At 67.7% G+C, this 86,827-nt stretch carries 82 protein-coding genes; 44 read left to right on the forward strand and 38 right to left on the reverse strand.

What is annotated here, in order from left to right; translation table 11 throughout:
• Positions 1 to 146 precede the first annotated feature (146 nt).
• The 4 genes from HB724_RS09340 to HB724_RS09355 all read right to left on the reverse strand — a co-directional run bounded on the left by HB724_RS09340 (position 147) and on the right by HB724_RS09355 (position 6,122).
• Positions 147 to 1,196 (reverse strand): aldose epimerase family protein, encoded by a 1,050-nt coding sequence (locus HB724_RS09340; protein WP_213980657.1) that lies wholly within the window; start codon positions 1,194 to 1,196, stop codon positions 147 to 149.
• Positions 1,193 to 3,646, reverse strand: coding sequence for a glycoside hydrolase family 3 protein (locus HB724_RS09345; RefSeq protein ID WP_213980658.1), 2,454 nt, complete (start codon positions 3,644 to 3,646; stop codon positions 1,193 to 1,195). The genes HB724_RS09340 and HB724_RS09345 overlap by 4 nt, the downstream gene beginning before the upstream one ends.
• 42 nt (positions 3,647 to 3,688) lie before the next feature.
• Entirely contained in the window at positions 3,689 to 5,212 is a 1,524-nt protein-coding gene (locus HB724_RS09350) for a glycine betaine ABC transporter substrate-binding protein (RefSeq protein WP_213980659.1), read from the reverse strand.
• A gap of 145 nt (positions 5,213 to 5,357) precedes the next feature.
• Entirely contained in the window at positions 5,358 to 6,122 is a 765-nt protein-coding gene (locus tag HB724_RS09355) for an ABC transporter ATP-binding protein (RefSeq protein WP_213980660.1), read from the reverse strand.
• 54 nt (positions 6,123 to 6,176) lie between these two features.
• On the opposite strand from HB724_RS09355, the gene HB724_RS09360 reads away from it, so the two are divergent.
• Positions 6,177 to 6,989 carry an SDR family oxidoreductase gene (locus HB724_RS09360; RefSeq protein WP_213980661.1) on the forward strand — a complete coding sequence of 271 codons (813 nt, stop codon included), beginning with the start codon at positions 6,177 to 6,179 and terminating at the stop codon, positions 6,987 to 6,989.
• Here the strand turns inward: HB724_RS09360 and HB724_RS09365 are convergent.
• Entirely contained in the window at positions 6,986 to 7,306 is a 321-nt protein-coding gene (locus tag HB724_RS09365; protein ID WP_346344705.1) for a 4a-hydroxytetrahydrobiopterin dehydratase, read from the reverse strand. The two genes, HB724_RS09360 and HB724_RS09365, sit on opposite strands and share 4 nt — an antisense overlap.
• Positions 7,307 to 7,323: 17 nt before the next feature.
• Between HB724_RS09365 and HB724_RS09370 the strand changes: the two genes are divergently transcribed.
• Genes HB724_RS09370 through HB724_RS09380 form a run of 3 tightly spaced genes read left to right on the forward strand, consistent with a single transcriptional unit; the run spans position 7,324 to position 8,935 of the window.
• On the forward strand, positions 7,324 to 7,728 hold the full coding sequence (locus tag HB724_RS09370; protein ID WP_213980663.1) for a metallopeptidase family protein: 405 nt from the start codon (positions 7,324 to 7,326) through the stop codon (positions 7,726 to 7,728).
• Entirely contained in the window at positions 7,725 to 8,294 is a 570-nt protein-coding gene (ccmA, locus tag HB724_RS09375; protein ID WP_213980664.1) for a heme ABC exporter ATP-binding protein CcmA, read from the forward strand. Before HB724_RS09370 ends, ccmA begins: the two co-directional genes overlap by 4 nt.
• The gene (locus HB724_RS09380) at positions 8,291 to 8,935 is read left to right on the forward strand and encodes a heme exporter protein CcmB (RefSeq protein WP_213980665.1); all 645 of its coding nucleotides are present in this window, start codon (positions 8,291 to 8,293) and stop codon (positions 8,933 to 8,935) included. The genes ccmA and HB724_RS09380 overlap by 4 nt, the downstream gene beginning before the upstream one ends.
• Before the next feature lie 103 nt (positions 8,936 to 9,038).
• On the opposite strand, the gene HB724_RS09385 is transcribed toward HB724_RS09380, so the two are convergent.
• The 11 genes from HB724_RS09385 to coxB form a co-directional block, all read right to left on the reverse strand.
• A complete protein-coding gene (locus HB724_RS09385; protein WP_213980666.1) occupies positions 9,039 to 9,908 on the reverse strand; it encodes a class I SAM-dependent methyltransferase in 870 nt (289 codons plus the stop codon).
• The gene (thrC, locus tag HB724_RS09390; protein WP_213980667.1) at positions 9,905 to 11,296 is read right to left on the reverse strand and encodes a threonine synthase; all 1,392 of its coding nucleotides are present in this window, start codon (positions 11,294 to 11,296) and stop codon (positions 9,905 to 9,907) included. Before thrC ends, HB724_RS09385 begins: the two co-directional genes overlap by 4 nt.
• A gap of 286 nt (positions 11,297 to 11,582) precedes the next feature.
• Positions 11,583 to 12,203, reverse strand: coding sequence for an SURF1 family protein (locus tag HB724_RS09395; protein WP_213980668.1), 621 nt, complete (start codon positions 12,201 to 12,203; stop codon positions 11,583 to 11,585).
• A gap of 1 nt (position 12,204) precedes the next feature.
• Positions 12,205 to 12,606, reverse strand: a complete 402-nt coding sequence (locus HB724_RS09400) for a DUF983 domain-containing protein (protein ID WP_213980669.1) — start codon at positions 12,604 to 12,606, stop codon at positions 12,205 to 12,207.
• 2 nt (positions 12,607 to 12,608) lie between these two features.
• Complete coding sequence (locus HB724_RS09405) at positions 12,609 to 13,445, reverse strand: cytochrome c oxidase subunit 3 (RefSeq protein WP_213980670.1); 837 nt, start codon at positions 13,443 to 13,445, stop codon at positions 12,609 to 12,611.
• 32 nt (positions 13,446 to 13,477) lie between these two features.
• Positions 13,478 to 14,014: a cytochrome c oxidase assembly protein gene (locus HB724_RS09410; protein WP_213980671.1), complete on the reverse strand. Its 537-nt coding sequence runs from the start codon at positions 14,012 to 14,014 to the stop codon at positions 13,478 to 13,480.
• Entirely contained in the window at positions 14,011 to 14,166 is a 156-nt protein-coding gene (locus HB724_RS09415) for a hypothetical protein (protein ID WP_213980672.1), read from the reverse strand. Before HB724_RS09415 ends, HB724_RS09410 begins: the two co-directional genes overlap by 4 nt.
• Positions 14,163 to 15,068, reverse strand: a complete 906-nt coding sequence (locus tag HB724_RS09420; RefSeq protein ID WP_213980673.1) for a heme o synthase — start codon at positions 15,066 to 15,068, stop codon at positions 14,163 to 14,165. Before HB724_RS09420 ends, HB724_RS09415 begins: the two co-directional genes overlap by 4 nt.
• 225 nt (positions 15,069 to 15,293) lie before the next feature.
• Positions 15,294 to 15,581, reverse strand: a complete 288-nt coding sequence (locus HB724_RS09425) for a hypothetical protein (RefSeq protein WP_213980674.1) — start codon at positions 15,579 to 15,581, stop codon at positions 15,294 to 15,296.
• 136 nt (positions 15,582 to 15,717) lie between these two features.
• A complete protein-coding gene (gene ctaD / locus HB724_RS09430) occupies positions 15,718 to 17,394 on the reverse strand; it encodes a cytochrome c oxidase subunit I (protein WP_213980675.1) in 1,677 nt (558 codons plus the stop codon).
• 1 nt (position 17,395) lies between these two features.
• On the reverse strand, positions 17,396 to 18,460 hold the full coding sequence (coxB, locus tag HB724_RS09435) for a cytochrome c oxidase subunit II (protein ID WP_213980676.1): 1,065 nt from the start codon (positions 18,458 to 18,460) through the stop codon (positions 17,396 to 17,398).
• A 171-nt stretch (positions 18,461 to 18,631) separates the two neighbouring features.
• On the opposite strand from coxB, the gene pyrE reads away from it, so the two are divergent.
• The 7 genes from pyrE to HB724_RS09470 all read left to right on the forward strand — a co-directional run bounded on the left by pyrE (position 18,632) and on the right by HB724_RS09470 (position 25,477).
• Entirely contained in the window at positions 18,632 to 19,213 is a 582-nt protein-coding gene (pyrE, locus tag HB724_RS09440; RefSeq protein WP_213980677.1) for an orotate phosphoribosyltransferase, read from the forward strand.
• Complete coding sequence (locus HB724_RS09445; RefSeq protein ID WP_213980678.1) at positions 19,210 to 19,965, forward strand: pyridoxine 5'-phosphate synthase; 756 nt, start codon at positions 19,210 to 19,212, stop codon at positions 19,963 to 19,965. Before pyrE ends, HB724_RS09445 begins: the two co-directional genes overlap by 4 nt.
• Before the next feature lie 151 nt (positions 19,966 to 20,116).
• Complete coding sequence (gene acpS / locus HB724_RS09450; protein WP_213980679.1) at positions 20,117 to 20,527, forward strand: holo-ACP synthase; 411 nt, start codon at positions 20,117 to 20,119, stop codon at positions 20,525 to 20,527.
• A 7-nt stretch (positions 20,528 to 20,534) separates the two neighbouring features.
• Entirely contained in the window at positions 20,535 to 21,410 is an 876-nt protein-coding gene (gene lepB / locus HB724_RS09455; RefSeq protein WP_213980680.1) for a signal peptidase I, read from the forward strand.
• Positions 21,407 to 22,573: an AI-2E family transporter gene (locus tag HB724_RS09460; RefSeq protein ID WP_213980681.1), complete on the forward strand. Its 1,167-nt coding sequence runs from the start codon at positions 21,407 to 21,409 to the stop codon at positions 22,571 to 22,573. Before lepB ends, HB724_RS09460 begins: the two co-directional genes overlap by 4 nt.
• A 19-nt stretch (positions 22,574 to 22,592) precedes the next feature.
• On the forward strand, positions 22,593 to 23,228 hold the full coding sequence (maiA, locus tag HB724_RS09465; protein WP_213980682.1) for a maleylacetoacetate isomerase: 636 nt from the start codon (positions 22,593 to 22,595) through the stop codon (positions 23,226 to 23,228).
• 206 nt (positions 23,229 to 23,434) lie between these two features.
• Positions 23,435 to 25,477 (forward strand): TonB-dependent receptor plug domain-containing protein, encoded by a 2,043-nt coding sequence (locus HB724_RS09470; RefSeq protein WP_346344706.1) that lies wholly within the window; start codon positions 23,435 to 23,437, stop codon positions 25,475 to 25,477.
• 142 nt (positions 25,478 to 25,619) lie between these two features.
• On the opposite strand, the gene HB724_RS09475 is transcribed toward HB724_RS09470, so the two are convergent.
• Positions 25,620 to 26,708 (reverse strand): glycosyltransferase, encoded by a 1,089-nt coding sequence (locus tag HB724_RS09475; protein ID WP_213980684.1) that lies wholly within the window; start codon positions 26,706 to 26,708, stop codon positions 25,620 to 25,622.
• A 165-nt stretch (positions 26,709 to 26,873) separates the two neighbouring features.
• Here HB724_RS09475 and HB724_RS09480 point away from each other — a divergent pair, with 165 nt between their 5' ends.
• From HB724_RS09480 to HB724_RS09490, 3 genes are read left to right on the forward strand one after another with little or no spacing between them, the layout of a single operon-like run.
• On the forward strand, positions 26,874 to 27,821 hold the full coding sequence (locus HB724_RS09480; protein ID WP_218625135.1) for a hypothetical protein: 948 nt from the start codon (positions 26,874 to 26,876) through the stop codon (positions 27,819 to 27,821).
• Positions 27,818 to 28,342 carry a DUF2141 domain-containing protein gene (locus HB724_RS09485; protein ID WP_213980685.1) on the forward strand — a complete coding sequence of 175 codons (525 nt, stop codon included), beginning with the start codon at positions 27,818 to 27,820 and terminating at the stop codon, positions 28,340 to 28,342. The genes HB724_RS09480 and HB724_RS09485 overlap by 4 nt, the downstream gene beginning before the upstream one ends.
• Positions 28,343 to 28,356: 14 nt before the next feature.
• The gene (locus tag HB724_RS09490; protein ID WP_213980686.1) at positions 28,357 to 29,559 is read left to right on the forward strand and encodes a glycosyltransferase; all 1,203 of its coding nucleotides are present in this window, start codon (positions 28,357 to 28,359) and stop codon (positions 29,557 to 29,559) included.
• Here the strand turns inward: HB724_RS09490 and HB724_RS09495 are convergent.
• Positions 29,493 to 31,046, reverse strand: coding sequence for a hypothetical protein (locus tag HB724_RS09495; protein ID WP_256731424.1), 1,554 nt, complete (start codon positions 31,044 to 31,046; stop codon positions 29,493 to 29,495). The two genes, HB724_RS09490 and HB724_RS09495, sit on opposite strands and share 67 nt — an antisense overlap.
• 266 nt (positions 31,047 to 31,312) lie before the next feature.
• Here HB724_RS09495 and HB724_RS09500 point away from each other — a divergent pair, with 266 nt between their 5' ends.
• Positions 31,313 to 32,935 carry an alkaline phosphatase D family protein gene (locus HB724_RS09500; protein ID WP_213980687.1) on the forward strand — a complete coding sequence of 541 codons (1,623 nt, stop codon included), beginning with the start codon at positions 31,313 to 31,315 and terminating at the stop codon, positions 32,933 to 32,935.
• 45 nt (positions 32,936 to 32,980) lie between these two features.
• On the opposite strand, the gene pepN is transcribed toward HB724_RS09500, so the two are convergent.
• On the reverse strand, positions 32,981 to 35,569 hold the full coding sequence (gene pepN, locus HB724_RS09505) for an aminopeptidase N (RefSeq protein WP_213980688.1): 2,589 nt from the start codon (positions 35,567 to 35,569) through the stop codon (positions 32,981 to 32,983).
• Positions 35,570 to 35,688: 119 nt separating this feature from the next.
• Here pepN and HB724_RS09510 point away from each other — a divergent pair, with 119 nt between their 5' ends.
• Genes HB724_RS09510 through HB724_RS09525 form a run of 4 tightly spaced genes read left to right on the forward strand, consistent with a single transcriptional unit; the run spans position 35,689 to position 40,238 of the window.
• Positions 35,689 to 37,338: a M28 family metallopeptidase gene (locus HB724_RS09510; protein WP_213980689.1), complete on the forward strand. Its 1,650-nt coding sequence runs from the start codon at positions 35,689 to 35,691 to the stop codon at positions 37,336 to 37,338.
• An 11-nt stretch (positions 37,339 to 37,349) separates the two neighbouring features.
• Complete coding sequence (locus HB724_RS09515; RefSeq protein ID WP_213980690.1) at positions 37,350 to 38,957, forward strand: M28 family metallopeptidase; 1,608 nt, start codon at positions 37,350 to 37,352, stop codon at positions 38,955 to 38,957.
• A 60-nt stretch (positions 38,958 to 39,017) separates the two neighbouring features.
• Positions 39,018 to 39,413, forward strand: a complete 396-nt coding sequence (locus HB724_RS09520; protein WP_213980691.1) for a DUF559 domain-containing protein — start codon at positions 39,018 to 39,020, stop codon at positions 39,411 to 39,413.
• On the forward strand, positions 39,414 to 40,238 hold the full coding sequence (locus HB724_RS09525; RefSeq protein WP_213980692.1) for an NAD(P)-dependent oxidoreductase: 825 nt from the start codon (positions 39,414 to 39,416) through the stop codon (positions 40,236 to 40,238). It begins immediately after the preceding gene.
• Here HB724_RS09525 and HB724_RS09530 read toward each other — a convergent pair.
• The 5 genes from HB724_RS09530 to HB724_RS09550 form a co-directional block, all read right to left on the reverse strand.
• Positions 40,148 to 41,059, reverse strand: a complete 912-nt coding sequence (locus HB724_RS09530; protein WP_213980693.1) for an EamA family transporter — start codon at positions 41,057 to 41,059, stop codon at positions 40,148 to 40,150. The two genes, HB724_RS09525 and HB724_RS09530, sit on opposite strands and share 91 nt — an antisense overlap.
• 160 nt (positions 41,060 to 41,219) lie before the next feature.
• Positions 41,220 to 42,224 (reverse strand): beta-eliminating lyase-related protein, encoded by a 1,005-nt coding sequence (locus tag HB724_RS09535; protein ID WP_213980694.1) that lies wholly within the window; start codon positions 42,222 to 42,224, stop codon positions 41,220 to 41,222.
• Positions 42,225 to 42,350: 126 nt separating this feature from the next.
• Positions 42,351 to 42,887 carry a PEPxxWA-CTERM sorting domain-containing protein gene (locus HB724_RS09540; protein WP_256731425.1) on the reverse strand — a complete coding sequence of 179 codons (537 nt, stop codon included), beginning with the start codon at positions 42,885 to 42,887 and terminating at the stop codon, positions 42,351 to 42,353.
• Positions 42,888 to 43,009: 122 nt separating this feature from the next.
• Entirely contained in the window at positions 43,010 to 45,271 is a 2,262-nt protein-coding gene (locus HB724_RS09545; RefSeq protein WP_213980696.1) for a PBP1A family penicillin-binding protein, read from the reverse strand.
• Between the two features lie 119 nt (positions 45,272 to 45,390).
• Positions 45,391 to 45,957, reverse strand: a complete 567-nt coding sequence (locus tag HB724_RS09550) for an HNH endonuclease (protein WP_213980697.1) — start codon at positions 45,955 to 45,957, stop codon at positions 45,391 to 45,393.
• A 96-nt stretch (positions 45,958 to 46,053) separates the two neighbouring features.
• Here HB724_RS09550 and HB724_RS09555 point away from each other — a divergent pair, with 96 nt between their 5' ends.
• The 7 genes from HB724_RS09555 (at position 46,054) to HB724_RS09585 (ending at position 51,307) form a co-directional block, all read left to right on the forward strand.
• Positions 46,054 to 47,016 (forward strand): glutamyl-Q tRNA(Asp) synthetase, encoded by a 963-nt coding sequence (locus HB724_RS09555; protein ID WP_213980698.1) that lies wholly within the window; start codon positions 46,054 to 46,056, stop codon positions 47,014 to 47,016.
• A 9-nt stretch (positions 47,017 to 47,025) separates the two neighbouring features.
• Positions 47,026 to 47,253 (forward strand): twin transmembrane helix small protein, encoded by a 228-nt coding sequence (locus tag HB724_RS09560; RefSeq protein WP_213980699.1) that lies wholly within the window; start codon positions 47,026 to 47,028, stop codon positions 47,251 to 47,253.
• A gap of 62 nt (positions 47,254 to 47,315) precedes the next feature.
• The gene (locus HB724_RS09565; RefSeq protein WP_213980700.1) at positions 47,316 to 47,459 is read left to right on the forward strand and encodes a hypothetical protein; all 144 of its coding nucleotides are present in this window, start codon (positions 47,316 to 47,318) and stop codon (positions 47,457 to 47,459) included.
• The gene (locus HB724_RS09570; RefSeq protein WP_213980701.1) at positions 47,453 to 48,010 is read left to right on the forward strand and encodes a cob(I)yrinic acid a,c-diamide adenosyltransferase; all 558 of its coding nucleotides are present in this window, start codon (positions 47,453 to 47,455) and stop codon (positions 48,008 to 48,010) included. Before HB724_RS09565 ends, HB724_RS09570 begins: the two co-directional genes overlap by 7 nt.
• 51 nt (positions 48,011 to 48,061) lie before the next feature.
• Entirely contained in the window at positions 48,062 to 49,369 is a 1,308-nt protein-coding gene (gene egtB / locus HB724_RS09575) for an ergothioneine biosynthesis protein EgtB (RefSeq protein WP_213980702.1), read from the forward strand.
• Positions 49,370 to 49,424: 55 nt separating this feature from the next.
• Positions 49,425 to 50,402 (forward strand): L-histidine N(alpha)-methyltransferase, encoded by a 978-nt coding sequence (gene egtD, locus HB724_RS09580; RefSeq protein ID WP_213980703.1) that lies wholly within the window; start codon positions 49,425 to 49,427, stop codon positions 50,400 to 50,402.
• A 35-nt stretch (positions 50,403 to 50,437) separates the two neighbouring features.
• Positions 50,438 to 51,307 (forward strand): 3-hydroxybutyryl-CoA dehydrogenase, encoded by an 870-nt coding sequence (locus tag HB724_RS09585; RefSeq protein WP_213980704.1) that lies wholly within the window; start codon positions 50,438 to 50,440, stop codon positions 51,305 to 51,307.
• A 155-nt stretch (positions 51,308 to 51,462) separates the two neighbouring features.
• Here HB724_RS09585 and HB724_RS09590 read toward each other — a convergent pair whose 3' ends face one another.
• Positions 51,463 to 52,728 carry a NupC/NupG family nucleoside CNT transporter gene (locus HB724_RS09590; protein ID WP_213980734.1) on the reverse strand — a complete coding sequence of 422 codons (1,266 nt, stop codon included), beginning with the start codon at positions 52,726 to 52,728 and terminating at the stop codon, positions 51,463 to 51,465.
• A 131-nt stretch (positions 52,729 to 52,859) separates the two neighbouring features.
• Between HB724_RS09590 and HB724_RS09595 the strand changes: the two genes are divergently transcribed.
• From HB724_RS09595 to HB724_RS09620, 6 genes are all read left to right on the forward strand, one after another.
• Positions 52,860 to 53,537 (forward strand): queuosine precursor transporter, encoded by a 678-nt coding sequence (locus HB724_RS09595; protein ID WP_213980705.1) that lies wholly within the window; start codon positions 52,860 to 52,862, stop codon positions 53,535 to 53,537.
• Positions 53,538 to 53,557: 20 nt separating this feature from the next.
• A complete protein-coding gene (argB, locus tag HB724_RS09600) occupies positions 53,558 to 54,457 on the forward strand; it encodes an acetylglutamate kinase (RefSeq protein WP_213980706.1) in 900 nt (299 codons plus the stop codon).
• Between the two features lie 99 nt (positions 54,458 to 54,556).
• Positions 54,557 to 54,838 (forward strand): YggT family protein, encoded by a 282-nt coding sequence (locus HB724_RS09605; protein WP_213980735.1) that lies wholly within the window; start codon positions 54,557 to 54,559, stop codon positions 54,836 to 54,838.
• Positions 54,839 to 55,147 (forward strand): DUF167 family protein, encoded by a 309-nt coding sequence (locus HB724_RS09610; protein ID WP_213980707.1) that lies wholly within the window; start codon positions 54,839 to 54,841, stop codon positions 55,145 to 55,147.
• Entirely contained in the window at positions 55,137 to 56,012 is an 876-nt protein-coding gene (gene folD / locus HB724_RS09615; protein WP_213980708.1) for a bifunctional methylenetetrahydrofolate dehydrogenase/methenyltetrahydrofolate cyclohydrolase FolD, read from the forward strand. Before HB724_RS09610 ends, folD begins: the two co-directional genes overlap by 11 nt.
• A gap of 19 nt (positions 56,013 to 56,031) precedes the next feature.
• Positions 56,032 to 56,673, forward strand: coding sequence for a MarC family protein (locus tag HB724_RS09620; RefSeq protein WP_213980709.1), 642 nt, complete (start codon positions 56,032 to 56,034; stop codon positions 56,671 to 56,673).
• Here HB724_RS09620 and HB724_RS09625 read toward each other — a convergent pair.
• The gene (locus HB724_RS09625) at positions 56,630 to 58,492 is read right to left on the reverse strand and encodes an AcrB/AcrD/AcrF family protein (protein ID WP_256731426.1); all 1,863 of its coding nucleotides are present in this window, start codon (positions 58,490 to 58,492) and stop codon (positions 56,630 to 56,632) included. The genes HB724_RS09620 and HB724_RS09625 overlap by 44 nt on opposite strands.
• Positions 58,493 to 58,553: 61 nt before the next feature.
• Here HB724_RS09625 and HB724_RS09630 point away from each other — a divergent pair, with 61 nt between their 5' ends.
• Together HB724_RS09630 and HB724_RS09635 are read left to right on the forward strand one after the other, a co-directional pair.
• Positions 58,554 to 58,976 carry a GtrA family protein gene (locus HB724_RS09630; RefSeq protein ID WP_346344707.1) on the forward strand — a complete coding sequence of 141 codons (423 nt, stop codon included), beginning with the start codon at positions 58,554 to 58,556 and terminating at the stop codon, positions 58,974 to 58,976.
• A gap of 1 nt (position 58,977) precedes the next feature.
• Positions 58,978 to 59,706, forward strand: coding sequence for a class I SAM-dependent methyltransferase (locus HB724_RS09635; protein ID WP_213980710.1), 729 nt, complete (start codon positions 58,978 to 58,980; stop codon positions 59,704 to 59,706).
• A gap of 1 nt (position 59,707) precedes the next feature.
• On the opposite strand, the gene HB724_RS09640 is transcribed toward HB724_RS09635, so the two are convergent.
• The 3 genes from HB724_RS09640 to HB724_RS09650 all read right to left on the reverse strand — a co-directional run bounded on the left by HB724_RS09640 (position 59,708) and on the right by HB724_RS09650 (position 63,444).
• Entirely contained in the window at positions 59,708 to 60,733 is a 1,026-nt protein-coding gene (locus HB724_RS09640; protein ID WP_213980711.1) for a glycosyltransferase family 2 protein, read from the reverse strand.
• Positions 60,734 to 60,885: 152 nt separating this feature from the next.
• Positions 60,886 to 62,973 (reverse strand): RelA/SpoT family protein, encoded by a 2,088-nt coding sequence (locus HB724_RS09645; RefSeq protein WP_213980712.1) that lies wholly within the window; start codon positions 62,971 to 62,973, stop codon positions 60,886 to 60,888.
• Positions 62,974 to 63,132: 159 nt separating this feature from the next.
• On the reverse strand, positions 63,133 to 63,444 hold the full coding sequence (locus HB724_RS09650; RefSeq protein ID WP_213980713.1) for a hypothetical protein: 312 nt from the start codon (positions 63,442 to 63,444) through the stop codon (positions 63,133 to 63,135).
• 149 nt (positions 63,445 to 63,593) lie between these two features.
• On the opposite strand from HB724_RS09650, the gene HB724_RS09655 reads away from it, so the two are divergent.
• From HB724_RS09655 to HB724_RS09670, 4 genes are all read left to right on the forward strand, one after another.
• Positions 63,594 to 64,085, forward strand: coding sequence for a helix-turn-helix domain-containing protein (locus tag HB724_RS09655; RefSeq protein WP_213980714.1), 492 nt, complete (start codon positions 63,594 to 63,596; stop codon positions 64,083 to 64,085).
• A gap of 77 nt (positions 64,086 to 64,162) precedes the next feature.
• On the forward strand, positions 64,163 to 65,677 hold the full coding sequence (locus HB724_RS09660; RefSeq protein WP_213980715.1) for an NAD(P)/FAD-dependent oxidoreductase: 1,515 nt from the start codon (positions 64,163 to 64,165) through the stop codon (positions 65,675 to 65,677).
• Positions 65,674 to 67,416 carry a hypothetical protein gene (locus HB724_RS09665; RefSeq protein ID WP_213980716.1) on the forward strand — a complete coding sequence of 581 codons (1,743 nt, stop codon included), beginning with the start codon at positions 65,674 to 65,676 and terminating at the stop codon, positions 67,414 to 67,416. The genes HB724_RS09660 and HB724_RS09665 overlap by 4 nt, the downstream gene beginning before the upstream one ends.
• A gap of 40 nt (positions 67,417 to 67,456) precedes the next feature.
• Positions 67,457 to 69,130 carry a hypothetical protein gene (locus HB724_RS09670; RefSeq protein WP_213980717.1) on the forward strand — a complete coding sequence of 558 codons (1,674 nt, stop codon included), beginning with the start codon at positions 67,457 to 67,459 and terminating at the stop codon, positions 69,128 to 69,130.
• A 7-nt stretch (positions 69,131 to 69,137) separates the two neighbouring features.
• Here the strand turns inward: HB724_RS09670 and HB724_RS09675 are convergent, their stop codons facing one another.
• Genes HB724_RS09675 through HB724_RS09685 form a run of 3 tightly spaced genes read right to left on the reverse strand, consistent with a single transcriptional unit; the run spans position 69,138 to position 72,340 of the window.
• A complete protein-coding gene (locus HB724_RS09675; protein ID WP_213980718.1) occupies positions 69,138 to 70,277 on the reverse strand; it encodes a GNAT family N-acetyltransferase in 1,140 nt (379 codons plus the stop codon).
• A gap of 48 nt (positions 70,278 to 70,325) precedes the next feature.
• Positions 70,326 to 71,510 carry a cystathionine beta-lyase gene (metC, locus tag HB724_RS09680; RefSeq protein WP_213980719.1) on the reverse strand — a complete coding sequence of 395 codons (1,185 nt, stop codon included), beginning with the start codon at positions 71,508 to 71,510 and terminating at the stop codon, positions 70,326 to 70,328.
• A complete protein-coding gene (locus HB724_RS09685) occupies positions 71,507 to 72,340 on the reverse strand; it encodes a sulfurtransferase (protein ID WP_213980720.1) in 834 nt (277 codons plus the stop codon). Before HB724_RS09685 ends, metC begins: the two co-directional genes overlap by 4 nt.
• 55 nt (positions 72,341 to 72,395) lie before the next feature.
• Here HB724_RS09685 and queF point away from each other — a divergent pair, with 55 nt between their 5' ends.
• The 3 genes from queF (at position 72,396) to HB724_RS09700 (ending at position 76,582) form a co-directional block, all read left to right on the forward strand.
• Complete coding sequence (gene queF, locus HB724_RS09690; RefSeq protein ID WP_213980721.1) at positions 72,396 to 72,842, forward strand: preQ(1) synthase; 447 nt, start codon at positions 72,396 to 72,398, stop codon at positions 72,840 to 72,842.
• 139 nt (positions 72,843 to 72,981) lie between these two features.
• On the forward strand, positions 72,982 to 75,252 hold the full coding sequence (locus HB724_RS09695) for a glycosyltransferase family 4 protein (protein WP_213980722.1): 2,271 nt from the start codon (positions 72,982 to 72,984) through the stop codon (positions 75,250 to 75,252).
• 43 nt (positions 75,253 to 75,295) lie between these two features.
• The gene (locus HB724_RS09700) at positions 75,296 to 76,582 is read left to right on the forward strand and encodes a glycoside hydrolase family 130 protein (RefSeq protein WP_213980723.1); all 1,287 of its coding nucleotides are present in this window, start codon (positions 75,296 to 75,298) and stop codon (positions 76,580 to 76,582) included.
• Positions 76,583 to 76,698: 116 nt separating this feature from the next.
• On the opposite strand, the gene HB724_RS09705 is transcribed toward HB724_RS09700, so the two are convergent.
• Positions 76,699 to 78,723 (reverse strand): oligopeptide transporter, OPT family, encoded by a 2,025-nt coding sequence (locus tag HB724_RS09705; protein ID WP_213980724.1) that lies wholly within the window; start codon positions 78,721 to 78,723, stop codon positions 76,699 to 76,701.
• A 414-nt stretch (positions 78,724 to 79,137) separates the two neighbouring features.
• Here HB724_RS09705 and HB724_RS09710 point away from each other — a divergent pair, with 414 nt between their 5' ends.
• From HB724_RS09710 to HB724_RS09720, 3 genes are read left to right on the forward strand one after another with little or no spacing between them, the layout of a single operon-like run.
• Positions 79,138 to 79,452 (forward strand): hypothetical protein, encoded by a 315-nt coding sequence (locus tag HB724_RS09710; protein WP_213980725.1) that lies wholly within the window; start codon positions 79,138 to 79,140, stop codon positions 79,450 to 79,452.
• Between the two features lie 20 nt (positions 79,453 to 79,472).
• The gene (locus HB724_RS09715) at positions 79,473 to 80,579 is read left to right on the forward strand and encodes an HWE histidine kinase domain-containing protein (RefSeq protein WP_256731428.1); all 1,107 of its coding nucleotides are present in this window, start codon (positions 79,473 to 79,475) and stop codon (positions 80,577 to 80,579) included.
• The gene (locus tag HB724_RS09720; protein ID WP_213980726.1) at positions 80,572 to 80,946 is read left to right on the forward strand and encodes a response regulator; all 375 of its coding nucleotides are present in this window, start codon (positions 80,572 to 80,574) and stop codon (positions 80,944 to 80,946) included. Before HB724_RS09715 ends, HB724_RS09720 begins: the two co-directional genes overlap by 8 nt.
• Before the next feature lie 89 nt (positions 80,947 to 81,035).
• Here HB724_RS09720 and HB724_RS09725 read toward each other — a convergent pair whose 3' ends face one another.
• From HB724_RS09725 to HB724_RS09745, 5 genes are all read right to left on the reverse strand, one after another.
• Positions 81,036 to 81,710, reverse strand: a complete 675-nt coding sequence (locus HB724_RS09725; protein ID WP_213980727.1) for a heme-binding beta-barrel domain-containing protein — start codon at positions 81,708 to 81,710, stop codon at positions 81,036 to 81,038.
• 25 nt (positions 81,711 to 81,735) lie between these two features.
• Positions 81,736 to 83,397 (reverse strand): helicase HerA-like domain-containing protein, encoded by a 1,662-nt coding sequence (locus HB724_RS09730; RefSeq protein WP_213980728.1) that lies wholly within the window; start codon positions 83,395 to 83,397, stop codon positions 81,736 to 81,738.
• A 101-nt stretch (positions 83,398 to 83,498) separates the two neighbouring features.
• Entirely contained in the window at positions 83,499 to 85,016 is a 1,518-nt protein-coding gene (locus HB724_RS09735; RefSeq protein WP_213980729.1) for a Do family serine endopeptidase, read from the reverse strand.
• A gap of 94 nt (positions 85,017 to 85,110) precedes the next feature.
• Positions 85,111 to 85,968 (reverse strand): protease modulator HflC, encoded by an 858-nt coding sequence (locus HB724_RS09740; protein WP_213980730.1) that lies wholly within the window; start codon positions 85,966 to 85,968, stop codon positions 85,111 to 85,113.
• Positions 85,965 to 86,827, reverse strand: an 863-nt coding sequence (locus HB724_RS09745) for a protease modulator HflK (protein ID WP_213980731.1), incomplete at its 5' end; no start/stop codon positions are given. The genes HB724_RS09745 and HB724_RS09740, both read right to left, overlap by 4 nt.

Here is an 86,827-nt window from a genome sequence, read left to right on the forward strand (position 1 = left end):
CGGCCGATCCACCGCCGGGAAGGGGGGGGGGGCACCGGGGCGGGGGGTGGGGGCGGGGCGGGGGTGGAACCCCCCCGGGGGCGGGGGGGGGCCCCCCCCCCCACGGCCTTCGGGCGCGGTCCCCCTCCCCGTTCCGGGGAGGAATTTTAGGGAAAAGCCTCTTCCTTCGTCGTCGCCACGCGAAACCGAAAGGTCATATCGTGGCGATAGACCTGCCCCGGATCGAGCCGCGCCGAGGGGAAGTGCGGCTTGTTCGGGCTGTCCGGAAAATGCTGCGGCTCCAGGCATAGGCCGTCGCGCGCGGCATAGGTGCGGCCGCCGGTGCCGGGCGCGCCGTTCGCCAGATGATTGCCGGTGTAGAGCTGCACGCCTGGCTCGGTGGATTCCAGGTCCATCACCCGGCCCGACGCGGGATCGAACAGGGTGGCGATCCGGCGCAGCTTCCCGAAATCGCCGTCGATCACGAAATTATGGTCGTATCCATGGCCTAGCCTTAGCTGCTCGTCATCGGCGCCGATGTCGCGGCGGATGGCGTGCGGGGTGCGGAAGTCGAACGGCGTGCCGGCCACGTCGCGATAGTCGCCGGTCGGGATCAGCGTCGCGTCCACCGGCGTCATCCGGCTGGCGGGGATCTGGAGCAGGTGATCGAGGATCGACCGCCCGCTCGCCTCACCGGCCAGGTTGAAATAGGCGTGGTTGGTCAGGTTGACGACGGTCGGGCGGTCGGTGGTCGCGGAAAAGCCGATGGCGAGGCCATCCTCTTCCAGCACGTAGCGAACCTGCACATGCAGATTGCCGGGAAAGCCGTTGAACCCGTCCGGGCTCAGCAGGCCGAAGGTCACCGATGCCGCATCGTGCCGCTCGATCGTCCAATATTGCTGGTCGAATCCCAGCGGGCCGGAATGGAGGCTGTTGGGGCCGTCGTTCGCGGCGATGCGATATTCGGCGCCGTCCAGGCTGAACCGTGCCCCGCCGATGCGATTGGCATAGCGCCCTGCGATCGCGCCATAGAAGCGCGGATGGCCGCGATATTCCTCCAGGTCGCGATAGCCGAGCACGACATTGGCCGGCCTGCCCTCGCGGTCCGGCACTTCGAGGATGCGCAGCGCCGCACCGAGATTGAGGAATTGCGCGCGGAAAGGCCCGCGTGCGATCTCGATGGTTTCGATGGTTCCGCCTTCGACCAGCCAGCTCATTTGCCCGGGCACACCGAATTATTGGGATCGGACACGATCCGCACGTCGGAGATGGCAAAGCTGAACGGCCCCGATGCCTGCACCACGAACGGCGCGGCGACCTTGCCCAGATCGACGCCGTTCTGCTGATAGCATTTGAGCAGGATCTTCGCCGTGCGCCAGGTGCCGGTCTGGCCGGCGAACAGGCTGGTCGCGTCGATCGCGCCGGTGTTGGTTCCGCCCTCCATCAGCAATTTGACCGGCCCCGCCGGTGCCGTCTCCACGCGGTAGTTGATCTGGATCGACAGATCGGCATTGGCCTCGCGCGTGAGATCGAGCGGGCTTCCGCCGATGCGCAGCGTGGCGGAGCCGGCGGGCCAGGCGAACAACTGCGCGCCTTCCTGGGTCTGCGGGCCTTCGACGGTTTTCCGGGCGATATGGCTGTCGGTCGCGAAGGAGAAGGGCGCCTGGGCCGTTCCCTTGGCGAAGAAGACGCTGGTGTTCGCCAGCGACGCATCGATGCCCGCTTCCTCGCTCAGCTTCGGCACGCTGCCGCCCTTGGCATAGCTGAGGCCATAGCCCAGCGCGAACAGCGGATCATAGCCGGGCCTGCCCTTGTTGAGCGTGAACTGCCCGGCGGTCTTCGGCCAGGAGAAGGAGAGCCGTCCCTGGAAGTCGCGGCGCGGCTTGCCCGCGGCATCGCCGATCAGCACGTCCGCCACGCCCGCGCCCTCGGTGCCCGGCAGCCAGGCCGCGACGAACGCATCCGACGCATTGAGCTCGGGATTCACCCAGAGCGGCCGACCGGAGAGGAACACCGACACCACCGGCACTCCGGCCGCCTTGAGCTTCTGCAGCAGCGCCAGCGCCTGCTTGTCGCCGGGCTGGAACTCCAGCGTGCGGATATCGCCGCGCATCTCGGCATAGGGCTGCTCGCCGAACACCACGATCGCGATGTCCGGCCTGGCCGTGAAGCTGCCGTCCGGCGAGAGCGTCGCGGTGCCGCCGCCGGCCTCGACCGCCTGCTTGATGCCCGCAAAGATCGTCTCGCTATTGGGGAACAGCTCGTTGCCGTTGCCGTCGCCCTGCCAGCTCAACGTCCAGCCGCCGGTCTGGAGACCCATCGAATCGGCGCCGGGGCCGGCCACCAGCACCTTCGCGCTCGCCTTCACCGGCAGCACGCCCTGGTTCTTGAGCAGCACCAGCGACTTGGCGACCGCCTCGCGCGCCACCGCGCGATGCTCGGGCGCGCCGAGCACGCCCGCCTTGCCCTCGATCGGGCGCGCGGGATCGAACAGGCCGAGCTTCGCCTTCACCCGCAGGATGCGGCGCACCGCGTCGTCGATGCGGGCTATCGGGATACTGCCGTCGCGGACATGGGCGAGGGTGGAATCGAACATGCCCTTCCAGCTATCGGGTGCCATCGCCATGTCGAGCCCGGCATTGAAGGTGGCCGGGCAATCGGTGGTGGTGCAGCCGGGCACCTGGCCGTGCCCGTTCCAGTCGCCGACCACGAAGCCCTGGAAGCCCATCCGGCCCTTGAGCACATCGGTGAGCAGCGATTTGTTGCCGTGCATCTTCTGGCCGTTCCAGCTCGAATAGCTGGCCATCACCGTCATCGCGCCCGCCTCGATCGCCGGGGGATAGCCGGCGGCGTGGATCGCGATCAACTCGTCCTCGGAAACGCGGGTGTCGCCCTGGTCGGTGCCCTGCCAGGTGCCGCCGTCGCCCAGGAAATGCTTGATCGAGGCGGCGACATGGCCCTTCTGGATGCGGTCCGTGGTGCCCGGATCGCCCTGGAGCCCGCGCACCATCTCGCCCGCATAGGCACGGACGATTCCCGGATCCTCCGAATAGCCTTCATAGCTGCGGCCCCAGCGATCGTCCTGCGGCACCGCCAGCGTCGGTCCGAACGCCCAGTCCGGCCCGGTCGCGGCGGTCTCGATCGCGGTCACCTCGCCGATGCGGCGGATCAGCGCAGGGTCGTTGGCGGCGCCCAGCGCGATATTGTGCGGGAAGATCGTCGCGCCGATCACATTGTTGTTGCCGTGCACCGCGTCGAGCCCGAACAGCAGCGGGATCGCGACATGGCCCGGCCGCTGCTCCATCGCCACGGCGCGGAAGGCGCGCGCGGTCGCCACCCAATCGGCCTGGCCCGAACGGTCGTCGCCCGAAAGCGGCGGCGAATTGCCCCCGGCCAGGATCGATCCGACCGGATATTGGCGCAGCTCCTCGGGCTTCATGCTGGCGATATCGGCCTGGATCATCTGGCCGACCTTCTCCTCCAGGCTCATCCGGGCCATCAGCTCGGTGACGAACTTCTCGGTCGCGGGATCGACCAGCCCCTGGCTGGCGGCGGCGGGCCATTTCTCGGGATGCGCTACAGACAGCGCTGTCGGCGCCTGCTGCGCGAAAGCCGGCATGGCGGCGAAGATCGTGGTCGTCAGCAAAAGCCCCAGGCCGGCGCGCATCATCTCTCTCCCGATTTTTCTGATGTTAGCGATAACCGAAGTTCAGCGGGCAAGTCCACGCTCAAGCCAGCGCGCGGCCTGGTCGGGGCTGGCCTTGTCGGTGTCGCGATCGACCAGGTAATTGGCCTCGCGCATCCTGCTCACCGGGATCGCGCCGATCAGCGGCCGCAGCGCCGCCTGGAAACGCGCATCGCCGGCCCAGCGCGGGGCGAGCAGCAGGATCGCGTCGTATCCGGGAATCGCGCCCTTGGGGTCGCTCAGCACCGTGAGGTGATCCGCCGCAATCCGCCCGTCCGAGGAAAAGGCGGGGATCACATCCGCCGTGCCGCTCGCCAGCGCGCGATACATGAAGGTCGGCTGATAGGGGTGTGCCGACTTGAAGCGCAGGCCATAGGCGCGCCGCACCGCCGCCCATTCGGGCCGTTCGAGGAACTCGACATCGGTGGCGAGGTTCAGCGTCGGCGCTACGGGCGCCAGATCGGCGATGCTGGCGATGCCGCGCCGCTTCGCATCGTCGCCCCGCATTGCGAAGGCATAGGCGTTCTCGAAGCCGAGCGAGCCCAGCAGCGTCACGCCATGCGCCTGGCGAGTCCATGCGGCGACGCCATCGACGATCGCCTGGCGCGGCGGCACGTCGCTGCGCCGCATCTGGTTGGTCCAGATCGTCCCCGAATAATCGACATAGACATCGACATCGCCGCCCGCGAGCGCGCTGAACGCCACCGCCGAACCCAGCCCCTCCCGATAACGCACCTTGTATCCGGCGCCCTCCAGCCGGTGCCCGATCACGCGGGCGAGGATATATTGCTCGGAAAAACCCTTGGCCCCGATCGTCACCGTCCCCCGCGCGGCGGGCCAGGCCGGCGCGAGCGCGACCAGCACGCCCACCAGCAGCACCCCCAGGCTCGCCCACACCAGCCCGCGCCGCCGCCGTGCGATGCCATATTCGGCGAGGCCCAGCAGCGCATCGACCGCCAGCGCCAGCCCTGCCGCAGCGATGCAGCCGGCGAGCACCAGCGCCCAGTTCTGGGTCTGGAGCCCCGCGAAGATCAGGTCGCCCAGGCTCGGCTGGCCGACCGTGGTGGAAAGCGTCGCCGCGCCGATCGTCCACACCGCCGCGGTGCGGATCCCCGCCATCAGCACCGGCGCGACCAGCGGCGCCTCGACCAGCCAGAGCTTCTGGGTGCGCGTCATGCCCATGCCGTCGGCCGCCTCGATCACGGCGGGATCGAGATTGGCGAGCCCGGTCACGCCGTTCCGCAGGATCGGCAGCAGCGCATAGAGCGACAGCGCGAGCAGCGAGGGCAGGAAGCCCAGCGCCGGTATCCCGCCCCCTACCAGCGCCGAGAGCGACAGCAGGATCGGATAGAACAGCGCGAGCAGCGCGAGCGAGGGGATCGTCTGGACCAGGCTGGCGAAGCCCAGCGCGACCCGCCCCACCGTCTTGTTACGTGCGGAGAACACCGCCAGCGGCAGGCTTACCACCAGCCCCAGCAGCAGCGCCGCGAACGCCAGCAGCAGGTGCTGGGCGAGCAGTTCGGGCACGCGGGAAAAGGCGGCGGTCACAGATCCTCCCCGGAACGGGGAGGGGGACCATGCGAAGCATGGTGGAGGGGGATCGCCGCAAGGGATTCCGGCGTGGAGGCCCCCCTCCACCACCGCTTCGCGGCGGTCCCCCTCCCCGTGCCGGGGAGGATCAAGAGGGTGCCCCTCACTTCTCCAGCTCCGCCAGCCGATGCGCCTGTTCGCGCGGCACCGCGACCAGCGCATCCGCCGCCGTGCCGCCCTCGCCGGCCAGCAGCGCGCGCGGGGTGGCGTCGCCGACGATCCGGCCCGCTTCCATCACCAGCACGCGATCGGCGAGCAGCAGCGCCTCCGCCATGTCGTGGGTGACCAGGATCGTCGTCAGCCCCATCCGCTCGTGGAGCGCGCGGATCGCCTTGCCCAGACCGTCGCGCGTCACCGGATCGAGCGCGCCGAACGCTTCGTCCATCAGCATCAGCTTCGGACCCGTAGCCAGCGCCCGCGCGACGCCGACGCGCTGGCGCTGCCCGCCCGAAAGCGCATCGGGCATCCGCTTCGCCATCTCCTCGGGCAGCTCGACCAGCCGCAGCAGTTCCGCCACCCGCGCAGACGTATCGCGCTCGCCGGCCAGCCGCAGCCCGATCGCGACATTCTCGCCCACCGTCATGTGCGGAAACAGCCCGACATTCTGGAAGACATAGCCGATCCGCCGTCGCAGCAGATGCGCCGGGCCATCTCGCACTGGCTCGCCGCCGATCCATACTTCGCCTTCGCTCGGCTCGATCAGCCGGTTGACCATCTTGAGCAGGGTCGACTTGCCCGATCCCGAGGCGCCGACCAGCGCGACGAAGCTGCCCCCGGCGATCTCCAGCGACACGTCCTCCACAGCAATTGCGCCGGAATAGCGCTTACTGACATTTTTGAAGGTAACGCTGCGCGATTGCTCTGGCATCGGCTGGAGTTGTGCGGGATGAAGCGGAAAAGGTCAAAAAAAGCGGAGGGCGGCATGGCAGGCGAACAGGCGATCTTCATCAGCGGCGGCGCATCGGGCATCGGCCTCGCGGTGGCGGGCTATTTCGCGGACAAAGGCTGGCGCATCGGGCTGGCCGATATCGACGCGGCGGGCCTGGAGGCAGCGAAGGCGGGCCTGCCCGCCGGCATGGCGACCACGTATGTCATGGATGTGCGCGACCACGGCCAATGGGAGACCGCACTCGCCGGGTTCGCCGCGGCCAGCGGGGGGCGGATCGACGTGCTGTTCAACAATGCCGGGGTCGCGGTGGGCGGCGAGTTCGCGGCCACGCCGCTTTCCGAACTCCAGCGCTGCATCGACATCAACCTGATGGGCGTGGTGAACGGCGCCCATGCCGGCTTCCCCTATCTCGCCAAGATGCCGGGTTCGGTGATGCTCATCACCAGCTCGGCCGCCGGCATCTATGGCGCGTCGGGCGTCGCCATCTATTCGGCGACCAAGTTCGCGGTGCGCGGACTGGCCGAGGCACTGGACGGCGAATGGCGCCCGGCGGGCGTCAAGGTGCGCACGCTGATGCCGAGTTTCATCGAGACGCCGCTGCTCGATCAGCCGGTGCAGGGATCGAACCGCAACGTCCGCGAATCGGTGATCGCCTCGGGGCTGGAGATCACGCCGGTCGCGGAAGTGGCCGAGGCTGCCTGGAATGCCGTGCATGGCGACCGCGTCCACACCCAGGTCGGCAAGACCGCGAAGAAGCTGTGGTTCGCCGCGCGCTGGATGCCGGGACAGATCCGCAAGACCGCCGGCAAGCGGCTCGACCGCGAGCTGCGGAGCAGGACTTCCTAAGCGAGCAGTCCGTCGATCGCCTGCGCCATCTGGATGTCGCGCGTCGAGAGCCCGTCCGCGTCGTGCGTGGTGAGGAGAATATCCACCCGGTTCCACACGTTCGACCATTCGGGATGGTGATCGGCCTTGTCGGCGAGCAGCGCCACCCGCGTCATGAAGCCGAACGCCTCGTTGAAGTCCTTGAAGGTGAAGCGCCGCGTGATCGCGTCGCGCTCGGTATCGTAGGACCAGTCCGGCAGCGACGCCAACGCCTCGGTCCGCAAGCCCTCGCTCAACCGTGCCACCATCATCCCCTCCTTGCCGCAGCTTCGTCCCACCGCCTATGGACTTGGTCATGAACGGGCAAGCGCCATTCCACGCGCCGGACGCGGCGGTGATCGAGCGGATGGCACGCGCCGCGCTCGCGCGCATCCCGGAGCCGTTCCAGTCCTATCTCGCCGACGTCGTCCTGATCGTCGAGGAATTCGCCGACGACGAGACGCTCGACAGCCTGGGGATCGAGGATCCGTTCGACCTGAGCGGCGTCTATCACGGCAGGCCGGTGGGCGAGAAATCGGCCTTCGATTCGGGCGCGCTGCCCGATCGCATCCATCTCTATCGCCGCCCGATCCTGGACGAATGGGTCCATACCGGCGTGCCGCTGGCGACGCTGGTCAACCATATCGTCGTCCATGAGGTCGGCCATCATTTCGGCCTGTCCGATGACGATATGCATGGGCTGGAGGACGGCGCGGATTGAGCGCATCGCTCGCCTTTCGTGACGTGGCGTGCCTGCGCGGCGGGCGATTGCTGTTCGAAGGGGTCGGCTTCACGCTGGCGCCGGGCGAGGCGGCGCTGGTCAGCGGGCCGAACGGCGCGGGCAAGTCCAGCCTGATCCGCGTGGCCGCCGGGCTGTTGCCCCCCCTGGCCGGCCGGATCGAGGGCGAAGGCGTCCGCGCGCTGATGAGCGAGGCCGCCGCACTCGATCCCGAACTGAGCCTGGCCGCTGCGCTGGGATTCTGGGCGGCGATCGACGGACAGTCCCAGGCCGTGCCGGAAGCGCTCGAAGCCGTGGGGCTGGCGGAGATCGCCCGCGTGCCGGTGCGCCTGCTCTCGACCGGCCAGCGCCGCCGTGCGGCCTTCGCGCGCGTCGTGGCGAGCGGCGCACCGGTCTGGCTGCTCGACGAACCCGCCAACGGGCTGGACCTTGCCTCGGTAGCCCGGCTGGAAGCGCTGATCGCGGCGCACCGCGCGAAAGGCGGCATCGCGCTGGTCGCCACCCACCTGCCCATGGCGCTGCCTGGCGCGATCGAGGTGGCATTGTGAACGGTTTCGCCGCCATCGCCTGGCGCGAGCTGCGGCGTGCGTGGAGCACCGGCGGGCTGTTGCTGCCGGTCGCCTTTTTCCTGCTGGTCGCGATCCTCTTCCCCTTCGCGGTCGGCCCGGACGGCAAGCTGCTCGCGCGGATCGGCGGCGGGGCGATCTGGGCGGCGGCCTTGCTCGCAGCGCTGCTGCCGGTCGAGCGGCTGGTTGCGCCCGATGCCGAGAGCGGTGTGCTCGATCAGTTTGCCGCGCGGGGCATGAGCGACGCGGGCGTCGCCGCCGCCAAGATGATCGGCCATTGGCTCGGCTTCGCGCCGCCGCTGCTGGCCGCGACGGTGATCGCGGGCGGGTTGCTCCATGTGTCGGGCGGGGCACTCGCCCAGATCCTGCTCGGCCTTGCCATCGGTACGCCGGGTCTCGCCGCGCTGGGGATCGTCACCGCCGCTTTGGTCGCGGGGCTGCGCGGGGCGGGAGCCTTGGCGGGGCTGGTGATGCTGCCTTTCGCGGTGCCGCTGCTGATCTTCGGCGCGGGCTCGACCGGCGATCAGCCGGGCGCGCTCAAGCTGCTGGCGGCGGTGAGCCTGATCTACCTTGCCGGTGCGCCCTTCGTAGCCGGCACCGCGATCCGCTTCGGCCGCTCCTGAATCGCGGCGAAGCCGCCGTCAAAATCGTCGCGTCGTTGCGGCGTCGCGCGAAAATTATTTGTTCGCGCGACGCCGCGACGAAGAAGATTGCGCTGCGCGCGGCTCAGCGGCTCCAGCGCGCGAAGATGGCCGTCGGCAGCAGCAGCCCGCGTGCCTCTTCGCGCACCGCTAGTTCGCCACAGTCGATCGTGCCGCCGAGATGCGCGACATGCTGGCGCAGCAACTCGCCGATCGCCAGCGCCGACATGCGCACCGCGTACACCGTCAGGAACAGGAAGCGCGAATTCGCATCGAGCAGCTTCGCCGCGTCCGCGATCAGCCCGGGCAGCCCTTCCTCCAGCTTCCACACTTCGCCGTTCGGCCCGCGCCCCCATTTGGGCGGATCGAGGATGATCCCGTCATAGCGCCGCTCGCGCCGCACTTCGCGCGCGGTGAACTTCGCCGCATCGTCGATCATCCAGCGGATCGGCTTGTCCTCCATGCCCGACAGCGCGGCATTGGCCTTGCCCTCGGCCACCGATTTCTTGGAGGCATCGACATGCGTCATCCGCGCGCCCGCCGCCGCCAGCGCCAGCGTGCCGACGCCGGTATAGCCGAACAGGTTCATGCATTCGGGCGCCTCGACGCCGTCGATCCGCGCGCGCATCCAGTCCCATACCGGCGCCATGTCCGGGAAGAAGCCGAGATGGCGGAAGGGCGTGGTCTGCGCCGTGAACTTCACCTCGCGCCACGCAAGCGGCCAGCCTTCGCGCGGCACCGGCTTGTGGAACACCCAGCGGCCGCCGCCCTCGTCGTCGGGGGCGGGGACGAACTCGCCATGCGCGTCCCAGTCAGCCTGGGCCGGCGCCCACATCGCCTGCGGCTCGGGCCGGATGAAGCGATAGGGGCCATAGCGCTCCAGCTTGCGGCCATGCCCGCTGTCGACCAGCCCGTAATCGGCCCAGGGCTCGCCGGTGAGGATCGCGAGCTTCATGGCCGCTGGCGGGCACGCTCGGCGATATAGGCCGTGATCGCGCCGAATTCGGCGGGCAGCACGTCATAGCGCTCCTGCCGTTCGAACAGGTCGCCGATCCGCGAGGGCATTTGCGGCCGCGAACCCGTCGCGCGCTCGACCGCGTCGCGGAACTTGGCCGGATGCGCCGTCGCCAGCGTCACCACCGGAGTCTCCACGGGCAGTTCGGCGCGGCGCGCCGCCGCGAGACCGATCGCGGTGTGCGGATCGATCACCTGGTTCGCCTCCGCCGCGGCCCAGCGCATCGCCTCGTTCATTTCGTCGGGCTCGATCCGGTCGCTGGTGAACAGCTTCGCGGCGCCTTCGCGCTGCGCATTGGTCAACTGCATCGCCCGGCTCGCCTCGAACCAGCGCATCTGATCGGCCACCGGCGCGTCCGAGAGGTCGAAAAGCAGCCGCTCGAAGTTGGAGCTGACCTGGATGTCCATCGAGGGCGCGGCGGTGGGCGTCACCGTGCCGGCCGAATAGTCGCCGGAGGAAAGCGCGCGGTGGAGGATGTCGTTGACGTTGGTCGCGACGATCAGCCGCTCGATCGGCAGGCCCATCCGGCTCGCGACATAGCCCGCGAACACGTCGCCGAAATTGCCGGTCGGCACCGAGAAGGCGACCTTGCGCTCGGGCGCGCCCAGCCGGACGGCGGCGTAGAAATAATAGACCACCTGTGCCATCAGCCGCGCCCAGTTGATCGAATTGACCGCGCTGAGCTGGAAGCGCCCGGCGAACCCGGCATCGTTGAACATCGCCTTCACCAGCGCCTGGGCGTCGTCGAAGCTGCCTTCGATCGCGATGTTGTGGACATTGGGCGCGAGCACCGTCGTCATCTGGCGGCGTTGCACGTCGGAGACGCGGCCCTTGGGGTGGAGCATGAAGATGTCCACGCCCATCCGCCCGGCCACCGCGTCGATCGCCGCGCTGCCGGTGTCGCCCGAGGTCGCGCCGACGATGGTGAGATGGGCATCGCTGCCGGCCAGGAACTTCTCGAACAGCAGCCCCAGGAGCTGGAGCGCCACGTCCTTGAACGCCAGCGTCGGCCCATGGAACAGCTCGAGCAGCCAGTTGCGCTCGTCGAGTTGCGCCAGCGGCGTCACCGCGGCGTGCGAGAAGCGGCCATAGGCCTGGGTGCAGAGCGTTCGCAGCTCGTCCTCGCTCAGGTCTCCGGCGACGAAAGGCAGCATCACCCGCACCGCCGTCTCGACATAGGAGAGGCCGGCCAGCCCGGCGATCTGATCGCGGGTAAAGCTCGGCCAGGTCACGGGCACATACAGCCCGCCATCGCTCGCCAGCCCGGCAAGCGTCACGTCACGGAAGCCGAGCAGGGGCGCGGCGCCTCGGGTACTCTGGTAGCGCATCGTCAGGGCGTTAGCGGGCGAAGGGGTGGGGAGCAAGAAAGCCGATCTTTAGGCGGCGACGCAAGTTCCAATCCTTCCCCCAGCTTGCTGGGGGAGGGGGATGAGCAGGTCGCCATGCGCCCCGCGCATGGCTGGAATTGCCGGGGGCAATTCCACCTGCTCATTTCGCGCAGCGAATGGTGGAGGGGCGGCGCGAAGCGCCGTGGTCCCCAGCCGCACCGTCTCCGGCCCCTCCACCGCCTTCGGCGGCTCCCCTCCCCGAGACGAGCTCGGGGAGGATTTTCGATCAGGCCGTCCCGCGCTGCCGCAGCCGCAGCGCCAGCACATAGATGATCGCCGCCACCCCCGCGAACAGGAACCACTGCACCGCATAGGCGAGATGGTTGTTCGGCACGCTCGAAAGCGCGGGCCGCGCGGTCGGCTCCAGGCCGGGCGCGGCCTGGTCGGCGATCAGCATCAGCGATTTGGGGTGCCCACCGAACAGCGAGGCGATGATCGGCTGGTGATCGGGGGCATGGGTGATCGTGCCCGTCACCGCGCCGCCTTTCCACGCCGGCTTGAACTTGGGATCGGGTGCGACGCCGACATCGACGAGCAGCCCGGGGCCTTCGGCGCCGGTACTGCACCGGGCGATCTGGCGGAAGCCGTTGGTGCCCTTGATGCTCCGCCCGCCCTGGCTCTGCCAGCCGACCGGCGAGAGGCAGAAGGCCGTCGCCCGGCGGAACAGATATTCGTCGCCCATCGCCAGCCGGGGAAAGGCCATCGCCGGCTTGCCCATATTGGCGGCATATTGGGCGAGCGCGGCGCGCTTCTCGGCCCGGCGATCGAGCTGCCAGACGCCGAGGCCAATCATCGCCGCGATGGCCAGGCCGACGACGATCGTCGGGATCAGCGGAAAGCGCGGCATCTCAGCTATCCTTGATCCGGCCCTCGCGCGCCTTGTTGCGATATTCGAGCGCCAGCAGCAGCCCCTTGGAGAAGCGCAGCATCACCACCACCAGCGCCAGCGTGATCGGCACCCAGAGCAGGATATGGATCAGCAGTCCCGGCTGGAAGGTGAACTCCACCCACAAGGCCATCGCGGTGACGAGCGCGCCGATGCCCAAGGTCAGGAACACCACCGGCCCGTCGCCCACGTTGAACGCGCTGAAATCGAGTCCGCAATTCGGGCATTTGTCGGCGAACTTGACGAAGCCCACGAACAGCGTCCGTGCCCCGCAGCGCGGGCAGCATCCCTTGAGCCCGGAATCGATCAGGGGAGGCGGCGCGGCGCCGTCTCCCCCGCTTTCGTTGGTCGGAAGTCCGGTCACGCTCAGCCGGCGTGGACGGGAGCGCCCCAGCCACCCCAGACATAGATCGACGCGAACAGGAACAGCCAGACGACGTCGACGAAGTGCCAATACCAGGCGGCGGCTTCGAAGCCGAAATGCTGCTTGGGGGTGAAATCGCCCTTATAGACGCGCACCAGGTTCACGATCAGGAAGATCGTGCCCACGATCACGTGGAAGCCGTGGAAGCCGGTCGCCATGAAGAAGGCGCCGCCATAGCTGCTGCCGCCCTCGCTCGCCGCCTTGAAGGGGAAGGGGGCCTCCATATACTCGTAAGCCTGGAAGCAGCTGAACGAGATGCCGAGCAGGATCGTCAGCCACAGGCCGGCCTTCAGCCCGTCGCGATCGCCATGGATCAGGCTATGGTGCGCCCAGGTGACGGTGCAGCCCGAGCAGAGCAGGATCAGCGTGTTGAGCAGCGGGAACTGCCAGGCGTTGAGCACTTCCATGCCCTTGGGGGGCCAGGTGCCGCCCACAGCCTCGACCGTTGAGGGGAAGAGCGAGAAATCGAACCACGCCCAGAACCAGCCGACGAAGAACATCACTTCGGAGGCGATGAACAGGATCATGCCGTAGCGCAGGTGAAGCTGCACGATCGGCGTATGATCGCCGGCATGCGCTTCCTCGATCACCTTGGACCACCAGCCGAACATCGTGATCGCCACCAGCGTCACGCCGGCGAAGAACACCAGATTGGCGGCGGGCATCTTGTGCATCCACATGATGCCGCCCGATGCCAGCACGAGCGCGGCGAACGAGCCGAACAGCGGCCAGATGCTCGGCGGCAGGATGTGATATTGGTGGTTCTTCGCTCCGGCCATGCTCGATCCCCGTTCGATGTTTTGCGGGATGCTTAGCTGCCCCGCGCGGCGGAATCCACTGGGTAAAATGTGTAGGACAACGTGATTTCCTGCACGTCGCGCGTATCGGGATCGTCCAGGATCTTCGGATCGACATAGAAGATCACCGGCATGCGCGCCGTTTCGCCGGGGGCAAGCGTCTGCTGGGTAAAGCAGAAGCACTGGATCTTGGTGAAATATTTGCCCGCGCTCGTCGGCGTGACGTTGAACGTGGCCGTGCCGGTGACGGGCTTGGCCGACATGTTGGTCGCCTTGAAGAAGGCCATGTCCCGCCCGCCGATGTCGATCGTGTCCGCTCGCCGTTCGGGCTCGAACTTCCAGGGCAGCTTGGGGCTGACATTGCTGTCGAACGCGATCGTGATCTTCTGGCCCACCGATCCCGGCGCGCGCAGTCCGCGCTGCGTGGTGCCGTTGAGCCCGGTGGCCTCGCAGAACATGCGGTAGAGCGGCACGGCGGCGAAACCCAGCCCGCCCATCGAGCAAACCCCGATCGCCGCCAGGATCGCGACGCGCAGGTTGCGGCTTATCACCCCGCGAGCCCGAGCCGGATCTTCACGATCGAGATCGCGAAGACCAGGATCACGAACACGCCCAGCAGCACCGCCATGATGCGCGCCCGTGCCCGCTGCCGTGCCCGGATCGCCTCGACGGTCGGCGCCGGAATTTCGCTACGCTCGCTCATTGCACCCACCTGTCGACGACCAGCGCCCCGAACACCACGAAAAGATAGAGGATCGAATATTTGAACAAGGTCTTCTCGGGCGCCATCGCATCGCCCGGTTGGCTCGTGCGCAGCGCGACCCGCGCGGCCAGCGCCAGGAACGCCGCCGTGGTCAGGCTCGCGACCACGCCATAGACCGGGCCGGTCAGCCCCAGCGGCCATGGCGCGATCGCCGCGATGGCCATCGGGATCGAATAGAGGCCGATCTGGTGCCGCGTGATGCGCTCGCCCGCCACGACGGGCAGCATCGGCACGCCAGCATTGGCGTAATCGGTCTTCACGAACAGCGCGAGCGCCCAGAAATGCGGCGGCGTCCACAGGAAGATCAGCAGGAAGAGGAGGATCGGCAGCGTCGCCACGTCCCCCGTCGCCGCGGCCCAGCCGATCAGCGGCGGAAAGGCGCCGGCCGCGCCGCCGATGACGATGTTCTGCGGCGTCCGGCGCTTGAGCCAGATCGTATAAACGAAGACGTAGAACAGGATCGACACGGCGAGGATGACCGTTGCGGCCAGGTTCACCGCGAAATACATCAGCACAAGGCTGAACCCCGCCAGTCCGACGCCGAAGTGCAGCGCCGATTCGCGCTCCATGCGGCCGGCCGGCAGCGGGCGCCGCTGGGTCCGCTTCATCTTGGCGTCGAGATCGGCCTCATACCATTGGTTGAGCGCCCCTGCCGCGCCCGCGCCCAGCGCGATGCACAGGATCGCGGTGAATCCCAGCACCGGATGGATCGGGGTAGGCGCCGCCAGCATCCCGCACAGCCCGGTGAAGACGACGAGCGTCATCACCCGCGGCTTGGTGAGCGCGAGGAAATCGCGCCAGTCGGCGGGGAGGCTTGGAGAAAGGGTGGACGCGGAAGACATGGCTGCGGGCGCTATAGGCCCGCGCGTCCCCCGGGGAAAGGCCTAGGCGCGAAGAGGGGATGGGGCCGCGCCGAGAGTCTGATCCACCGATATTGAAGCACTTCCCCGGCGAAGGCCGGGGCCCAGTTTCCACGAAGTCGAGACGGCAGGATGACACTTCCAATGTCTCGCGACTGGGCCCCGGCCTTTGCCGGGGAAACCGATTCCAATCGACTGAATTCGACCCTAGCTCAGCCGTCTCCGGTTCGCCTTCACCTTCCGGCGATAATGCCTGAGCACCTTGCGCGTGCCGGCGAGCGGCGTGGCGCCCAATTGCCCGGTGACCAGCGCGGTCTGCAATTCGGTTGCGGCCTGCATCTTTTCCGACAGCATCAGCCAGGCCTCGCTTCTCGCCGCCGGCCCGCCCATCGCCATCTTCGCGAGGCGGAGCCCGATCACGGTGGAAGCCTCCATGCCCAGCGCCCATGCATCCAGCCCGGCGCCGGCCCAGCCCGCATATGGCCATTTGTCCATTGTTGCCCTTTCGATGAGTCTGCGGGCGATCAACGGTTGAAGCGCCCGGGCGGGGGCATCGGCGCGCCGGGGCCGCGAAAAGAAAACGCCCCGGAGTTTCCCCCGGGGCGCTTCGCTTCCCGCCTTTCGGCGGATCTTAGTGGTGCGAGTCGCTGTCGATCACCGGCAGCGTCTCGAACTGGTGGAACGGCGGCGGGCTCGACAGCGTCCATTCGAGCGTCGTCGCGCCTTCGCCCCAGGGATTGCCCTCCGCCTTGCGGCCCGAGACCAGCGACCAGATGATGTTCACGAAGAACACCAGCATGCCCGCCGCCATGATCATGTAGCCGACGGTGGCGACATGGTTCCAATAGCCGAAGGCGTCGGGATAGTCGGGGTAGCGCCGCGGCATGCCCTGCAGGCCCAGGAAGTGCATCGGGAAGAACATCAGGTTCACGCCGACGAAGAACACCCAGAAATGGAGCTGGCCGAGGAACTCGTTGTACATCCGGCCCGTGATCTTCGGGAACCAGTAATAGAAGCCGGCGAACAGCGAGAACACCGCGCCGAGCGACAGCACATAGTGGAAGTGCGCGACGACGTAATACGTGTCCTGCATATAGTCGTCGACGCCGCCGTTGGCGAGCACCACGCCGGTCACGCCGCCGACGGTGAACATGAAGATGAAGCCGATCGCCCAGACCATCGGCGTCTTGAAGGTGATCGATCCGCCCCACATCGTCGCGATCCACGAGAAGATCTTCACCCCGGTCGGCACCGCGATCACCATCGTCGCCGCGGTGAAGTACATCTTGATGTTCACGCTGAGGCCCGTCGTGAACATGTGGTGCGCCCACACGACGAAGCCGACCAGGCCGATCGCGACCATGGCATAGGCCATGCCGAGATAGCCGAACACCGGCTTGCGGCTGAAGGTCGAGATGATCTGGCTGACGATGCCGAAGCCCGGCAGGATCATGATGTAGACTTCGGGGTGGCCGAAGAACCAGAACAGATGCTGGTACAGGATCGGGTCGCCGCCGTACTGCGGATCGTAGAAGGCCGTGCCGAAATTGCGGTCGGTCAGCAGCATCGTGATCGCCGCGGCGAGCACCGGCAGCGCCAGCAGCAGCAGGAAGGCGGTGATGAGCACCGACCATACGAACAGCGGCATCTTGTGCAGGGTCATGCCCGGCGCGCGCATGTTGAAGATGGTGGTGATGAAGTTGATCGCCCCCAGGATCGAGCTGGCGCCCGCGAGATGGAGCGACAGGATCGCCATGTCGACCGACGGCCCCGGCTCGCCATAGGTCGAGAGCGGGGCATAGACCGTCCAGCCCGTGCCCGCGCCGATGCCGACGAAGGGCGAGGCGAGCAGCAGGGTGAAGGCCGGGATCAGCAGCCAGAACGAGATGTTGTTCATGCGCGGAAAGGCCATGTCCGGCGCCCCGATCATGATCGGCACGAACCAGTTGCCGAAGCCGCCGATCATCGCCGGCATCACCATGAAGAACACCATGATGAGGCCGTGCGCGGTGATGAGCACGTTCCAGAAATGCATCGCGTCGTCGAACGAATGGCCGGGGCCGTGCAGCATCGTCAGCCAGGTCGGCAGATACTGGATGCCCGGCTCCATCAGCTCGGCGCGCATCAGGCCCGAGATGCCGCCGCCGATGATCCCCGCGCAGATCGCGAAGATCAGGTAGAGCGTGCCGATGTCCTTGTGGTTCGTCGACATGAACCAGCGGGCGAAGAAGCCCGGCTTGTGGTCCGCGTCGTGATGGTCGTGCGCATGATCGGCATGCGCGGCGTAAGGGATGGCGGTATCGGTCATCTCAGTTGCCCGTGCTGTTGCCGGCGGCGGCGTTGGCCGGCGCGGTCTCGTTGGTGGCGGCCGGTTCGGCGGCGTTGGTCAGGGTCGCTTCGGCGGTGTTGCCGGCCGCGGCCTCGGCGGCGGGCGCCGGCTTGGCGCTGGGCATGGTGCCGCCCTTCGATGCCACCCACTTCGCGAACACCTCGGGCGAAACCGCCTCGACCGCGATCGGCATATAGGCATGGCGCGCGCCGCACAGCTCGGAGCATTGGCCGAAATAGAGGCCCGGCTTCTCGATGACGAAACTCGTCTCGTTGAGCTTGCCCGGCACGGCGTCGAGCTTGATCCAGAAGGCAGGCATCGCCCAGCTATGGATCACGTCCTGCGCGGTGGTGATGAGGCGGATCGGCACGCCGACCGGCAGCACGACGCGGGTGTCGGTCGCGAGCAGGCGGGGGCCGTCGGCATTGGTGCGGTAGCGCTCGCCCTTGCCGACCTGATCGGCTTCCTTGAGCATGTTCGCGGTGAGCTGGATGCCGCCGTTATCGGGATATTCGTAGCTCCAGAACCACTGGTTGCCGATCGCCTTCAGCGTGATCGCATCCTTGGGCGCCGGCTTGAACTGCGCGGCGAGCAGCCGGATCGAAGGCACCGCGATCGCGATCAGGATGAGGACCGGGACGAGCGTCCAGACGATCTCGATGATCGTGTTGTGGCTGGTGCGCGACGGCGTCGGGTTGGCGGCGCGGCGATAGCGGACGATCACATAGAGCAGCAGCAGCAGCACGAAGATCGAAATGATCGTGATCAAGGGCAGCAGCACCGAATTGTGGAACCAGTGCGCCTCCAGCCCGTTCGGCGTCACCTGCGGCTGCAGGGTGATCGCCTCGCTGGTGGGCTGGCCGATGCCGGCAGTGGCATGGGTCAGCGGCTTGCCTGCCGCGTCCAGCGTCGGGTCGGCCGGCTTGGCGGCTTCCGTCGTCGGGGCGGCGGCTGCAGCCGGTGTGGTGGTGTTCTGAGCGTGGCCCGGCGCGGCGAGCGCGAGCCCGGCTGCCAGGACAATCGAAGTCAACCCAAGCATGCGCATCGTTTGTTTTCACCCTGTTCCCGGAGCGCCGTAGGCGGGGCTTATGGGAATCCCCCCATGTCAGCGGCCTATACCCGGCTCTACCCTGATCTCAAGCTTTTTGCGCGCGGTTGCGGACGCGGGTGCCGGCTCCTAAGAGGGCGCCACCCCTTGCGCATATGGAGTTGAGCTTTGAGCGGCGACGCAATCCTGGACGAGTTTCGAGATGCCGGCGCCTTGCTGGAGGGGCATTTCATCCTTTCGTCGGGCCTGCGCTCGCCCGTCTTCCTCCAGAAGATGCGGATTTTCGAGGATCCGGTACGCACCGCGCGGGTATGCGGCGCGCTGGGCGCGCTGATTCGCGAGACCTTCGGCCAGGTGGACATGGTGGTCTCGCCCGCGATCGGCGGCATCATCCCCGGCTATGAGACCGCGCGGGCGCTGGGCTGCAAGGCCGTGTTCGTCGAGCGCGAGGACGGCGAGTTCCAGCTCCGCCGCGGCTTCGAGATCCCCGCCGGCGCCCGCGTCGTGATGGTCGAGGATATCGTGACGACCGGGCTCAGCTCGCGCGAGTGCATCGCCGCGATCCGCAAGCATCCCGGCGAGCTGCTCGGCGCCGCCTGCATCGTCGATCGCTCGAACGGCAAGGCCGATATCGGCGTGCCGCTGGTCGCGCTCACGCGACTCGACGTGCCGGCCTATCCCGCCGATCAGCTTCCGCCCGAGCTGGCGGCGATCCCCGCGATCAAGCCCGGGAGCCGCGCGCTGGCATGAGCGGCGCGGCGCATCTGGGGGCGGCGCCCGGCAGGCTCCGCCTCGGCCTCAACATCGATCATGTCGCGACCGTGCGGAACGCGCGCGGCAGCGGCTATCCCGATCCCGTCCGCGCGGCGCTGCTCGCGGCGGAGGCCGGCGCCGACGGCATCACCGCGCATCTGCGCGAGGATCGCCGCCACATCACCGACGACGATATCGCCCGCCTCTCCGCCGAGCTGACGATCCCGCTCAACCTCGAGATGGCGGCGACCGAGGAGATGCTGGCGATCGCGCTGCGCCACCGCCCCCACGCGGTCTGCATCGTCCCCGAGAAGCGCGAGGAGCGCACCACCGAGGGCGGGCTCGACGCGGCCGGGCAGCACAACCACCTCGCGCCGATGGTCGCGAAGCTGCTCGACGCCGGCTGCCGCGTGTCGCTGTTCGTCGAGCCCGACGAGCGCCAGATCGACGCGGCGCTGCGCCTGCGCGCGCCCGTCGTGGAGCTCCACACCGGCCGCTATTGCGAGCTTGCCGAGGATGCCCGCGCCCAGGAGCTGAAACGCATCGCCGACGCCGCCGCGCTCGCCGCCAAGGCGGGGCTGGAGCCGCATGCGGGCCATGGCCTCACCTTCGACAATGTCGTCCCTATTGCCGCGATCCCGCAGGTTGCGGAACTGAACATCGGCCATTTCCTGATCGGCGAGGCGATCTTCGAGGGGCTGGTGCCGGTGGTGCTCCGGATGCGCGGATTGATGGACAGCGCGAGATGAGCGGACTTCTCCGATCCTCCCCGGTACGGGGAGGGGGACCGCTCGCGAAGCGAGTGGTGGAGGGGGCTCGCCGCGAGGGATGTCGCTTGGGGCGCTCCCCCTCCACCAGCCTTCGGCTGGTCCCCCTCCCCGTGCCGGGGAGGATCTGCGCATGATCCTCGGCACCGGCTCGGACCTCTGCAATATCGAGCGCATCCAGAATTCGCTCGACCGCTTCGGCGCGCGTTTCGAGCAGCGCGCCTTCACCGAGATCGAGCTGAAAAAGGCCGCGCGCCGGCCCCACACCCGCGCGGCAACGCTGGCGAAACGCTTCGCCGCCAAGGAAGCCTTTTCCAAGGCCGTCGGAACCGGTTTCAAGCAAGGCGTGTTCCTGAAGGACATCGGTGTCGTCAATTCGCCTTCCGGCGCGCCTACCCTGGCGCTCACCGGCGGGGCCAAGGCAAGGCTTGACGCCATCACCCCCGAAGGCCACGTCGCCAAGCTGCATCTGACGTTGACCGACGATCATCCCTGGGCATTCGCCATGGTAATCATCGAGGCGGTGGCGACGGGCAAGGATTGAACACCCCATGGCCGCGGACGAACTGGCGTTGACGGAAGAAGCCCACGAACAGCAAGAGCGGCGCGAGGCGCGCCCGCGGACCGACTGGTGGGCGGAGGCGCGCAGCATCTTCTGGCTGGTGCTGGCGGTGCTCGGCTTCCACAGCCTGGTCGCCAAGCCCTTCTACATTCCGTCCGAATCGATGATGCCGGGGCTGCTCAAGGGCGATCGGCTGGTCGTGACCAAATATCCCTATGGCTACAGCTTCGTCACGCCGACCTTCCATCTGCTGCCGTTCATCCATGGCCGGCTGTTCGGCCGCCTGCCCGAGCGCGGTGACGTGGTGATCGTCACCCCGCCGGGCTCCGAGACCGATTATATCAAGCGCGTGATCGGCCTGCCCGGCGATCGCATCGCGGTGCGCAGCGGCGTAGTCTATCTGAACGGTGTCGCCGTTCCGCGCCGCGCGATGGGCGACCGCGACATCCCCATCGACGCCAACAGCCGCTGCGACGACGGCAATTATCGCGACCGGCTGGTCAGGGACGCCGCCGGCAAGGCGCATTGCCGCCTGCCGATCTTCCGCGAGACCTTGCCCAACGGCCGCTCCTACGACACGATCGACCTGGGCTGGAGCCCCGGCGACAATTTCGCCGAGACCCGTGTGCCGAAGGAGCATGTCTTCCTGATGGGCGACAATCGCGACAACAGTGCCGACAGCCGCTTTCCCACCAGCCAGAACGGGCTGGGCGGCCCCGTGCCCTGGGAGAATATCGGCGGCCGCGCCGAATTCATCACCTTCTCGCTCGACGGCAGCGCGACCTGGAACCCGCTGACCTGGCCCGCCTCGTTCCGCCCCGGCCGCGCCGGCACCTCGCTCCATCCCAGCCGGAACGCGCGATGAGCGATCCCCTCGAATCCGAGACCGTCCATATCGTCCAGGAGCCGGGGCCGAACGAGCTGCGCGATCCGCTGGTCCGCGCCGAGCTGAAGCGCGCGTCGGTATGGTTCGGCCTCGCCATCGGCGTCGCGCTGATCGTGCTGCTGATCCAGCCGCTGCTGATCATCTTCGGCGGGCTCGTCTTCGCCTCGATGCTCGATGGCGGCGCGCGCCTGCTCGGCCGCATCCTGCCGATCCCGCGCACCTTGCGCATCGTCATCGTCGTGCTGCTGGTGATCGCGTTCTTCGTCGGGCTTTTCTACATGACCGGCGTCCAGATCGCCGAGCAGGCAGAGCAATTGCGCGCCACGCTGGAGGTGCAGGCGAACCGCGTCACGCACTGGATCTCCGATCTCGGCCTGATGCCCGGCCGCTCGGACCTGACCGGGCTGGCCCAGCAGGCGCTGGGATCGGTTGGGCGGCTCACCTCGGCGGTCGGGTCGGCGGTCGGCGGCGTCGCCAGCTTCCTCATGATCGTCGTGCTCGGGCTGTTCGTGGCGCTGGAGCCGCGCATCTATGAGCGCGGGCTGCAATGGCTGGTGCCGGTCGATGCGCGCGACGCCTTCGCGCTGACGATCAGCCGCATGGCGACGACGATGCGCCGCCTGCTCGCCGGCCGCCTGCTCGGCATGCTGATCGAGGGCGTGCTGATCTGGTTCTTCCTGATGATCGCGGGCGTGCCGATGGCGCTGCTGCTCGGCATCATCACCGGCGTGCTGGCCTTCATCCCCAATATCGGCGCGTTCGTATCGGGCGTGCTGATGGTCTCGGTGGGGTTCAGCGCCGGTCAGGAACAGGGCATCTGGGCGATCATCATCTATTTCGGCGTCCAGAATTTCGACGGCTATGTCGTCATCCCAATGGTCGCGCGGCGCACGGTGGACATGCCGCCGGCGCTCACGCTCTCGTCGCAGATCCTGGCGAGCACATTGTTCGGCGTGCTGGGTCTCGCGCTCGCCGATCCGATCGTCGCGATGATCAAGGTCGCGCTGGAGAGCGAGGCGGAGCGCGCGGCCAAGGCGGCGGAGGAGGAGAACAGTCATCGCCGCTTCCGCTGGCGCGTCCGGCACGGCGATGGACCTGGCGCCGAGCCGGCGGGGCCGCCGGGCGATATCCCAGGCGTCTGAGCCGAACCGGGGGAAACCGATGCTGCTCCACGATTATTTCCGTTCGTCCGCGGGCTATCGCGTGCGCATCGCGCTCAACCTCAAGGGGCTGGCCTATGAACGGCGCGAGGTGATGCTGCTCGAGAACCAGCAGCACAGCCCCGAGCATCTCGCCCACCATCCCCAGGGGCTGGTCCCCGCGCTGGAGGTGGAGGGGCAGGTGCTCACCCAGAGCCTCGCGATCATCGACTGGCTCGACGCGCGCCACCCCGAGCCGCGGCTGATCCCGGCCGATCCCGACGCCCGCGCCGCCGCGCTCGCCCGCGCGCTGGTGGTGGGTGCGGACATCCACCCGATCAACAACCTGCGGGTGATGCGCTATCTCGCGCACGACCTGCATGTCGATGAGTTCCAGCGGAATGCCTGGACCCGCCACTGGATCGAGCAGGGCTTCGCCGCGTTGGAGGCGATGGTGGACTCGGGGGCGGGCGAGGGGCCGTTCCTCGGCGGCAATGCGCCGGACATATCGGACGTGTTCCTAGTGCCCCAGATCTACAACGCCCGGCGGTTCGATGTGCCCCTGATGCCCTATCCCAAGCTGTGCCGCGCCGATTACGCCGCGGCGAAGGTCGAAGCCTTCGCTGCCGCCCATCCCGACCGGGTTGCGCCGAAGTGAGGGTTTCCGGTTCAACAAGCCCCTTCCTTTCCTCTTCAAACCCCTCCCCTTCAGGGGAGGGGATGGGGGTGGGGCAGAGTCTCACCGAGACCAGCCCGCGCGATGACTCCCCCACCCCAACCCATTGCCGGGTGAACGGCGCCCCGCGCCGTTCAGGCCATGCCGGGGGCATGGCCGACCCGGCAATCCTAAAGGGGAGGGGCTTATTGCTGGCTATCGCGTTCATCCCTCTCCCCGCCTTCGCGCAGAAAACCCCACCCGCCACCGACGAGATCGTCGTCACCGGCCGCGGCCTCGACGCGCCGCCGGGCGAGGCGGCCTACGACGTCGTCACGATCGATCGCGACCGCCTCGCCGACAATGCCAGCAACCGGCTGGAGGACGTGCTGCGCGACGCCGCCGGTCTCGCCCAGTTCCGCCGCTCCGATTCGAGCTCGGCGCACCCCACCAGCCAGGGCATTTCGTTGCGCGGCCTCGGCGGCAACGCCTCCAGCCGCGCGCTGCTGCTGCTCGACGGCGTGCCGCAGACCGATCCCTTCGGCGGCTGGGTGGCCTTTCCCGCCTATCTGCCCGAGCGGCTGGCCTCGGCCCGCATCGTCCGCGGCGGCGGCAGCGGCTATGCCGGCCCCGGCGCGCTCGCCGGCACGATCGAGCTGACCAGCGGCGCCCCGTCCGATCTCGGCCCGCTCCAGCTCGCCGCCGCCTATGGCAGCCGTGACAGCGTGGACGCCACCGCCGTCGGATCGGCGACGCTTGGCAGCGGCTTCGTCACGCTCGCCGCGCAATATGGCCAGGGCGACGGCTTCATCCCCACGGTGGAGGAGGATCGCGGCCCCGTCGATCGAGCGGCGCCCTACAAGCAGGCGAGCGTTGCGCTGCGCGGCGTGGTCGATCTGGGCGGCGGTGCCGAGCTCCAGACCAATGTCTCCGCCTTCAGCGACCGCCGCGATCGCGGCGTCGATTTCACCCAGGTCAAGAGCGACGGCGCCGATGCCAGCGTGCGGATCGTCAAGCGTGGCGGCTGGGGCTGGTCGGCGCTCGCCTATCTCCAGACGCGGCAGTTCGCGAGCGGGTTCGCCAGCATCAACGATACGCGCACCACGGTCACGCCGTCGCTGAATCAATATGACGTGCCCGCCACCGGCATCGGCGGCCGGATCGAGATCGCCCCGTCGGTCGGCGGCGGCGTAACCTTGCGGCTGGGCAGCGACATCCGCCGCGTCTCGGGGCGCACCCAGGAACTCTATACCTATGTCGCCGGCCAGCCGACGCGGCAGCGCGTAGCGGGCGGCGATAGCCTCACCTTCGGCGGCTTCGCAGACGCGAGCTATGAGGTGGGCGGCCTCACGCTCAACGCCGGCGGCCGGCTCGATCGCTGGACGATCTCGAACGGCAGCCTGGTCGAGCGGCCGCTCGGCGCCGGCGCCACGCTCACCGACAGCCTCTTCCCCAATCGCAGCGGCACCGAAGCTACCGGCCGCCTCGGCGCGGCCTATGCCGCCGGCCCGGTGACGCTGCGCGCCGCGGCCTATCGCGGCTGGCGCCTGCCGACGCTCAACGAGCTGTACCGCCCCTTCCGCGTCGGTGCCGATGCCACCGCCGCCAATGCCGCACTTGATCCCGAGCATATGTGGGGCGGCGAGCTGGGTCTCGACGTCCGCCCGCTGCCGAACCTCGTGCTGCGTGCCACCGGCTATTGGAACCGGCTCGACAGCGCGATCGCCAACGTCACCATCGCCAACGGTCCGGGCACCTTCCCGGGCGTGGGCTTCGTCTCGGCGGCGGGAGTCTATCGCGTCCGCCAGAATCTAGACGCGGTCGAGGCCAAGGGGCTGGAGCTGGATGGCCGCTGGAGCCGCGGCCCGCTCAGCCTGTCGGCCTCCTACGCCTATATCGACGCGCATGTGGACGCCTCGGGCATCTCCGCCCCGCTCGACGGCCTGCGCCCGGCCCAGACCGCGAAGCACCAGGGCTCGGCCACCGCCGCCTGGCGCCGGGGCGATGCCGGCATTTCGCTCACCGCGCGCTATGCCGGCCCGCAGTTCGAGGACGACCAGAACACGCGCACGCTGGCGGGCGCCTTCACGCTCGACGGCACGATCGCGGTGCCGGTCGCGGGCGGGCTGATCGCCGAGGCGCGCGGCGTGAACCTGTTCGACGAGCGCGTGGAAGCAGGCATCAGCGGCCCCGGCGTGGTCGAGCGTGCGACGCCGCGCACGCTCTGGTTCGGATTCCGCTACCGGCTATAGCCCTGATCCTCCCCGGCACGGGGAGGGGGACCATGCGAAGCATGGTGGAGGGGGAGCGCCGCAAAGGGTGTCGCCTGTGGAGAGCCCCCTCCACCACCGCCTTCGGCGGCGGTCCCCCTCCCCGTGCCGGGGAGGATCGGGATCAGGCGCCGGCAACCACCCGGTCGAACAGCGCCAGATATTCCGCAATCGGATCGCCTCCCGCCGTCACCGGTGCGGGCCGCGCCCGTCCGGGCGTCAGCCAATGGTCGAGCGCCGCGACCAGCGCATCCGCATCCTCGCGCGGCACCACCGATCCCAGCTCCGGCCCCGTCACGATCTCGCGCACCGCCACGCTCGATTCGGTCGAGATCACCGGCGTCCCCCGCGACAGGGCTTCGCGCAGCACCCCCGGCACGCCCTCATAGTCGGAGGTCAGCACCGCCACCGTCGCGCCGGCCAATGCCGGAAGCGGATCGCCCGCATGCCCCGGCATCGTCACCCGCCCGCCCAGCCCCAATGTTGCCACCTGCGCCTCCAGCGCCGCCCGCGCGCCGCCTTCGCCGATCAGCAGCAGCGCCACCTCCTTATCCGCGATGCGGGGCAGCGCCGCGATCAGCCGGTCCCAGCGCTTCTGCGGTTCCAGCCGCCCGACCCCGACGATGTAGCGCCCCGGCGGCAGCGCCACCGGAGCCGCGCCCGGCATCGGCAGCGCCGGCGGATTGGCGATCACGCTCACCCGCTCCGGCGGCATGTGCATCTCGGCGATCGCCTCGGCCGCCATCGCCGGCGTCATCGCCACGACATGATCGAGGAAGCGCGGATGCAGCCGCAGCCAGCGCCGGTATCGCCACGCCGCGCCCCGGCTCAATTCGGGCCGCACCAGCGCATTGGAGACCTTCGCCACGATCGGCGGGCATCCGCGCCCCAGCCGCAGCCGGGTAAGCGCCGCGATTCCGCTATAATGATTGCCGGGGCAGAAGATCAGGTCCGGCGCGGTCGCCCGCACCTGCCCGGCGACGGCGGAGAGCGCGCCATAGGCCGGATTGTCCAGCTCGATCAGCGCGATTCCCGCAGGCAATTCGGCCGCCAGCGGACCCTCGCGGCTACCCAGCACCAGCGTCACGCGCCGCCCCTCGCCAAGCCATCCCGCCGCCATCCGCAGCATCGCGCGCTCCACCCCGCCGCCCCGCAGACTCTGGGCATAGCTGAGGATATGCAGGGCCTTATCGGGTCGGGCGCGCTGGGCCATGGACTTGCGGATTGCCTTTCTAATGTCCAAATCGCCCCCGCAATAAACCGCATTTCGCTGTCAACTCGCCTGATCCGTACTCGCGCCTGCAAGCGTGGAATAGGCAAGACGCGGAAAATAAAAGAATATGTTGAACGTGTCGGCAGCGGAATCGAATCAGTGACGATGAAGGGGCGTGAGGCTTCGGTGAACACCAGCGCTGTCGAAGCCGCAATCCCGGTTGCGCCAGATCTTGCGGGCCTGGAGCCCGTGGAGAAGATCCGCCGGCGCTGGCCGATGCTGCTCGGCGGCGCGCTGACGCTGCTGATGATCTTCGGGCTGGGCCGGGAACTGTTCGATTCGGGGCTCTCGGGCCTGTCGCGCGCGGTGCCGACCAATCCGATCTTCTATCTTGCCTTCGCGATCTATTATCTCGGCCCGCCGACCTTCGATTACATCATCTTCCGCCGGCTGTGGCGGATCCCGCTCTCCGGCATGGTCGCGCTCCACAAGAAGCGCATCTCGAACGAAGTGTTGTTCGGCTATTCGGGCGAGGCCTATTTCTATGCCTGGGCGCGCCAGCGCACCCAGATGGTGGCGGCGCCGTTCGGCGCGGTGAAGGACGTGATGATCCTGTCCGCGATTGCGGGCAATGCGGTCACGCTGCTCGTGGTCGCGCTGGCGCTGCCCTTCGGCATCAACCTGATGCAGCCCAAGGAATTCCGCATCCTGCTGGGCTCGATCGGCGTCATCTTCGCGATGTCGCTGCCGTTCCTGATCTTCTCCAAGCGGGTGTTCTCGCTGCCCCGGGGCCAGCTCTGGTGGGTGTTCGGCGTGCATTGCCTGCGCATCGTCTTCGGATCGGTGATGATCGCGATCGCCTGGCATTTCGCGATGCCGCAGATCTCGATGGGCATCTGGCTGCTGCTCGCCGCCGCGCGCCTGCTCGCCTGGCGCCTGCCGCTCGTGCCCAACAAGGAGCTGCTGTTCGCCAATTTCGCGATCATGGTGATCGGCCAGGGCCAGGCGCTGTCCGAGCTGATGGCGCTGATCGCCGCGCTCACCTTGTGCGCGCACGTCTCGCTGATCGCGATTTTCAGCCTCCACGCATTGCTGACGAGGAAACAAGCATGACGAGTCTCAAGATTCTTGCCGCGGTGGCGCTGGCGGGGCTGGCTCTGCCCGCCGCGCCCGCACTCGCCCAGCGGGATCCGGTGGATGGATCCTGCGCGACCGGCACGGGGCCGCGGCTCTACGTCAACGTGCTCGGCCTCAAGGATCGCACCGGCCGGATGAAGCTGGAGCTCTATCCCGCGAACGAGGCCGATTTCCTGAAGGACGATCGCGACCTGAAGAAGGAGGGCAAGCCCTTCCGCCGCGTCTGGGCGGCCACGCCCCCGTCCGGCGCGGTGACGCTCTGCATCCGCGCGCCCAGCGCCGGCCAATGGGCGCTGCTCTTCACCCATGATCGCGACGGCAAGAACAAGTTCAATTTCTGGCAGGACGGCGCCGGCTTCACCAGCAGCCAGCGCCTCGGGCGCAGCCGGCCCAAGGTGGGCCAGGCCCGCGTCAACATTCCTGAAAACGGTGGTACGGTGACGGTGCGCGCGCAATATCTGCGCGGCCTGGGCGGCTTCGGCCCGCTCGACGACTGAGGGAGGCGCGAGTCATGCGCATCGTCGACGTCAACGAATATTATTCGCCCACCGGCGGCGGCGTGCGCACCTATCTCGATCGCAAGATGGGGATCATGGCCGATCTCGGCCATGAGCTGATCGTCGTCGCTCCCGCGCTCGAGAATTCGATCGAGGAGCGGCCGGGCGGCGGGTGCATCCACTGGCTGAAATCGCCGCCGCTGGTCCTCGACCGGAATTACGGCATCTTCGTCGAGGACCAGCCGATCTGGGACGTGCTCGACCGGCTCAAGCCCGACATCGTCGAGACCAGTTCGCCCTGGCGCCCGGCCTGGACGGTCGGCCGCTGGAAGGGCGACGCGCTCAAGGTCTTCTTCGCGCACAACGACAATATCGGCGCCTATCCGCAGCGCTGGCTCGACAGCGTCTCGACGCCGCGCCAGGTCGAGCGCGCCTTTGCCTGGTACACGCGCTACATGGGCGATTTCCTGGCGAAGTACGACGCCTTCGTCACCAACGGCCCGGCGCTCGCCAAGCGCTTCCGCCGCCGCGGGCTGCATGTCGATGCGTCGATGCCGCTGGGGATCGAGCGGAGCTGGTTCTCGCCTGATCTGCGCGACGAGAACCTCCGTGTCGCGATGCTCGCCCAGCTCGGCCTGCCGCCGGAGGGGCATCTGCTGCTCGGCCTCGGCCGCCACCACAAGGAAAAGCGCTGGCCGCTGGTGATCGACGCGGTAGAGGCGGCGGCGAACGACCTGCCGGTCGGGCTGATGCTGATCGGCGACGGCACCCAGCGCCGGCATCTGGAGGCGCGGATCGCCGGCAGCCCGCATATCCGCATCTTCCGCCCGGTCTATGATCGCGTCCGCCTGTCGCGGATCATGGCGAGTTGCGACGCGCTGATCCACGGATCGGACGCCGAGCCGTTCGGGCTGGTCGCCTCCGAAGCGCTGGCCTCGGGCCTGCCGCTGATCGGGCCGGACGAGGGCGGTTTCGCCGAGATCGCCGACCCGCTCTTCGCCGAGACCTATGCCGCGCGCGACGCCTATTCGGCGGCCGATGCGATCCGCCGCATGTTCGCCCGCGAGCCCACTATCCTGCGCCACGCCGCGCGCGTCGCCGCCGGCAAGGTGCGCAGCGATTACGACCATGCGGTCGAGCTGATGACCTATTACGAGGGTCTCTTGACCGCCAGGCGCGGTGCGGGCGCCGCCACGGCCCTGACCGGCGCTGCATAGACGGCGATCGTCGTGTCGCCCAGCGGATAGCGCCCCTTCAGCGCATAGCCGCCCAGCCGCAGCAGCCGCATCACCAGCGTGCGCACCGCCAGCCGCTCGCCGGAATAGGCAGGGCGCATCGCCACGATCGCCGGGCGCCGCGTGAAGATCCGCCGGACCTCGGCAAGCTGGTCGACGCCCACCGCGCCGTTCTCGCGCTCGCGCGACAAATGGCTGGGATAGACCCAGGGCGAGAGCGCGCAGCGATCGGTGTAGCTGTACGGGATCGAGACGCCCGAATGCATATAGAGGCAGCCGGGGCCGTGTCCGATGGCGCGCGCCAGCGTCTCCAGCTCCTCGGCGTCGCCGCGATGGCGATAGGCGCTCCATACGGTGAACTCGCCGCCGAGCGCCGCCACGATCAGCAGCAGCGGCGCGACGATCCTGCGCCCGGTCGGGTGCCCGCCCAGGAAACCGGCGCAGCACAGGCTCGCCGGCAGCATCACCGGCAGCGCATAATGGCTGAACCAGGTGCCGAAGGCGATCAGCCCCACCACCGCCGCGATCAGCCAGCCGAAATACAGCGCGCGCACCGGACGCTCGGCCGCGTCGTCCACGGGCATGCGGCGGGAAAGCGCGCTGACGATCAGCAGCGGCGTCAGCATCAGCGCCAGCTTCAGGAACGCCACCAGCAGCACCAGCGGCGGATCGCTCCGCCGCTCGAAGATCGAGCCGAAATTGGCATAGGCCCAGGCGTCGCCATGGCCGATCGCGTAATAGGCGCCGCCCGCGATCAGCGTCGGCAGCATCGCCATGCCGGCATAGCCCGCGCCGCGCTTCGCGACATGCGCCAGCGAAGCGCTCAGCCGCCATTCGCGCCACATCAGCCACAGGCCCAGGAACAGCCCCTCGAACACCACCGAATATTTGATCTGGAGCGCGATGCCGATCAGCAGCATCGCCAGCATGCCGCGCCCGATCCGGCGATGGTCGCCGCGCGTATCGCCGGCGCGGGGCAGGGCCAGGCCCATCGCGGTGATCGTCGCCAGATTGTAGAAGACCGGCGCCTGCCCGCCCTGTCCATCGGCGAAGTTGATGACGAAGATATAGAGCAGGGCCGCCACCAGCGCGCCGCGCTCCCAGCCGGCGCGCTCGGCCAGCCGGGCGATGCCCATCGCGGTCAGCACCACGCTCGCCAGCGCCATCATCTGATAGCCCAGGATGCCCCAGGGCGTGCCCAGCGCCGCTGCCGGCGCATAGAGCAGGAACAGCCCGACCGGCTTGCGATCCCAGATGTCGACATAGGGCAGTGCGCCCTCCAGCATCCGCTGGGCGGTGAGAAAATAGAATTGCTCGTCGACATCGACGACCGGGTTGCCGAAGGTCAGCGCGCGCACGCACACCGCGGCGAACAACAGGATCCACCAGCGCGGCAGCGCGGCGATCACGCCGGTCATGCTCGGCAGGCGGGCTGGGAAAATGCCCAGCGCTTCGGGCTTGGAGGCCATCAGGTCCGTTCGGGAAGGAGGAAGAAGGTATAGAGCGCGTTATTGCCCGGCCGGGCAATCGCATCTTCGCTATTTTCGTTCGATGACGCCAATGTTGCGACGAAGGGCCGCGGGCCTGCCGGGAAAGGCGATGAAGGGCAGGCGCGCATGGCTTTCCGGCTGCGTTGGAGGCGACTTGGCGCCTGTCTTAGCCTGCCATTCCGGCGCTGTCACGAACCCGCAATTTAGCGGGCGCAAGCAGCCGGCGGATCAGGGAGAGTGCCCCAATGACGCTTCGTATCGACCGCCGCTCGCTTCTCGTCACCGGCACGCTGGGCATCGGCGCGCTCGCCATCCCCGGCTTCGCGCTGGCGCAGGTCGCCCAGCAGGGCTTCACCCATTCGGTCGCCTCGGGCGAGCCCGGCCCCGATACGATGCTGCTCTGGACGCGCTATGTCCCCACGGGCGGCGGCGCGGTGAAGCTCAAGGCGGAAATCTCCGAGACGGCGGATTTCGCCCGGATCGTCTCGGGCGGCGAGGCGATCACCGGCCCGTGGCGCGACCACACCAGCAAGATCACCGTCGCGGGCCTCAAGCCCGGCACGCGCTATTTCTACCGCTTCGTCGCACCCGACGGCAGCTTCTCGCCCACCGGCAGGACGAAGACGCTGCCCGAGGGCGACGCCGCCCGCTTCGGCATCGCGATCTTCTCGTGCACCAACATGCCGTTCGGCTGGTTCAACGCCTATGGCCATGCCGCGGTGCGCGACGATATCGATCTCTGGGTCCATCTCGGCGATTATCTCTATGAATATGCCAAGGGCGGCTATGCGCCCGAAGGCGGCCCGGTCGGCGGCCGCTGGCCCGAGCCGGCGGGCGAGATGATCCATCTCGCGGACTATCGCCTGCGCTATGCCAGCTATCGCGCCGATCCCGATCTCCAGGCGCTCCATGCCGCCAAGCCGATGCTCGTCCAGTGGGACGACCACGAAAGCGCCAACGACAGCTGGGAAGGCGGCGCCGAGAACCACCAGCCCGATACTGAAGGCGATTGGGACGCGCGCAAGGCCGCGGCGATGCAGGTGTTCCGCGAATGGATGCCGGTCTCCGAAAGCCCTTGGGGCACCTATGACATCGGCACGCTGGCGACACTGTTCCGCACCGAGAGCCGGCTGCTCGCCCGCACCGAGCAGCCCGACATCGCGCCTTTGTTCAAGGAAGCCGATCCCGCCAAGGCGCTCGCCGCCTTCCGCGACGGCGTCTGGCAGGATCCCGCCGCGACGATGCTCGGCAGCGAGCAGGAGGTCTGGCTCGATCACGTCATGCGCAAATCGGTCAAGGCCGGGCAGCGCTGGCAGGTGGTCGGCTTCGGCACGATCATGGGCAATACGGTGGCCCCGCCCGAGGCGATCTCATGGCTCAAGCCCGACGCGCCGCAGCGCGCCAGGGACTATGTCGCGGCGGGCGTGACGGCGGGCAAGCTTGGCCTGCCGATGAACTTCGACAATTGGGGCGGCTATCCCGCCGCCCGCGCGCGCTTCCTCAAATCGTCCCAGTCGATGGGCGCGAACCTGGTGGTGATCTGCGGCGACAGCCACAATGGCTGGGCGTTCGATCTCGGCCAGGACGGCAAGCCCGCCGGCGTCGAGTTCGCCGGCCACAGCGTCACCTCGCCGGGCTATGAAGGCTCGATCGGCACCGATCCCAAGACGGTCGCCGCCGCGCTGGTAAAGGCCAATCCCGAGCTCAAATGGTGCGACACCAGCCGCCGCGGCTATATGGCGCTGACGCTCACGCCCGATCGGGTGAGCAACGACTGGATCTTCATGGACACGGTGCTCCAGCGCTCGACCAAGGCCAGCGTGGGCCACACCGCGACGGTGATCCGCGGCCGGAACGTGATGGGGTGATCCTCAAAAAAGCCCCTCCCCTTCAGGGGAGGGGCTTAAGCAGCCTCAATCCAGCGACTTGCTCGCCTGCTCGAACATATCCTTGCTCAACCCCGGCGTCGCCACGATCCGCTCCAGCTCGGCCCGCATCCTGGCCGCCCGCGCCGCATCGAAGCGCTTCCAGCGCCCCAGCGGCGGCACCAGCTTGGCCGCGGTCTGCGGGTTGAGCTTGTCGAGCGCGATGAGCTGGTCCGCGACGAAGCGATAGCCGCGCCCCGAAATATCATGGAACGCCCGCTGGTTGACGCTGAACGCACCGATCAGCGCCCGCGCCCGGTTCGGGTTGGCGAGGGTGAAGTCGGGATGGGAAACCAGCTTCTCCACCATCTCCGCGGTATCGTCGCGGCTCGACAGCGCCTGGGTCTGGAACCATTTGTCGAGCACCAGCCCGTTGCCGGCATAGCGCTGGTAGAACGCTTCCAGCGCCTTTTCGCGCAAGGGCGAGGTGCCGCTCGCGAGCGTGGTCAGCGCGCCCTGGCGGTCGGTCATGTTGTCGGCGCCTTCGAACTGGCCGAACGCCAGCTCGGCGGCATCGGCCGCGTCCGTCGCCGCGATATAGCCGAGCGCGACGGTCTTCAGCCGCCGCGCGCCCTTGCCCGCCGGCGAATATTCGAAGCGGTTCGCGCGCACCGCCTCATAGGCCGCGCGCCATTCGCCCTCCAGCGCGGTGCCGAGATCGCGGCGCAGCGCCTCGCGGGCGTGGAAGATCGCCTCGGGCTCGACCACCGCCATCTGGTCGCCGATGAAGCTGTCCGACGGCAGCAGCACCGCCTCGGCGATGAAGGCGCGATCGAGGTTCGGATCGGTCAGCGTGCCGCGCACCGCGTCGATCACCGCGTCATGCTCGCCCTTGCCGCTGGCCACTGCCGCGACCAGCGTGTCGAGCATCAATTGCTGCATCGCCTCGTAGCGCGCGAACGGATCGTCGTCATGCGCCGAGAGGAACGCCAGATCCTTGGGCGTCCGATTGGTGTCGATGATGATCGGCGCCGAGAAGCCGCGATTGATCGAGAGCACCGGCATCTCGGTCAAATTCTCGAACACGACCTCCTGCACCGGATCCTTCAGCAGCACGAGCTGCTCCTCGCACAGCGATCGGCCGGTATATTCGCCGAACAGCTTGAGCTTGAGCGGCAGCACCATCGGCTGCTTCTCGGGCTGGCCGGGCGTCGCGGGCACGCTCTGGCGCAAGGTCAGCCGCGCGCGGCCCCCTTCGCGCGCCAGCGTCGCGGAGACGCGCGGCGTGCCGGCCTGGCTGTACCAGCGGCGGAACTGGGCGAGGTCGACGCCGCCGCCTTCCTCCATCGACTTGACGAAATCCTCGCAGGTCGCGGCCGTCCCGTCGAACCGATCGAAATACAGGTCGGTCGCGCGGCGGAATTTCTCGCGCCCCAGGATCGTCGCCATCATGCGGATGACTTCGGCGCCCTTGTTGTAGATGGTCGCGGTGTAGAAGTTGCTGATCTCGATATATTCGTCGGGGCGCACCGGATGCGCGAGCGGCCCCGCATCCTCGGGGAACTGGCTGGCGCGCAGGCCGCGCACATCCTCGATCCGCTTGACCGCGGCGCTGCCCTGATCGGCCGAGAAGCTCTGGTCGCGAAAGACGGTGAAGCCCTCTTTCAGCGAGAGCTGGAACCAGTCGCGGCAGGTGACGCGATTGCCCGACCAGTTGTGGAAATATTCATGCGCCACCACCGCCGCGATCGCGTCGTAATCATAATCGGTCGCGGTATCCGGATCGGCCAGGATGTAGCGCGAATTGAAGACGTTGAGCCCCTTGTTCTCCATCGCGCCGAAGTTGAAGTCGTCCACCGCGACGATGTTGAACACGTCGAGGTCGTATTCGCGGCCATAGGTCTTTTCGTCCCAGGCCATGGCGAGCTTCAGCGCGTGCAGCGCATGGTCGGTCTTGGCGAGATCGGGCTCGCGCACCCAGATGCCGAGCTGCACCTCGCGCCCGCTCATGGTGGTGAAGCTGCCGCGATTGGCGACCAGGTCGCCCGCCACCATCGCGAACAGATAGCTCGGCTTGGGGAAGGGATCGTGCCATTCGGCCCAGTGGCGCCCGCCTTCGGCATCGCCCTGCGCGATCGGATCGCCGTTCGCCAGCAGCACCGGGAAGCGCGCCTTGTCGGCGGTCATCTTCACCTTGTAGCGGCTCAGCACGTCGGGCCGATCGGGGAAGAAGGTGATGCGGCGGAAACCCTCCGCCTCGCACTGGGTGCAGAGCATGCCCGAAGAGGCATAGAGCCCCTGGAGCTGGGTGTTGCGCTCGGGCGCGATCACCACTTCGGTCTCGATCTTGTGCGCGGCGCCGGTCAGCGGGATCACCAGGTCCGCGCCGTCCATCGTCCAGCCGCTCGCCGCGGCGCCGTCGATCCGCACCGCCGCCGGGGTCAGGCCGTCGCCGTTCAGCCGCAGCGGGCGATCATGCGTTCCGTTCCGCTCCACCCACAGGGTCGCCGAGACCCGCGTGCTTGCGGGATCGAGATCGAAGTCGAGCACGATCTCCGGGACGCGCCAATCGGGTTCGCGATAATCCTCGCGCCGCGTGACATGGGGCGCCTGGGTTGCGGTTCGAACGTCTGCCATCATCAGGCCGATATAGGAGCCCGCCCCCGCCCACAACAAACCCCGCAAACAAATCTGTCGGCTTGCGCGCCGGTTGCGGAGTGCTACCGATGCGGCAAATCCACTATTGGGGGGTATCCATGCTTCGATTGACCGCGCCGCTCGCACTCGCCGTCGTTCTGGCCGGGCCGGCCCTGGCCCAGACCGCAGCCGAGAAGAACGCGGTCGTCAATGCCGAGCTTCCCGCCGACCAGGCCGCGCTCAAGAGCCACATCATGTTCCTCGCCTCGGACGCGATGCAGGGCCGCGAGGCGGGCAGCCACGAATTCGATATCGCCGCGCAATATGTCGCTTCGCAATTCTATGCGGCCGGCCTGAAGCCCGCGGGCGATGACGGCGCCTATCTCCAGAAGGTGCCGCTGGTCAGCTACAAGCTCGACGGCCAGGGCAGCATGGCGATCGCGCGCAAGGGCGCGACCGTCAGCCTGGTCTATGGCGAGGACTATATCCCCGGCGCCAATCCGGCGAAGCCCAGCTACACTCTCACCGCGCCGGTCGTGTTCGTCGGCTACGGCATCGTCGGGCTGGGCCGCGACGACTACAGGGGCGCCGAGGTGAAGGGCAAGGTCGTCGCCTTTTTCGGCGGCGCGCCCAAGAGCTTCCCGAGCGAGGAGGGCGCGCATTTCTCCAGCCCCGCCGCCAAGGGCGAGATCGCGATGAAGCGCGGCGCGGTCGGCTATATCGTTCTCGAATCGCCGATCCCGACCAGGCGTCCGTTCGCGGCGATGGCCGCGCTTGCGTCGCGCCCGCGCTTCACCTGGGGCGAGGCGGACGGTACCGGCCATATCGCCACGCCGTCTACGCCGGGCCTGGGCAATCTGAGCCTAGCCGGCGCCGCCAAGCTGTTCGAAGGCGCCAAGACCCCCTGGGCGACGATCCGGAAGCAGGCCGAGGTCGATGGTGCGACCTTCAAGCCGGTGGCGCTGCCGGGCACGCTCACCTTCACCGTGAAGACCGCGCTGACGCCGGTCACCAGCTACAACGTCGTCGGCCTGCTCCCCGGCAGCGATCCCACGCTGTCCAAGGAAGTGGTCGTGCTCTCCGGCCATCTCGATCATATCGGCGTCGGCCGGCCCGACAAGAATGGCGACACGATCAACAACGGCGCGCTCGACGATGCGGTCGGCATCGCCTCGCTGATCGAGGAGGCCAAGCGCTTCAAGGCGGCGGGGACGAAGCCGCGCCGCTCGATCCTGTTCCTGGCGGTCACCGCCGAGGAGAAGGGCCTGCTCGGCTCCGACTATTACGCCCATCACCTGACCGTGCCCAAGGGATCGATCGTCGCCGACGTCAATCTCGACATGCCGATCATCACCTACAAGTTCGAGGATATCGTCGTGTACGGCGCCGAGCATTCGACGCTCGGCCCGATCGCCGCCAAGGCCGCGGCCGAGATCGGCGTGAAGATGTCCGACGATCCGCTGCCGGGCGAGAACATCTTCGTCCGCTCGGATCACTACAACTTCGTCAAGCAGGGCGTGCCCTCGGTCTTCCTGTGGCCGGGCGCGGGCGGCCCGGGCCGCGCGGCGATCGATGACTTCATGAAGAACCATTATCACCAGCCGTCCGACCAGATCGACCAGCAGCCGGCGATCGACTGGGAATCGGGCGTGCGCTTCGTCGACGTCAACTATCGCATCGCCCGCGCGATCGCCGACGGCGACCAGCGGCCGCTGTGGAACAAGGGCGATTTCTTCGGGCTCCAGTTCGACGGTCCCGGCGCCAAATAAGGGTTCCCCCGATGCTGCGCTCGCTGCTCCTCCCCCTGCTGCTGCTCGCCGCTCCCGCCGCGGCGCAGACGCTCCCGCCCGAGCAGGCGGCGCTCAAGAGCCATGTCCAGTTCCTCGCCTCGGACGCGCTCCGGGGGCGTGAGGCGGGCACGCGCGACTTCGACGTCGCGGCCGAATATGTCGCGGCGCAGATGGAGGGGATGGGCCTCAAGCCGGCGGGCGCGAAGGGCGGCTGGTTCCAGCCGGTCCAGCTCGTCACCTTCCGCCCGGCCGAAAAGGCGGCCTGGACGCTGACGCGTGGCACGGCGGCGGTGCCGTTCCAGTTCGGCATCGATTTCGTCAACGGGCCGGTGCCCAGCAGCCCCGATTTCGCGGCCCAGGGCGGGGTCGTCTTCGCCGGCTACGGGATCGTCTATCCGGAAGGCCAGCGCGACGATTACAAGGGCCTGGACGTCAAGGGGAAGATCGTCGCGCTCCTGCCCGGCACGCCGCAGGGCCTGCCCAACGAAGTCGAGGCCCATTTCGGCGACGACCACCAGAAGGCCCGCCTTGCCGAAGCGCGCGGTGCCAAGGCCGTCGTCATCCTCGAATCCGCCGAGCGGCGCGAGCAATATGCGTTCGAGGCGATCGTCCCCTATTACGACTATCAGCGCAACACTTGGGCCAGCCCGGACGGCGTCGCGCACATCCCCGCGCCCGGCGCGCCGGTGGTCGGCTATGTCAGCCAGGTCGGCGCGGCCAAATTGTTCGAGGGCGCGAAGATCAAATGGACGGACGTGCTCGCCGCCGAGCGCAAGGGCGGCCGGATGCCCACGGGCGCGCTGCCCGGCACGCTCGCCACCGCCAGCAAGACCCGCGTGCGCACCGTCGAGACCAGCAACGTCATCGGCATGATCGAGGGCTCCGATCCGGCGCTCAAGAGCCAATATGTCGTGCTCTCCGCGCATCTCGATCATGTCGGCGTCGGCGATCCCGTGAACGGCGACCGCATCTATAACGGCGCGATGGACAATGCGGTCGGCATCTCGATGATCCTGGAGGTCGCCCGCTCGATCCAGGCGATGCCGCAAAGGCCCCGCCGCTCGATCCTCATCATGGCGCTCACTTCCGAGGAAAAGGGCCTGATCGGCTCCGACTATTTCGGCCACAACCCCACGGTGCCGAAGGACTCGCTGGTTGCCGACATCAATCTCGACATGCCGATCCTCACCTATCCGCTGGAGGATCTGGTGGTGCTCGGCGGCGAGCGGTCGAGCATCGGCCCGGCGGTGGTCGCCGCCGCGGCGGCGGAGGGGCTGAAGGTCGTCCCCGATCCCGCGCCCGAGGAGATGTTCTTCGTCCGCTCGGACCATTACAGCTTCGTGCAGTCGGGCATCCCGGCGGTCTCGATCGACACCGGCCCGGGCGGCGCGGGCGCGGCGGCGCAGAAGCTGTTCCTCGACAACAATTACCACAAGCCCTCGGACCAGATCGACCTGCCGTTCGACTGGAACTCCGCCGCCAAGTTCAAGCATGTCGGCCTGGCGACGGCGCTGGCACTGGCCAACGCGGACGAGCGCCCGCGCTGGAACAAGGGCGACTTCTTCGGCGTGCTGTTCGGGGGCTATGGGGCGGAGTAAAAGCCCTCTCCCGCTTGCGGGAGAGGGTTGGGTGAGGGTGTGAGCGGGAGGCAAATACAGGTGCCGAAGATACGCCCCACAAACCCAAATGCGCGGCGCCTCAGACGTGAGGCAACGGATGTCGAACGAAAGCTCTGGGCCGCGCTCCGCAACCGGCAACTCGACGGCTACAAATTCCGCTTCCAGGCCAGCATCGGGCCCTATGTCGTGGATTTCCTCTGCGCCGAGAAGCGGCTGGTCGTTGAACTGGACGGCAGCCAGCATAACGAAGGCGTTGACCGCCGACGGACAGATTTCCTTGAGAGCGAAGGCTATCATATCCAGCGCTTCTGGAACTCCGACGCTATCGAGAATCTCGATGGCGTGCTGGAAGCGATCAGCGCCAAACTGGCGTATCTCCCAGCTTTCCACGACTCACCCTCACCCAACCCTCTCCCGCAAGCGGGAGAGGGCTAAGTGCGCCTCCTGATCTTCGGCCCCGGCTACACCGCGTCCCGCCTGATCGCCCGGCTGGAGCCGCGCGGCTGGCGGATCGCCACCGTCACCCGCGAAGACTTCGCGGATCGCAGCCGCGCGGCGTTCGAGATCGCCCACGCCACCCACATCCTCTCCTCGGTCCCGCCCGATGTTGAGGGCGATCCCGTCCTGGCCGCCTATGGCATCGAGATCGCCGCCGGCACCGCCTGGCTCGGCTATCTCTCCTCCACCGGCGTCTATGGCGATACCGGCGGCGCCTGGGCCGATGAGAGCGCCCCGCTCGCCGGCCGCCGCGGTCCGCGCCTCGCCGCCGACGCGGCATGGGGCAAGCTCCTCAACGCCCGCACCTTCCGCCTGCCCGGCATCTACGGCCCCGGCCGCTCGGCGCTTGATCGCGTGGCGCAAGGCACCGCAACCCGCGTAGCCGCCCCGGGCCAGGTGTTCAGCCGCATCCATGTCGACGACATCGTCGAGGGCGTGATCGCCGGCTTCGACGGCCCGCCCGGCGCCTACAACCTCGCCGACGACGCGCCCGCCCCGCAAAGCGACGTCCTCGCCTATGCCGCCGCGCTGCTCGGCACCGCGCCGCCCCCCGAAGTCCCGCTGGAATCCGCCAGCCTCACCCCCCAGGCCCGCGCCTTCTATTCCGAGAACCGCCGCATCGCGAACGGGAAGGCGAAGCGCGTCCTCGGCTGGCGCCCGCGCTATCCGGATTACCGGTTGGGCCTGCGCGCCTTGAGCGCAATCACCAGCCCCGCCATCACCAGCCCCGCGCCGGCCCCCGCCAGCAGCGACCAGCGATAGCCCTCGAACACGGTCGACAGCAGCATCGCGATCACCGGGATCAGCACGCTGGTATAGGCCGCCTTGGCCGGTCCGATCGTGCGGATCAGCCGGAAATAGATGCTGAAGGTGATCGCGGACCCGATCACCCCCAGATAGGCCAGCCCGGCAATATAGCCGCCCCGCGTCTCGATCACCGGCCCCCCCACCGTGACGAAGGCGAAGGCCGCATCCAGCGCCGATCCGATCAGCATCGCCCAGCCGAGCATCGTCGACATCGGATAGTTCCTGGCGATCCGCGTCGCCTGCATCACATTGGCGATCGAGGCGGAGAGCACGCCGGCCAGCGCGATGCCGATGCCGATCAGCGCCTCGTGCGGCCCCACCGGGCTCAGCCGCGCCTCATGGACGAACAGCAGCGCCACGCCCGCCATCGCCACCGCCGATCCGATCAGCAATTGCCGCCCCATCAACTGGCCGAGGAAGACCCGCGCCAGCAGCGCGTTCGGCACCAGCAGCAGCGCATAGACCACCGCCACCACGCCCGAGGTGATGTGCTGCTCGGCGCGATAGACGAAGTTGAAGTTGAACACGAACTGCGCGAGCCCGAGCCCGGCCGCGAACAGCAGGCCGCGCAGGTCGAGCGTCAGCCGGTCCCGCCGCACCGCCGCCCAGGCCAGCATCGCCACGCCGCCCACCGCGAACCGGTAGCAGACCGACCAGCTCGGCGGCACCACCGCGAGCTGGTCCTTGATGACCAGCCAGGTCGAGCCCCAGATCAGCGTCACCACCGCGAACGGGATCAGCACGGAAAGCCGGGTGGAGCGGGGCGTGGCGTCCACTAGATCCTCCCCCAGCTTGTCTGGGGGAGGGGGACCATGCGAAGCATGGTGGAGGGGTGGCGGTGGAACACCGCCGTCTGCGCCGGCGGCCCCTCCACCACGCCCTGCGGGCGCGGTCCCCCTCCCCGAGCAAGCTCGGGGAGGAATGGACGGCAATCCCTCACAATCCCCGGATCGCCTCGGCCAGCGGCCGGATCGCATCCTCGCTCTGGTCCCATGACGTCACCAGCCGCACTTCGCCCGGCGCCCAGTCGTAGAAGTCGAAGCCAAGCGCGCGCAAGGAAGCGGCTTCCTCCGGCGTCGCCTTCAGGAACACTTCGTTCGCCTCGACCGGATAGAGCAGCCGTTCCGCGCCCGCCGCCTCGGCCAGCAGCCGGGCCCCGGCATTCGCCGCCCGCGCATTGGCGAGCCACAGGTCGCCTTCCAGCATCGCCAGGATCTGCGCCGCCAGATAGCGCCCCTTGGAAAGCAGCAGCCCCGCGCGCTTGCGGCGATAGAGCGTCAATTCGGCCAGCTCCGGCTTGAAGAATATCAGCGCCTCGGCGCTCATCGCCCCGTTCTTGACGAAGCCGAAGCTCAGCACGTCGACGCCCGCCTTCCAGGTCAGCTCTGCGGACGCGCAGCCGAGATGCGCCACGGCATTGGCGAAGCGCGCCCCGTCCATGTGCAGCCCCAGCCCGCGCTCGCGCGCCAGCGCGCCGATCGCCGCCACCTCGGCGGGGGTATAGACCAGCCCATATTCGGTCGCGTTGGTGATCGAGATCGCGTGCGGCTGGATGCGGTGGACGTCGTTGGCGATCAGGTCGATCACCGCCAGGATGCTCTCGGGCGTCAGCTTCGCGCCCGGCCCCTCGCCGATCATCAGCTTGGCGCCGTGGGTGTGGAATTCGGGCGCGCCGCATTCGTCGTTCTGGATATGCGCGTCGCGGTGGCAGACCACGCCGCCATGCGGGGGGCAGAGCGCCGCCAGTGCCAGCGCATTGGCCGAAGTGCCGGAGGGCACCCACAGCGCGCGCACCTCGGTCCCGAACAATTCGGAGAAGCGCGCATCGAGCGATTTGGACCAGCGATCGCCGTCATAGGCGGTGTCGAGCTGGTTCACGTCGGCGAGCGCCTGCATCACTTGCGGGCAGACCGGGGCGGCATTGTCGGAGAAGAAGCGCATGGTCACGCCATTGCGGGCAGCCGCGCCGACGTCAACGCCTGTTGGCGTGCACTTCGAGAATTGCCCGCAATGCCGCCGGCACCAGGGCCGGCACCAGGGCCGGCGGCATTGCGGGCGGTATAGTCTTCAGGCGATCTGGGTGTATCGCACTTCGGACGCGCGCACCCGGCGGCGCAGCACGCCGCCGATCAGGCCGAAGCCGAGGATCATCATGCCCCAGGCCGCGGGTTCCGGAACGGCCTGCAGCGTGACGGCGCTTCCCATCGCCTGCACCGCGGCATAGCCCTGCTGGGAATAATAGAGGTCCGCCATCGTGCCGTCGAAGGGGTTGAAGTGCAGCCAGAAGTCCTCGGTCGTGCCCCGGATCGATGATCCGTTCAGGTTGCCGTACAGCATGAAGAGCTGCGAGCCGGAGCCCCATGGAACCAGGGTCGCGTTGGCGGTGGTGTAAACGGTCGAGCCGATCGTGAAGTCGATGTCGAGCAGCGACGCGGTCTGGGTCGCGGGATCCTGGAGCAGGGTGAACCCGCCGGTGACAATCGGGGTGGGGCCCGAAGGAAGGTGCGCCGTGAACGTGTATTGCCGGGAAGTCGGCGTCGCGTCCGCGCCGCTCGCCGAGACGGCCGCCGCCAGTAGCCCGATCGTGTAAGCAATCTTCTTCATGCTATTCCCCTGTCTGAGATTTTTCCCAGAACGGCCTAGTGGCCGGATGGGACTCATCCGTGACAGGGGAGCGATTCGTTAAGCATCTTCAGTGCCGGAATGGGACGGTCTGCCCATCGACGCTATGGTGCGTCTCCAGGGCGCGATCGCCGGAATTCGCCGTCCGGACCCGGCCGGCGCGGCGCGTCGGGGGCCATGCGCGGCGGCGGCGGTTCGTCGCCCGGTTCGTCGGGCTGGTCGCCGCCGGGCAGCGCGTCGCGCAGCCGGTCGATGTCGACCCGCACGCCTTCGTCGTCCAGATGCACGCCGACGCCGTTGAGCACGTCCTCCAGGTCCGTCGCATTGTCCGCCGGTTCCTCCACCGGCGGGGGCGGCGGCAGCCTGAGGTTCATCGCCCGCACCATGAAGTCGCGCCAGATCCGCGCGGGCAGCCCGCCTCCCGCCAGCCCCGGATTGGGCGTGTTGTCGTCATTGCCCAGCCACACGCCCACCACCAGGTCGCCGGCATAGCCGATGAACAGCGCGTCGCGGCTGTCCTGCGTCGTGCCGGTCTTGCCGAAGGTCGGGATCGGCAGCGCCGCGCCGCGCCCCGTGCCCGATTCGACCACCGTCGCCAGCAGCGAGCGCATGTCCTCCAGCTCCTGCCCACGGAACTGCGCCGCCCCGCCCAGCCGCCGCGCCAGCCAGTCGTCGGCATTTTCGTCATTGTCGAGGCCGGTCGGGCGCACCGGATAGCTGCCGTTGGCGATCGCGGCATAGGCGGAAGTCAGCTCGAGCAGCGACACGGTCGAGGTGCCCAGCGCGATCGAGGCATCGGTGCCGATCGGCGTCGAGATGCCCAGGTCGCGCGCCGCCCTGGTCACGCGCGCCACGCCGAGCTGGTGCGTCAGCCGGGCGGCGGCGACGTTGCTCGATTTGGCGAAGGCCTGGCGGAGCGTGATCCGCCCGGCATAGCGGCCGTCGCTGTTCTCGGGCTTCCAGTCGCCGATCGTCACGGGTTCGTCGTCGATCATGCTGTCGGGCGTCATGCCGGAACGCAGCGCCGCCAGATAGACGAACAGCTTGAAGGTCGATCCCGGCTGGCGCCGCGCCTGGGTGGCGCGGTTGAACGGGCTGTCGGCATAGCTCTTGCCGCCCACCATCGCGACCACGCGCCCGTCCGGATGCATCGCCACCAGCGCGATCTGCGAGTCCCGCAGCCCGGCGCTGCGCACCACCCGCTCGGCGGTCTGCTGGAGCCGCGTGTCGAGCGTGGTGCGCACGGTCTGCTCGGTCGCCACGCCACCGGCGCGGTCGCGCGCCTGGGGCAGCACCCAGTCGGCGAAATAGGTGCCGTTGGGCAGCTCCTTGGTCCTGCTGACATGCAGCACCGCCGGGCGGACATCCTCGGCCTCGGCCTTGTCGAGGAACCCGGCATCCTCCATCGCGCCGATCACCAGCTTTTGCCGGTCCCGCGCGCCCTTCAAATTGCCGGTAGGCGCCAGCCGGCTCGGCGCCTGCACCAGCCCAGCGAGCAGCGTCGCCTGGCTCACCGTCAGATCCTCGGGCGTGGTGCTGAAATAATGCTGTGCGGCGGCGCGCAGGCCGTAGACATTGTCGCCGAAATAGACGTTCGACAGATAGCGCGAGAGGATCTCGTCCTTCGAGAGCCACGCCTCCAGCCAGAACGCGATCATCACCTCCTGCGCCTTGCGTCCGAAGGTCCGCTTCGAGGTGAGGAAGGCGTTCTTGGCGAGCTGCTGGGTGATCGTGCTGCCGCCCTGCGATCCGCCCGAGCTCGTCACGTTGTGGACGAAGGCACGCAGGATTCCGCGCGGATCGACGCCCCAATGGCCGTAGAAGCGCCGGTCCTCGATCGCGACGAAGGCGTCGCGCACATGCTTGGGCAGCTTGGTGGCATCCACCGGCGCGCCGATCACCGCACCGCGCCGTGCGATCGGCGTGCCGTCTTCGGCGAGCAGCGTGATCGAGGGCGGCGCCGGCGGCCGCAGCGACTTGGAGAGGGGCGCGGTCAGCGCCAGCCAGCCCACCGCGACGATGAACAGCACGATCAGCGCCGCCGCGCCCCGCGTCGCCCATTTCAGCCAGTTGCGGCGGCGCGACGGCGGCAGCGCCGGGACGCCGGACGCAGGATCGCCCGGCCCCGGCTCTCCGCCCGGAGGCAGAGGCGGCGGTGAGGGGGGCGGCGGAGAACAAACCGCCGGGCGTGCCTCCGCAATCGGCGGCAGCGCCCCCGCCAGCTCGACCGCCGGTGGCGCCTCCACCGCACGCGGCTTCCACAGCCCGGCGCGTTCGCGCGCCCGCGGCTCGGGCGGAGCCGTCGCGTCTTCGGCCGAGCGCCGCAGCGGAAAGCGCCGTTCGAAAGGATCCTCGTCCTTCGCCATTATCCGCGCACGCGCTCCCGGGTGTTCATGGGGTGAGTCTAGCGAACCAACTGTGTTGTTACAATAACACAGTTGTCACGGAAGCGGCACGAATGTCGGCGTACCCGGCGCGAAGAGGATTATGCCTCCAGCTCGACGTCCCAATAGAGCCAGTCGTGCCAGGTCTCGTGCAGGTGGTTGGGCGGGAAGCGCCGGCCATGTTCCTGCAATTGCCAGCTCGTCGGCCGGATCGGCGTGATGTGGAGCGGCATCGCGGCCTGTTTCGGCGTCCGCCCGCCCTTGCGCAGGTTGCACGGGGCGCAGGCCGTCGCGACATTCTCCCAGGTGGTGCGTCCGCCCTGGGCTCTGGGGATCACATGGTCGAAGGTGAGGTCGCGCGTCGCGCCGCAATATTGGCAGGCGAACTTGTCGCGGAGGAAGAGGTTGAACCGGGTGAAGGCGGGGAAATTGGAAGGTTTGACATATTGTTTGAGCGCGATGACCGAAGGAAGCTTCAGCCTCGCGCTGGGACTTCGAACCTCGCGTTCGTAATAGGACACCACGTCCACCCGATCGAGGAACAGCGCCTTGATCGCCGTCTGCCAGGGCCACACGCTCAGGGGATAATAGCTGAGCGGGGTATAATCGGCGTTCAAAACGAGTGCGGGACACCCATCTGGATGGCGGATCAAATCGGGATGATACATGCGCTCCCTCGCCCTTGTGGTGCCCCGCTCTCTTGCGCGAGAGCGTGACGCCATCATGACAGCATATGCCGCGACTCGCGGTCAAGGGCCGGTTTCATGATTATCCACACAAGATTTGCGCCCAGCCCCACCGGCCGGCTCCATCTCGGCCACGCCTGGTCGGCGATGCAGGCGCACGATTTCGCCCGCGCCGCCGGCGGCCGTTTCAGCCTGCGCATCGAGGATATCGACGGCACCCGCTCGCGCCCCGGGCATGTCGACGCGATCTTCCGGGATCTCGAATGGCTCGGGCTGGAATGGGACGGCGAAGCGACGTTCCAGTCGCAGCGGCTGGACCTCTATGCCGGGGCGCTCGATCGGCTGAAGGCGATGGGCCTGCTCTATCCCTGCTTCTGCACCCGCGCCGACATCGCCGCGAGCCTCTCGGCCCCGCACGGCCCGGAAGGCGCGCTCTATCCGGGAACCTGCCGGGGGCTCCCCGATCCGGACCTGACCCGTCCCCATAGTTGGCGCCTGGACATGGCGGCTGCTCTAAAATTCCTCCCCGAGCTTGCTCGGGGAGGGGGACCATCCGAAGGATGGTGGAGGGGCGCCGTCGAAGACGGCGGCTACGCCGCCGCCCCTCCACCACCGCTTCGCCGCGGTCCCCCTCCCCGTGCCGGGGAGGAATTGATGTGGCACGATGCCTTTACCGGCTGGGTCCGCGCCGACCCCCGCCCGCACGGCGACGTCATCCTCGCCCGCAAGGACGCCCCCGCCAGCTACCACCTTGCCGTCACCGTCGACGATGCCGCGCAAGGCATCACCCACATCATCCGCGGCCGGGATCTGTTCGCCGCCACGCACGTCCACCGCCTGCTCCAGGCGCTGCTCGGCCTGCCCACCCCCGAATACCGCCACCACGACCTGCTGCTCGGCCCCGACGGCACCCGCCTCGCCAAGCGCCACGGCGCCCCGACGCTGGAGGCGCTGCGCCTCGCCGGCGAGGACGGCCGCGCGCTGGCGGAGCGATTGCGCGCCGGCCGCCTCCCGGTTGGAATCGCCGCCGCAGGGGAGTAGGGAAGGGGGATGCTCTTCCTCGCCATCCTGCTCATCGCCGCGATGCTCGCGACCCTGTTCTTCCTCATCCGGGGGCTGGTCAACATGGCCGGCACCACCAGCCAGGATCTGGAAGGCCCCGGCCCCAGCGAGCGGGCGCTGCGATCCAACAAGCTGATGCAGAAGCGCATCCTGTTCCAGGGGATCGCGATCGGCATCATCGCGCTGATCCTGCTGATCGCCTCGGCGAAAGGGTGAAAGCTGCAGCGTCATCGTCCGAGCCGCGCGCTATCCACCCGCTGCTGATGCTGGGACTATTGATGGCCCCTTGGCTCTTCTTCTGGTTCCTCTTGCTGCGTCGCGGCTATGCCGCTTCCACGCGCATTGCCGCGGCGAGCTATATGCTGGTGCCGGCCGCGCTGGCATTGACCGCAACCTTCCTGGCGCCGCCTCGCTCATGGTAAAGCTCAACAAGATCTACACCCGCACCGGCGATGCCGGCACCACCGGCCTGGTCGACGGCTCGCGCGTGTCCAAGGCCGATCCGCGCATGGCCGCGATCGGCGACGTGGATGAGGCGAACAGCGCGATCGGCGTCGCCCGCGCCGCGCTCGGCCCCGGCAGCCTGGGCGAGATGCTCGCGCGCATCCAGAACGACCTGTTCGATCTCGGCGCCGATCTCGCCACCCCGATCGAGATGGCGGGCGCGCTGCGCATCGTCCCCGCCCAGGTGACCTGGCTGGAGGAGCGGATCGACCATCTCAACGCCGCGCTCGAACCGCTGACCAGCTTCATCCTGCCCGCCGGCGAGGCGTCCGCCGCCGCGCTCCACCTCGCCCGCGCGGTCGTCCGCCGGGCCGAACGGACCGCCGTCGCCGCGGGCCGATCGGTCGCTTTGGCGCCCGATGCCCTTGCGTATCTCAATCGCCTTTCCGATCTCCTGTTCGTCGCCGCGCGCGCGGTGAACCAGAATGCCGGTGGGGACGTTCTCTGGGTTCCGGGGGCCTCACGCTGAGCCGAGCGAACCGCGATTGACCGGCAGGGCGCAGCCTGCTAGGAGAACAAAATGAGAACGAAGACTGGTCCGGCCCCGGCTTCCGTTTCGCTCGGCGAGCGTTTTTCGCGGGTCCGGGCGCTCAGCGTCGCATTGGCGGCGCCGCTCTCCGATGCCGATGCCACGATCCAGTCGATGGACGATGCCTCGCCCGCCAAATGGCATCTCGCGCACACGACATGGTTCTTCGAGACCTTCGTGCTGCGTGATTTCGTGCCCGGCTATCGCCTGTTCGATGCGCGCTGGCCCTTCCTGTTCAACAGCTATTACGAAGCCGAGGGCGCGCGCCACGCCCGTCCGCGGCGCGGCATGCTGTCGCGTCCTTCGCTCGACGAGATCCTCGCCTATCGCGCCGCCGTCGACGCCGCGCTGCTCCGCGCGCTGCCCGATCTGCCCCGGCAGGCACAGGCGCTGGTGGAGCTCGGCTGCAACCATGAGGAGCAGCACCAGGAACTGCTGCTGACCGACATCCTCCACCATTTCTCGGTCAATCCGCTGGAGCCGGCGCTGTGGCGGGGGGACCGCAAGATCCCCGTCGAGATGCCGGGCCCGATCGGCTGGATCGAGGGCCGGCAAGGGATCGTCGAGGTCGGAGAGAATTTCCCAATAGCGGTGTCAACCGTGTCAACCGCCGCACCCGGAAATCCGGCCGGCGATTTCGCGTTCGACAACGAAACGCCGCGCCACGCCGCGCTGCTCCATCCCCATGCGATCGCCGATCGCACCGTCACCAACGGCGAATGGGCCGCCTTCATCGCCGAGGGCGGCTATCGCGATCCGCGCCACTGGCTGGCCGATGGCTGGGCCTGGGTCCAGGCTCAGAGCATCGAGGCGCCGCTTTATTGGCGGCTGGAGGACGATGTCTGGACCCGCTTCGGCCTCGACGGCCGCCGCGGAATCGATCCTGCCGCCCCGGTCACCCATGTCAGCTTCTACGAGGCGGATGCCTATGCGAGCTGGGCCGGGGCCCGCCTGCCCACCGAATTCGAATGGGAAGCCATGGCCGCGTCGCACGATCCCCTCGGCGGCAACCAGCTGGACGCCGCCGGCCCGGTCGAGCCTCGCCCGGCCGCGGGCGGCCCCGCCTTCTTCGGCGATGTCTGGGAATGGACCGGCAGCGCCTATCGCCCCTATCCGGGCTTCAAGACCGCCGAGGGCGCCGTCGGCGAATATAACGGCAAGTTCATGAGCGGCCAGTTCGTACTGCGCGGCGGCAGTTGCGCCAGCCCGCGCGGCCATGTCCGCGCCTCCTATCGCAACTTCTTCTACCCCCATCAGCGCTGGCAGTTCACCGGCGTCCGCTTGGCCAAGGATCTCTGATGCCAACCACCATTCTTCGTCACCGGGATGACGAACAGGAAAAGGGCGCTTAACCATGCTCAAGCAGGAGCTGGAGGACGGCCAGGCCGGCCTCGCCGATCCCAATTTCCGCGCCGATGTGCTGAACGGCCTCGCGGCAAGCCCGCGGGCGATCCCCGCGCGCTGGTTCTACGATCGCCGCGGCTCGGAGCTGTTCGAGGCGATCACCGACCTCCCCGAATATTACCCCACCCGCACCGAGACGGCGTTGCTCCAGCAGACCGGCCCCGAGCTCGGCGCGCTCGCGGCGCGCGGCGCGGCGGTGGTCGAGTTCGGTTCGGGCTCGTCCACCAAGACGCCGATCCTGCTGCGCGCGATCGATCCCGCCGCCTATGTGCCGATCGACATCTCGGGCGATTTCCTGCGCCAGTCGGCCGGCGAATTGTCGCAGGCGTTTCCGGGCCTGCCGGTCTATCCGGTCGAGGCCGATTTCCTCCGCCCGGTGCCGCTGCCCGCCCAGGTCGCGCGCATGCCCAAGCTCGGCTTCTTCCCCGGTTCGACGATCGGCAACATGAACGCCTGGCACGCGGTGGATCTGCTCCGGGCGATGCGGACCTGGCTGGGCGAGGGCGCGCGGCTGCTGATCGGCATGGATCGGGTCAAGTCGCCCGACATCCTGATCCCCGCCTATGACGACCCGCACGGGGTGACCGCCGAATTCAATCTCAACCTGCTCGAACGGATCAACCGCGAGCTGGGCGGCACGATCCCCGTCGACGCCTTCCGCCACCGCGCGATCTGGAATGCCGATGCCGCGCGGATCGAGATGCATCTGGAGGCGGCGCGCGACGTCACGTTCCAGGTCGATGGCCGCCCCTTCGCCATGCTCCAGGGCGAGACGATCCACACCGAGAACAGCCATAAATACGGCTCCAACGGCGCCCGCCAGCTCCTGCGCGCCGGCGGCTGGACCCCGATCGCCGAATGGACCGATCAGCAGGACTGGTTCGCGCTGCTGCTCTGCGAAGCCCAGCCGTTGAGGACTGCGCCCTGACGCCCTATGCGACACGCGACTCAGGGAGACGGATGATGAAGACGGTCGGCGTTATCGGTGCGGGGCAGATGGGGGCGGGCATCGCCCAGGTTTCGGCGCAGGCGGGCTATGAAGTGCTGCTCTCCGACGTCGATCAGGCACGCGCCGAGGCGGGCAAGGCGGGCATCGCCAGGCAGCTCGCCCGCGCGGTCGAGAAGGAAAAGATCGCCGCCGCCGATGCCGAAGCCGCGCTCGGCCGCATCACCACGATCGCCGACGTCTCGGCCATGGCCCCGTGCGCGCTGGTAATCGAAGCCGCCACCGAGCGCGAGGCCATCAAGCGCCAGATCTTCGAGACTGTCGGCAAGGTGCTGGGGCCGGACGCGATCCTCGCGAGCAACACTTCGTCGATCCCGATCACCCGCCTCGCCCAGGCCGCGCCCGATGCCGGCCGCTTCGTGGGCGTGCATTTCTTCAATCCGGTGCCGGTGATGGGGCTGATCGAGCTGATCCGCGGCCTCGCCACCTCGGATGCCACCGTCGCCGCGGTCGAGGCGTTCGGGAGCTCGCTCGGCAAGCGCATCGTCCATGCGAACGACGCGCCGGGCTTCATCGTCAATCGCGTGCTGATGCCGATGCTCAACGAGGCATGCTTCGCGCTGGGCGAGGGCGTCGCGACGATCCCCGATATCGACGCCGCCTGCCAGCTCGGCCTCAACCATCCGATGGGGCCGTTCACGCTCGCGGACTTCATCGGCCTCGACACCTGCCTGGAGATCACCCGCGTCCTGTTCGAAGGCACCGGCGACCCCAAGTTCCGCCCGGCGCCGCTGCTGGTGAAATATGTCGAAGCCGGCTGGTACGGCCGCAAGACGAAGCGCGGCTTCTACGATTATTCGGGCGCGGAACCGGTGCCGACACGCTGAGGCTTGCAATGTAGGATTTGGCCTGCAACCCAGGCCAGATTCTTTCTCATCGCTATGATCGGTCGCGAGCGCCCTGCCTCTCATCCGTCACCCCGGCCGCAGTGCCGGGGTGACGGCAGGGCTTTGAGGCCTCGTCATTCCGAACTCTGAACGCCCTAAGGCAGCAGCAGCCCGGCCAGCGCCGCCGACATCAGGTTCGCCAGGCTCCCCGCGATCAGCGCGCGGATACCGAGCTTGGCGATCATCGGCCGCTGGTTCGGCGCGAGGCTGCCGGTCGCGGCCATCTGGATCGCGATCGAGCTGAAATTGGCGAAGCCGCACAGCGAGAAGGTGATGATCGCCCGGGTGCGCGGCGCGAGGTCGGTCAGATGGCCCAGGTCGATGAACGCGACGAATTCGTTGAGCACCAGCTTGGTGCCGAACAGCCCGCCCGCCTCCAGCGCCTCGTGCCAGGGGATGCCGAGCAGGTACATGACCGGCGCGAACACGGTGCCGATGATCGACTGGAAGCTCAGCTCGGGATGGCCGAACCAGCCGCCCACGCCGCCCAGCAGCCCGTTGGCGAGCGCCACCAGCGCCACGAACGCCAGCACCATGGCGCCCACCGCCACCGCGATCTTCACGCCGGTCGATGCGCCCATCGATGCGGCCATGATGAGGTTGGCCGCGCGTTCCTCCTCCAGGTCGTGCTCGGCGACCTTGATGAGCTCTTCCTCGGGATCGTCGTTCAGCGGCAACTCGCCGTCCTTGGGGGCGATCGCGTCGGGCATGATGATCTTGGCCATCAGCAGGCCGCCCGGCGCCGCCATGAACGAGGCAGCGAGCAGATAGGGGAGCGATGCCGGCCCGAGCAGGCTGGCATAGGCCGCCAGGATCGTCCCCGCGACGCCCGACATGCCGACGGTCATCACCGCGAAGAGCTGCGAAGGCGTCAGCCGTGCCAGATAGGGGCGGATCACCAGCGGCGATTCGCTCTGCCCGACGAAGATGTTCGCGGCGGCGCACAGCGATTCGACCTTGCTGGTGCCCACCACCTTCTCGATGCCGCCGCCGATCCAGCGGATCACGAACTGCATCACCCCGATATGGTAGAGGATCGAAACGAGCGCGGCGAAGAAGATGATGACCGGCAGCGCCGCGATGGCGAAGCTCTGCCCGCCCAGCTCGGGCCTGGCGAGCGGCCCGAACAGGAAGCTGGTGCCCGCCCCGGCATAGCCGAGCAGCGCCGATACGCCGTTGGAAAGCGTGTGCAGCGCCGATTGCCCCCAGCTCGTCCGCAGCACCAGCACCGCGATCCCCGCCTGGAGCGCGAAGGCGGCGCCGACGACGCGCAGCCGGATGCCGCGCTTGTTGGTCGAAAGCAGGAACGCGATCGCCAGGATCGCGAGCACGCCGAAAATGCCGATCGGGAAATGAGTCATCCGGTTGGTCGCACCCCAGGCGCCGGCTGGATCGGCCGGCAAAGGCGAAAGCATACACGCTGCGCGGCGCGAGGCCAGAGGGCGCGCCCGCCATCTTCCACCGCCCGCGCTTTGCCGCTAGCGTCCGGGCGATGGACAGTTTCCGCCCCGCGATCGCGCGCTCGCTCTTCTTCCTCTCGATATTCTACGGCGGCATGGTCTGCATCGCCGGCGTGCTCGGCAACAAGCAGGTTTCGCTCGGGCCGGTCTCCGAAATCGGCAACCTGGTCGGCGTCGGTCCGCTGGCGGTGGAGGCGGGGATCTTCGCCTTCCTGCTGCTGGTGTCGGTGTCGAGCGCGGTCGCCGAGCTGCATGGGCCGGACACGGCGAAGCGGCTGGTGGTGTTCGGCTTCGTGCCGTTGGTGACCTCGGTGCTGCTCGCGCTGCTGGTGCTGACGCTGCCGCCCTCGCCCAGCATGGCGCCCGATCGGCTCCATGCCTTCGAGCTGATGATGGCGGGCACGCCGCGCATCTGGCTGGGCGGCATCCTGGCTTACGGCGTCTCGCAGATCCTCAACGTCACCATCTTCAGCGCCCTGAAGCGCGGCGGCAGCGGCCTGCTCTGGCTGCGCTCGGCGATCGCCAGCGTGCTCAGCCAGGTCACCGACACGCTGATCTTCGTCACTATCGCCTTTTACGGCGTGTTCCCGATCGGCGAGCTGCTGATCGGCCAGATGCTGACCAAGGTGGTGCTGTCGCTGATCCTCGTGCCGCCGCTGATCTACATGTTCGTCGCCATCGGCCGCGCACTCGATGGACGCCGCGCCTGAGGGCCAGTAAAGGGCCGCGCATGACCGATCATTCCCCCGATCCGGCGATGCTCGCCAAGGCCGAAACGCTCACCGAGGCGCTGCCCTATCTCCAGCGCTATGCGGGCAAGACCTTCGTGGTGAAATATGGCGGCCACGCCATGGGCGATCCCGAGCTCCAGCGCGACTTCGCCGAGGACGTGGTGCTGCTGCAGGCGGTGGGGATCAATCCGATCGTCGTCCATGGCGGCGGCCCGCAGATCGGGGCCATGCTCAAGCGGCTAGGCGTCGAATCGAAGTTCGTCGGCGGCCTGCGCGTCACCGATGCCGAGACCGCGCGGATCGCGGAGATGGTCCTGGCCGGCTCGATCAACAAGGAGATCGTCGGCTGGATCGCCCAGGCCGGCGGCAAGGCGGTCGGCATCTCGGGCAAGGATGCCGCGCTGGTGACGGCGGAGAAGGTCCAGGGCCGTGAGCCCGATCCGCTCCGAGGCATTGAGCGGCATGTCGACCTGGGTTTCGTCGGCGAGCCGGTGGCGGTTGACCCCGCGATCCTCAAGTCGCTCGCGGCACAGGGGTTCATCCCCGTCGTCGCCCCGATCGCGATGGGCGCGGACGGCAACACCTACAATATCAACGCCGATACGATGGCCGGCGCGATCGCGGGGGCCTGCAACGCGGCGCGCTTCTTCCTGCTGACCGACGTGCCGGGCGTGATGGACAAGTCGGGCGAGCTGATGACCGATCTCGATCCGGCGGGCATCGCCGCATTGAAGGCCGACGGCACGATCTCGGGTGGGATGATTCCCAAGGTCGAGACCTGCGTGGCCGCGGTCAATGCCGGAGTCGATGCGGCGGTCATCCTCGACGGGCGGATCCCCCATGCGATGCTGCTCGAGATCTTCACCCGCCAGGGCGCCGGTACGCTGGTCCACGCCTGAACTTGTGGGAGACCCGCGCTTTCCTGTATTCCGGGCGCAATACACCTCGTGGAGATACCCTTGACCGACTTTCTGATTACGCTGCTGAACATCGTCCAGATGCTCTTGAACGTGTTCTGGTGGATCATCGTTGTCCAGGCGGTCCTCTCCTGGCTCATCGCCTTCAACGTCATCAACACGCACAATGATTTCGTGCGCGCGCTGTGGGACGGGCTGGGGCGGCTGACCGAGCCGGTCTATCGTCCGATCCGGCGGATCCTCCCCGATTTCGGCGCGCTCGACATTTCGCCGCTGGTCGTGCTGCTGGTCCTCATCATCGTCAGCGGCTATCTGATCCCGTTCCTCCAGCGGCAGATCGCGACAGCGGCCTATCTGGGCTGAATGCCCGCCTGGCGCGTCACGGCGGACGGTATCGACGTGGCGGTGCGCGTGACGCCCCGGGCATCGCGCGACGCCTTCCTGCCCGGCACCGAGGAGCATTTCGCCGCCAGGCTCGCCGCGCCGCCGGTGGAGGGCGCCGCCAACGCGGCGCTGGTGCCGCTGGTCGCCAAGACGTTCGGCGTGCCCAAGCGCGCGGTCACGCTGATCGCGGGAGATACGGCACGGCTCAAGCGGCTTTCGATCGCGGGCGATCCGCAGGCGCTGGCAGAGATCGCCGCCAGCCTCTATGGCGGGTCGCATGACGGCTGAGATCATCGACGGCAAGGCATTCGCGGCGGGCCTGCGCGCCCGCGTGGCGGAATTCGTACCCGGTTTCCGCGAAAAGGCGGGGCGTCCGCCTGGCCTGGCGGTGGTGCTGGTGGGCGAGGATCCGGCCTCCGCGGTCTATGTCCGCTCCAAGGGCAAGCAGACCCGCGAGGCGGGGATGGAGAGCTTCGAGCACAAGCTGCCCGCCGAGACGAACCAGGACGAGCTGATCGCGCTGGTCGACCGGCTCAATGCCGATCCGGCGGTAGACGGTATCCTGGTCCAGTTGCCGCTGCCGGCGCATATCGACGAGCAGGCGGTGCTCATCCGGATCAGCCCCGACAAGGACGTGGACGGCTTCCACCCGGTCAATGCCGGCCGGCTCGCGACCGGGCTGGACGGCTTCGTCCCTTGCACGCCGCTCGGCTGCGTCATGCTGCTGGAGGATCGGCTCGGCGACCTGTCGGGCCTCGACGCGGTGGTGATCGGCCGCTCGAACATCGTCGGCAAGCCGATGGCGGCGCTGCTGACCGCGAGGAACTGCACGGTGACGCTCGCCCATTCGCGCACCCGCAACCTGCCGCATTATCTCCACCATGCCGATATCGTCGTGGCCGCGGTGGGCCGACCCAATTTCGTCCAGGGCGACTGGATCAAGCCGGGCGCCACCGTGATCGACGTCGGCATCAACCGCACCGAAGCGGGACTGGTCGGCGATGTCGACTTCGCCAGCGCCGCCGCGATCGCGGGCGCGATCACGCCGGTCCCGGGCGGGGTGGGGCCGATGACGATCGCCGTCCTGCTGCGCAACACCCTGGTCGCCGCGCACCGCAATGCCGGGGTGCCGCTGGACAAGGGCACGATCTGATGCGGGGCGTCCTCCCCGCATGATCGAGCTGTTCGTCTCTTCATTCATCACCTTCTTCGTGGTGATCGATCCGCCCGGCTGCGCCCCGATCTTCGCGGGGCTCACCTCGGGCACCAGCGCCGCGCATCGCCGTGTGATGGCGGTGCGCGCGGTGTTCGTCGCCGGGATCATCCTGGTCGGCTTCGCCCTGTTCGGCGAGGCGCTGCTGCGCGCGCTCGGCATCAGCCTCAATGCCTTCCGCATCGCCGGCGGCATCATGCTGTTCCTGATCGCGCTCGAAATGGTGTTCGAGAGGCGCACCGAGCGGCGCGAGGACCGGGCCGAGAAGGTCAAGGCATCCGAGGTGCCCGACATCTCGATCTTCCCGATGGCGATGCCGATGCTGGCCGGCCCCGGATCGATCGCGTCGGTGATGCTGCTGATGTCGCAGAATGACGGGATCGAGCGCTCTTCCACGGTGCTGGCCGCGATGGCGGCGGTGCTGCTGCTGTCATTGGTCGCGCTGCTCGCAGCAGGGCCGATCATGCGGCTTGTCGGCGCCAAGATCGAAGCCGTCGTTTCGCGCCTGCTCGGCGTGCTGCTCGCCGCGCTCGCCGTGCAGTTCGTGATCGACGGGATCAGGGCTTCGCTGGTGGCCGGGGCCGCGGTTTCGGGGCACTGACCGGCGGCTCGGGCACGTCCGGCAGGTCGTAGCGGATCTTCCACAGCCGGAAGGCCGAGTTCTTCGGCAGCTCCACCGGCTCCAGCCAGTTCGGCACCTGCCCCCTGGCGAGCTGGCCATAGAAGCCGTTGGGGTTGCGGGCGCGATAGACCGTCGTCTCGGCCATGTTCGGGCAGGTCAGCAGATAGGTCGCCTTGTGCCGCGCCGCGATCGGCCGGAAGCCCCTGGCCGTGCCGGTAAAGGCGTGGTGGACGTCCAGGATCGCGTCGCCGTTGCGGTGATAGGGGCCGGCGATGGCGTTATGGTGCGTCACGGTGATGAGCCGCGGCCCCATGTCGACATGGGTGAAGAAGGTCGCGGCGGGAATCGCATTCAGCGGCCTGAGCTGAGAGATGCGCGCGCAGGCGGCATTGGCCTTGCCGACCAGGTCCGGTCCCTTGGCCGGCTTGCCGCTCGGCAGCCAGGGCACGACGAGCCCGGTGAACAGCCCCGAGACGAGCAGGAAGCCGATCACCGATCCGAGCACGCGCACCAGCATCGACCCGCGCTTCAGGAACCATGGGATCAGCAACCAGACCAAGGCCGTCGCGCCCGGCACGCTGAGCATCTGCGCGGCCGGTCCGGCGCGGATCTGCCAGAGCAGCATCGCGCCGGCAAAGGCGGTGAACAGCGCCACCGCCGCCCAGCCGACCAGCGCCTCGCTCCGGCGCGCGCGCCAGGTGGCTATCGCCGCACCGATGATGCCGATGATCGGCAGCGCTGCGATCGGGAAGGCGGTCTTGAGCGCGTGGCGATAGATCGGCCGTGCCTCGCGCACGTTGCTGAGCCAGGTCGTGTAGAGCTCGTCCGATACCTGCTCGGGCCGGCCCAGGCATTGGGGGAAGAAATGGGCGAAGCCGGCCGCGATCGCCGCCCCCGCCAGCGCCGCCAGCAGCAGCCGCACCCAGCGTTTCTCCGGATTCCACAACGACAGCGCGAACAGCAAAGTGCCCGCCGCGATCATCACCGTCAGCCAGACAGGGGTGAGGGCATCGCAGCGCAGCACCTGGTTGGCGTTGGACGCGAACAGCGCGAAGCCCAGCGCCGAACCGCCCGCCAGCGTCAGCCCATAGACCTGCATCCGGCGGACATCGGCGGCCTCCCACACCCAGCGCAGGCCGATGATCGCCCCGGCCATCGCGCAATAGGGCAGCATCTCCAGCCCGATCGTCAGCGAGAAGGCGCTCGACAGGCCGACGGTGGCGCCGCCCCGTGCTCGCGCCGGATCGGCCAGGCCGGCCACCGTCATCGCCAGCGCGGCGAGCTGCCAGCCATGATGATCGATCCGCATCGGCGCGAACATCAACAAGGTCGAGCCGCAGCCCATCAGCACGATCAGTCCGATCGGCCATGCCTGGGGCGAGACCAGCCGGCGGATCGTGAGCGCGATGCCGATCATAGCGATCGACAGCGGCAGCAGCGGCGCGATGCCGCATGCCCATTTCTCGGCGGCCGCAACGCCGAGGAAAGGCTTCAGGATCAGGATCAGCGCGGCGATCGGCAGGTCGACGATGCGCGACCAGTGGATGTCGAACCCGCCCAGCGCCGGATCGAGGCGATATTGGCGCAGATCATACCAGCCCTGCCCCGCGAGCAGTGCGCGGACCTGCATCAGCCGCATATTGTCGTCGGTGTCGCCCAGCGCGAGCCAATAAATATTGCCCTGGCGCTGCACGAGATACCAGGCGACGACGCACGCCCAGGCCACCAGCGTCCAGCCGAGCCAGCGCTGCTCCAGTTCGTCCTGCAGGCGGAAACCGCGGAGTGGCTTCAGATTCAAAATGGCTTCCCTCGCTTCGCGCACCGCATTAGGGCGGCGCCTTGCGCAAGGGCAAGCGAGAGTGACGGCGATCTTTCAACGATTCGAGGCGATGTGGAGCGAGGGCCTGCTGGGCCAGTTGATCCGCTTCGGCATCGCCGGGGGCCTTTCGACGGTCGTCTATGCCGTCGTCTACTGGCCGCTCGCGACCTATGTGATCCATCCCGTGGCCGCATCGATCGCGGGGTTCGTCTGCGCGGTGATCTTCGGCTATTTCATCCATAGCGCCTGGAGCTTCAAGGGGCACGGCGCCGACACCGGCAGCATCAAGACCCAGGGCAAGTTCTTCGCGGTCCAGTCGGTCGGCATGCTGCTCAATGCGGCGTTCACCTGGCTGCTGACCGGGCCGCTCGTCCATGGCCCCACCTGGTGGCCGCTCGTTCCCGCCGTGCTCGTGACGCCGCTCGTCACGTTCGGCCTCAATCGTCGTCTGGTATTTGGTTGATATGGATCGCATCGTCTACGAACGCATGGCCGCGCACGACACCACCCATTGGTGGTATCGCGCCCGCCGCGAGATCCTGTCGGACTATCTGACGCGCTTCGGCGATCTGCCGGGGGATGCGCGCATCCTCGAGATCGGCTGCGGCACCGGCCATAACCTGCCGATGCTCGCGCAGTTCGGCGAGGTCGACGCGATCGAGATCGATGAGACCGCGGCGGCCAAGGCGAGCGAGCGGTTGGGCAAGCCGGTCGGCTCCTCGCCGCTGCCCGAGCTGGAGGGCGTCGCGCCCGGCAGCTATGATCTGGTCGCGGTGCTCGACGTGGTCGAGCATGTCGAGGACGATATCGCCGCGCTGAAGGCGATGGCGACGCTGCTCAGGCCCGGCGGCAAGATCCTCGTCACCGTGCCGGCGCACCAATGGATGTGGAGCGCGCATGACGTGGTGAACCACCACAAGCGCCGCTATTCCAAGGGCACGCTCACCGCCGCGCTCGACAAGGCCGGGCTGCAATGGCGCAAGCTGCACTGGTTCAATTCGCTACTGTTCCCGGTGGCGGTCGCGGCGCGCTTCGCGGGCAAGCTGACGGGCAGGGACGACAGCGACGATTCGCCGCCGCCCAAGCCGCTCAACACCGTGTTCGAAGGGGTGTTCGGGCTGGAGCGCCATTTGCTCGGCCGGGTGCCGATGCCGCCCGGTCTCTCGATCATCGTGCTGGCGTCGCCGAAGTAAGTTACTCGGCGGCTTCGCTCCGCACCGCCTGCGGCGCGACGCCGGCCTCGCCCGAATCCTCGAAGCGATAGCCGAGCGAGGCATGGCCCTGCACCGGGCCGGCCACGTCCGCGACGATGTAGAGCGGGCGCTTCTTCGATTCGACATAGAGCCGGCCGAGATATTCGCCGATCATGCCGAGCACGAACATCTGCACCGCGCCCAGGAACACCACGACCAGCATCGTCGAGGTCCAGCCCTGCACGGCATTGCCCATCAGCCAGCCGACCAGGATGTAGAGCATCAGCAGCACCGACGCCGCGGTCAGCAGCAGCCCGACATGGCTGGCGAAGCGCAGCGGCGCGGTGGAGAAGCCGGTGATCGCGTCGAGCGCGAAGCGGATCATCTTGCCCAGCGGATATTTGCTGGTGCCGGCATGGCGCTCGTGCCGGTCATAGACGAAGGGCACCTGGCGGAAGCCGATCCACGCGACCATGCCCCGGATGAAGCGCGCCTGCTCGGGCAGGGACAGGAAGGCGTCGAGCGCGCGGCGGGTCATCAGCCGGAAGTCGCCGGTGTCGAGCGGGATCGGCGTGTCGGTGATCCGATCGAGCGCGCGGTAGAAGATCGCGGCGGTCGCCTTCTTGAAAATGCTCTCGCCGTCGCGCTTGCGCCGTACGGCATAGATCACGTCGGCGCCTTCGGCCGCCATCGTCGCGCGCATCTCGCCCAGCAATTCGGGCGGATCCTGGAGATCGGCGTCGATGATGAGGATCTGCGCGCCCGCGCACAGGTCTAGCCCTGCCGTCAGCGCGAGCTGGTGGCCATGGTTGCGCGACAGGTTGATTGCGACGAGATGCGGATCGGCGGCGGACAGGCGCTGCATCACCGGCCAGCTCGCGTCGCGCGAGCCGTCGTTGATGAGGACGATCTCGTAATCCTCGCCCACGACACCCTTCGCCGCCGCCGAGACGCGGGCATGCAGCATCTCGAGGCATGCCTCTTCATTGTAGCAGGGGATGACGACGGAAAGCGCGGGCCTTTTCATGGGCGGCGTGTCTAGCGCGGTGTCGCGGCGGCGTCACATGGAAAACGCTTGGGCGCGTTCGTCCACTCCCGTTTGGGGAAGAGGGGGTGATCGAAAGTGCGTTGCACTTGGCCTTCACCCAACCCTCTCCCAAAGGGAGAGGGCTTTGCGGCTTATGCCCGCTCCGCCGAGCTCACCGCGTCCGCCGCCCGGAGCGCCGCCAGCAGCCGCATCAGATGGGCGGCGTTGCGGACTTCCAGGTCGATCGTGTTGGTGTGGAAAGTGGTGTCGCGATTGTCCATCCGCATGCCGAGGATATTGGCCTTGTGCTGGCCGATCAGCGTGGCGATCGCGCCCAGCGCGCCGGGCTCGTTCTTCAGCGTGACCGCGATCCGCGCGGTGCCGCCCTCGGCCTTGTCGCCCCAGGTGAGGTCCACCCAATCGTCGTCGTCGGTGTCGGCAAGGCTGGCGCAGTCGATCGCATGGACCTCGATCGGCTGGCCGGGGCGGCGCAGGCCGACGATGCGGTCGCCGGGCACCGGGCGGCAATCCTCGGAGAGGTGGAACGCCACGCCCGGGGTCAGCCCCTTGATGTCGATCGCGGCGCTCTGCGGCGGCATCTCGTGCTCCTCGCCGTCGGTGGAGCCCGGCATCACCGCCTCCATCACCTGCGCGTCGGTGAGCTTGCGATGGGCGATCGCCTCCATCAGCGATTCCTCATCCGCCAGCTTCAGCCGCTTGAGCGCATCGCCCAGCGCCTCGGGCGCGGCGGGGGTGGGCAGGCGGTGGACGATCTCATCATAGAGCTTGCGGCCGAGCTTGACCGTCTCGTCGCGCTCCTTGTGGCGGATATGGCGGCGGATCGCGGCGCGCGCCTTGCCGGTGATGGCGAAGTTGAGCCAATTGGCCTGGGGCTCCTGGGCCTTGGAGCGCAGGATCGAGACCTGGTCGCCCTGCTGGATCTCGGTGCGCAGCGGCACGACGCGGCCGTTGACCTTGGCGCCCACCGCCTGGTCGCCCAGGTTCGAATGCACCGCATAGGCGAAATCGACCGGGGTCGCGCCCTTGGGGAGCTGGATCAGCTCGCCCTTGGGCGTGAAGGCGAAGATCCGGTCCTGGTACATCGCCATGCGGGTGTGCTCGAGCAGCTCCTCGGGGCTCTCGGCATGTTCGAGGATCTCGATCAGGTCGCGGATCCAGCTCACCTGCGTATCGGGCCGCACCGCATCCTGCTTGTAGGCCCAGTGGGCGGCGAGGCCGAACTCGGCCTGGGCATGCATGTCCTGCGTGCGGATCTGGATCTCGACGCGCATGTTCTCGGCATGGATCACGCTGGTATGGAGCGAACGATAGCCGTTGCGCTTGGGGGTGGAGATGTAGTCCTTGAACCGGCCCGGCACCATCGGCCAGCGGCGGTGGATCACGCCGAGCGCGCGATAGCATTCCTCCTCGTTCTTCACGATCGCACGGAATGCCATGATGTCGGAGAGCTGTTCCAGCGACACATGGCGCTCGGACATCTTCTTCCAGATCGAATAGGGGTGCTTCTCGCGCCCGCTCACTTCGGCCTCGATCCCGCCGCGCGCCAGCAGCAGCTTCAGGCCGGAGGCTATCTTGGCGATGCGGTCCTCGCCCTCGATCTTGAGCGCGTCGAGCCGGCGGGTGATAGATTCATAGGCTTCGGGCTCGAGCTGCTTGAAGGCGAGCGTCTGCATCTCCTTCATGAACTCGTACATGCCGATCCGCTCGGCGAGCGGGGCATAGATGTCCATCGTCTCGCGGGCGATGCGGCGGCGCTTCTCCTCGCTCTTGATGAAATGGAGCGTGCGCATGTTGTGGAGGCGGTCGGCCAGCTTCACCAGCAGCACGCGGATATCGTCCGACATCGCCAGCAGGAATTTGCGGAGGTTCTCGGCGGCGCGCTCGCTCTCGGTCTGCGCCTCGATCTTGGAGAGCTTGGTGACGCCGTCGACCATGCGCGCGACATTGTCGCCGAACAGGCGCCGGACCTCTTCGGGGGTGGCGACGGTGTCCTCGATCGTGTCGTGCAGGATCGCGGTGGCGATCGTCTCGGCATCGAGGTGGAGGTCGGTCAGGATGCCGGCGACTTCGATCGGATGGCTGAAATAGGGATCGCCCGAGGCGCGCTTCTGGGTGCCGTGCGCGTTGACCGAAAACACATAGGCGCGATTGAGCAACGCTTCATCGGCATCGGGGTCATAGGACAAGACCCGGTCCACAAGTTCATATTGACGCAGCACGTACCCTAAATGGGGCGCGGCGGCGCCGCATTGCAATGTTTTAGTGTGCCGCCAATGCAAGGCGGGCGCGAGGTGTTGCACAAAGACAAAAACGCCGCCGGCCCGAGGGAGCCGACGGCGCTTTCGATTTGGGTTGAAGGCGGGCGCGATCCGGGCGGATCAGCGCGCCTTGGCGTTGCACTTGGCGAGCGCGTCGGCATCGAAGTCGGTGCCGTTGGCGCGGAACGCGGTGAGCGTGCCCACTTCGCGCGCCACCAGCTCGCAGACGATGCCGTCGCGGGCATTGGCCTTGCTCGCGGTGCAGGTGCCGCCGGCGCATTTCCAGATGGTCGAGCGCGTGACGAGGCTCGCTTTTTCGGGCGCGGTCGCGGGGGTGGCGGAATAATAGCCGCGGCTCTGGGCGATGCCGGCGGCGGGCGTGAGCGCCAGCATGGCCGCGGCTGCTGCCGCGACGGCAAGGAAACGGCTCATGACAATGCCTCCTGGGAAGTTTTATCGTGCAATCCGATTGCACATCCAAATTAATTGACACAAAGGTAAGTTGCAAGCAGAAACTGGTGCTGCGTCGCAATATTTTATCCCGTTCCGCCGGCGCGGGTTTTGCCTTAAGGTGATTGCTTATGGGTGGTGCGATCCGAGAGTCGCTGCGCGAATTGGCGCGCGATTGCAGCTTGCCTGCGGCGCTGGAAGCGATGGGGGAGCGCTGGGCGTTCCTGATCCTGCGCGGCGCGTTCAACGGGCTGCATCATTTCGAGGAATTCCAGTCCGAGCTGGGCATTGCCCGCAATATCCTTGCCAATCGGCTGGCGCGGCTGGTGGAGCACGGCATCCTGGTGCGCCAGCCCTGCGCCGACGATCGCCGCAAGATCGAATATCGCCTGACCGACAAGGGCCATGCGCTGGTGCCGACGATGGTGGCGCTCAGGCAATGGGGCGAGCGCTGGGAGACGGGCGTGCCGGCGATGCCGATCCTGGTCGATGCGCGCGACCGCCTGCCGATCGCGCCGGTCACGGTGCAGGCGCATGACGGGCGGGTGCTCGGCAAGGGCGACCTGCTCTGGGCGCTGCCCGAGGACGTGGCCGAAGAGCCTGAGATACGCGCGGCGGAGTAGCTTCGGTTTAGCTGCCCGTTAACCAGACCTTAGCCCAGTTGGGGGCATTTTCGGGGCTCCACGGGGGAAGCACTGGAATGCCCGCATCCAAGAATGCCGTCGATGTCGCTATCATCGGGGCCGGCCCGGCCGGGCTGACCGCCGGCTATCTGCTGACCAAGGCGGGCTATTCGGTCACCATCCTAGAGAAGGATCCGGTCTATGTCGGCGGCATCAGCCGCACCGTGGAGCATGGCGGCTTCCGGTTCGACATCGGCGGGCACCGCTTCTTCTCCAAGTCCAAGGAAGTGGTCGACCTCTGGAACGAGATCCTGCCTGACGATTTCATAGAACGCCCGCGGATGAGCCGCATCTTCTACGGCGGCAAATTCTACAGCTATCCGCTGCGCGCGTTCGAGGCGCTGATGAACCTGGGGATCTTCACCTCGGCTCTGTGCATGGCGAGCTATGCCAAGGCCAGGATGTTCCCGCGCAAGGACGTCAAGAGCTTCGAGGATTGGGTGGTCAACCAGTTCGGCCACAGGCTCTATTCGATCTTCTTCAAGACCTATACCGAGAAGGTGTGGGGCATGCCGTGCGACGCGATGTCGGCGGACTGGGCGGCGCAGCGCATCAAGGGGCTGAGCTTGGGCAAGGCCGTGATGGACGGGCTCCGCCGCTCGCTGGGGCTCAACCGGAAGCCCAATGACGGCATGGAGACCAAGACGCTGCTCGAGACCTTCCGCTATCCGCGCAAGGGCCCGGGCATGATGTGGGAAGCCGCGCGCGACCGGATCGTCGAGGGTGGCAACCAGGTGCTGATGGATCATGCGCTGCGGGCGATGCGCTTCGACGAGGCCACCGGGCGCTGGCACGTCCAGGCGACGCGCGGCGACGGCGAGATCGTCACCGTCAACGCCGCGCATGTCATCTCCTCCGCGCCGATGCGCGAGCTCGCGAGCCGCGTCCAGCCGATGCCCGCCAGCATCCCGGCGGCGATGGACCTCCATTATCGCGACTTCCTGACGGTCGCGCTGATGATCCGTTCGGAAGACCTGTTCCCCGATAACTGGATCTATATCCACGAACAGGGCGTGAAGGTGGGCCGCGTCCAGAATTTTCGCTCCTGGTCGCCCGAGATGGTGCCCGACGACACGATCGCCTGCGTCGGCCTCGAATATTTCTGCTTCGAGGGCGACGGGCTGTGGAGCATGGCCGATCGCGAGCTGGTCGCGCTCGCCGTGCGCGAGCTGGCGATGCTCGGCCTGTGCAGCGCCGAGCAGGTGGTCGGCGGCGCGGTGGTGCGCCAGGAAAAGGCCTATCCGGTCTATGACGAGACCTATCGCGACAATGTCGAGACGCTGCGCCGCGAACTGGAGGAACGCTATCCAACGCTCCACCTGGTCGGCCGCAACGGCATGCATCGCTACAACAACCAGGATCATGCGATGATGACGGCGATGCTCACCGTCCGGAATATCGAGGCGGGCGAGCGCATCTATGACGTGTGGAACGTCAACGAGGATGCCGAATATCACGAGAGCGGCACCGAGGGCGAACGGGCGGCGCTCGCATCCGAACGCCAGGTGCCGGGCCGCCTGCGCGCGGCGTGAACCCTCCCGCCAAGAATGCGAGCCTCTGGCCGGCGATCGCCCTCGGCTGGGCACTCGCATGCCTGGTGCTGGTCGCGGCGGGCTGGGGCGATATCGCGCGGCTGAAATTCCCCGATCCCGACGATCCGATGCGCCTGTTGCAGGTGCGCGACTGGCTGGCCGGGCAAAGCTGGTGGGACGTGAGCCAGCACCGGCTTGCGGCAGGCGCGATGCACTGGTCGCGGCTGGTGGACCTGCCGATCGCGGGGGTGATCCTGGCGATGCGGCCGCTGCTGGGACAGGCCGGGGCCGAGCTGGCCGCGCTGATCGCTGTGCCGCTGATCACGTTGCTCGCGGTCCTCGCGCTCGCCGCGCATCTCACGCGGCGGCTGGCCGGGCCGGACCTTGGCCGCTTGGCCGTGCTGATCGTGCCGCTGTCGGTGCCGATCCTCTACCAGACGCGCCCGCTGCGGGTCGATCATCATGGCTGGCAGATCGTGCTTGCACTTGCCGCGCTGGTGCTGCTGGCCGGCAAGCCGACGATACGCGCCGGCGCGCTGATCGGGCTGTCGCTGGCCGCGCTGGTGACCATCTCGCTCGAAGGGCTGCCGATCGCGGCGGCGCTGTGCGGCATCGCCGCGCTGGCCTGGGCGTTCCAGCCCGGGCGGCGTGCGTCGCTGCTCGCGACGGTATGGAGCCTGTTCGCAAGCCTGTTGCTGCTGCAACTGGCGACGCGCGGCCCGGGCTATGCCGCGCCGCTCTGCGATGCGATCACGCCGGACTGGATCGCTGCGATGGGTATCGCCGCGCTGGCGAGCTTCACCGGCCGCGCGCCCTTGCCAGTCCGCATCGGTGCGCTGGCGGTCGCCGGTGCCGCCGCGATCGGCTGGCTGGTGTTCCGGGCGCCCGCCTGCGTCGCCGGCCCCTTCGCGCAGCTCGATCCGCTGACCCGTTCGCTCTGGTATGAAAATGTCTCGGAAGGGCTGCCGTTCTGGCGGCAATATCCGAGCTGGGCGATCATGACGATGGGTCTGCCGATCGTGGGCATCGTCGGCGCGGTGCTGGCGATCCGCGCGAGCGAAGGCGAGGCCCGCACGCGCTGGATCCTCCTGCTCGCGGCATTGATCCCCGCGACCCTGCTCGCGGCGTTGGTGATGCGCGCCGGCGCCACCGCCAATGCCATTGCCGTCCCCAGCGTCGCCTGGGCATTGGGCGCGATGCTGGCGCGGGCGCGGGCAATTCCCTCGATCCCGTTGCGCACCGTGGCGACGGCGGCGGCGCTGCTGATCGCTTCGCCCGGGCTGACCGCCCTTGCGATACTCGGCTCCCCCCAGACCCAGGCGATGCACGCGCCTAGGGGCGATCAGGCCGCGCGGGGGCGTCCTGCCTGCACCGACGGAACCCAGATACGAGCGGTGGGGCAGCTTCCGTCCGGGATGATCTTCGCGCCCGTGGACGTCGCGCCCGACATCCTAGTCGCGACGCACCACCGCGCCGTGGCGAGCGGCCATCACCGCAACATGGCGGCGATGCACGACGTCTTCGCCGCCTTCACCGGCACGCCCGAGACCGCCCATCGGCTGATCGTCGCGCGCGGCGCGCAATATGTGGCCGTCTGCCCGGGTCTCAACGAGCCGGAAATCTATCGCGAGGCCGCGCCGAACGGCTTCTGGGCGCGGCTGGAGCGGGGCGAGCGATTTCCCTGGCTCGAGCCCGTTCCGATCTCCGGTTCGCCGGTTCTCGTCTGGAAGCTGCGCTAGCCGCTTGCAGCATCGCCCACCGCGCGCCTAGAAGCGCCGGATGAAACGGGGTGAAGCGCTGCATTGGTGGCAGACACGATGGTTTGTCGCGATCGCCACCTTGATTGCGATCGTGCCGCTGCTCTGGCCCGACATTCCGCCGCTCGTCGATCTGCCCGGCCATATGGGGCGCTATCGCGTCCAGCTCGTCTACGACCAGGTGCCGCATCTGCACGAATGGTATGATTTCCGCTGGGCGCTGATGGGCAATCTGGGCGTCGACCTCCTCGTCATTCCGCTGAGCAAGATCTTCGGGCTCGAGCTCGCGGTGAAGCTGATCGTCATCTCGATCCCGGCGATGACCGTGGCGGGGCTGCTGTGGATTTCCCGCGAAGTGCATGGCCGCATCCCGGCGACGGCGCTGTTCGCGCTGCCGCTCGCCTATGCGCACCCCTTCCACTTCGGCTTCGTCAATTTCGCGCTGTCGATGGCGCTGGCGCTGCTCGCCTTCGGCTGGTGGCTGCGGCTGGCGCGGCTGGGCAAGTTCCGGTTCCGATCGCTGGTGTTCCTGCCCCTGTCGGTGCTGATCTGGATCACCCACACGTTCGGCTGGGGCGTGCTCGGCGTGCTCGCCTTCTCGGCCGAGCTGATCCGCCAGCATGATCTGCGCCGTCGCCCGGACCTGCCCTGGCACAAGGACATCGTCCATGCCTGGCTGCTGCCCTGGGTTCATGCCGGCATCCAGTGCCTGGTGCTGGCGCCGCCAGCGCTGCTGATGCTGATGTGGCGCAGCGGCGGGCATGTCAGCGGCCAGACGTTCGACTGGTTCAACTGGCGCGCCAAGATGCTGTGGCTCACCCAGGTCTTCCGCGACCGCTGGCAGCTGTTCGACATCGCCAGCGTCGGCGTGCTGTTCCTGCTGATGCTGAAGGCGGTGCGCGATCCGAACATCCAATATTCGCGCAACCTGGCGCTTTCGGCGGGGCTGCTCGCCATCGTCTATATCCTGCTGCCGCGCGTCGTGTTCGGATCGGCCTATGCGGACATGCGGCTGGTGCCGTTCCTGCTCGCCATCGCGATCATCGCGATCCGGCCCAAGCCCGGCCTCTCGATCCGCGGCGCCGCCACCGTTGCGGCGCTGGGCTTCGCCTTCTTCCTCGTCCGGATCGGCGCGACCACCTACAGCTTCTTCCTGTATGACCAGAGCTATGACCGCGAGCTGAAGGCGCTCGATCACTTGCCCGAGGGTTCGCGGCTGGTCAGCTTCGTGGGCGAGACCTGCTACAATGAATGGCGGATGACGCGCCTCCAGCACGTTCCCGCGCTCGCGCTGGAGCGCAAGCTCTCCTACACCAACGATCAATGGTCGATGCCCGGCGGGCAGCTCATGACCGTGCGCTATCGCGCCGCCCAGCGCTTCGCGCACGATCCGTCGGAGATCGTCACCGACGTCCAGTGCCCGCGCGAATGGTGGCGCCCGATCGCGCGCAGCCTGGCGGTCTTCCCGCGCGATGCGTTCGACTATGTCTGGCTGATCCGCCCGCCGGCCTATGATCCGCGCTTCGAGCAGGGGCTGATCCCCGTCTGGCGCGACGGCACCAGCGCGCTGTTCCGCATCGACCATTCGGTGCCCGGACCGCCGCTCCATCCCGGCGACCTGCCGATCCCCAAGCCCGAGGCGCAGGTGCTTCGCGAGGCGGCGGAGCGGGGGGAGATACTCGGCAACACCGAGTGAGGCGCGGCTAGCCCTCGCGCTTGAAGGGCGTCATCTCGCCCAGATATTCCTGCTCATGCTCGACCGAGAGGCGCTCGCGCTCGAGGAAGTCGGCGACGGCGCGGCGGAAGCCCGGATCGGGGATGTAATGCGCCGACCAGGTCGTGACCGGGGCATAGCCGCGCGCCAGCTTGTGCTCGCCCTGCGCGCCGGCCTCGACCCGCGCCAGCCCGCGCGCGATCGCGGCGTCGATCGCCTGATAATAGCAGAGCTCGAAATGGAGGAACGGCACTTCCTCCACGCATCCCCAATAGCGCCCGAACAGCGCGTCCGCGCCGATCAGGTTGAGCGCGCCCGCGATCGGCATGCCGTCGCGCTCGGCGAAGATCAGCAGCACCTTGTCGCCCGTCTCGGCGCCGAGCATCGAGAAGAAGGAACGAGTGAGATAGGGCCGGCCCCATTTGCGGCTGCCGGTATCCTGATAGAAGGCCCAGAAGGCGTCCCAATGCGCTTCGGTGATCTCGGCGCCGGTCAAATGGCGGACGGTGAGGCCCTCCAGCGCCTGGGCGCGCTCCTTGCGGATCGCCTTGCGCTTGCGGCTGGCGAGCGCGGCCAGGAAATCCTCGAAGCCCGCATAGCCGTCATTCTGCCAATGGAACTGGGTGCCCGAGCGGATCAGCCAGCCGGCCGCCTCGAACCAGCCGAGCTGGCTTTCCTCCAGAAAGGTGACATGCGCGGAGGACAGGCGGTTCTGGTCGGTCACCGCCTCGATCGCGCCGATCAGCGCGGGCGCGAGCGCCGCGTCGCGCAGCAGCAGCCGCGGGCCGGGGACGGGCGTGAAGGGCACCGCCACCTGGATCTTGGGATAATAGTGCCCACCGGCCTGCTCCCAGGCATCGGCCCAGCCATGATCGAATACATATTCGCCCTGGCTGTGCGTCTTGGCATAGGCCGGCGCGATCGCCGCCGCCTTGCCGTTCGCGCCGTCGATCACGATCGGTAGCGGCTGCCAGCCGGCCTGCACGCCTGCCGAGCCCGAGCGTTCGAGGATCGAGAGGAAGGCGTGGCTGACGAACGGATTGGCGGCGCCGGCACAGGCATCCCACTCCGCCGAGGGAAGCGAGGCGACGCCGTCGGCGATTCGGGCGGTGAGGGGCGTCACGGACACGCCGGAAATGTAGGCACACTTCGCTGCGGTGCAACGATGCTTTGCGGCTTAGCCCCGCTTCCTCGCAAAACGCGCCAGGCCGGCTTCGAGATCGGCGATCAGGTCGTCCGGATCCTCCAGCCCGATCTGGAGCCGCACTGCCGGCCCCTCGGCCTCCCAGCGCGTGGCGCTGCGGAAGCGGTGCGGGTCGATCGGCAGGGCCAGGCTCTCATAGCCGCCCCAGCTGAAGCCGATGCCGAAATGCTCCAGCCCGTCGATCAGCGCGGCACGCGCCGCATCGTCGCCGCCGTTCAGCACGAAGGAGAACAGGCCCGATGCGCCCTTGAAGTCGCGGGCGAAGATCTCGTGCCCCGGGCAATCGGGCAGCGCCGGATGGAGCACGCGCGCCACTTCGGGCCGGGTCTTGAGCCATTCGGCGATCTTGAGCGCGGCCTCGCCATGCTGCTTCAGGCGCACCGCCATGGTGCGCAGCCCGCGCGTGCCCAGCCAGGCATCGTCGGGGCTGGCATATTGGCCGAGCTGGTAGCTCGCCGCACGCAGCCGCTCATATTGACCCTCGGCGGCCGTCACCGATCCCAGCATCACGTCCGAATGGCCGACGACATATTTGGTGCAGGCGAGGATCGAATAATCGACGCCCATGGCGATCACCGGCAACAGCAGCGGCGTCGCCCAGGTATTGTCGATCAGCGTGGTGATGCTGCGCGCCTTGGCGACGGCGACGATCGCGGGCACATCCTGCACCTCGAAGGTCAGGCTGCCGGGGCTCTCCATGAAGATCGCCTTGGTGCGATCGGTGCAGAGATCGGCGATGCGGGCGCCGATCAGCGGATCGTAGAAGGTTGTGTCGATCCCGAAGCGCTTGAGCATGCCGCCGGCGAAGTTGCGCGTGGGATCATAGGCGCTGTCGGGCACCAGCAGCTCGTCGCCCGGGGCGAGCACCGCCAGCAGCGCCGTCGTCACCGCCGCGACGCCGGACGGATAGAGCAGGGTCGCCTCGGCGCCGGGCTCCAGCTCGGTCAGGGCATCGGCGAGCGTCCATTGGGTCGGGGTGCCGCGGCGGCCGTAGAACAGCTTGTGGTGCGTGTCCGCCGCGCCGCGCGCGCGCAAATCGGCAACGGTATCGTAGAGAATGGTCGATGCGCGCCAGACGGGCGTGTTGACGATGCCCTGGGTCCATTCGGGCCGGCGGCCCGCCGAGACGATCTTCGTCGAATTCTTCTTGTCGGTCATGCAGGGCCCATTGCCTTGGGAGTGGAGGGATCGGCGCCCCATTCGGACCAGCTCCCGTCATAGAGCGCCGCGTCGTGCCCCAGCAGATGCGCCGCGAAGACCAGCACCGACGCGGTGATCCCCGATCCGCAGGTCGCGACCAGCGGCTTGTCGAGATCGATGCCCGCCGCTTCGAATTCGGCGCGGATCGCGTCGAGCGGCTTCCAGGTCCGGTCGGGGTTGAACAGCCTGCTGTAAGTGAGGCTTTTCGAGCCCGGGATATGCCCCGATCCGCAATCGGGCCGGGGATCGGGCTCTTCTCCGGTAAAACGTGCCATCGAGCGCGCATCGACGATCTGCTCGGAAGTCGTCTTGATCTCGGCCAAAGTGCGGACTTTCCCCTTTGCGGCTCCCGCCTGGAATGTGCCGGGCGAAGCGGCGGGGATGCCGGCCTCCAGCGGGCGTCCTTCGGCCTTCCACTTGGCGATGCCGCCGTCGAGGATCGCAGCCTCGACGCCGAACATGCGCAGCACCCACCAGGCGCGGCAGGACGTGTGGTGCGGGCTGTTGTCGTAGAGCAGGATCCGGCTGTCCGCCGTCACGCCCAGCGCGGCCATCCGCGCCTCGAACACCGCGCGCGGCGGCAGCATCGAGGGCAGGGGATCGTCGGCATCCACCAGCGTATCGAGGTCCAGGAAACGCGCGCCCGGGATATGCCCTTCGGCATATTCGGCGCGCGGCTCCTGCTTCGCGGCGCCGGGCAGCGTCGAGGTATAGGTTGCGTCGAGCACCAGCAGGCCGTCCGCGCCCGGCGCGGCGGCCAGCCATTCGGTCGTTACGAGGTCATCCATCACCGCAAGCTCCTAGAAGGATGCAAAGCGCGGGGCAAACACCTACATGGTGGCGATGGACGCCAAGCATCTCGGTAAGCAATCCGCTCTCCCGGCCTCGCCTGACGAAGCCGAGCTCGACTATGTTCCCAATCCGCGGCCGGGCTCGCGCTATCTGGTGCGCTTCGCCGCGCCCGAGTTCACCTCGCTCTGCCCGATCACCGGCCAGCCCGATTTCGCGCATCTGGTGATCGATTATGTGCCGCGCGCGACGATCGTGGAATCCAAGTCGCTCAAGCTGTTCCTCGGGTCTTTCCGCAATCACGGTGCCTTCCATGAGGATTGCACCGTCGGCATCGGCGAGCGGCTGTTCCGCGAGATGGCGCCGGAATGGCTGCGAATCGGCGGCTATTGGTATCCGCGCGGCGGCATCCCGATCGACGTGTTCTGGCAATCGGGCGAATCGCCCGCGGGCGTCTGGGTGCCGCCTCAGGATGTTTCCGGATATCGGGGGCGCGGCTGAACCTCAGATTTACAACGGCCCGTCGATTCTATATTCTGTTGCGTTGCACAACTGTGCAACCACGGCGAAAAGCGGGAGTTTGTAAAGGGACGCAGGGCGTTTTTGCCCAAAGTCGGTTTGCATTAGCGAAGGGTTGATAATGGCACGGACGCAGCATCTCGAAGGGATCCGGCATCTTGCCCTGATCGGCAATTTCCTGCCCCGCAAGTGCGGCATCGCGACCTACACCACGGACACCTACAACGCGCTGACGAAGCGCTATCCGGACCTGCAGGTCGACGTCTATGCGATGGACGACCATCCGGGCCGCTACGCCTATCCCCCCGAAGTGACTCGCGCGATCCCGCAGAACGACCGCGCCGCCTATATCGAGGCCGCCCGCGCGATCGAGGCGAGCGGCGCGCAGGCGCTGTGGATCCAGCACGAATATGGCATCTATGGCGGCTCGGCCGGCGATTTCCTGCTCGCGCTCACCGATCGCCTGTCGATCCCCGTCATCGTTACGCTCCACACCGTGCTCGAAAAGCCGAGCGCCGACGAGCGTCGCGTGATGGAGGCGCTGCTGCGCCGCGCCTCGCGCGTGATCGTGATGGCCGAGCGCGGCTGCGACATATTGAAGCGCGTCCACGGCGTCGAGGACGCCAAGATGGTGATGATCCCCCACGGCGTGCCCGATCGTCCCTTTGTCGACCCTGACATGCTCAAGCCGGTGTTCGGCTGGGAAGGCCGCGACGTCATCCTCACCTTCGGCCTGCTCGCCCCCAACAAGGGGATCGAGAACATGATCGAGGCGATGCCGGCGATCGTCGCCGCACGGCCGCAGGCGCTCTATGTCGTGCTCGGAGCCACCCACCCCAATCTCGTCGCGCATGAGGGCGAGGCCTATCGCGACCGGCTGAAGGCGCTCGCGAGCGAAAAGGGCGTGGCGGATCATGTCCGTTTCATCGATGCGTTCGTCGGCCATGACGCGCTGATCGACTATCTCCAGGCGGCGGACATCTATGCGACGCCCTATACCAATCCGGCGCAGATCACGTCTGGCACGCTTTCCTATGCGGTGGGCGTCGGCAAGGCCGTGGTCTCTACTCCCTATGTCCATGCCACCGAGATCCTCGATTCCGGCCATGGCGTGATCGTCGAGTTCTGCGACAGTGCAGGGTTCGCGCGCGAGATCACCAAGCTCCTGTCGGACAAGATTGCGCTCACCGCGCTTTCCGCGCGCGCCTATGCCCGCGGCCGCACGATGCTGTGGCCGTGCCTCGCCGAGCGCGCGGTGGCGGAGATCGCCATGATCGTCGCCGCCAAGCCGCGCCGCTTCGCCAAGGCGCGCGCCGAGCTGGCACCGCTCAAGCCCGACATCAGCGCGGTCGAGCGGATGAGCGATTCGACCGGCATGCTCCAGCATTCGATCTATTCGGTGCCCGATCGCCGCCACGGCTATTGCATCGACGACAATGCCCGCGCGCTGATCCTGATGTGCCGGATCGAGGATATCGACGAGACGGTCCGCGACAAATGGACCAGCATCTATGCGTCCTTCGTCCAATATGCCTGGAATGCCGAGGAGCAGCGCTTCCGCAACTTCATGAGCTTCGACCGCACCTGGTGCGAGGATGTGGGCTCGGAGGATTCGAACGGGCGTGCGCTCTGGGCGATGGGCGTCACCGCGCGCGACGCCCGCGCGCAGAAGCACCGCGACTGGGCCTCGACCATGTTCGACGCGACCGCATCGATCGCGCTCGATCTCGGCAGCCCGCGTGCCCGCGCCTTCGCGATGCTGGCCGCCGCCGCGATGATCGAGGCGCATCCGGGGCATCCGCTGGCGCGCACTATCCTGACGCGGTTCGGCGACGAACTGACCCAGTTGCTCGATCGGACGCGCCGGCCCGAATGGAAATGGTTCGAGATCGTCCTCGCCTATGACAATGCCCGCCTGCCCGAGGCGCTGCTGCGCGCCGGCCAGGTGCTGGGCCGTCCCGACTTCATCGAGGTGGGGCTGGAGACGCTCGACTGGATCGTCGGGCGACAGACTTCGCCCGAGGGCCGTTTCCGGGCGGTGGGCACCGAGAGCTTCGGCCGCGCCTATGCCGATCCGCTCCCGTTCGACCAGCAGCCGCTGGAGGCGCAGGCGACGATCGAGGCCTGTGTCGCCGCGCACGACGTGACCCGCGATCCGCGCTGGGCGGGCGAGGCGATGCGCGCCTATCGCTGGTATCTGGGTGCCAACGATCTCGAAATGCCGCTCGCCAGCCCGCAGGACGGCGGCTGCTTCGACGGGCTGATGCCCACCGGACTCAACCGCAACCAGGGCGCCGAATCGATTTTGGCCCTGCAACTCGCAAGTTGCGCGATTTCCGCTCTTTCAAAGCGCGCGGGAAACGTGGCAGGACCGGAACGCGCCGTCGCCTGACCTTCGTTGGCCGGCGGAATGCTCGGCTTCTTCGGGGGGTGCGTTGCTCGACCTGTTCAATCATAGCCTGCGGCTGAAGGCGGACCCTTCGCGTGTCGTGGTGCGCCCGTTCCATATCGCCTGGACGTCGAACGGCACCGCGCCCAGCCGGACCGAGCGGCTGGTGACCGAAGTGCTCGACATGTCGCCCGGCCAGGCGCGTGCCGAGCTGGAGATCGTGCTCAAGGATTTCGAGGCGCGCCACTGGCAGACGCGGCGCGTGTTCATGACGCGATACGACGAGATCGAATCGCAGCTCGGGCTCGACGGCAGCGAGATCGGCGACGAGAAACGGCAGCTCATCGGCGCCTATTTCTGCCACGAATACAGCTATGCCGCCGCCGCGCTGATGAACCCCAGCGCCGTGCCGCATTACGACCAGTCGGGCATGCCCAAGGGCTCGCTGCGTATCCTGATGTCGCTGCGCGCGGTGGGCGAGGGGCACATCTCCTCGGTCGCGTTCCGCGAAGGCATCATCACCGACAATAACGATCTGACGCTCGCTCCCGAGCCGCCCTTCGCCACCGCCGCCGATGCGCGCGAGGAGGATGAGGAGCATGTGCCCGAGGGGCCGGTGACGGTCTATCGCCACCGCGATTCGACGCTGTCGGGCACGGTGATCTTCCCGATCACCAAGGCGCAGTCCAACGGTCTCGAAGACCTGCGCATCTGCCATTTCCAGCATGAGGACGGCAGTGAGGAATGGATCGGCACCTATACCGCCTATAACGGATCGGTGATCCAGTCCGAGCTGCTGCGCACCCGCGACTGGCGCAGCTTCGATCTGGTGCCGATGACCGGCAGCGCGGCGCGCAACAAGGGCATGGCGCTGTTCCCGCGCAAGATCGACGGCCGGTACATGATGCTCGGCCGGCAGGACGGCGAGAACATCTTCCTCCATTCGTCCGACACGATCACCCATTGGGAGGGCGGCGAGCTGCTCATCAAGCCGCATTTCCCCTGGGAGCTTGTCCAGATGGGCAATTGCGGCCCGCCGATCGAGCTGGACGAGGGCTGGCTGGTGCTGACGCACGGCGTGGGCGCGATGCGGAAATATTCGATCGGCGCGGCCTTGCTCGACAAGAATGATCCGTCGAAGGTGCTGGCCCGATCGGCCCAGCCGCTGCTCGCCGCCGCGGACCAGGACCGCGAGGGCTATGTGCCCAACGTCGTCTATACCTGCGGTGCGATCCGCCACGGCAACAAGCTGTTCATCCCCTATGGCGTGGCGGACAGCTCGGTGGCCTTCGCCTTCGTGCCGATCAAGTCGCTGCTCGAACAGATGAGCTGACTTTGATTCCCCTCCCGCTTGCGGGAGGGGTTAGGGGAGGGCCTGTCAAAACCGGAACCGCCCCAGGAAGTCACACGCCCTCCCCCGCCCCCTCCCGCAAGCGGGAGGGGAGATAGTCAGCGATAGCTGGCGCCTTCCACCTGCGGCTCCGGCCCGTCGGCGGGCGGGCTGGTGCGGACCAGCTTGCGCGTCGTCGCATAGACGAACGCGATCAGGCCGAAGAAGAGCAGCGGCGCCAGCCACATCGCCACCCCTTCGAACCCCTCGCCCATGATCGCCAGCGGTGCATCGTTGGGCGGGATCGGCGAATTGCGGTTGGCCCAGGCGAGCACGCCGGCAAAGGCGACGCCGAACAGGCTCTCGCCGACGACCAGCCCGGTCGCGGCGAGCACGCCCATCCGCTCGGCGAATTCGGGATTGGCGGAGCGCTTCGCCCAGCGATCGTAGAAATGGCCGATCACCGCGCCGACCGGGATCAGCAGCGTGAGCCCCATCGGCAGATAGATGCCCATGCCCACCGCGAGCGGCGGCAGGCGCATCTTCCCCATCTTGCCGAGCAGTTCGTCCAGCGCGATCACGACCGCGCCGATCACGGCGCCCAGCCCGATCAGGCCCCAGTCGATATCGCCGCCGAGCACGCCCTTGGCGATCGAGGAGATCAGCGCGGCCTGCGGGGCCGATAGCGCATTGGGCCCGGCGCCGGGCATGCCGACGAAGCCGAGCGTGTTCTTGAGCAGATCGAGCACCAGGGGAATCGCCAGCGAACCGAACACCACGCCGAGCACCAGCGCCACCTGCTGCTTCCACGGCGTCGCGCCGACGAGCTGGCCGGTCTTCAGATCCTGGAGATTGTCGTTCGAGATCGTCGCGATCGAGAAGATGATCGCGGTGGTGAACAGCGCATAGGCGATCAGCGCGTTGGTGCGCGCCGGATCGGCCTCATGCCCGAAGATCAGCACGAGCAGCAGCGATGCGCCGAGCACGGCGAGGATGCCGACGCCCGAGACCGGCGAATTGGACGCGCCGATCAGGCCCGCCATATAGCCGCAGATCGCCGCGATCAGGATGCCGACCACCAGCAGATAGACGAGCGAGCCGCCGATCACCGCGAACGGATAGTCATGCACCGGCCCGCCGGCCGAGAAGCTCCACAGCAGCCAGGCGATCGGCACCAGGGTCGCCAGCGTGATGAGCGCGACGACGCCGATCGGCAGGTCGCGCTCGGTGATGTCGAGCGCTTCGCCGCCCTTGCGTGCCCGCGACGCGGCGAGGGCGGAGCGCAGCCCCGCGACGATCGGCCCGATGATCTTGAGCAGCGACCAGATCGCCGCGACGCCGATCGTGCCCGCGCCGACGAAGCGCACCTGGCCCCGGAAGGTGCCGCCCACCAGCGCGTCGATCCCGGCGGAGAGATCGCCGCCCGCCGCGAACAGGGGCACGAGCACGGTCCAGGAGACCAGCATGCCGAGGAACATCGCCGCGCCGACCGAGATGCCGACGAGATGGCCGACGCCGATCAGCAGCATCGACCAGCTTGTCGAGAAGCCGGTGGCGGTGTTGCCTACGGGGAAGTTCTTCGCCGCTTCCTCGGCGACCAGCTTCATCTTGGCGAGCAGCGCGAACAGCCCCGAGAAGAGCGAGCCGAGGACCAGGACGCGCAGGCCCCGCGCATTCTCCACGTCGCCTGCGCGCGAGTTCGAGCCGACCTTGAGCACTTCGGCGGCGGCGACGCCCTCGGGATAGGGCAGGTCCGATCCGGTGACGAGCGCGCGGCGCAGCGGCACCGAGAACATCACGCCGAGCACGCCGCCGGTGATGCACACCGCCACCGTGGTCCAATAGGGAAAGCCCGACCACCAGCCGACCATGATGAGCCCCGGCAGCACGAAGACGATCGCGGCCAGCGTGCCGGCGGCCGAGGCGATCGTCTGGACGATATTGTTCTCGAGGATGCTGGCGTTGCGGAAGAAGCGCAGGATCGCCATCGACACCACCGCCGCCGGGATCGAGGTGGCGAAGGTGAGGCCGACCTTGAGCCCCGCATAGACGTTCGCGGCGGTGAACAGGATGGTGATGAGCGCGCCGAGGAGGACGCCGCGGACGGTGAGCTCGGCAAGCGGGCGGGCAGGCGCTGTGGCCATCAGGGACGGACTCTCAGGATGCAAAGTGCAGGGAGATGGGCTTCATTCGTGCACTTTCGCCGAGGGGCGGCGATCGAGCGGGGCATGCATGGGCGGAGGAATGTAGCGCGCATCGCGGCGACGTTGGCACCGCGTTTCCTACAATGACAGCATTTTCTCCGGTGGGGCGTATCGAGAGGAAGCCGCCCTGCCCGGCCTGGGAAGAGGGGCGCGGCCGGCTTCGGCTTCCCGGCGGCACGGCGCTCGATATCGGTCGTCTACGGCCTCGATATTGCCTCTCGAAAGAGGTCGGCGTCGCCGCCGCCGTTATAGGATTCCGCTCCCCGCAGAGGAGGCCGGCGGAGTCGCATAGGCTCGTTGCCTGTTCTCGCGATGCGCCGTGCGTGCAGATATAATATCGGCAGGCGGGTCTCTTTGGATCACTGTGCGTTTACTGCAGTGATTGAAAGTAAAATGATTATGGCTCGCCAAATCAGATCCAAGATTGAAATAGAAATCGAAATTCATCGCCGGGCGTTGGAAATGGCGAACGGAGCCGGCGATAATGGTGACGATATTCCGAGGCCGAATATCGTTGAGCTCGAATATGATGGCCCGGCTGGCGCCCTATGGGATCTCGGATTCGTGAACTTCAGTGGGGCGCGATACATCGAAGCTGCCGCACGCGAGGTCAGTGGGCGCTGGGATTTGTTGCGCGTTGGATTCACGGCGACCACTCCTCCAAGCTGACTGCAAGGAGCTGCTGCTCTATGAGTTCGGCGATTGTCATTGGTCAATCTAAAGAAATGATAATATTAACAAATACTATGAAAAACATAGGTCTCGATGGGCAGGAAAGTGCCGAATCGGAGGTTGATGATTTTCGCAAGAACCTGGGGCCATTCGTAGTCGCCGCTCAGACAACGCAAATGCCGATAGCTTTCACCAATGCACGATGCGCGGGCAATCGCATCATTTTCGCGAACGACAGCTTCCTCGAATTGACTGGGTATGATCGAGAGGAAATGCTCGGGCGCAGCCTGGACGATTTGGTAGACGAAAGCCTGGATGCGCCAACCATTTCGGGGGTCGGGCAGGAGTTCGGAGGCCGACACGGCGATACTCTGGATATCCACTACAATCGCAAGGATGGCAGCGGCTTCTGGGCCTCGACCTTCGTCAGTCCGGTCTGCGACGAGGCTGGAAACGTCATTCAGTATTTCGTGTCTTTCGTGGATCTCACCAGGCACAGGCAAGAGCAGGCCCATTTGAGGATGCTCATCGACGAACTGAACCATCGGGTTAAGAACACCCTCGCAACGGTGCAGTCGATCGTCTCGCAGGCGCTGAGAGCGCCGCTCGACCCCGAATACCTCCGCGAAGCCATCGAATCGCGGATCTTCGCATTGTCGCGTTCGCACGAGCTCCTGACCCTGGCTCGTTGGCGGGATGCCGGATTGCATGATCTGCTCGACGCGGCGCTCGAGCCGTTCGGAGCGGCCTCGGGCTGGTCGGAACGCTTCTCGATCGACGGCGACAATATCCGTGTGCCCCCGAACATGGCCCTGGCGCTGGGCATCGCGTTCCACGAACTCGCAACCAATGCCGTGAAATATGGGGCGCTCTCGACCGAAACCGGCCTGGTCGAGATAACATGGTCGCTCTGGCCCTCCGCGGACGAAACGCGGCTCGTGCTGGTTTGGAAGGAAAGCAACGGCCCGCTGGTCGCTGTGCCTTCGACAAAGGGGTTCGGGTCTGAAGTGATCGAGCGCGGCCTCGCGCATGAACTGCGCGCCAAAGTGGCGCTCGAATTTGCGCCTGGCGGAGCGATCTGCACGATCGATATGCCGACACCGAAAGGATCCCAGGATGGCTGACCTTCTCTCCGATCGTCGCGTGCTTGTCGTCGAGGACGAAATGATGGTGCTGATGTCGATCGAGAACATGCTGGCCGAGCTTGGGTGCCGATCCGTGACGGCTGCCGCGACGGTGACGGACGCGCTTGCCCTGATCGGCTCCCAGGTTTTCGACCTTGCCATGCTGGATCTCAACCTGGGCGGCACGAGAAGCTACCCTGTCGCCGATGCCCTTGCCGCGCGCGGCGTGCCGTTCCTGTTCTCGACGGGCTATGCCGACAAGGACACGCGCACCGATTATCCGGACCGGCCGGTGCTCAACAAGCCATACCCTTTCCGAAAGCTCTCGGCTGCGCTCGCGACGCTGCTGGGGGGCGGCCGTAGCTAACGAAAGCAGCCGGTCTCCTCCGCACGCAAGGCGAACGTCAGGTTTTCCCTGTCCGCTCGAAACCACCGCTCTGAGACTGGGTTCGCGGTCTAGGAAGCCTCTCCCGCCCCGGCCTTCTCCGCCCGCTTCGCGAGGATCTGCGCCCAGGGGTTCGGTTTGGCTTCGCCGATCCGGTGCAGCGTGTTGCGATCGTGGTGGTCGAAGGGTTCGGACTGGCCGCGCACCGTGAGCGTCGTCCGGATATCGTAGCTCCAGCTTCCGTCGGGGTTGAAGACGATCTCGATGCGATAGGCGTCGGTGCGGAACACGTCTTCCAGGAAGTCGGTCGAGCAGATGCCGTAGCTGGTCTGGCCGCGTGTCGCGGTGAGCGTGATGCCAGTATCGCCGGGCTTGCCCTGGCCCGAGGCGAGCAGAACCTGCCCGCGCGGGATTGCCAGCGTCTGGAGGATCAGGCCGGTCGCGGGCTCCCAGAGCCAATAGCCGACCTGATCGTGGAAGGTGATGTCCTCCTCCACGGTGGTGATGTGGATATGGTAGCGCAGGCCATAGAGGAGCTGCGGGCCGTTGGCCTGCGGGTCGATCGGCTCGAAGACGATGTGCTCGATGAATTCGCGCCGCTCCGGCCCTTCCGCCTTGGGCGCCACGTCCGCGCCCTTCGCCGATCGCCACGTCCCGGCCAGCGGGCGGAGCGGGCCGAGATTGGCGAGCGTATCGGGATTGACGTCGGCCGGTTCGGTGAAGATGTCGCGCGGGAATGGATTCATGCCGGATGCTCCTCTGACTGGGGGCTCAGCGCCCCTTGAACAGCCCGCCGAGCACGCCGCGCACCAGCCCGCCGATCAGCGATCCGCCGACGCCGCTCGATTTGCCGAACACCGCCTTGCTGACTTCATTGGCCACGGAGCGGCTGACCGCCGTAGTGGCGGACTTGGTCGCGGAGTTGATCGCGCGGTTCCACGGGTTGTTGGCGGCCTCGCGTTCGGCGGCGCGCTGGGCCTGGGCGTCGAGACGCGCCTGGCGATCGGCGTCGCGCTGCTGGGCGAGGCGCTGGCGCTCCGCTTCCTTGGCGAGGCGGGCGTCTTCCTTGGCCTGGGCGGCGGCGGCCTTTTCGGCTTCGGTCTTGGCGGCGGCCTCGGCAGCGGCGGCGGCGGCCTCCTGCGACTTGGCGGCGAGCAGCTCCTCAGCCGATTCGCGATCGACCAGCGTGTCGTATTTGGCGCCGATCGCGTCGGTCTGGATCAGCACGGCGCGCTCCTGCGGCGTGACCGGGCCGACGCGCGAGGCGGGCGGCTTGATGAGCGCGCGCTCGACCGGGGCGGGTGCGCCGTCCTCCTGCAGCAGCGAGACCAGCGCCTCGCCGACCTTGAGCTCGGTGATCGCGGTGGCGACATCGACGCCCGGATTGGCGCGGAAGGTGGTCGCCGCCGACTTGACCGCGGCCTGGTCGCGCGGGGTGAAGGCGCGCAGCGCGTGCTGGACGCGGTTGCCGAGCTGGCCGGCGATCGTATCGGGGATGTCGATCGGGTTCTGGGTGATGAAATAGATGCCGACGCCCTTCGAGCGGATCAGGCGGACGACCTGCTCGATCTTGTCGAGCAGCGCCTTGGGCGCATCGTCGAACAGCAGATGGGCCTCGTCGAAGAAGAAGGCGAGGACGGGCTTGTCGGGATCGCCGACCTCCGGGAGATGCTCGAACAGCGCCGAGAGCAGCCAGAGGAGGAAGGTGGCGTAGAGCTTGGGGCTCGCCATCAGCTTGTCGGCGGCGAGGACGTTGACGATGCCGCGGCCCTTGTCGTCGAGCGCGATGAAATCGCCCATGCCGAGCGCGGGCTCGCCGAAGAAATGCTCGCCGCCCTGGCTGCGGAGCTGGAGCAGCGAGCGCTGGATCGCGCCGATGCTCTGCTTGGAGACGTTGCCATAGGTGGTGGTGAACTCGTCGGCGCGCTCCGCACAGTGCGCGAGCATCGATTGCAGGTCGTCGAGATCGAGCAGCAGCAGCCCGTCCTTGTCGGCGACGGTGAAGGCGATGGTGAGCACGCCTGCCTGGACTTCGTTGAGGTCCATCAGCCGCGAGAGGAGCAGCGGCCCCATTTCGCTGACGGTGGTGCGGATCGGATGACCCTGGGCGCCGTAGAGATCCCAGAACTGTACCGGATTGTCGCTATAGGTCCAATCGGCATAGCCGATCTCGGCGGCGCGGGCGGCGAAGCTCTCATGGGTCTTGGCGGCGGGCGAGCCGGCCATGGCGAGGCCGGACAGGTCGCCCTTCACATCGGCGACGAAGCAGGGAACTCCGGCCTGGGAGAGGCCGTCGATGATGCCCTGGATCGTCACGGTCTTGCCGGTGCCGGTGGCGCCCGCGATCAGCCCGTGGCGATTGGCGCGCTTGAGGACCAGCGTCTGGCGCTTGTCGCCGGCCGCGCCAATGAAAATGCCCGTCTCTCCACCCATAAGCAAAACTCCCTTTCAGGAGATCGTCATAGGGGAGAAACGGGCATTGGTCAGCGTGCAATTGAAGGGCGGGTGAAGGCTGGTGCCGCCCTGATGGGCGATCAGCCTGGGATCTGCACCGGCACGAACTGGCCGATGTTGCGGCGCTGGACATAGAGCAGCACCGAGCTGCGGCCGGCGCTCTTCGATGCCGTTACGATCTTGGCGATGTCCGCCGCGTTGGCGACCGGCGTGCGATTGACCGAGACGATCAGGTCGCCGCGCTTGAGGCCCTTGCCGGCCGCGTCGCTGTTGGGATCCACCCCCAGCACGACCACGCCGTTCACCTTGGAAGCATCGACGCCGATGCTGCTTGCGATCTGCGGGGTGAGCGGCGTCACCGCGACGCCGAGCGAGGCGGTCGCCATCGCATCGGGGCTGCCGCTGCCGCTGCCGCCCGGACCGGTGCCGTCATCCTCGGGATCGAACTGGGCGAGCTGCTCCTCGGGCGGGCGCTTGCCGACGGTGACGGTGAGCGTCTGGCGCTTGCCGTCGCGGATCACTTCCACGGGAACGCGGGTGCCGGGGGTCACATTGGCGATCAGGTAGCTGAGCGTCTGATCGGGGGTGACGTCCTTGCCGCCGACCTTCACGATCACGTCGCCCTGCTTGATGCCGGCCTTCTCCGCCGCCTGGCCCGGCTCGATGCGCGAGACCAGCGTGCCGCGATCCTTGGGCAGTCCGAGCGCGTCGGCGATATCGTCGGTCAAGTCCTGCATGCCGACGCCGAGATAGCCGCGGTCGATGCTCTTGCCCTTCATCAGCGTGGCGATGACGGGCTGAGCCTCCTCGGCCGGAATCGCGAAGCCGATGCCGACATTGCCGCCGGTGGGCGACAGGATCTGCGAGTTGATGCCGATGACGTTGCCCTGGAGATCGAACATCGGGCCGCCCGAATTGCCCCGGTTGATCGAGGCGTCGGTCTGGATGAAGCGGTCATAGGCGCCGCCCTGGCCGGTGACGCGGTGGACCGCCGAGATGATGCCGGCCGTGACCGAGCCGCCCAGGCCGAAGGGGTTGCCGATCGCGACGACCCAGTCGCCGACGCGCGCGCCGCTCGAATCGCCGAACTTCACGAAGGGCAGATTGGCCCCCTCGATCTTGAGCACGGCGAGATCCGACTGGGCATCGTTGCCGATCAGCTTGGCCTTGAACTCGCGGCGATCGGGCAGGGTGACGGTGATCGATTCGACCACGGCGCCGCGCTGGCCGGCGGAGATCACATGGTTGTTGGTGACGACATAGCCGTCGGCCGAGATGATGAAGCCCGAGCCGAGCGATTCGGCCTGGCGGGTGACGGGCTGGCCGCCCTGCTGGGCGCCGAACATCTCGAACGGCGTGCCGGCGAAGGGATTGGAGTTCACCTGCACGCGCTGCGTCGTGGAGATGTTGACGACCGCGGGCTGGAGCTTGGCCACCATGTCGGCGAAGCTCATCGGCGCGCCGGCCTTGGGCGCGGCAGCCTGGATCGCGCCGGGCTCGTTCTGCGCGGTCTGCGCACCGGCCGGCTGGTTGAGGGTCATGGCGGTGGCGGCGCCACCCAGGATAACGGCAGTAGTGAGGGCGTAGGCGTAACGCACTGGAGTATTTCCTCTCAAAGGAACGTGTCGCGTTCAGCCCGCGATCTTGCGCAGGCTGGCTGAACGGCGATTGAATATGAACGAACTTGCAGCATCATCGTTGCCCCATGAATTCCCGCAGATAGCTGTTCTGCGGCGACAGGATCACCGAAGTCTCGCCCTTGCCGTCGACCTGGGCGAGGAAGGTCGTCCGGTACGACTGCATCGCGCGGTAGAAATCGTAGAATTGCGGATCCTTGTTGAACGCCTGGGCATAGGTCTGCGCGGCCTGGGCGCTGGCGGTCGCGCGGATGATCTGCGCTTCCTTCAGGCCCTGCGCCTTGATCGTCGCCGCTTCCTGGAGGCGGGCGGAGCTCATCCGGTCCAGCGCGCCCTGGAGCGGCGTGCCCGAGGGCAGCTCGGTCTGCTTGATGCGGACATCGACGATCTGGACGCCGTAGCGCGTCGCCAGCGTCTGGAGCGAGGACTGGATGCTGTCCATCACCTGGCCGCGCTCGGGGCTGAGCAGGATCTTCGATTCGCGTTTGCCGAGCTCGTTGCGGAGCGACGAGCGCAGCAGCGGCCGCAGCCGCTCGATCACGCTGTCCTCGCTGCCCGCGGTGACGACCATGCGCAGCGGATCGGTCACGCGGAAGCGCGCATAGGCATCGATCTCGAGGCGGAGCTGGTCGGTCGAGAGCACGGGCTCGTTGGGCAGGTCGACGTCGAGCACGCGCTTGTCGACCCAGACCACCCGATCGAGGAACGGGATGCGGATGAACGGGCCGGCGCCGGTGCGGCCGAATTCCTCGCCGGGGCGATAGGCGTTGATCGTGCGATAGGGCTTCTCCAGCCGGAGCACGACGGCCTGCCGGGTCTCGGGCACGATCGCGATCGTGCTGAGCAGCAGCACGAGGATCAGGATCGCCGCCACCGCAAGGGCGATCGGGTTGCGGAACCAGTCGCGGGTCATTTGGCGGCTCCCTGCTGGGCCTGATCGGCCTTGCCGTCAGGCCTCAGGCTCGGAAGGGCGAGATAGGGCGTGACGCCCGGCGCCTCCACGATCGTCTTGTTCGTGCGCGACAGGATCTGCTCCATCGTCTCGTAATACATGCGGCGGCGCGTGACCTCGGGGGCGAGCTTGTACTGCTCGTAGATCTTGTCGAACTCGGCCGCCTCGCCCTGGGCCTGGGCCAGGATCTGCTGGGCATAGGCATTGGCGTTGTTCTTGTTCGCCTGCGCCTCCTGCTGCGCGGCGGAGACCGCCTTGAACGCCTCGTCCACCGCCTGGGGGGCGGCGGCCTTCTGGATCGCGACGCTCTGGATGCGGACGCCCGAATTATATTCGTCGAGGATCTTCTGCATCCCGACCTGGACCTCGGCCTCCATGCGCGAGCGGCCCTCGCCGATCGCCTCGTTGAGGCTGGTGGTCGCGATCACCGCGCGCATCGCGCTTTCGGCGGTGGCGCGCACGGTCTCGTCGGGATCCTTGATCTGGAAGACGTAATCGGCCGCATTGTCGATATACCAGCTCACCGAATAGGCGAGGTCGACGATGTTCTGATCGCCGGTGAGCATCAGATTCTCGCCGGACTTCGGAAACGCCTCGGTATGGACCGAGGTGACCTCGACGACTTCCACCATCTGGAGCGGCGCCGGCAGCGTGAAGCCGAAGCCCGATTGCAGCGTGCCCGAATAGCGGCCGAGCGTGGTCACCACGCCGCGTTCCTTGGGGCCGATCGGGTGGATCGACGTGAAGGCGATCCAGAGCAGCAGCAGCGCGCCGGCGATGAGGAGATAGAGCCTGGGGCCGGCGGGCACGCCGGGAAAGC

Origin of the sequence: Sphingomonas sp. dw_22 (genome assembly GCF_018449795.1) — a bacterium.
Lineage (GTDB): Bacteria > Pseudomonadota > Alphaproteobacteria > Sphingomonadales > Sphingomonadaceae > Sphingomonas.

Coding starts and splice junctions, on each gene's coding strand:
- HB724_RS09340 (WP_213980657.1), bottom strand. CDS start 1,196: ATGAGCTGGCTGGTCGAAGGCGGAACCATCGAAACCATCGAGATCGCA.
- HB724_RS09345 (WP_213980658.1), bottom strand. CDS start 3,646: ATGCGCGCCGGCCTGGGGCTTTTGCTGACGACCACGATCTTCGCCGCC.
- HB724_RS09355 (WP_213980660.1), bottom strand. CDS start 6,122: ATGCCAGAGCAATCGCGCAGCGTTACCTTCAAAAATGTCAGTAAGCGC.
- HB724_RS09360 (WP_213980661.1), top strand. CDS start 6,177: ATGGCAGGCGAACAGGCGATCTTCATCAGCGGCGGCGCATCGGGCATC.
- HB724_RS09370 (WP_213980663.1), top strand. CDS start 7,324: ATGAACGGGCAAGCGCCATTCCACGCGCCGGACGCGGCGGTGATCGAG.
- HB724_RS09385 (WP_213980666.1), bottom strand. CDS start 9,908: ATGAAGCTCGCGATCCTCACCGGCGAGCCCTGGGCCGATTACGGGCTG.
- thrC (WP_213980667.1), bottom strand. CDS start 11,296: ATGCGCTACCAGAGTACCCGAGGCGCCGCGCCCCTGCTCGGCTTCCGT.
- HB724_RS09395 (WP_213980668.1), bottom strand. CDS start 12,203: ATGCCGCGCTTTCCGCTGATCCCGACGATCGTCGTCGGCCTGGCCATC.
- HB724_RS09405 (WP_213980670.1), bottom strand. CDS start 13,445: ATGGCCGGAGCGAAGAACCACCAATATCACATCCTGCCGCCGAGCATC.
- HB724_RS09415 (WP_213980672.1), bottom strand. CDS start 14,166: ATGAGCGAGCGTAGCGAAATTCCGGCGCCGACCGTCGAGGCGATCCGG.
- HB724_RS09420 (WP_213980673.1), bottom strand. CDS start 15,068: ATGTCTTCCGCGTCCACCCTTTCTCCAAGCCTCCCCGCCGACTGGCGC.
- HB724_RS09425 (WP_213980674.1), bottom strand. CDS start 15,581: ATGGACAAATGGCCATATGCGGGCTGGGCCGGCGCCGGGCTGGATGCA.
- ctaD (WP_213980675.1), bottom strand. CDS start 17,394: ATGACCGATACCGCCATCCCTTACGCCGCGCATGCCGATCATGCGCAC.
- coxB (WP_213980676.1), bottom strand. CDS start 18,460: ATGCGCATGCTTGGGTTGACTTCGATTGTCCTGGCAGCCGGGCTCGCG.
- HB724_RS09445 (WP_213980678.1), top strand. CDS start 19,210: ATGAGCGGCGCGGCGCATCTGGGGGCGGCGCCCGGCAGGCTCCGCCTC.
- acpS (WP_213980679.1), top strand. CDS start 20,117: ATGATCCTCGGCACCGGCTCGGACCTCTGCAATATCGAGCGCATCCAG.
- lepB (WP_213980680.1), top strand. CDS start 20,535: ATGGCCGCGGACGAACTGGCGTTGACGGAAGAAGCCCACGAACAGCAA.
- HB724_RS09460 (WP_213980681.1), top strand. CDS start 21,407: ATGAGCGATCCCCTCGAATCCGAGACCGTCCATATCGTCCAGGAGCCG.
- maiA (WP_213980682.1), top strand. CDS start 22,593: ATGCTGCTCCACGATTATTTCCGTTCGTCCGCGGGCTATCGCGTGCGC.
- HB724_RS09475 (WP_213980684.1), bottom strand. CDS start 26,708: ATGGCCCAGCGCGCCCGACCCGATAAGGCCCTGCATATCCTCAGCTAT.
- HB724_RS09480 (WP_218625135.1), top strand. CDS start 26,874: ATGAAGGGGCGTGAGGCTTCGGTGAACACCAGCGCTGTCGAAGCCGCA.
- HB724_RS09485 (WP_213980685.1), top strand. CDS start 27,818: ATGACGAGTCTCAAGATTCTTGCCGCGGTGGCGCTGGCGGGGCTGGCT.
- HB724_RS09490 (WP_213980686.1), top strand. CDS start 28,357: ATGCGCATCGTCGACGTCAACGAATATTATTCGCCCACCGGCGGCGGC.
- HB724_RS09495 (WP_256731424.1), bottom strand. CDS start 31,046: ATGGCCTCCAAGCCCGAAGCGCTGGGCATTTTCCCAGCCCGCCTGCCG.
- HB724_RS09500 (WP_213980687.1), top strand. CDS start 31,313: ATGACGCTTCGTATCGACCGCCGCTCGCTTCTCGTCACCGGCACGCTG.
- pepN (WP_213980688.1), bottom strand. CDS start 35,569: ATGGCAGACGTTCGAACCGCAACCCAGGCGCCCCATGTCACGCGGCGC.
- HB724_RS09510 (WP_213980689.1), top strand. CDS start 35,689: ATGCTTCGATTGACCGCGCCGCTCGCACTCGCCGTCGTTCTGGCCGGG.
- HB724_RS09515 (WP_213980690.1), top strand. CDS start 37,350: ATGCTGCGCTCGCTGCTCCTCCCCCTGCTGCTGCTCGCCGCTCCCGCC.
- HB724_RS09535 (WP_213980694.1), bottom strand. CDS start 42,224: ATGCGCTTCTTCTCCGACAATGCCGCCCCGGTCTGCCCGCAAGTGATG.
- HB724_RS09540 (WP_256731425.1), bottom strand. CDS start 42,887: ATGAAGAAGATTGCTTACACGATCGGGCTACTGGCGGCGGCCGTCTCG.
- HB724_RS09545 (WP_213980696.1), bottom strand. CDS start 45,271: ATGGCGAAGGACGAGGATCCTTTCGAACGGCGCTTTCCGCTGCGGCGC.
- HB724_RS09550 (WP_213980697.1), bottom strand. CDS start 45,957: ATGTATCATCCCGATTTGATCCGCCATCCAGATGGGTGTCCCGCACTC.
- HB724_RS09555 (WP_213980698.1), top strand. CDS start 46,054: ATGATTATCCACACAAGATTTGCGCCCAGCCCCACCGGCCGGCTCCAT.
- HB724_RS09560 (WP_213980699.1), top strand. CDS start 47,026: ATGCTCTTCCTCGCCATCCTGCTCATCGCCGCGATGCTCGCGACCCTG.
- HB724_RS09565 (WP_213980700.1), top strand. CDS start 47,316: ATGGCCCCTTGGCTCTTCTTCTGGTTCCTCTTGCTGCGTCGCGGCTAT.
- HB724_RS09570 (WP_213980701.1), top strand. CDS start 47,453: ATGGTAAAGCTCAACAAGATCTACACCCGCACCGGCGATGCCGGCACC.
- egtB (WP_213980702.1), top strand. CDS start 48,062: ATGAGAACGAAGACTGGTCCGGCCCCGGCTTCCGTTTCGCTCGGCGAG.
- egtD (WP_213980703.1), top strand. CDS start 49,425: ATGCTCAAGCAGGAGCTGGAGGACGGCCAGGCCGGCCTCGCCGATCCC.
- HB724_RS09585 (WP_213980704.1), top strand. CDS start 50,438: ATGAAGACGGTCGGCGTTATCGGTGCGGGGCAGATGGGGGCGGGCATC.
- HB724_RS09590 (WP_213980734.1), bottom strand. CDS start 52,728: ATGACTCATTTCCCGATCGGCATTTTCGGCGTGCTCGCGATCCTGGCG.
- HB724_RS09595 (WP_213980705.1), top strand. CDS start 52,860: ATGGACAGTTTCCGCCCCGCGATCGCGCGCTCGCTCTTCTTCCTCTCG.
- argB (WP_213980706.1), top strand. CDS start 53,558: ATGACCGATCATTCCCCCGATCCGGCGATGCTCGCCAAGGCCGAAACG.
- HB724_RS09605 (WP_213980735.1), top strand. CDS start 54,557: ATGCTCTTGAACGTGTTCTGGTGGATCATCGTTGTCCAGGCGGTCCTC.
- HB724_RS09610 (WP_213980707.1), top strand. CDS start 54,839: ATGCCCGCCTGGCGCGTCACGGCGGACGGTATCGACGTGGCGGTGCGC.
- folD (WP_213980708.1), top strand. CDS start 55,137: ATGACGGCTGAGATCATCGACGGCAAGGCATTCGCGGCGGGCCTGCGC.
- HB724_RS09620 (WP_213980709.1), top strand. CDS start 56,032: ATGATCGAGCTGTTCGTCTCTTCATTCATCACCTTCTTCGTGGTGATC.
- HB724_RS09635 (WP_213980710.1), top strand. CDS start 58,978: ATGGATCGCATCGTCTACGAACGCATGGCCGCGCACGACACCACCCAT.
- HB724_RS09640 (WP_213980711.1), bottom strand. CDS start 60,733: ATGAAAAGGCCCGCGCTTTCCGTCGTCATCCCCTGCTACAATGAAGAG.
- HB724_RS09650 (WP_213980713.1), bottom strand. CDS start 63,444: ATGAGCCGTTTCCTTGCCGTCGCGGCAGCAGCCGCGGCCATGCTGGCG.
- HB724_RS09655 (WP_213980714.1), top strand. CDS start 63,594: ATGGGTGGTGCGATCCGAGAGTCGCTGCGCGAATTGGCGCGCGATTGC.
- HB724_RS09660 (WP_213980715.1), top strand. CDS start 64,163: ATGCCCGCATCCAAGAATGCCGTCGATGTCGCTATCATCGGGGCCGGC.
- HB724_RS09670 (WP_213980717.1), top strand. CDS start 67,457: ATGAAACGGGGTGAAGCGCTGCATTGGTGGCAGACACGATGGTTTGTC.
- metC (WP_213980719.1), bottom strand. CDS start 71,510: ATGACCGACAAGAAGAATTCGACGAAGATCGTCTCGGCGGGCCGCCGG.
- HB724_RS09685 (WP_213980720.1), bottom strand. CDS start 72,340: ATGGATGACCTCGTAACGACCGAATGGCTGGCCGCCGCGCCGGGCGCG.
- queF (WP_213980721.1), top strand. CDS start 72,396: ATGGACGCCAAGCATCTCGGTAAGCAATCCGCTCTCCCGGCCTCGCCT.
- HB724_RS09695 (WP_213980722.1), top strand. CDS start 72,982: ATGGCACGGACGCAGCATCTCGAAGGGATCCGGCATCTTGCCCTGATC.
- HB724_RS09705 (WP_213980724.1), bottom strand. CDS start 78,723: ATGGCCACAGCGCCTGCCCGCCCGCTTGCCGAGCTCACCGTCCGCGGC.
- HB724_RS09715 (WP_256731428.1), top strand. CDS start 79,473: ATGAGTTCGGCGATTGTCATTGGTCAATCTAAAGAAATGATAATATTA.
- HB724_RS09720 (WP_213980726.1), top strand. CDS start 80,572: ATGGCTGACCTTCTCTCCGATCGTCGCGTGCTTGTCGTCGAGGACGAA.
- HB724_RS09725 (WP_213980727.1), bottom strand. CDS start 81,710: ATGAATCCATTCCCGCGCGACATCTTCACCGAACCGGCCGACGTCAAT.
- HB724_RS09730 (WP_213980728.1), bottom strand. CDS start 83,397: ATGGGTGGAGAGACGGGCATTTTCATTGGCGCGGCCGGCGACAAGCGC.
- HB724_RS09740 (WP_213980730.1), bottom strand. CDS start 85,968: ATGACCCGCGACTGGTTCCGCAACCCGATCGCCCTTGCGGTGGCGGCG.